Annotated in this window: 94 protein-coding genes and 5 pseudogenes (1 of these 99 running past the window's edge); 53 read left to right on the top strand and 46 right to left on the bottom strand. The window is 64.2% G+C overall.

Annotated features, from left to right (window positions below; translation table 11 throughout):
- Both Mspo_RS03440 and Mspo_RS03435 read right to left on the bottom strand, forming a co-directional pair.
- Positions 1 to 6: the beginning of a spermidine synthase gene (locus tag Mspo_RS03440; protein ID WP_159726849.1), read on the bottom strand. 2,586 nt of this gene lie to the left of the window's left edge; only the first 6 of its 2,592 coding nucleotides appear in the window; the start codon lies at positions 4 to 6; the stop codon falls past the left edge of the window.
- A gap of 61 nt (positions 7 to 67) precedes the next feature.
- On the bottom strand, positions 68 to 538 hold the full coding sequence (locus tag Mspo_RS03435; protein ID WP_159726847.1) for a hypothetical protein: 471 nt from the start codon (positions 536 to 538) through the stop codon (positions 68 to 70).
- A gap of 199 nt (positions 539 to 737) precedes the next feature.
- On the opposite strand from Mspo_RS03435, the gene Mspo_RS03430 reads away from it, so the two are divergent.
- Positions 738 to 1,253 carry a DUF2380 domain-containing protein gene (locus Mspo_RS03430; RefSeq protein WP_159726845.1) on the top strand — a complete coding sequence of 172 codons (516 nt, stop codon included), beginning with the start codon at positions 738 to 740 and terminating at the stop codon, positions 1,251 to 1,253.
- A gap of 32 nt (positions 1,254 to 1,285) precedes the next feature.
- Here the strand turns inward: Mspo_RS03430 and Mspo_RS03425 are convergent, their stop codons facing one another.
- The gene (locus Mspo_RS03425; protein WP_244613096.1) at positions 1,286 to 2,449 is read right to left on the bottom strand and encodes an AraC family transcriptional regulator; all 1,164 of its coding nucleotides are present in this window, start codon (positions 2,447 to 2,449) and stop codon (positions 1,286 to 1,288) included.
- Between the two features lie 62 nt (positions 2,450 to 2,511).
- Here Mspo_RS03425 and Mspo_RS03420 point away from each other — a divergent pair, with 62 nt between their 5' ends.
- The 11 genes and pseudogenes from Mspo_RS03420 (at position 2,512) to Mspo_RS03370 (ending at position 27,411) form a co-directional block, all read left to right on the top strand.
- Complete coding sequence (locus Mspo_RS03420) at positions 2,512 to 3,246, top strand: SDR family oxidoreductase (protein ID WP_159726843.1); 735 nt, start codon at positions 2,512 to 2,514, stop codon at positions 3,244 to 3,246.
- A 44-nt stretch (positions 3,247 to 3,290) separates the two neighbouring features.
- A complete protein-coding gene (locus tag Mspo_RS03415) occupies positions 3,291 to 10,193 on the top strand; it encodes an SDR family NAD(P)-dependent oxidoreductase (protein WP_159726841.1) in 6,903 nt (2,300 codons plus the stop codon).
- Between the two features lie 27 nt (positions 10,194 to 10,220).
- Positions 10,221 to 11,507, top strand: a complete 1,287-nt coding sequence (locus Mspo_RS03410) for an NAD(P)/FAD-dependent oxidoreductase (protein ID WP_159726839.1) — start codon at positions 10,221 to 10,223, stop codon at positions 11,505 to 11,507.
- Positions 11,508 to 11,601: 94 nt separating this feature from the next.
- Positions 11,602 to 16,551 (top strand): aminotransferase class III-fold pyridoxal phosphate-dependent enzyme, encoded by a 4,950-nt coding sequence (locus tag Mspo_RS03405; protein WP_159726837.1) that lies wholly within the window; start codon positions 11,602 to 11,604, stop codon positions 16,549 to 16,551.
- The gene (locus Mspo_RS03400) at positions 16,551 to 19,538 is read left to right on the top strand and encodes a beta-ketoacyl synthase N-terminal-like domain-containing protein (protein WP_244613094.1); all 2,988 of its coding nucleotides are present in this window, start codon (positions 16,551 to 16,553) and stop codon (positions 19,536 to 19,538) included. Before Mspo_RS03405 ends, Mspo_RS03400 begins: the two co-directional genes overlap by 1 nt.
- Positions 19,535 to 21,520, top strand: a complete 1,986-nt coding sequence (locus Mspo_RS03395) for an acyltransferase domain-containing protein (protein WP_159726835.1) — start codon at positions 19,535 to 19,537, stop codon at positions 21,518 to 21,520. Before Mspo_RS03400 ends, Mspo_RS03395 begins: the two co-directional genes overlap by 4 nt.
- 2 nt (positions 21,521 to 21,522) lie before the next feature.
- Positions 21,523 to 21,774 (top strand): acyl carrier protein, encoded by a 252-nt coding sequence (locus Mspo_RS03390; protein ID WP_244613092.1) that lies wholly within the window; start codon positions 21,523 to 21,525, stop codon positions 21,772 to 21,774.
- A gap of 79 nt (positions 21,775 to 21,853) precedes the next feature.
- Entirely contained in the window at positions 21,854 to 23,647 is a 1,794-nt protein-coding gene (locus tag Mspo_RS03385) for a fatty acyl-AMP ligase (protein WP_159726831.1), read from the top strand.
- Positions 23,647 to 24,354 (top strand): annotated as a pseudogene (locus Mspo_RS03380) (thioesterase II family protein); the annotation flags it as partial. The gene Mspo_RS03385 and the pseudogene Mspo_RS03380, both read left to right, overlap by 1 nt.
- A 76-nt stretch (positions 24,355 to 24,430) precedes the next feature.
- On the top strand, positions 24,431 to 25,540 hold the full coding sequence (locus Mspo_RS19805; protein WP_244613090.1) for a DUF3047 domain-containing protein: 1,110 nt from the start codon (positions 24,431 to 24,433) through the stop codon (positions 25,538 to 25,540).
- A 62-nt stretch (positions 25,541 to 25,602) separates the two neighbouring features.
- Positions 25,603 to 27,411, top strand: coding sequence for a cytochrome P450 (locus Mspo_RS03370; RefSeq protein WP_159726827.1), 1,809 nt, complete (start codon positions 25,603 to 25,605; stop codon positions 27,409 to 27,411).
- Positions 27,412 to 27,538: 127 nt separating this feature from the next.
- Here Mspo_RS03370 and Mspo_RS03365 read toward each other — a convergent pair whose 3' ends face one another.
- A complete protein-coding gene (locus Mspo_RS03365) occupies positions 27,539 to 28,456 on the bottom strand; it encodes a LysR substrate-binding domain-containing protein (RefSeq protein ID WP_159726825.1) in 918 nt (305 codons plus the stop codon).
- A gap of 103 nt (positions 28,457 to 28,559) precedes the next feature.
- Here Mspo_RS03365 and wrbA point away from each other — a divergent pair, with 103 nt between their 5' ends.
- The 12 genes and pseudogenes from wrbA to Mspo_RS19800 all read left to right on the top strand — a co-directional run.
- Positions 28,560 to 29,159 carry an NAD(P)H:quinone oxidoreductase gene (wrbA, locus tag Mspo_RS03360; protein WP_159726823.1) on the top strand — a complete coding sequence of 200 codons (600 nt, stop codon included), beginning with the start codon at positions 28,560 to 28,562 and terminating at the stop codon, positions 29,157 to 29,159.
- Positions 29,041 to 30,351 carry an efflux RND transporter periplasmic adaptor subunit gene (locus tag Mspo_RS03355; protein ID WP_306344929.1) on the top strand — a complete coding sequence of 437 codons (1,311 nt, stop codon included), beginning with the start codon at positions 29,041 to 29,043 and terminating at the stop codon, positions 30,349 to 30,351. Before wrbA ends, Mspo_RS03355 begins: the two co-directional genes overlap by 119 nt.
- 132 nt (positions 30,352 to 30,483) lie before the next feature.
- Complete coding sequence (locus tag Mspo_RS03350; RefSeq protein WP_159726819.1) at positions 30,484 to 33,558, top strand: efflux RND transporter permease subunit; 3,075 nt, start codon at positions 30,484 to 30,486, stop codon at positions 33,556 to 33,558.
- A gap of 436 nt (positions 33,559 to 33,994) precedes the next feature.
- On the top strand, positions 33,995 to 35,191 hold the full coding sequence (locus tag Mspo_RS03345) for a hydroxymethylglutaryl-CoA synthase (RefSeq protein ID WP_159726817.1): 1,197 nt from the start codon (positions 33,995 to 33,997) through the stop codon (positions 35,189 to 35,191).
- Positions 35,188 to 35,994 (top strand): enoyl-CoA hydratase-related protein, encoded by an 807-nt coding sequence (locus Mspo_RS03340; RefSeq protein ID WP_159726815.1) that lies wholly within the window; start codon positions 35,188 to 35,190, stop codon positions 35,992 to 35,994. Before Mspo_RS03345 ends, Mspo_RS03340 begins: the two co-directional genes overlap by 4 nt.
- A gap of 47 nt (positions 35,995 to 36,041) precedes the next feature.
- Complete coding sequence (gene asnB / locus Mspo_RS03335; RefSeq protein WP_159726813.1) at positions 36,042 to 38,006, top strand: asparagine synthase (glutamine-hydrolyzing); 1,965 nt, start codon at positions 36,042 to 36,044, stop codon at positions 38,004 to 38,006.
- Positions 38,003 to 39,127: an NAD(P)/FAD-dependent oxidoreductase gene (locus Mspo_RS03330; protein ID WP_159726811.1), complete on the top strand. Its 1,125-nt coding sequence runs from the start codon at positions 38,003 to 38,005 to the stop codon at positions 39,125 to 39,127. Before asnB ends, Mspo_RS03330 begins: the two co-directional genes overlap by 4 nt.
- Before the next feature lie 11 nt (positions 39,128 to 39,138).
- On the top strand, positions 39,139 to 40,212 hold the full coding sequence (locus Mspo_RS03325; RefSeq protein WP_244613088.1) for an acyl-CoA dehydrogenase family protein: 1,074 nt from the start codon (positions 39,139 to 39,141) through the stop codon (positions 40,210 to 40,212).
- Positions 40,209 to 40,688, top strand: a complete 480-nt coding sequence (locus Mspo_RS03320) for a PaaI family thioesterase (RefSeq protein ID WP_159726807.1) — start codon at positions 40,209 to 40,211, stop codon at positions 40,686 to 40,688. Before Mspo_RS03325 ends, Mspo_RS03320 begins: the two co-directional genes overlap by 4 nt.
- A 129-nt stretch (positions 40,689 to 40,817) precedes the next feature.
- The gene (locus Mspo_RS03315; protein WP_159726805.1) at positions 40,818 to 41,768 is read left to right on the top strand and encodes a LysR family transcriptional regulator; all 951 of its coding nucleotides are present in this window, start codon (positions 40,818 to 40,820) and stop codon (positions 41,766 to 41,768) included.
- 186 nt (positions 41,769 to 41,954) lie between these two features.
- Positions 41,955 to 42,401, top strand: a complete 447-nt coding sequence (locus tag Mspo_RS03310) for a VOC family protein (protein ID WP_159726803.1) — start codon at positions 41,955 to 41,957, stop codon at positions 42,399 to 42,401.
- 176 nt (positions 42,402 to 42,577) lie between these two features.
- A pseudogene (locus tag Mspo_RS19800) lies at positions 42,578 to 42,994 on the top strand (EamA family transporter); the annotation flags it as partial.
- Between the two features lie 284 nt (positions 42,995 to 43,278).
- Here the strand turns inward: Mspo_RS19800 and istB are convergent.
- The 5 genes and pseudogenes from istB to Mspo_RS03280 all read right to left on the bottom strand — a co-directional run bounded on the left by istB (position 43,279) and on the right by Mspo_RS03280 (position 51,192).
- On the bottom strand, positions 43,279 to 44,148 hold the full coding sequence (istB, locus tag Mspo_RS03300) for an IS21-like element helper ATPase IstB (RefSeq protein WP_244613112.1): 870 nt from the start codon (positions 44,146 to 44,148) through the stop codon (positions 43,279 to 43,281).
- Positions 44,149 to 44,150: 2 nt separating this feature from the next.
- Positions 44,151 to 44,749: pseudogene (locus Mspo_RS03295) on the bottom strand (hypothetical protein).
- A 290-nt stretch (positions 44,750 to 45,039) separates the two neighbouring features.
- Entirely contained in the window at positions 45,040 to 46,680 is a 1,641-nt protein-coding gene (locus Mspo_RS03290; RefSeq protein ID WP_159726799.1) for an NRAMP family divalent metal transporter, read from the bottom strand.
- Positions 46,681 to 46,855: 175 nt separating this feature from the next.
- Positions 46,856 to 47,092 (bottom strand): hypothetical protein, encoded by a 237-nt coding sequence (locus tag Mspo_RS03285; protein ID WP_159726797.1) that lies wholly within the window; start codon positions 47,090 to 47,092, stop codon positions 46,856 to 46,858.
- 413 nt (positions 47,093 to 47,505) lie between these two features.
- On the bottom strand, positions 47,506 to 51,192 hold the full coding sequence (locus Mspo_RS03280) for an HAD-IC family P-type ATPase (RefSeq protein ID WP_159726795.1): 3,687 nt from the start codon (positions 51,190 to 51,192) through the stop codon (positions 47,506 to 47,508).
- A gap of 417 nt (positions 51,193 to 51,609) precedes the next feature.
- Between Mspo_RS03280 and Mspo_RS19790 the strand changes: the two genes are divergently transcribed.
- The 6 genes and pseudogenes from Mspo_RS19790 (at position 51,610) to Mspo_RS03250 (ending at position 55,926) form a co-directional block, all read left to right on the top strand.
- Positions 51,610 to 51,909, top strand: a complete 300-nt coding sequence (locus Mspo_RS19790; RefSeq protein ID WP_244613086.1) for a hypothetical protein — start codon at positions 51,610 to 51,612, stop codon at positions 51,907 to 51,909.
- A 30-nt stretch (positions 51,910 to 51,939) separates the two neighbouring features.
- On the top strand, positions 51,940 to 52,272 hold the full coding sequence (locus Mspo_RS03270; RefSeq protein ID WP_159726793.1) for a hypothetical protein: 333 nt from the start codon (positions 51,940 to 51,942) through the stop codon (positions 52,270 to 52,272).
- 527 nt (positions 52,273 to 52,799) lie between these two features.
- Positions 52,800 to 53,840 carry a tRNA dihydrouridine(20/20a) synthase DusA gene (gene dusA, locus Mspo_RS03265; protein ID WP_159726792.1) on the top strand — a complete coding sequence of 347 codons (1,041 nt, stop codon included), beginning with the start codon at positions 52,800 to 52,802 and terminating at the stop codon, positions 53,838 to 53,840.
- Between the two features lie 351 nt (positions 53,841 to 54,191).
- The gene (locus Mspo_RS19785; protein WP_244613084.1) at positions 54,192 to 54,329 is read left to right on the top strand and encodes a hypothetical protein; all 138 of its coding nucleotides are present in this window, start codon (positions 54,192 to 54,194) and stop codon (positions 54,327 to 54,329) included.
- Positions 54,330 to 54,356: 27 nt separating this feature from the next.
- Positions 54,357 to 55,691 (top strand): annotated as a pseudogene (locus Mspo_RS03255) (IS66 family transposase); the annotation flags it as partial.
- A 1-nt stretch (position 55,692) separates the two neighbouring features.
- The gene (locus Mspo_RS03250) at positions 55,693 to 55,926 is read left to right on the top strand and encodes a hypothetical protein (protein ID WP_159726790.1); all 234 of its coding nucleotides are present in this window, start codon (positions 55,693 to 55,695) and stop codon (positions 55,924 to 55,926) included.
- A 340-nt stretch (positions 55,927 to 56,266) separates the two neighbouring features.
- Here the strand turns inward: Mspo_RS03250 and Mspo_RS03245 are convergent, their stop codons facing one another.
- Genes Mspo_RS03245 through Mspo_RS03235 form a run of 3 tightly spaced genes read right to left on the bottom strand, consistent with a single transcriptional unit; the run spans position 56,267 to position 59,780 of the window.
- Positions 56,267 to 57,082, bottom strand: a complete 816-nt coding sequence (locus Mspo_RS03245) for a hypothetical protein (RefSeq protein ID WP_159726788.1) — start codon at positions 57,080 to 57,082, stop codon at positions 56,267 to 56,269.
- Positions 57,075 to 59,372 (bottom strand): AAA family ATPase, encoded by a 2,298-nt coding sequence (locus Mspo_RS03240; protein ID WP_159726786.1) that lies wholly within the window; start codon positions 59,370 to 59,372, stop codon positions 57,075 to 57,077. The genes Mspo_RS03245 and Mspo_RS03240 overlap by 8 nt, the downstream gene beginning before the upstream one ends.
- A 21-nt stretch (positions 59,373 to 59,393) precedes the next feature.
- On the bottom strand, positions 59,394 to 59,780 hold the full coding sequence (locus Mspo_RS03235; protein WP_159726785.1) for a hypothetical protein: 387 nt from the start codon (positions 59,778 to 59,780) through the stop codon (positions 59,394 to 59,396).
- Positions 59,781 to 60,306: 526 nt separating this feature from the next.
- Between Mspo_RS03235 and Mspo_RS03230 the strand changes: the two genes are divergently transcribed.
- Positions 60,307 to 61,659, top strand: a complete 1,353-nt coding sequence (locus tag Mspo_RS03230) for an O-antigen ligase (protein ID WP_159726783.1) — start codon at positions 60,307 to 60,309, stop codon at positions 61,657 to 61,659.
- A gap of 441 nt (positions 61,660 to 62,100) precedes the next feature.
- Here Mspo_RS03230 and Mspo_RS03225 read toward each other — a convergent pair whose 3' ends face one another.
- From Mspo_RS03225 to Mspo_RS03175, 11 genes are all read right to left on the bottom strand, one after another.
- Entirely contained in the window at positions 62,101 to 62,664 is a 564-nt protein-coding gene (locus Mspo_RS03225; RefSeq protein ID WP_159726781.1) for a putative colanic acid biosynthesis acetyltransferase, read from the bottom strand.
- Entirely contained in the window at positions 62,642 to 63,328 is a 687-nt protein-coding gene (locus Mspo_RS03220) for a glycosyltransferase family 4 protein (RefSeq protein ID WP_159726779.1), read from the bottom strand. Before Mspo_RS03220 ends, Mspo_RS03225 begins: the two co-directional genes overlap by 23 nt.
- A gap of 577 nt (positions 63,329 to 63,905) precedes the next feature.
- Positions 63,906 to 65,111 (bottom strand): glycosyltransferase family 4 protein, encoded by a 1,206-nt coding sequence (locus Mspo_RS03215; RefSeq protein WP_159726777.1) that lies wholly within the window; start codon positions 65,109 to 65,111, stop codon positions 63,906 to 63,908.
- Positions 65,108 to 66,214, bottom strand: a complete 1,107-nt coding sequence (locus Mspo_RS03210) for a hypothetical protein (protein WP_159726775.1) — start codon at positions 66,212 to 66,214, stop codon at positions 65,108 to 65,110. The genes Mspo_RS03215 and Mspo_RS03210 overlap by 4 nt, the downstream gene beginning before the upstream one ends.
- Positions 66,215 to 66,500: 286 nt before the next feature.
- Positions 66,501 to 67,532, bottom strand: coding sequence for a glycosyltransferase family 2 protein (locus tag Mspo_RS03205; RefSeq protein ID WP_256366342.1), 1,032 nt, complete (start codon positions 67,530 to 67,532; stop codon positions 66,501 to 66,503).
- A 196-nt stretch (positions 67,533 to 67,728) separates the two neighbouring features.
- Entirely contained in the window at positions 67,729 to 69,024 is a 1,296-nt protein-coding gene (locus Mspo_RS03200) for a lipopolysaccharide biosynthesis protein (RefSeq protein WP_159726771.1), read from the bottom strand.
- Between the two features lie 60 nt (positions 69,025 to 69,084).
- Positions 69,085 to 70,029, bottom strand: a complete 945-nt coding sequence (locus tag Mspo_RS03195; RefSeq protein WP_159726769.1) for a glycosyltransferase — start codon at positions 70,027 to 70,029, stop codon at positions 69,085 to 69,087.
- Positions 70,030 to 70,045: 16 nt separating this feature from the next.
- Positions 70,046 to 70,747, bottom strand: coding sequence for an FkbM family methyltransferase (locus tag Mspo_RS03190; protein WP_159726767.1), 702 nt, complete (start codon positions 70,745 to 70,747; stop codon positions 70,046 to 70,048).
- 265 nt (positions 70,748 to 71,012) lie between these two features.
- A complete protein-coding gene (locus Mspo_RS03185) occupies positions 71,013 to 72,392 on the bottom strand; it encodes a WcaI family glycosyltransferase (RefSeq protein WP_244613083.1) in 1,380 nt (459 codons plus the stop codon).
- 546 nt (positions 72,393 to 72,938) lie between these two features.
- Positions 72,939 to 73,457, bottom strand: a complete 519-nt coding sequence (locus Mspo_RS03180; RefSeq protein ID WP_159726763.1) for a transcription termination/antitermination protein NusG — start codon at positions 73,455 to 73,457, stop codon at positions 72,939 to 72,941.
- 288 nt (positions 73,458 to 73,745) lie between these two features.
- Complete coding sequence (locus Mspo_RS03175) at positions 73,746 to 74,969, bottom strand: glycosyltransferase (protein WP_159726761.1); 1,224 nt, start codon at positions 74,967 to 74,969, stop codon at positions 73,746 to 73,748.
- Positions 74,970 to 75,251: 282 nt separating this feature from the next.
- Between Mspo_RS03175 and Mspo_RS03170 the strand changes: the two genes are divergently transcribed.
- Positions 75,252 to 75,956 carry a transglutaminase-like cysteine peptidase gene (locus Mspo_RS03170; RefSeq protein WP_159726759.1) on the top strand — a complete coding sequence of 235 codons (705 nt, stop codon included), beginning with the start codon at positions 75,252 to 75,254 and terminating at the stop codon, positions 75,954 to 75,956.
- 321 nt (positions 75,957 to 76,277) lie between these two features.
- Positions 76,278 to 77,462 carry a polysaccharide biosynthesis/export family protein gene (locus tag Mspo_RS19775; RefSeq protein ID WP_306344925.1) on the top strand — a complete coding sequence of 395 codons (1,185 nt, stop codon included), beginning with the start codon at positions 76,278 to 76,280 and terminating at the stop codon, positions 77,460 to 77,462.
- 257 nt (positions 77,463 to 77,719) lie between these two features.
- Here Mspo_RS19775 and ppsA read toward each other — a convergent pair whose 3' ends face one another.
- From ppsA to sdhC, 16 genes and pseudogenes are all read right to left on the bottom strand, one after another.
- Positions 77,720 to 80,164, bottom strand: coding sequence for a phosphoenolpyruvate synthase (gene ppsA, locus Mspo_RS03160; RefSeq protein ID WP_159726757.1), 2,445 nt, complete (start codon positions 80,162 to 80,164; stop codon positions 77,720 to 77,722).
- 225 nt (positions 80,165 to 80,389) lie between these two features.
- Positions 80,390 to 80,743 (bottom strand): annotated as a pseudogene (locus tag Mspo_RS03155) (nitroreductase family protein); the annotation flags it as partial.
- 28 nt (positions 80,744 to 80,771) lie between these two features.
- Entirely contained in the window at positions 80,772 to 80,996 is a 225-nt protein-coding gene (locus tag Mspo_RS03150) for a hypothetical protein (RefSeq protein ID WP_159726753.1), read from the bottom strand.
- A 291-nt stretch (positions 80,997 to 81,287) separates the two neighbouring features.
- Positions 81,288 to 82,013, bottom strand: a complete 726-nt coding sequence (phbB, locus tag Mspo_RS03145; RefSeq protein ID WP_159726751.1) for an acetoacetyl-CoA reductase — start codon at positions 82,011 to 82,013, stop codon at positions 81,288 to 81,290.
- 94 nt (positions 82,014 to 82,107) lie between these two features.
- Positions 82,108 to 83,283, bottom strand: a complete 1,176-nt coding sequence (locus Mspo_RS03140; RefSeq protein ID WP_159726941.1) for an acetyl-CoA C-acetyltransferase — start codon at positions 83,281 to 83,283, stop codon at positions 82,108 to 82,110.
- 272 nt (positions 83,284 to 83,555) lie between these two features.
- On the bottom strand, positions 83,556 to 83,828 hold the full coding sequence (locus Mspo_RS03135; RefSeq protein WP_159726749.1) for a DUF5132 domain-containing protein: 273 nt from the start codon (positions 83,826 to 83,828) through the stop codon (positions 83,556 to 83,558).
- Positions 83,829 to 83,917: 89 nt separating this feature from the next.
- Positions 83,918 to 84,445 carry a hypothetical protein gene (locus Mspo_RS03130; protein WP_159726747.1) on the bottom strand — a complete coding sequence of 176 codons (528 nt, stop codon included), beginning with the start codon at positions 84,443 to 84,445 and terminating at the stop codon, positions 83,918 to 83,920.
- Positions 84,446 to 84,566: 121 nt separating this feature from the next.
- Complete coding sequence (locus Mspo_RS03125; RefSeq protein ID WP_159726745.1) at positions 84,567 to 84,953, bottom strand: HMA2 domain-containing protein; 387 nt, start codon at positions 84,951 to 84,953, stop codon at positions 84,567 to 84,569.
- Positions 84,954 to 85,091: 138 nt separating this feature from the next.
- Positions 85,092 to 86,126: an aspartate-semialdehyde dehydrogenase gene (locus Mspo_RS03120; protein WP_159726743.1), complete on the bottom strand. Its 1,035-nt coding sequence runs from the start codon at positions 86,124 to 86,126 to the stop codon at positions 85,092 to 85,094.
- Positions 86,127 to 86,287: 161 nt separating this feature from the next.
- Positions 86,288 to 86,665, bottom strand: a complete 378-nt coding sequence (locus Mspo_RS03115; RefSeq protein ID WP_159726741.1) for a hypothetical protein — start codon at positions 86,663 to 86,665, stop codon at positions 86,288 to 86,290.
- A gap of 122 nt (positions 86,666 to 86,787) precedes the next feature.
- A complete protein-coding gene (locus tag Mspo_RS03110; RefSeq protein WP_159726739.1) occupies positions 86,788 to 87,573 on the bottom strand; it encodes a succinate dehydrogenase iron-sulfur subunit in 786 nt (261 codons plus the stop codon).
- An 8-nt stretch (positions 87,574 to 87,581) separates the two neighbouring features.
- The gene (locus tag Mspo_RS03105) at positions 87,582 to 87,758 is read right to left on the bottom strand and encodes a type II toxin-antitoxin system VapC family toxin (RefSeq protein ID WP_159726737.1); all 177 of its coding nucleotides are present in this window, start codon (positions 87,756 to 87,758) and stop codon (positions 87,582 to 87,584) included.
- Positions 87,755 to 87,985, bottom strand: a complete 231-nt coding sequence (locus Mspo_RS03100; protein WP_159726736.1) for a hypothetical protein — start codon at positions 87,983 to 87,985, stop codon at positions 87,755 to 87,757. Before Mspo_RS03100 ends, Mspo_RS03105 begins: the two co-directional genes overlap by 4 nt.
- A 22-nt stretch (positions 87,986 to 88,007) precedes the next feature.
- Positions 88,008 to 89,837, bottom strand: coding sequence for a succinate dehydrogenase flavoprotein subunit (gene sdhA / locus Mspo_RS03095; RefSeq protein WP_159726734.1), 1,830 nt, complete (start codon positions 89,835 to 89,837; stop codon positions 88,008 to 88,010).
- 238 nt (positions 89,838 to 90,075) lie between these two features.
- Positions 90,076 to 90,468, bottom strand: a complete 393-nt coding sequence (gene sdhD, locus Mspo_RS03090; RefSeq protein WP_159726733.1) for a succinate dehydrogenase, hydrophobic membrane anchor protein — start codon at positions 90,466 to 90,468, stop codon at positions 90,076 to 90,078.
- Positions 90,469 to 90,561: 93 nt separating this feature from the next.
- Positions 90,562 to 90,975 carry a succinate dehydrogenase, cytochrome b556 subunit gene (gene sdhC / locus Mspo_RS03085; RefSeq protein WP_159726731.1) on the bottom strand — a complete coding sequence of 138 codons (414 nt, stop codon included), beginning with the start codon at positions 90,973 to 90,975 and terminating at the stop codon, positions 90,562 to 90,564.
- Between the two features lie 491 nt (positions 90,976 to 91,466).
- Here sdhC and Mspo_RS03080 point away from each other — a divergent pair, with 491 nt between their 5' ends.
- Positions 91,467 to 92,216, top strand: a complete 750-nt coding sequence (locus tag Mspo_RS03080) for a response regulator transcription factor (RefSeq protein WP_159726729.1) — start codon at positions 91,467 to 91,469, stop codon at positions 92,214 to 92,216.
- Positions 92,217 to 92,309: 93 nt separating this feature from the next.
- Positions 92,310 to 93,452 (top strand): alanine racemase, encoded by a 1,143-nt coding sequence (gene alr / locus Mspo_RS03075; RefSeq protein WP_159726727.1) that lies wholly within the window; start codon positions 92,310 to 92,312, stop codon positions 93,450 to 93,452.
- 3 nt (positions 93,453 to 93,455) lie between these two features.
- Here the strand turns inward: alr and Mspo_RS03070 are convergent, their stop codons facing one another.
- From Mspo_RS03070 to Mspo_RS03055, 4 genes are all read right to left on the bottom strand, one after another.
- The gene (locus Mspo_RS03070) at positions 93,456 to 94,094 is read right to left on the bottom strand and encodes a Maf-like protein (RefSeq protein ID WP_159726725.1); all 639 of its coding nucleotides are present in this window, start codon (positions 94,092 to 94,094) and stop codon (positions 93,456 to 93,458) included.
- 27 nt (positions 94,095 to 94,121) lie between these two features.
- A complete protein-coding gene (gene infA, locus Mspo_RS03065; RefSeq protein ID WP_018266249.1) occupies positions 94,122 to 94,340 on the bottom strand; it encodes a translation initiation factor IF-1 in 219 nt (72 codons plus the stop codon).
- Positions 94,341 to 94,504: 164 nt separating this feature from the next.
- On the bottom strand, positions 94,505 to 95,674 hold the full coding sequence (locus Mspo_RS03060) for an AI-2E family transporter (RefSeq protein WP_159726723.1): 1,170 nt from the start codon (positions 95,672 to 95,674) through the stop codon (positions 94,505 to 94,507).
- A gap of 119 nt (positions 95,675 to 95,793) precedes the next feature.
- Positions 95,794 to 96,297 carry a GFA family protein gene (locus Mspo_RS03055; protein WP_159726721.1) on the bottom strand — a complete coding sequence of 168 codons (504 nt, stop codon included), beginning with the start codon at positions 96,295 to 96,297 and terminating at the stop codon, positions 95,794 to 95,796.
- A 155-nt stretch (positions 96,298 to 96,452) separates the two neighbouring features.
- Between Mspo_RS03055 and uvrC the strand changes: the two genes are divergently transcribed.
- From uvrC to Mspo_RS03035, 4 genes are all read left to right on the top strand, one after another.
- Positions 96,453 to 98,414 carry an excinuclease ABC subunit UvrC gene (uvrC, locus tag Mspo_RS03050; RefSeq protein ID WP_159726719.1) on the top strand — a complete coding sequence of 654 codons (1,962 nt, stop codon included), beginning with the start codon at positions 96,453 to 96,455 and terminating at the stop codon, positions 98,412 to 98,414.
- 172 nt (positions 98,415 to 98,586) lie between these two features.
- Positions 98,587 to 99,207: a CDP-diacylglycerol--glycerol-3-phosphate 3-phosphatidyltransferase gene (gene pgsA / locus Mspo_RS03045; RefSeq protein WP_244613082.1), complete on the top strand. Its 621-nt coding sequence runs from the start codon at positions 98,587 to 98,589 to the stop codon at positions 99,205 to 99,207.
- On the top strand, positions 99,204 to 99,455 hold the full coding sequence (moaD, locus tag Mspo_RS03040) for a molybdopterin converting factor subunit 1 (protein WP_159726717.1): 252 nt from the start codon (positions 99,204 to 99,206) through the stop codon (positions 99,453 to 99,455). Before pgsA ends, moaD begins: the two co-directional genes overlap by 4 nt.
- Before the next feature lie 65 nt (positions 99,456 to 99,520).
- Positions 99,521 to 99,979 carry a molybdenum cofactor biosynthesis protein MoaE gene (locus tag Mspo_RS03035; protein WP_159726715.1) on the top strand — a complete coding sequence of 153 codons (459 nt, stop codon included), beginning with the start codon at positions 99,521 to 99,523 and terminating at the stop codon, positions 99,977 to 99,979.
- A 26-nt stretch (positions 99,980 to 100,005) separates the two neighbouring features.
- Here Mspo_RS03035 and Mspo_RS03030 read toward each other — a convergent pair whose 3' ends face one another.
- Both Mspo_RS03030 and Mspo_RS03025 read right to left on the bottom strand, forming a co-directional pair.
- The gene (locus Mspo_RS03030) at positions 100,006 to 100,962 is read right to left on the bottom strand and encodes a transglycosylase SLT domain-containing protein (RefSeq protein WP_244613080.1); all 957 of its coding nucleotides are present in this window, start codon (positions 100,960 to 100,962) and stop codon (positions 100,006 to 100,008) included.
- 368 nt (positions 100,963 to 101,330) lie between these two features.
- Entirely contained in the window at positions 101,331 to 101,792 is a 462-nt protein-coding gene (locus Mspo_RS03025) for an outer membrane protein assembly factor BamE (RefSeq protein ID WP_159726711.1), read from the bottom strand.
- A 246-nt stretch (positions 101,793 to 102,038) separates the two neighbouring features.
- Between Mspo_RS03025 and Mspo_RS03020 the strand changes: the two genes are divergently transcribed.
- The 14 genes from Mspo_RS03020 to Mspo_RS02955 all read left to right on the top strand — a co-directional run bounded on the left by Mspo_RS03020 (position 102,039) and on the right by Mspo_RS02955 (position 114,562).
- On the top strand, positions 102,039 to 102,677 hold the full coding sequence (locus Mspo_RS03020; RefSeq protein ID WP_159726709.1) for a DUF177 domain-containing protein: 639 nt from the start codon (positions 102,039 to 102,041) through the stop codon (positions 102,675 to 102,677).
- 350 nt (positions 102,678 to 103,027) lie between these two features.
- Positions 103,028 to 104,077 (top strand): phosphate acyltransferase PlsX, encoded by a 1,050-nt coding sequence (gene plsX, locus Mspo_RS03015; protein ID WP_159726707.1) that lies wholly within the window; start codon positions 103,028 to 103,030, stop codon positions 104,075 to 104,077.
- On the top strand, positions 104,074 to 105,063 hold the full coding sequence (locus Mspo_RS03010; protein WP_159726705.1) for a beta-ketoacyl-ACP synthase III: 990 nt from the start codon (positions 104,074 to 104,076) through the stop codon (positions 105,061 to 105,063). Before plsX ends, Mspo_RS03010 begins: the two co-directional genes overlap by 4 nt.
- A gap of 219 nt (positions 105,064 to 105,282) precedes the next feature.
- Positions 105,283 to 105,675 (top strand): integration host factor subunit alpha, encoded by a 393-nt coding sequence (locus tag Mspo_RS03005; RefSeq protein ID WP_159726703.1) that lies wholly within the window; start codon positions 105,283 to 105,285, stop codon positions 105,673 to 105,675.
- Positions 105,676 to 105,730: 55 nt separating this feature from the next.
- Positions 105,731 to 106,951 (top strand): MFS transporter, encoded by a 1,221-nt coding sequence (locus Mspo_RS03000; RefSeq protein ID WP_244613078.1) that lies wholly within the window; start codon positions 105,731 to 105,733, stop codon positions 106,949 to 106,951.
- The gene (gene radA / locus Mspo_RS02995) at positions 106,944 to 108,356 is read left to right on the top strand and encodes a DNA repair protein RadA (RefSeq protein WP_159726701.1); all 1,413 of its coding nucleotides are present in this window, start codon (positions 106,944 to 106,946) and stop codon (positions 108,354 to 108,356) included. The genes Mspo_RS03000 and radA overlap by 8 nt, the downstream gene beginning before the upstream one ends.
- Before the next feature lie 271 nt (positions 108,357 to 108,627).
- A complete protein-coding gene (locus Mspo_RS02990) occupies positions 108,628 to 108,957 on the top strand; it encodes a hypothetical protein (protein WP_244613076.1) in 330 nt (109 codons plus the stop codon).
- A gap of 291 nt (positions 108,958 to 109,248) precedes the next feature.
- Positions 109,249 to 109,935: a CvpA family protein gene (locus Mspo_RS02985; protein WP_159726699.1), complete on the top strand. Its 687-nt coding sequence runs from the start codon at positions 109,249 to 109,251 to the stop codon at positions 109,933 to 109,935.
- Between the two features lie 192 nt (positions 109,936 to 110,127).
- Positions 110,128 to 111,603: an amidophosphoribosyltransferase gene (gene purF / locus Mspo_RS02980; RefSeq protein ID WP_159726934.1), complete on the top strand. Its 1,476-nt coding sequence runs from the start codon at positions 110,128 to 110,130 to the stop codon at positions 111,601 to 111,603.
- 71 nt (positions 111,604 to 111,674) lie between these two features.
- Positions 111,675 to 111,932: an Arc family DNA-binding protein gene (locus Mspo_RS02975; RefSeq protein WP_159726697.1), complete on the top strand. Its 258-nt coding sequence runs from the start codon at positions 111,675 to 111,677 to the stop codon at positions 111,930 to 111,932.
- Complete coding sequence (locus tag Mspo_RS02970) at positions 111,929 to 112,348, top strand: type II toxin-antitoxin system VapC family toxin (protein WP_159726695.1); 420 nt, start codon at positions 111,929 to 111,931, stop codon at positions 112,346 to 112,348. The genes Mspo_RS02975 and Mspo_RS02970 overlap by 4 nt, the downstream gene beginning before the upstream one ends.
- A 304-nt stretch (positions 112,349 to 112,652) precedes the next feature.
- Positions 112,653 to 113,276 (top strand): DUF938 domain-containing protein, encoded by a 624-nt coding sequence (locus Mspo_RS02965; RefSeq protein WP_159726693.1) that lies wholly within the window; start codon positions 112,653 to 112,655, stop codon positions 113,274 to 113,276.
- Between the two features lie 6 nt (positions 113,277 to 113,282).
- A complete protein-coding gene (locus Mspo_RS02960) occupies positions 113,283 to 113,834 on the top strand; it encodes a Uma2 family endonuclease (protein WP_159726691.1) in 552 nt (183 codons plus the stop codon).
- Positions 113,831 to 114,562, top strand: a complete 732-nt coding sequence (locus Mspo_RS02955) for an SDR family NAD(P)-dependent oxidoreductase (protein ID WP_159726689.1) — start codon at positions 113,831 to 113,833, stop codon at positions 114,560 to 114,562. Before Mspo_RS02960 ends, Mspo_RS02955 begins: the two co-directional genes overlap by 4 nt.
- A gap of 36 nt (positions 114,563 to 114,598) precedes the next feature.
- Here Mspo_RS02955 and Mspo_RS02950 read toward each other — a convergent pair whose 3' ends face one another.
- Positions 114,599 to 115,114, bottom strand: a complete 516-nt coding sequence (locus Mspo_RS02950) for a DUF992 domain-containing protein (protein WP_256366341.1) — start codon at positions 115,112 to 115,114, stop codon at positions 114,599 to 114,601.
- Between the last annotated feature and the right edge of the window lie 229 nt (positions 115,115 to 115,343).

The raw sequence follows: 115,343 nt of genomic DNA, 5'->3' as shown, positions 1-115,343 counted from the left end.
TCGCATCTTTCCATTCACTCGAATTTGTGTAAGCTCGCCCTATCCCGACGAAGAGACGGTTTCATGACTACTCGCGGCGGCTCCGATGCGCCTCGGCGCGCATGCGCCGCCATCCATAATTCCCGAGGCGGCGCCAAGTCGACTGAATGCGGGTGAATTCAGACAGCCATCCAGAAAGGTTGCGCCTCTCATAATGCAGGAAATAGTCCTGCATGTCGTGAATGAGCAGCACGGCGCGGGCGAGCTCCTCGAGCTCGATCCTCTCGAGTTCCGCCGCGCGCTGCTGCGTCCCGAGGCTCTCCAGTCGATGCTCGCTCCAAGGCCAAGGGCGCAGCGCCTGCGGCCCCTCGACGAGCGGCAGAATCTGGACGCCCTGCCCTGCTCGACGTCGAAAATCGCCGCGAGCTGCGGATGGCGGCGCAGCAGCGCCTCGCGCGCGTCGCGCAGCCGGCCGGGCGCCGGCGAAGAGCCCGGGCCTCCGCCATCTGGCGCGCGAAGGCGACCGCCCAGAGACGTGACTGTCTCTCGCCTCCGGCAAATCCTGGGCGGCTCGGTTCAGGCGGCTTGCTTGGCGCGAAATGGCAAGTCGTTCGTCTGGCGAGCGCTCGAACGGCGCAATACGATGCATAGAGCGCCAGAAGCACAGCTGAAGAGCAGATACGAAAGTCGCCGGCGAGGCCGGCGCGCTCCAGCCGGCCTTCCAAAGGCGAGGCCTCGCTCGTAGAGGGAGAATACATATGCTGCGTGCACTGAAGCCATTCGTCGCCGCGATGGCGTTCGCCTTCGCGACGATCGCGCCCGCCTTCGGTCAAACCGCGGCGACGACGATCGCCGTTCTCGATTTCGACTTCGTGGACACCTCCGGCGAGCTGCAGGATCAACGGGCGCAGCACGACGCGCGGCTGAGGGCGTTCGGCGACGCGCTGCGTCGGAGCCTCGGCTCGGCCGCGGCTCTCGAGGTGGTGGCGCTCGATTGCGGGCCCTCGCCTTGCTCGGCCCGCAGCATGACTCCGGAGGCGCTGTTCGAGACGGCGAAAAAAGCCGGCGCGCGGCTCGTCCTCTACGGCGGCGTGCACAAGGTGAGCACGCTCGTCCAATGGGTGCAAGCGCAAGTCGTGGATGTGGAAAAAAATCTTCTCGTCGATGATCGACACGTCACGTTTCGCGGCGACGCCGACGAATCCTGGCGGCGCTGCGAAAAATATCTAGCGCGACAAATCGTCGAGCGATTCAGCGGAGAGCAGTCGAAATGACTGCCGCTTTCCGCGAGGTTTCGAAACCGCCGTCACGTGGAATTGTCGCTCGTTTCGCTGCACATGTTTCGGCTCGAGGTCCGGCTGCTGTCGTGCAGCCGAAAGCCGCATTGCGATCGCGCCGGATCTGGGTCTTTTCTCGCGCGTCTCCATGTGCTCGGCGGCACCCCGACCCAGTTCTGGAAGGCGCGACTGAAATGGGCGGGGTCGGAATAACCGAGCTCGAACGCCATCTGATTGATGGACAGATCGGACCCGGCGAGCATTTCTTTCGCTTTTCCTAAAAGCACACGCTGTTGAATTTCCGCGAAGGTCACGCGTTCTTCCGTCAGTCGCCGTTGAAGAGATCGGCGCGACATCCCCAGGCGTCCCGAAACCCGCGCGATCGACGGTCTCTCCGCATGCATGCCGAGGAGCAGCAGATGCTCCACGCAGGCTGCGAAGTCTCCGTAAATCGGCATTGGGCGCGCGTCCGGATCTTCGATCAATCGGTAGGGCGTGGGGTTGACGGTCTTCAGACAGTCGGCTGGCAGGATCAATCCGGCGGTCGGGCCGCCGAAGGCGACCTCGCAGTCTAACGCGGCCTCGATCTCGCTGCGAGCCGGCAAGGTGGCGCCAGTGACGATCGCCCGCTCCGGCCTCCAGCCCGGCCCCATGAAATAGCGAACCACATCGAGGAGGTAACCGAGTGCGAGAACCTCGTTGATCTGCCGCCCGATGTCGATCGACTCGGTAATCTGATATCCATATAGCGCCGATCCGCGGTCGACTTTCGCCAGTCCTGTCCATGTCGCCGTTTGCAGCAATCGCGGGGTCTCCGCTTCTGCGCAGGCGATGGCTTCCCCGAGCGTCGCGGCGGCGCAGACTCTGCGGCCGAGCGGACCGAGCCCGAGCGCGCCGATATTGCTCGACAATTTGGCCGGCAACGCCGGATCGCCGATTTCCTCCACCGCAAACGCCAAGAGGCGAACTTGATCGCGCAGGAGGAGGAGCTTGTCCGGCTCCTGCAACAAGTCGATCGGCAGCTCGGCCTTCGCGAAAACTCGAGTGGTCGAGCCGCCGGACTGCTCGATAGCCTCTGCGATCGCGCCCAACGACCGGGCTTTGGTCAAACCAATTTGAGCCATGCAATTCCTCAGTGTCGCGCGATTCTCTCCAAGTGGCGCGAAATGGCAAGAGGTTTCGCTGGCGAGCATTTCATTGTCGTCGTAGCGTCCGTCGCATTGCAGAAGCACAGTCTCGAAGGCGTCATTTTAATATGAGAATCGCGAACAATGTCGTTCTCGTGACTGGCGCGAATCGCGGCCTCGGTCGAGCGCTCGTGCGTTGTCTGTTGGAGAAGGGCGCGCGCCGGATCTACGCGTCGGCGCGAAGCGACGGCCCGAATGCGGACGACAGCGGCGGAGCCGTGATACCGTGCCGTCTCGACGTCGCGCATACGGCGAATGTCGCCGCCGCGGCGCGTTTCGCGCATGATGTGAACATCGTCATCAACAACGCGGGCTCCATGACTCGCGGCGGCCTGCTCGACGCGGCCGACGCCGCCCTGAGACGCGACATGGACGTCAACTTCTTCGGCTGCCTGAGCGTCGTGCGCGCCTTCGCTGGAGTGATCGAGCGCAACGGCGGCGGCGCATTCGTCAATATTCTCTCGGTCTCCGCTCTGGCGAGCTCTCCAGACGCCGGGGCGTATAGCGCGTCCAAGGCCGCCGCCCATTCGATGACGCAGACGATACGCGCGGAGCTCGCGCCGAGAGGCATCGGAGTTTTCGGTGTCTATCCCGGCCCCGTGGACACCGACATGGCGAACGGCGTCGCCGTCCGAAAGGCCGATCCGATGGACGTCGCTCGAACGGTCGTCGAATGCGTCGAGCGCGGCGAAGAGGACATTTGGCCCGACGAATTGGCCAAGCAAGTCGCCGCCATCTGGCGGCGCAATCCGAAGATCCTCGAAAGACAGTTCGCCAGCCTCGCCGAGAGGAGCGTCGGATAAAAACGGCCGACGAAAGTTCTTGTGTACGAGATCTGAGGTCACGGATGTCGAGCGCGGGTCGGGATCGAGTAGCAGATGTCGAAAGACATTCAGTCGTCGAGTGGGTCATAGACTCGATCTGCGACATCACGGGATTGAGCGCGGCCGAAATCCGTGAAACATCACGAATAGAAGAGCTCGGCCTCGAGTCTCTCGCAATCGTATCGTTCAGCGCGCGTCTGGAGCGGTCGATTCCAGAACTGCGTCGCTCGTTCATCTTCGATTGCCGAACGATCGGCGAGATCGTCGACTATCTTCTGAGCCGGCATCCTTCGGAGGCCGCCTCGCTCGTCTCGAACGGCGGATCGACGGAACGGTTCGCGCCGGAGAGCGACGATCGGGGAGCGCCTCACACCATCCTCCAGCGTTCCTCCTCGATCATCGTCGACGCGCTCGATGGCGACGACGACTGGCCGGATATCGAACTGCCCCCTCCCGCCGCGAGACTCCCCGTCGACTTCGCCGCCCGCCCGAGAGACGCGAGCGCGCCGCACGCAGATGTCCGCTGTTCGACCGACGGCGTGGTCGCGGTCGTCGGCATGCACGGACGTTTCCCCGGCGCGTCGAATCTGGACGCGTTCTGGGCCAACTTGCTCGCGGGCGTCGACTTCGTCTCGGAAATTCCCGCCGACCGTTGGCGTCTCGACGGTTTCTATGAAAAGGGAGCGGACTCTCGAAAATCGGGGAGGAGTTACGCGAAATGGGGCTCCTTCCTGACCGACGTCGACGCTTTCGACACCCAATTCTTCGGCATCCCGCCGAGGGAGGCGCGGCTGATGGACCCGCAAGAGCGGGTGTTTCTCGAATGCGCATATCATGCGATGGAGAACGCCGCGCTCGTCGGCGAACGCCGGAACAGCCTGAAACATGACAATGGCGGTCTCGACGTCGGCGTCTTCGTCGGCCTAACAACCAACACCTACCAGCTGAAGGGACCCGCGCATTGGCGCTCGGGCGGGGTGGACGTTCCGACGTCGATGCCGTGGTCCAGCGCGAATAGAGTGTCCTATTTCCTCGATCTGTCTGGGCCGAGCGTCGCCGTCGACACGGCCTGCTCGTCGTCGCTGGTCGCCCTGCATCTCGCCGTCGAGAGCGTGGCCTCCGGCGAATGCGCCGCGGCGATCGCCGGCGGGGTCAATCTCTATCTCCACCCGGCCAAATATGTTCACTTGTGCCAATATCAGATGTTGTCGCCGACCGGACGCACCAGCGCTTTCGGGGCGGAGGCGGACGGCTTCGTCCCTGGCGAGGGCGTCGGCGCCGTCGTCTTGCGGCGCCTCGACGACGCCCTGCGCGAGAACGACCGCATTCTCGGCGTGATCCGCAGCAGCGCGACGAATCACAGCGGGAGGACGAACGGCTACACCGTGCCGGGGTCGCGCTCGCAAGCGCAGCTGATCCGCAAAGCCTTGGCCAAGGCGTCGCTGCAGCCGGACGCGATCGGCGCCATCGAGGCGCATGGAACCGGCACGAAGCTCGGCGATCCGATCGAATTCGCCGGGCTGGTCGAGGCTCTCGGCGGCGAGTCCGGCGCCCGATGCGCGGTCAGCTCGCTCAAAGCGAACATCGGCCACCTGGAAGCGGCGGCGGGCATGGCCAGCGTCCTCAAGGTGCTGCTGCAGCTCGAGAACGACAGGCTCGCGCCCTCGATCCATTCGCGAGCGCTCAATCCCGACCTTCATCTCGACGGCTCGCGTTTCTTCGTGCCGCAGCAGCCCGTCTCGTGGCCGATCGCATCCGACGGACGGCGGCGGGCGGGAATCAGCTCTTTCGGAGCCGGCGGGGCAGGCGCTCACGTCATCGTCGAGGAGCCGCCACAGCAAAGCAGAATCGCGCAGGCTACAGGACCGCTCGTCTTCCCGATCTCGGCGCAATCCATCGAGCAGCTTCGCCTCGTCGCCCGACGGTTGCGCGACTGGATCGAAGCGTCCGACGAGTCGATCGACCGGCGACGTCTGCAACGAATCGCCTACACGTTGCAATGCGGGCGGGCGGCGCTGAGATATCGTTTCGCGATCGTCGCGGACAGGGTCGACGATCTCGTCGCCCGACTGGCGGACTTCGTCGACGAGCCGACGAGTCGAGCCGTCGATTCTGCTCGGGGCGCCGCGGAAGCAGGCGCGGAGACGGCGGCGTCTCGCGCGGGCGCAGACCCGGATGCGCTGGCCGCCCGCTGGGCGAAGGGAGACGCTCTCCAGTGGAGGGGCCTCTGGAGCCATCCGCTCCGACCGGACGACATTCCACTCTACCCCTTCTTGCGTGAACGCCACGCCCTCCCCGATCTCGAGTCGAAATGCGCCGACGAAGAGGCGGGGCCCAAGCGCACAGGCGAGCCGTTGGCGGTCATCGAGCTCGGCGGCGCCGAATATTTTCTCCGTGAGCACCGCATCGGCGGACGCGAAACGCTGTCCGGCACAGCTCTGCTCGGTCTCTGCGTGAAAGCTTTGGACGCGACATCGCGCGAGAGCGGCGGCGCGGAGCTGCAGGGTTTGGACCTGCGGGACATCGCCTGGCTCTCGCCCTATCAATGGGGAGCGGATTCGCCTCGCGCTCTATCCGTCACGGCGACGACGGACGACGACGTCATTGCGCTCGAAGTGTTCTCCGCGGCGCGCTCGGCGCCGCATTGCATCGCCCGAGCGAAAAGAGGACGACGCCACGCTCCGCCGGTCGCGGACACGCTCGCCGCAATCAAAGCGCGATGCGAGCGGCCGGCGACGGCTCGAGAGCTCTACGGCATTCTGCCCGGCCTCGGCATCGAGTTCGGCGAGAGCTTCCGTTGCGTTTCCCGCGCTTGGCGCGGCGCAGGTGAAGCGCTCGTGGAGGCCCTTTTGCCGGACAGCGCCGATGGCGACGATAGCGGCTCGCCGTTCCACGCCGGTTTGTTGGACGGAGTCTTCCAGAGCGCTTTCTTCGCACTGGATCTGGCGCCGCGAGGCGCGATGGTTCCTGTCCGCGCGCGGTCGATCCGATTCTACGGCGCGCTCGGATCGAGGCTTTTCGTACATGTGGCGCGTGTCTCGGCAGGCGACGAGCAGAGTTTCGATTACCGAGTCTTTTCGCCAGAAAGTCGACTGCTGTGCGAGATCGAGGCGCTCGCATTCCGGCAGCTTTCGGCGACGACGCGTCCTGCCGGCTCGGATCGGACGAATGCGAGGACGAATGTTTTTCGTCCAATCTGGACCGATGAACCGGTCGAGCGCGTCCTCGGCCGGCGGCCCGAGAACATCTTGCTGCTCGAGGGAAGCGAAGAGCTGGCCCGGGCCATCGGATCGGGGCATGGAGGCGCGAGACTCCGCCGAGTCGTGAACGGCACGTCGTTCGAGATCCGGTCCGACGGCGACGTCCACCTCGATTTGGAGCGGGCCGACCATTTGGATCATCTCTGGCGACTGTATCGAGCGGAAGGAGCGCTGCCCGACGCGGTCGTCTTGGCTCTGTCGGACGTCGATGATGTCCATGCGCCGGCGGACGCGTCCTGGCGGAGAGAATCCGGCCTGGCGCCGATCTTTCGCGCTATTCCCTCGATAAGGACCTTGGCGCAGGCGTGCGTCGCGGCTCGGCGTGTCAGACTCCTGTTTGCGTGCCGTTGCGAAAGAGCCGCAGCCGCCGTCGCGGCAATGATGCGATCCGTATGCCTCGAATTTCCGAACCTCGCCTGCACGGTCGTTCACGCGAGTGCAGACGCGTCGACGACCGACATCGGCGTTGCGGCGGCGCGCGAGCTCCAAAGCGAACCGTCGCAGAATGTTCGCGTGGCGCGCCTCGCCGGAAAAAGCGTCCAATCGCTCGGCTATGCGCCCGCCGAAGAGTTTTCGCGCGACGTTCCGTCGACTCCCGACGTCACGGCCGGCGACGTCGTGCTCGTGGTCGGCGGCATGGGCGCCATAGGAGCGCGCCTCGCGAAGGCTTTGGCGCGGCCCGGAGTTCGCGTGGCCTTGCTCGGTCGGTCGCACGAATCTCTCGATGTCGAGAAAGCGCTCGACCGGTTGCGGGCGCAAGACGCGTCTTGCGGTTACTGGCGATGCGACTGCGCCGATCGAGAGGCGCTCGCCGAAACGCTCGACAGCGTGCGAGAAAGCTTCGGTCCGATCACGGGCGTGCTCCACTGCGCCGGCGTGTTGCATGACGCGCTCTTCGCCCGCCAGAGCCAAGCCCTTTGGGACGATGTCGTGAAGCCGAAGGTCGCGGGAGCGATTCATCTCGACGCGCTGACGCGGGATGACCCGTTGCGCTGGTTCGTCGTCAGCTCGGCTCTCGCCGGCGTCTGCGGGAACGTCGGTCAGAGCCTCTACGGGCTCGCCAACGGATGGCTGGACGCTTTCGCCGCCGAGCGGCGGAGACTCGCGTCCTCCGGCGCGGCGCCTGGCCGCACCGTTTCGATCGCCTGGCCGCTGTGGGACACTCCGGACGGAATGCAAGCGCCCGAGCGCTTCGTCGCTCGACTGCGCAAAGAAGGCCTCTCGCTTCTCGAGCCCGCCGACGGCGTGCGCCTGTTCGAGGCGGCGACTCGAACCGAACATGCGACTCTCGTTCCCGTCGCAGGCGAGCCGGAGCGGGCGGCCGCTCTATTCGAGGCGGGCGTCGTCGCTGCGGCCGCGACAGCGGAGCGATCACCCGACTCTTCGTCCGCTCTCCTGCCTTATTTGGTCGAGCTGCTCGCGAGCGTCACGGGAACCGAGCCGGCGCGGATCGATGCGGACACGCCGCTTCGAAATTTCGGTCTCGACTCTCTCCTCGTGGTCGAGATGAGCGAAAAGCTCAGGGAGCGATTCCCGAGTGTCCCCGTGACGGCTCTGTTCGAAGCGCAAAGCTTGCGGGCGTTGGCGCAGCTTTTGATGTCGGAGGCGTCGGCAGACGTCGCAGTCCTCGACGCCGCGCATTTCCAGGAGCAAGTCGAGACAGGGCCAGGCGAGCCGCAAAATTCGCAATCCGCAACATTCGCCATCCCAGCGTCTTTCGCGCCAGAGGCCACGTCGACGCAAGCGATCGCTATCGTCGGACTCGCCGGTCGTTATCCGCAATCCAAGAACCTCGCTCAGTTTTGGGATCATCTCCGCTCCGGAGCCGATCTGATCGTCGAACGGCCGGCGCGCACGCGCAGCGACGACGAGGCAGGAGACGTCTACGCCCGCTGGGGCAGCTTCATCGACGACGTCGAATGTTTCGACCCGCTGTTTTTCGGCATTTCGCCGCGTGACGCGGAACGCATGGACCCGCAGGAGCGCATCTTTCTGCAAACGTCCTGGCATGCGGTGGAAGACGCCGGATACACGCCGGAAACGCTGTCGGACAAGGACGGCGACAGCGCTCCGCGACGCGTCGCCGTCATCGCCGGCGTCATGTATGGCGAATACCAGTTCTATGGCGCCGCGGGCGGAGCGGCGCTTTCCAACTCCTCCTACGCCTCGATCGCGAACCGGGTTTCATATTGCCTCGATTTCGACGGCCCCTCCTTCGCCGTCGACAGCATGTGCTCGTCGTCGCTGACCGCCATCCATCTGGCCTGCGACATGCTCCGCGGCGGCGGTTGCGACGTCGCGCTCGCCGGCGGCGTGAATCTATCGCTGCATTCCTACAAGTTCCGCATGCTCTCGGAGCTCAAATTCGCCTCGAGCGACGGTCGCTGCCGCAGCTTCGGCGAGGGCGGCGACGGCTATGTGCCCGGCGAGGGTTGCGGCGTCGTCGTCCTGAAGCGGCTCGCCGACGCCGTGGAGGCGGGCGATTACATCTATGCGGTGATCCGTGGCGGCGATATCGGTCACGGCGCGCGGACGTCCGGCTACACCGTGCCGAATCCCGACGCTCAGGCCGATGTGGTGCGGCGCGCCTACGAACGAAGCGGCGTCGATCCGTCGCGCCTGTCCTATGTGGAGGCGCACGGCACAGGCACGAGCCTCGGAGATCCGATCGAGATTCGCGGACTGACGAAAGCGATCGGATCGAAATTCGCCGAGGGCGAGGTCTGCGCGATCGGCTCTCTGAAGTCGAACATAGGTCACCTCGAGGCGGCCGCCGGCGTCGCGGCGCTCACCAAAGTGCTCCTGCAGCTCGAGCGCCGGCAGATCGCGCCCTCGATCCACAGCGAGACGCTCAACCCTTTCATCGAATTCGCCCGCACGCCGTTTCGGGTGCAGCGCGAGCTCGCCGAATGGACGACGGAAAAGACGCCGCGTCTCGCCGCGATCAGCGCTTTCGGCGCGGGCGGCTCCAACGCCCATCTCATCATAGAGGAATGGGTCGAGGATTCGCCGGCGTCGTCCCTCGCAGGCCATGCTTGCCTGTGCTTCTCCGCGCCCAGCGACGCCCAGCTCGAGCATACGGCGCGAGCTTTCCTGGAGCACATCGAGCGGGAGCTCGACAGCGCATTTCCCCTCGCGGGGCTCGGCCGTCGAGCGCGCTCGCTCCACGACGTCGCCGCGACGCTGCGATACGGAAGGCGCCGCTTCGAACGCCGACTCGCGATCGTCGCGGCCGATTTCGCCGACCTTCGGCGCAAGCTCGCGATCTTCCTCGACGCGAGCCCGACGAGCGCGTCCGACAAGAGCGCGCTCGCGCGCGAGGCCGTCTTCGTCGGCGGGAGCGAGCCACGGCTGTCCGAAACGCATGACGAATTGACCCGGCAGGCGATCATGTGGGTGACCGATAGACGCGCCGTCGCGGCCGATCGCCCGCCGCGCCGCTGGCGCCGCACGCCCTTGCCCGGCCACGTGTTCCAACGCCGGCGCTTCTGGCTCGGCAATCAACCTCAGTCGGCGGAAGTCTCCTCGGACGACATCGTCTCGTTCGGCCCCGCGCCGGCTCGAGCGGAGCCTGCGTCCATCAGTCCAGCCAAGATCCTCGCCAAGGTGCGCACGGGCGACCTCACCGTGGACGCCGCCAGGGCGATGCTCCTGGCGACTCGCTGACATCACAATCGAACCGAGGAACGAGACATGCGGATTGGGGTCATCGGCGCCGGCGCGAGTGGGATCGGCGTGGCGAAGGCGCTGCGAAAGGACGGACTCGATTTCGACGTCCTCGAAGCCACGCGCGAAATCGGCGGCAACTGGCAGCCGAACGGCTCCGCATCCAAGATGTACAAATCCGCGCATTTGATCAGCTCGAAGAAGAACACGCAATTTTCCGACTTTCCGATGCCGGATCATTTTCCGCACTACCCGCACAATTCCCTGATGTTCGACTATCTGAACAATGTCGTCGACGCGGCGGATGTTCGCAGATCGATCCGCTTCGAGACGAGTGTCTTATCGGCTCGCCCGGAGCGCGCGGGCTGGCGCCTTTCGCTCAGCGACAACAGCAGCGCCTTCTACGATGCGCTGGTCGTCTGCGCCGGCCTGCTGAGAAAGCCGATCGTTCCGGCCTATCCGGGACGCTTCGACGGCGAGACGCTGCACGCGGCTCAGTATCGCTCGAGCGCGACGCTCGACGGCAAACGCGTCCTCATCGTCGGCGGGGGCAATTCCGGGTGCGATATCGCGGTCGACGCGGCTCATGTCGCGGCGAAAACCTTCCATTCGACGCGACGGGGCTATCACTACATGCCCAAGTTCATCGCGGGGAAGCCGACTCAAGAGTGGCTGATGGATATTGCTCCTCAATTCTCGAATTCAACCGAATATTGGGCGCATGTATCCGAGGTCTTCCGCGTGGCCGGGTTCGACGGCAGAGATTACGGTTTGCCGGAGCCGGACCATAGTATCGAGGCCGCCCATCCGATACTGAACTCTCAGATCCTCTATCACATCGGACATGGATCGATCACGCCGGTCGCCGATGTCGCGCGTCTGGACGGACGCCACGTCGAATTCGTGAACGGCCGTCGAGAGCAGATAGACGCCATCGTCTGGGCGACGGGCTACGACACAGACGCGCCTTTCTTGTCCAGCGATCTATTCGATGCGAAGGCCGATCTGAGCTCGGCTTTTTTGAAGGTTCTATCGCGACGTCACGACAATCTGATCTACGTCGGATATTTGAATACCCCGTCGGGGATCGGAAATCTCGGCAATATCATCGGACGCTTCACCGCGTCGTATCTGATCGCGCGCACTGAAAACAATGCTGGATGGAACCGATTGAAACAACTCGTCGCGCAGAACGTCAAAGTGGATATCGGCCAGGACAGATTCATGAACACTCAGCGCCATTCTTACGAGGTCGATTTGTGGAAGTTCATCAAAACGATGAACTTCTTATCGTCCGAGCTCAGGAGACAATGATATCGAGCCGTCTTCCGACCTGACGAATTGCGAGAAAGGCGCATTTCTGGAGTTCATCGATTGATGAGCCTACTGAGGCGAAGGAATCATTGACATGACTCATCTCGATAATCGCGTTTCGGGAATTTGGTCGGCCTCGAGCGAGGAGACGCTGACCGCCGAAGAGGCGCTGGCGCTTCTCGACCGCATCGACGCCGCCGGCGGATCCGCGCAGGAGGACGTGACTCTCAAGGCGCGCGTCATTCAGGATCTGGGGCAGTTGCTCGTCTCCATCCTCAAGCTGCAGATGCAGGATCTCTCGCCAGACAGGTCTTGGATGGACTACGGCTTGGATTCGATCGCTTCTACCGAGCTCGCGGCGCTTTTTACAGAGAGGTATGAGATCTCGCTGCCTCCGACGATCTTTTTCGAATTCCAAAATCTCGATGCGTTCACGGATTACCTGATAAAGAACCATCTAACCGAGCTGACGAAAATATATTCCGCTCGCCAGATCCATCTCGTGACGCCCGCCCCGTCTCGGCTCGCCGCCCGAGCCGAACAGATTTCCGCGGCGTCCGAGGGAGCGGCGTCGATCGAGTCGCTCTGGGCCGAGGTCCGAGAACAGGAAAGTCGCGGCGCTCCCCCCGCCGCCGTCGCGTGGTCGGAACAGCCGAGCGCCCGTGTGATCGCGCTCGCCGAGTCGAAGTCCAGCGAACCTTCCGCCGAAGAGTTGCGTCGATGCCAACGCTTCGTCGAGGCCGCGCAGATCCACAGTTTCGATCGTCCAGGCGGGGGGCGCATCGAATGCGCGACCTATGGCGAAGGGCCGCCGGTCCTGCTGCTCGGCGGCCTCGTCATGCATTACAGCGTGATGTGGCGGCTGCAGCTCGAAACATGGGGCGCCGAGCATCGGCTGATCATGTTCCATATGCCCGGCAGCGGCGGCGCGACGCTCTACGACGACGTGACGCTCGAGAGCTTGGCCGATGACGTCGCGGCGGTCCTCGACGCGATCGGCGTCGCGGGCGGACTTCCCGTGCTCGGCTATTCGTTCGGCGGCGTCCTCGCGCAGGCTTTCGCCCTTCGGCACAAGCACAGATGCTCGAGTCTCGCGATCTGCGTCAGCGCCTCGTCGTCGGACGACGTCGACAACTTCCAGACGCTGATGAAGGAGCTTCAGAAGAGCTCCCGCTTCATGGAGGTCAATAGGGGCTGGCCGATGTCGGCGCTGCCGACTTATGGGCGAGCGGTCGCCGGCTTCGATTTTCGGGACAAGCTCGCAGAGCTCGACCTGCCGACGCTCGTCGTGTCGGCGACCGACGACCGCTATATGACGACCGCACATGCGGCGCAGACACTCTCCCGCTTGCCGAATGCGAAATCGCTTCAGTTCCAGAACGCCGGGCATCTTGTCGGCTTCACTCACCATGTCGAGTTCAATCGGGCGATCCTGGATTTTTGGGCGAAGCAGCTCGATCGATCGGCCGGCCGACGAGAATCTTCGATCTACGCGCCGGCCTCGGACGAGACGCTGCAACTGCTCGAAGACTATATCCGCTCCGGCGAGCAGGGGCACACGATCATGCTGTCGCCCGCCGTCGCGCAAGCCGCGCGGCTGATCGATATCGGTCTCAACTCCGTGAAGGACGCTCCCGAAGCGTTTCGATCCTATTTCCTCACCTCCCAGGCGGAGGCCCTCGACGCCGCAATCCGGTTTGCGCGCCATCTCGCGCGCAACCGATCGGACGCCGCGGACGGCGCCGCGCTGTTGATCGATCCGACCGTCGGCTGGGCGCGTCGGTTCGACCCGTTGGGCCGGGGCGCGTCAGATGCGCTGGTTCCCGGCGTCGAAGCCGTCGCGACCGTGACGGCCGCCGAAGCGCGGCTGAAGAGCGGCGCTTTGTCCGTCGTCGCATTGATCTTTGTCGTGACGCCGACCGACACGCCCGACGATCTGCGACGTTTCGTCGAGCTCGCGCGTTCGGCCGCAGCGACCGCCGTGCTCGTGGAGCTCGACGCGCCCCACCTCTCGCCTTCTGACTTCCTCTCCTTCCGCGCGCGGGCCGTCTGCGACATCGTCGTGCTGGGCGGGGCGATCAGCGGCTCCAGAGTTCCGTCCGGCGCCATGGTCGTGCGGGCGAATCTCGGCAATCCATGGGCGATGACGCCGAACGAGGGCTATGTCCGACATCCGATGGCCAATCTCGGCTTCGCGGCGCGGGTGATCGCCGAGCATCTGCTCGAATGCATCCCCCAAACGCGAGAACAGGCGCGGGAGCTTCGACGCATCGCGCATGATCCCGAAGCGAACTACCGAGCGCATCTCGAATACGGCAACCACGGCTACGCGCGCGTCGCGCGAATGCACGGCTTCGACGCGCGCTTCTACGAGGGTCGCGGCGCGCTCTCGCGCGTGGAGCCCGCCGAGGGCGGTCCGACGCGCGAGATCGTCGATTGCCTATCGAACGTCGGCGCCTGCCCGCGTGGACTCAACCCGCTCGACGTCGTCGGAGTCGCCCGCGCGCACGACCCGCGCCGAGACTATTGGGAAGAGCTTCGCTCGGTGCTGAAGGAGCTGACCGGCCTCGAAGCAGTGTCGCAGACGGCGAGCCATGTCGCAGCGCTCGACGAGGCCCTCGCGCTCGGCCTCGCCGCGGCGCGCGGACGCGTCAAGATCGTCGCCTTCAGCGGCGGCGCGGCTTTTTCGCTGGCGAGCGGGGCAGTCGCCCACGACGTCTTGTTCGACAGTTTCCGCGCGCCGTTCCAACCTCTCTATCCGCATATCTCCTTCATCGATCCGCGCGCGCCGGACGCTCCGGCCCGGCTGGAGGCGCAGCTCTCGAGCGGCGAGGTGGCTCTCGTCTGGCTGGAGACGATCCAGGTGGAGGGAAACGCGACGAGGCCGCTCCCCGTCCATCTCGTCGAAACCGTCGAACGTCTGAAGGCGCGAGGCGGCTATCTGATTGCGGTGGACGAGACCCAGACGGGCCTTTGGACGGGCCGCGCGCTCCACAGCTCCGAACTCATTCGGCAACCCGATATCGTCGTGCTCGGCACGGCGGTGACGGACGGATTGTTGCCGATGGGCGCGGTGCTCGCGAGCCGAGAGGTTTCGGAGCGCGTCGAAGCCGCGCGATTCGCATGGTTCGAGGAGCGCCGGACGCATGTCTGCCAGCTCTCCGCTCATCTCGCGGTCCACGCGCTGCGGGACGTCCTGGCCCGCGATCTGATGGGCGCGGCGCGTGATCGAGGCGCCTATTTCAAAGAGGCGCTGCAGGCGCTGCGCGCTCGGCGCCCCATCATTCGCGACGTTCGCGGCGAAGGCCTGCTGCTGACGATCGAGCTCGATCTCGTCGGCCAACCCGCTTTCATACAACAGAGCTTCGGCTATCTGTTGTGGGGACATCTCATGAGAGATCATGAGGACGGCGTCGCGCTCGTCGTCTGTCCGCTGCACAACAACTGCATTCGGCTCGCTCCGCCGCTCACGATCAGCCGAAGCGAGATCGACCGGATCATCAAAGGTCTCGACAAAGCGTTGAGCGCCGGGATCGCCGGCGTTCTGCGCTCATGCGCGGCCTATTGCGAAACGCGAGGCGATATGAAGACGGCGAAATTCATCGGCGGGCTCGTCGCGGCCGACGGCTCATCTGGCGCGGACGCCATTGTCGAGAAGGCCGGTCCGCGGCCTTCGAGCGGCCCGAGCGTCTGCATCATCGGCGCAGGCGTCGCCGGCATTTCGATGGCGAAGGCGCTCAAGGACAAGGACATCCCGTTCGAGTGCTATGAGGCGCGCGATCAGCTCGGCGGAATCTGGGCGTACGACTCGGAAGGAAAGCACACGTCCACCTGGGCGAATCTGAACATGAACACGCCCAAGGGGCTCTATCAGTTCGCCGACATGCCGATGCCGGCGGACTATCCAGATTATCCTTCGCGCCAGCAGGTGAAGGACTATCTCGAAAGCTACGTCGACAAAAACGATCTGCGCAAGAACATCCATCTCGATTGTCGCGTGCTACGCGCCGAACGCGCGAAGGACGGCAAATGGGACGTCACGCTCGAGGACGGCGTCACGCGCCGATTCGACGCGCTCGCCGTCGCCAATGGCCACCACAATCAGCCGGTCATTCCCGAATTCGACGTGAGCCGCTTCGCTGGCTCTGCCTCTCATTCGAAATTCTATCGCAGTCGTCACGAATATCGCGACAAGCGCGTGATGGTCGTCGGCATCGGCAACAGCGGCGCGCAGATCGCCGTCGACGTCAGCCACGACGCCGCGATGACTTATCTCTCCGTGAGGCGAGGAGTCTATGTCCTCCCGCATTACCTGTTCGGAATGCGCATCGACAAAGCGCTCGGCCCGCTCAACGCTTGGTGGGTCAAGAAAATCTTGCCCTACCCGCTTCACGAGATGCTCCTGACTTGGACCTACAAGCTGTTCATCGCGAGGCATCGCAATCTCGGCATGCCTCGTCCAGACCATTGGATGATGTCCTGCCTGCCGACGATGTCCGAAAATCTCGCCAATCGAATCGGCGACGGAAAGCTCGAGGTCGTCGGCGGCGTCGAGCGTGTCGAGGGAACGACCGTCCAGTTCAAGAACGGCGAGAAGGTGGAGATCGACTCCATCATCTACGCGACCGGCTACAGGACGACCTTTCCATTCCTGGACAAGGAGACGTTCGACGCCTCCGACAACAAGATCCAGCTCTACAAGCGCATCTTCCACCCGCACATCGACAACATGGTTTTCATCGGCCTGTTCCAGGCCATCACTTGGGGCTTTCTCGACATTATGGAGCGCCAAGGGCAACTGGCGGCGCAATATTTCGCGGGCGAATACGCATTGCCGAGCGCCGAGCAGCAGCTCGACGACATCGCCGCCGAACGCCGCCGCATCGACCGCGAATATGTGCCGACGCTGCGCAATCAATATTATTTGCACGGGCCGACCTACATGCACGAGCTGAGCGAAGAGATGCGGCGCGGCCGCAAACGCGCTCGGGTCGCGTCCAACGCGCCGGCGCGCGCCTCCTTCGTCGAGGAGAGGGTCCACTGATGGCGGCCGCGACGGCGACGACCGCCGAACACAAGACGATGAACCGGGGGGCGGCGATCGCGATCGTGGGCATGCATGGTCGCTTCCCCGGCGCCGTCGACGCGGCCGCCTTCTGGCAGAATCTTTCGTCCGGCCGAGACGTCGTGCGCGAGGTTCCGGCGGAGCGATGGGACTGGCGCGCGATCCACGGCGATCGATCCGCCGACGGCGCCAAGTCCTACTCCCGCTGGGGCGGGTTCGCGGATCATGTCGATTGTTTCGATCACGGCTTCTTCGGCGTGCTGCCGAAAGAAGCGGAGAGCATGGATCCACAGCAGAGACTGTTTCTCCAATCCGCGCACAATGCGCTGGAGGACGCCGGAATCGCGCCGCGCAGCCTCGAAGGGCGCAAGGTCGGCGTCTTCGTCGGCGTCGGCAACGCCGATCATCCGGCGCTCTTGCGCGACAGCGAGACGGCCATAGACGCCTACCGCGGAACCGGCATGGCGTTGACCGCGATCGCCAATCGCGTCTCCTATCTCTTCGACTTCCGCGGTCCCAGCAATGTCGTCGACACCGCCTGCTCGAGCTCGTTGGTCGCGCTCCACCGCGCCGTCGTCTCCTTGCGCGAGGGCGAATGTGAGCTCGCGATCGTCGGCGGGGTCAATCTGCTGCTCGGCCCGGAACTCTATGTCGCCTTCTCCAAGGCGGAGATGCTGAGCCCGACAGGTCGTTGCCGCACATTGGACGCCGAGGCGGACGGATATGTGCGCGGCGAAGGCGTCGCGGCGATCGTGATCCGCCCGCTCGAGGAGGCGATCGCCAGTGGCGACTATATCTACGCGGTGGTCGAAGGCGTCGCCGAGAACCATGGCGGCCGCGCGCACAGCTTCACGGCGCCGAACCCTGTCGCTCAGGCGGAGGCGATCGCGGCAGCCTGGCGCAAGGCCGGGCGCCCGCTCGGCGACGCCGCCTTCCTCGAGATGCATGGGACGGGCACGACGCTCGGCGATCCGGTCGAGATCGACGGCTTGAAGGCCGCGCTCGCGCTGGAGCCGGCGGCCCGCGGAGAAAGCCGCGCTCCGATCTATCTCGCGAGCCTCAAGAGCCAGATCGGCCATTTGGAGGCCGCCGCCGGCATCGCCTCGCTCTTCAAGGCCGTCATGGCCTTACAGCGACGACATCTACCGGCGAATCTGCACTATCGGCGGCTCAATCCGCAAGTCGAGCTCGAGAACACGCCTTTCGCGGTGGCGGATCGGCCTATCACACTCGAACGCCGCGACGACGAGCCGCTGACAGCGGGCGTGAGCTCCTTCGGCTTCGGCGGCGTCAACGCCCATGTCGCGCTCCGCGAGTTTCGCGCGGAGAAGCGCAGCCGCGCCAGCGAGGCCGCCTCCTCTGCAGCGAGTCGGCCTTTCCTGTTCGTTCTGTCGGGGAAGGACGAAGCCGCTCTGACGGCGCGCGTGCGCCAATTGCTCGGGCTTCTGCGCAGAATCGTCGGCGCGCCCACGCAGGCGCGGGTCGTCGAGCTCTTGGGCGAGGCGTTGGGGCTTCCCGAGTCGACGCGGTTTTCGGAGCTCGCGTCGCATGGCGTGACGCCGGGCGGCCTCGTCGAAGCGCTTGGCGTTCTTTCGCGCCGGTTGGGCGTCGCGATCGGCATTTCGGACATCCGGGACTGCGTCACCCTGGACGAGATCGGCGCGGCTGTTTGCGAGCGGCTCGCCTCGCCCATCGCCGAAGACGATCGGACGCGGCTTCTCTGCGGCGTCGCGGCTCCCGACGCCGACATCGACGTCATCGATCTCGCCGGGATCGCGCGGACGCTCATGCTCGGCCGCGACGCGATGAAGGAGCGCCTGGCGCTGATCGCGCCCGACCTAGAGACGCTGATCGAGCGGCTCTCGCGCTTCGCGGCGGCGCCGTCGTCGGAGGGGCCTTGGCTGCGCGCGTCGATCCACCGCTTCGGCGAGAAGGGCGAGCGACCCGTAGCGGCGCGAGATGCGCTGGACGAAGCCGCTCTGCTGCATTGGGCCTCTTATTGGGCGCGGACCAGGGCGCCGGACATGGCCTGGGACGCCCTTTATCCGGACCTGCCGCCGCCGAGGAAGACGCCGCTGCCGGCCTATCCGTTCGAGCTGCGGCGCATCTGGCGTCGGAGCGCGCGAAGCGCCGCCGGCGAAAGCGAGAACCGCGCGGCGGCCGAAGTCGCCGCGGCCGACGCGCAAGCGCGGCGGAGCCGCGTCCGTTCGGCCTCCTCGCTTCACGACGCTTGGGAAAGCTGTTGGACAGGCTCGGAGCGATGGCCGCCGTCGTCGCTGACGGCGTTGCCGGCCCTGATCGTCCATCTCGCCGCGCAGAAGGGCGCTGTGGCGATCGCCGAGGCCAGATTAGCGCGTCCTTCCGATCTCGACGGCGATCCGACCATCGACCCGACCACGAGCGACGGATCCGTGCTCCAATGCGTCGCTTCCGGGGAGCGGCCGCGCGCGATTCTGAACGCGCGCCTCGCGGCGACGCCGCCCGAGCCCGAGCGCGCTCCGCCGTCGGAGCCGATCGGCTCGATTTTGGGCGGCGCGTTCTACGGCCTCTTGGACTCGGCGGGGCTGACGGTCGCTCCGCGCTTTCGATGCGTCGAGAGCGTTGCGATCTCGACCGACGCTCTCGACTTCCGCCTCCGCCTGTCGCGCGAGGACGACAGGGACGCCGCGTTCTGGGCCGCTCTGACGGCGACCTCCGCGCTCGGCGCATGTTGGCTGCTGGACCCGGCTCTGTCGGCCGACGCGTTCAGATGCGTCTGGCGCGTCGAGTCATTGCGCTTCGATCCCGCCGCGGCGCGGACTGTGACTCGCCTCTCTATGGTTCGGCGTGACGAGGACATCGTCGCGCTCGCCGCGTTCAGCGACCGCGACGAGCCCGTCTTGACGATCGCAACCGTCGCAACCCGTCGCTTCGCTCTTCCGTCCCGATCGGTAGCCGCGGCGGCCGTCGTCAGGAGCGCCTCATGAAAGCCGTGGTCTTTTCCGGCCAGGGGGCGCAGCGACCCGGCATGGGGCGCGACCTCTTCGGACGCTTCCCCGCGCTCGTCGCGCTTGCCGACCGGACGCTGGGCTATAGCGTGGAGGAGTTGTGCCTCGAGGATCCGAGGAGCGAGCTGTCGCGCACGGCGTTCACTCAACCCGCGATATATGTCGTTTCGACGCTCGCCTATCTCGAATTCGAACGGACCCACGGCGCTCCGGCCCTGCTCGCGGGTCACAGCGTGGGAGAATACGCCGCTCTGACAGCGGCCGGCGTCTTCGATTTCGAGATCGGGCTGCGCCTCGTCCAGCGCCGCGCCGAGCTGATGGGGCGCGCCGACGGCGGCGGGCTGACGGCGATCCTCGGAATCTCCCCGGACGAGGTCGGCGAGATGCTCGCCAGACCGGATCTCGCCGGCCTCGAGCCGGCGAATTTCAACACGCCGCGGCAGACCGTCGTGGGCGGTCCGAGCCCGCTGCTGGCCCGGCTCGAGCGGCTCTGCGCCGAATCGGGACGTCGCGCCGTCCGGCTGAACGTCAGCGGCGCCTTCCATACCAGCGCGATGCGAGAGGCCAGCGAGGAGTTCGGACGTTTTGTGACGAGCTTCGCCATGGCGCCCCCGAAGATCCCGGTCGCTCTGAACCTCACCGGCCGGCTCCACGCCGGCGAGGACCTGCGCGAAGTCTTGCCGCGCCATATCGCTAGCCCCGTGCGATGGAGCGATTGCATCGCCACGCTGCTGCGCGAGGGCGCGACCGAATTCGTGGAGCTGCCGTCAACCGGAGCGCTCTCCAGAATGGCGAACGAGATCCGGTCGGCGATTTCCTCGCCGCCTCCGGTCGCGAGGCAGGTCGAGGAAGCACATGGAGATATCCGCGACATTCTCGGCCGCCGGCTGGTCTCGGTTTCCCTCGGCCGCGGCATCTCCGGTCTCGAGCTCACGCGCTCCCTCGGACGAGCAGGCGTTTTGGCCTTCATCGACACGGAGGACGCGCCGCTCGACCGTCTCGAAGCCGATCTGAGCAGCCTCGTCTCGTATCCAACGATCGTCGCTCGCGTCGGAGCGTCACTGACGCCTTCCCTCGACGCCGAGGACGAGCGGCGCCGCGTGGACTTGTTCGTCCGATTGGGCGTGCGAAATGTCGAGCTCCGGGGGTATGAGCGACCTTCGGAAGCGGCGCTCCGCTATCGCTCGCCAGCGCCAGAACGCGGCCTTCGGCGTCTGTTCGTCAGAGTGACGCGAGCGAGCGCGGTCGACGCCTTCCTCGATGTCGAGGCGGGAGACGGCGACCCCTTTGCGGCGGCCCTGTGCGTCGATACCGGCGTCTGGCGTTCACGGGAAAGCGAGCCCGAAGACGCGCTCCGACACGCCCTTTCTCGTCGAGAGGCGGCGCGGCGCGACGGCGGGCCGGCGGGGAAGACCCTGATCGGCGTCGTCGCCGATCCGGCTTCGTCCGGCGGAATCGCGGCGGCCTTCGAGGCCGGCTGCGACTTTGTGACGACCGGTTCGGCGATGCTGCTCGCCGACGAGGCGCGATTGGACTCGGAGATGCGCGCCGCGATCCGCGACCCGCGCGTCGGCGCAGTGGCGGGGCTACCGGACTGGTGGCTGCCGGAGCTCGCAACGCGCTCCACGGCCTGGATCGACGACCCCGGAGCCATCGAAGAGGTCCTCAACCTGCAGAACCTCTATCTGCGATCTCCGGACACGGAGACGATGCGAGGCGCAGTCGCGCCTTTCGCCAGGACCGCCGACGGGCATGGCTCACGAGAGCGCGAGGCCCGCAAGGCTTTGCGCCGCACGGCGGCCGGCGTCTTCCGCCGACTGATCCCCTGCGATCCCGCCTTCGACAGCTTGCGTCGCTGGATCGTCGCGCGGGCCGATGGCCATGGCCTGTCAGCCGCGCGCATCGCCGAGATGCTGCTGCCGCCGTCCGTAGAAGAAACGCACCCCACGGAAGGAGCATGATCGTGAGTCTGCAAACCGTCGAGGCAATCGAAGAGTATATCGTCACCTATATCGAGCGCGAGTTGCACATCTCCTCATCCGAAATCGATTGCGACATGTCCCTCGGCGCCTTCGGCATGAGCTCGAAGTCGGGCCTGAAATTGGTGGGGCTGTTGGAGGACCGGCTCGATATCCGAATAGATCCGAAGCTCATATTCGCGCATCCGACGATATCGCGCCTTTCGAGCGCGTTGCTCGATCTTCTGCAGAAGTAGTCGGTTGCCCGCAGCATTGATCAAACATCAGTTACGCCGGGACGAGGGTCGAATACGACCAGGCCATCGGGAGACCGTCATGTTTGCTAAATCAGAGATGACCGACTTCGAGATTTTCTCTGCCGCAGGTTCGCTGCCGGTGCAAGATGTTCTGGCGATCAGGACATGGCTCACGCCGGACCAGCTGTTGTTCACCTTTCTCGACGACGATGGCGAGGAAGCCGGGCATTTGACTTACAGAGGTCTTTGGTTGCGGTGCCGCGCGGTGGCTGCGGAGCTTTCGGCGTCGCATCCGCCCGGCTCCCGCGTCATCTTGTTCTATCCGCCGGGGCTCGACTTCGTCGCCGCTTTCGTCGGCTGCCTGATGGCGCGATGCATCGCGGTGCCGGTGAATTTGCCGGTCCGACGACGCGTCGGTCGGTCCGTCGGCATCATCGAGGATTGCGGCGCCACGGTCGCGCTGGCCCCTTCGGATCAGATCGCCGAATTCAAGAAGAGCTTCGAAGACACTACGGCGTCCGACCTCCACTGGATCGTGACCGATACGCTGCCGCTCGACGAAGCGGCGGACGATCTGCCCTTTTCGCGTTCGGTCGCGGACATGAATGCCGTCGCCTATCTGCAATACACCTCCGGCTCCACCTCCAATCCCAAGGGGGTGATGATCACATTCGACAACATGACGACGAATTGCCGCATGATCCGCGACACTCTGCGATTGAACGAAGACTCCACCATGGTCTTCTGGCAGCCGCACCATCATGACATGGGTCTGATCTGCAGCGTCCTGCTGCCGATCGTCATCGGCAATCACACCGTCCTGATGACGCCGAACACCTTCGTTCGGCAGCCGATGCTCTGGATCCAGACGATATCCAAATATCGAGCGGAAGTCGCGGGCGGCCCGAACTTCGCGTTCGACATCGCGTCAGAACGCTATTCGGCCGCCAAGCTGGCGGGCGTCGACCTCTCGAACTGGCGACTGGCGCTCAACGGCTCGGACATCGTCAGGGCGACGACGCTCGACCGCTTCGTCGAGCGCTTCGAGCCGCACGGGTTCAAGCCGGAAACCTTCCTGGTCTGCTACGGCATGGCCGAGGCGGTGCTGTTCCTGTCGGCCGGGCCCGTCGGGCGCAAGCCGCGCTATGCGATCGTCGACGTGGAAAGCCTCGAGTTGTACGGCCGGGTGCGCTCCCCCTCCTCGCAGGCGCAGGGCCGGCGACTCGTCGGCTGCGGCGAGCCGTCCTGGGAGGTCGAGGCGATCATCGTCGATGCGGAAACGCGGCGGCGCCTGCCCGACGGCGAGGTCGGCGAAATCTGGATCAACAGTCCGACCGTCGGCCTCGGCTATTGGGAGAATCCCGACGAGACGGAACGCGTCTTCCACGGAAAGCTCGCGGACAACGCGACCAAATTCTATTTGCGCACCGGCGATCTCGGTTTCATCCATCCCGACGATCGTCAGATCTATGTCTGCGGCCGCATCAAAGACCTGATCATCTCCGAAGGGCGCAATCTTCATCCGGAGGACATCGAATATTCGATCGTCGAGGCGCTGTCGGCGGCCGGCGATTCGAACGCCATTTCCTGCGCGGCGTTCAACGCGCAGCAGGGCGACGAGCAGCTGATCGTCGCGGTCGTCGAGCTCAACCGCGCGCTGAAGCGAAATCTCGCAGAGAGCGGTCCAGACATCGAAAACGCGGTCCGCCGGGCGGTCGCGGCCGATCACGGCGTCACTCTGCATCAGCTCCTGTTCGTGCCGCCCACGGCGATGTGCAAGACCACCAGCGGCAAGGTCCAGCGCGGCCTGATGCGACAACTCTACGCCGGCGGCGCGTTGAAAAGCCTGGAAGGCGCCGAGGCGATCGCGTGATGTCGTCTCCGACTCCGTCCTGGGTCGTTCTGGACGAGCGCGCTCCAGAGCGACCGTGCCTCGCCTGCTTCCATGCGGCCGGCGGAAGCGCCCAGAGCTTCCTGCCTTGGCGGCGGGCGCTGCAGGGGCGTTACGACCTTCTGGCGGCGGAGCTTCCCGGTCGCGCGCGGCGCTTCGGCGAGGCGCATGCGACCTCGGTCGAAGCGGTCGTCGCAGAGCTCGCCGAGAGCCTCGGCCGCATGGCGCGGCGCCCTTGGATATTCGTCGGCCACAGCCTGGGCGCCCTGCTCGCCTACGAAACGGCCATGACGCTCCGCGAGCGAGGCGCTCCGGCGCCGATCGGCATGATCGCCGTCGCGCACCGATCGCCCGACGAACGCGCCCAGGGCGATGGTTTGCCCGGCGCGGGCGCGCGCGAGACGAGGGACTATCTCGAGGAGCTCGAGGGCACGCCCGATGCGATCCTCGAAAACGACGACTACATGTCGATGTTCTCGAAAATCCTGCGCGCCGACTTCGATCTGCTCAGAGGATACGTTTATCGGCCTCGCCCGCCGCTCACGATGCCGCTGCATGTCATCGGCGCTCTGCGTGACTCGGCGGTCGGATTCGAGTCCCTTCTCGGTTGGGGTCGACTGTTCGACGGCGAGCAGTCGCTGACCATGGTCGACGGCGGCCATTTCGCTCCCGTCCACGATCCTTCGACGGTTTTCCGCAAGGCCGACGAAATCGTTCGGCCGAGCGTCGATGCGTTATCAGATCCCTCGAGGAAGGAAATGCGAAATGGATACGACGACACAACAGCAAATTTCAGAGGTCGATCACGAGGGGTTGGGACAGGCGCTGAGCCACAGTCTGGCGAAGGCCGACGGCGCGATCCGCTCCAGCGTCGTCTTGAAGCTCGACGCTGAAAAGCCCAACTGGATCGAAACTGGCATCCTGCTCGAGAAAGGCGAAGAGGTCAGCCTGCTCTCGGAAGGCGTCATCTGGATCTCGCGCGAATACGATATACAGGTCCGCGGCAACGCCGCTCTCTGGCACAAGATCGACGACGGCAAGATCGCCAAGTCGGCCGGCCGCACGACGACATTTCGCGCAGACCGTTCGGGTCCCCTGCGATTGGCCTGCCGACTCGCCGGCCATTGGCTGGACGACACCGGCGTGCTCGATCCCGACGTGCCGCCCATGCCGATGGAGGGCGCGCTGACCGTCGGCGCGATCGTCTGGCGGAATGACGCGACGGAAGGGCTTCGACGGCTCGTCGACGTCGACGAAACCGCTCTCGCCGGCGCGGAGCTCGCGCGCATCGAAGCGTCGCGTCCGCTGCCCGATGGATGGGATCATCTTTGGCGCGTGGGGCGGACCGACATCTTCTGCGAAGCGATCGACGACGATGGCGGGACGGCGCTCCTGTGCAATTGCACGGCGGACTCCGGCATCATCAAATATCCGGTCGACGTCGCGCTCGACGACTCGACGCGGCTGATCTGGAAATGGGTGATGCGGAAGCTGCCCTCGCCGGCGCCGGAGAACTCGCTGGTGACGCACGACTACATGTCGATTGCCGTGGAGTTCGAGAATGGGCAGGACCTGACCTATTTTTGGAGCTCGTCACTGCCGCTCGGAACCTCTTTCCGCTGTCCCATTCCGGGTTGGGAGAAGCGGGAGACTCACATCGTCGTACGAACAGGCGGCGAGGATCTCGGGCGCTGGGTGTCCGACGGTCGGCCCATCCTCGAAGACTACCGCCAGGCCGTCGGCGCGGAGCATCCGGGCAAGATCGTCGGCGTTTGGATCATCGCGCTCAGTCCGTTCCAGCGCCGCAACGGCGTCGCCGCGTTCCGCGGCATCGCTCTGACGTCATCCGCCGGCGAGATGTCGATCGGGCCTTGATCGACATGGTCGGCGCCCGCAACGACGCGGCCTCCGCAAACCTTTGCCTGAAAGGAAAAGTCATGTTCGAGACCATTGCCAATCTCGCCGCGCTTTCGAACGACGCGCCGACGCACATCGAGGTCGACGGCTTCGACCTCGTCCTCATTCGTTCGGCGAACGATGTCGCGCTGTTCGAAAGCCGATGCCCGCATCAGGGCGCCATGCTTCACGAAGGCGCAATCAGTGACGGCAGGCTCGTGTGCCGCGCGCATGGCTGGGCCTTCGACAAGCGCAGCGGACAGCTCCGACACGATCCGAACCGATGTCTGCGCGCGATCCCGATTCGAATCGACGGCGACGAGGTTCTCGTCGATGTGAACGCCGTCCGCGAGCTGCGGCTCGAACGATCCGCCGCGGCCGCGACCAGCTCCGAAGAGCAAGGCGCGCCCGCCGGCGCCTCCAGAGCCATAGAGGACCTCCCCGGTCCGACGCCGCTGCCGTTCATCGGCAATGCTCATCAGCTCGATCTCGAGCAGCTGCATGTGACGATGGAGAATTGGCAGGAGCAATTCGGCTCGTTTTTCAAGTTCAGAATCATGAACAAGCTGGCGATCGCCGTCGCCCGGCCGCATCTGATCGGCATGGTGTTGCGTGAGCGGCCGCATAATTTCCGCCGGATCGACACCATCGAAGCGGTGTTCGAGGAGCTCGGCGCGCAAGGGCTATTCTCCGTCGAGGGCGAGACTTGGCGACGGCAGCGCCGAATCGTCGCGCAAGCGTTGAACGCCAAGCAGATCCGGATTTTTTTTCCCAAGATGCAAGAGATCACCGGTCGGCTCCTGCGTCGATGGAGCCGCGCCGCCGCGAGCGGCGCGACCGTCGACGTGCAGGCCGATTTGATGCGCTACACGGTCGACATCACGTCGAACCTGTCGTTCAATTACGACATGAACACACTCGAGAAGGAAGGCGACATCATTCAGAACAAGCTCGAGCATGTGTTCCCGATGATCAGCCGCCGCGTGAATTCGGCCTTTCCATATTGGCGATACTTCAAGCTGAAACGGGATCGCGAGCTCGACAAGGCGCTGAAGGAGCTCAAGGTCGCGATCGATGAGATCATCGAGATCAGCCGCGAGCGATTGCAGCGCGACGGCGACAATCGGGAGCCCGCCAATGTGATCGAGGCGATGCTGCGGCTCCAGGACGAGCAGGGCGCGATCAGCGACAAAGACATTTTCGGAAATGTTTTCTCCTTGCTCATCGCGGGCGAAGACACCACGGCGAACACCATGGTGTGGATCCTCCATTTCCTCAGCCGGAGACCAGACGTTTTTTCTCGCCTGCGGCAGGAGGCGGACGCCGTGCTCGGCGACCGCGAGATCATCGCCGATATCGATTTGGCGGGTCGTCTCCAGTATCACGACGCGGTGATCAACGAGGCGCTGCGTCTGAAGCCGGTGGCGTCGGTCTGGCCCATGGGGGCCTGCGCGGACGTCGTCATGGACGGCGTCGCGGTGCCTGCGGGAACGCCAGTGTTCTTGCTCACTCGCGTGCCCACCCTGCTCGACGGTGACGGGACGCCGGCCCTGGAGTTCGATCCCGACCGCTGGCTCGCGAAGGATCGGCATACCGCGCATTTCGAAGATGTCATGGCGCCGTTCGGCGCAGGGCCGCGGCTGTGTCCGGGACGGAGCCTCGCACTCCTCGAGATCCGCACCGTGATGTCTATGGTGGCGCGCAATTTCAATATCGTCCCCGCGGCGGGCGGTCCGCCGGTGGGCGAACGGTTCGCCTTTACTTTGATCCCTACGAATGTCCGCCTGGTGTTCGACGAAAGGCGAAATTCGACGCGCGTTCCCGCAGACCGCGAGCTCCTCGAAGGGTGACGACGCGGGCGGATCGAAGCCGACGTCGCGCGATCCATTGGATGCGAGCGGTCGGTCGAAGGGGCGATGTCGCATCGAGCCGATGCGGGCGGAGGTCGACTAGCTTGAATGCGATGTCGCCGGGACCTCATCGGAGGCCGCTGTCGGACGAGTCGGTCTCTAGTTCCTCGACGAGAAAATCGACGAATTCGCGAACCGTCTTGGCGAGCCCGCGACGCGAGGGAAAAACCGCATGAATAATTCCCGTCCGCGGCGTCCAGCTCGGCAGCGCCGGCTCCAGGAGCCCCTGCTCGAGATGGTCCCGCACGAGATATTCGGGCAATTGCACGATCCCGACTCCGTCCATCGCGGCGCGACGCAGAGTGACCAAATCGTCGGTGACGAAGCGGGGCATGAACGGGACCGAGACGGAGCGCCCCTCGGAGTCGGTCAGCTCCCAGCCATGCCTCCCAGTCGCTCGCGTCAGATCCATGCTGTCGAAACGCGCCAGATCCTGCGGCGCGATCGGCCGTCCCGAGCGCTCCAGCAACGCGGGCCGCGCCACGATGACCTGCGCGCTCTTGGCCAATGTTCGCATGACCAGCGCGGAATCTTCGAGTGGCGGAAAGCGCACTCGGAGCGCGACGTCGATCGCCTCTTCGATGAGGTCGACCGGCCGATTGGTCGCGATCAATTGCACCACCACGCGCGGGTACGCCAGCAAGAAACGCGAGATGATTCCCGAAACGCGACTCTGCGCCAAAGCGATCGGACAACTCACCCGCAGCAGACCGCATGGCTCGATACGCGTTTCCTCCACGACCTGCCTCGCGGCCTCCGCCTCGGCGATCATCCCGGCGCAATGGCGAACGTATCTGTGGCCGACCTCGGTCAACGCGAAACGGCCTCCCGAACGCTGAATCAATCGCACCCCGAGTTGCTCCTCCAGGGCGCTGATGCGGCGACTGAGCGTGGATTTCGGCAAGCCGAGAATGCGTGCGGCCGCGGAAAATCCGCCATGCTCCGCGACCTTCGCAAAATAATAGAGATCGTTGAGGTTCTGCATGATCCTCGTTCCAAATTTGGAACGAAATGTGCCATCCGATCGACTTTCTGACAAGCGCATGCGGCGCTAGAAGTGGCGCATGGCTTTTGGCTTTGGAGGCGTCATGCCGAAGGTTCTCGTTCTCTATTATTCGGCCTACGGCCATATCGAGCAATTGGCGGAAGCCATCGCGGCGGGCGCTCGCGACTATGGGGCGGAAGCCACTTTGAGACGGGCGCCCGAGACGGTTTCGGAATCCGTCGCTCGCGAATCTGGATACAAGATCGACCAAAAAGCCGAGATCGCCACGGTGGAGGAGCTCGAGCTGTTCGATGCGATCATCATCGGCTGCGGAACGCGCTATGGCCGCATCGGCGCGCAAATGGCGAGCTTTCTCGACCGGACCGGCGGCCTGTGGGCCCGCGGCGCGCTCAATGGGAAAGTGGGTTCGGCCTTCACCTCGACCGCGAGCCAGCATGGCGGCCAGGAAACGACACTGTTCTCGATCGTCACCAATCTTTTGCATCTGGGCATGGTCGTCGTCGGCCTGCCGTATAGCTTCCAGGGGCAATTGACGACGGACCAGGTGTCGGGCGGCAGTCCTTATGGCGCCACCACGATCACCGGCGGGGACGGCAAACGCCAGCCGACGGAGAACGAGCTCGCCGGCGCGCGCTTCCAGGGCCGCCTCGTCGCCCAAATCGCGACGAAGCTGGTCTCCTGAAGCGATTGGAAGGCGACATCTTGCGGCTAGAGGCTCGAGCGTCATGCGGGGATGGTTACGATTACGATCGGGATCGTTCCCGGCGGCAAGTCTCGCGCTCGCGGCGACGGCGGCTGTTTATGTCGGCGGTAAGGCGCCCGCGTCGCTGCAGAAAAGCGCTCTTGCCTCATCCTCTTCCGTCATCATCGTGGAAACCGCCGAGGCGTCGGCCGACCCGCTGCCGCGCGGCGTCACGGCCGTCGGCTCCCTACGTGCGGTTCGCCAAGTGACATTGACGCCGGAGGTCGGAGGACGCGTCATCGCGATCCATTTTCATGGTGGCGCCCGGATCGCCGCCGATGCGCCAGTAATCGACCTCTACAGCAAGCCGCAGCAGGCGGAGCTCGCGCAAGCTCGCGCCGAGGAGACTCTCGCCCGACTGCAATTGCGCCGGGCGACGGAGTTGAGTCGGCATAACGCGTCCTCGCAGGCCGAGGTCGAGAGTCGTCAGGCCGCTTTCGACCGCGCGAGCGCCATGGTCGCCGCGAGCGAAGCGGCAATTGCGCAACGGACCGTTCGCGCGCCGTTCTCCGGCATTCTCGGCGTGCGGAATATCGATCTCGGACAGTATTTGAATCCGGGCGACGCCATCGCGACGCTGACCGATCTGAATGAGCTCTTCGTCGATTTCGCCGTGCCGCAACGCTATCTCAACGACCTCGTCGTCGGACAAACGGTGGAGGTCGCCGCGGACGCTGTCGCGGAGCGGCGCTTCACGGCGAAGCTAGAGACAGTCGAGCCGCAGGTCGACCGGAGCACGCGCAATGTCGCTCTCCGAGCGAGGATCGCCAATCACGAACAGAATTTACGGCCGGGCATGTATGTGACCGCGACGCTGAGCTTCGAGCCGGAGAAGGAAATCGTCACCGTGCCGGAGACCGCCGTATTGGCGAATGCATCGACCAAGACGGCTTTCGTCGTGCGCGACATCGGCGCCGACGGCGAGGGACGCGTGGAACAGGTGGTCGTCGAGACCGGGCGGCGAGTGGACAGTCGGGTCGCGATCCTCTCCGGCCTCACGCACGGCGATGTCGTCGTAACCAGCGGCCAATTACGGTTATCGCCCAGCCTGAGGGTCAAGCCTGTTTCGCCGCGACAACCGGACGGCGCATCGCTCGCGGCCAAACTTCCGAATTCCAAATCTCTGCATTAGAGCGCATTCGGACAAATCATGTCCGAATGCGCTCTAAAGTTATTCGAATTCGCATGTTCTTTTCCGAAAGCCGCTTCGCACTTTTCGGGAACATGCTCTAGAACCAAATCTCTGCATTAGAATGAGGGCGCCGTGGTTTTCACCGACATCTTCGTCAGAAGGCCGGTTCTCGCGATGGTCGTCAGCCTCCTCATCCTGCTTGCAGGCGTATGGTCGCTGCTCTCTCTGCCGATCCGGCAATATCCCAAGCTGCAGAGCGCGGCGATCACGGTCGAGACCAATTATCCCGGCGCCTCGCAGCGGCTGATGCAAGGCTTCGTGACGACGCCCCTCGCGCAGTCGATCTCGACCGCCGACGGGATCGAATATATGACGTCGATCTCGACCGAAGGAAAGAGTCTGATCAAGGCCCGTCTCAAGCTCGAGGCGAATCCCGATCGCTCTCTGGCCGAGATCATGGCCAAGGTGCAGCAGGTGAAATATCTGCTGCCGCGAGAGGCTTTCGATCCGGTCATCGACAAGATAACCGACGATCCCACGGCGGTGATGTATATCGCGCTGATGAGCGAGACGCTTCCGGCGCCGATCATGACCGACTACGCCGTGCGCGCGGCCCAACCGCTGCTCGCATCGATCAACGGCGTGGCCTCGGCCCAGATCATGGGCGGTCGCAATCTGGCGATGCGCATCTGGCTCGACCCCGACAAGCTCGCCGGACACGACATCACCGCCGCCGAAGTCTCCCGGGCCCTGTCGCGAAACAATGTGCAGATCGCGGCGGGCCAAATCAAAGGACCGCTCACCGCCGTCACAGTCGCGGCCAATACGGACACGCAGGATCCCGAAGCGTTCCGGCAATTGGTGATCAAGACCGGCGCCGGCGGACTGGTGCGTCTCGAGGACGTCGCCATCATCGACGTCGGCGAACAGAACTACGAACAATCCGCGCTCATCAACGGCCGGCCCGCCGTGGTTATCGCCGTCAACGGCGCGCCCGCAGCGAATCCGCTCGAAATCGTTCGCGACGTCACGGCCCTGCTGCCGCAGCTCGAACGCTCGAAGCCCGTCGGCATGGATATCCAGAACGTGTTCGATGTGGGTCGCTTCGTCGTGGCCGCGCTGCACGAAGTCGAACACACGCTGGTGGAAGCCGCGATCATCGTCGTCATCGTGATCTTTCTCTCCCTCGGCTCCGGACGAGCGGTGCTCATTCCTATCGTCACAATTCCCTTGTCTCTGGTCGGCGCCGCGACGCTGATGCTGGCGGCAGGCTTCAGCCTCAATCTCCTGACGCTGCTGGCCATGGTGCTGGCGATCGGCCTCGTCGTCGACGACGCCATCGTCGTCGTCGAAAACATTCATCGGCATATCGAACACGGGGCCAGACCTTTCGAAGCGTCGCTGCTGGGCGCGCGCGAAGTCGTCGGCCCGGTGATCGCGATGACGATCACGCTCGCCGCGGTCTACGCTCCGATCGGACTGATGCAGGGATTGACCGGATCGCTGTTTCGCGAATTCGCCTTCACTTTGGCCGGGGCGGTCGTCGTCTCGGGCCTGGTCGCGCTCTGCGTGTCGCCCATGATGAGCTCGTTGCTCCTACCGCCGCAGAGATCCCAAGGCCGGATCACGGCGGCCATCGAGCGTGGATTCGTGCGCCTCGCAGACGCTTACGCCGCGCTGCTGAAAGCGACGCTCCGCGTGCGGCCATTGATGATCGCCGTCTGCGTCGCGGCGATCGCGGGCGCGGTCACGCTCTATCTCGGTGTCAAGCGCGAATTCGCACCGAGCGAGGATCAGGGCACGGTGATGGAGGTCGCCAAGGGTCCCCGCTACGCCAATCTCGACTACACCGAGCGCTACGCCTCCCGGCTCGAAGCGGCGTTCCGACGACTGCCGGAAACGGACACGACCTGGGTGTTGAGCGGCTCGAGCCAGACTGAACCCGGTCCGCACGGCGTTTTTGCGGGCGTGAACCTCGCGACCTGGAGCAAACGCGAACGCAGCGCGGCGACAATCATGGCGGAGCTGCAAGCCGATGGAGCGCAAAATCCTGGCCTGAGCGTATTCGCCTTTCTGCTGCCCGCTCTACCGACAACGCCCGGCCTACCAGTGCAGATGGTGCTGTTCGGGCCGAGCGAGTTCGATCGCTTGTATGAAGTGAGCGGGCATATCGCCGAAACGGCGCGAGCGAGCGGCCTGTTCGCGGTGGTCGACACCGACTTGTCGTGGAACAAGCCGGGCTCGACATTGACGATCGACCGCTCCAGGGCGAACGACCTCGGTTTGACGATGGAGGACATCGCCACCACACTGGCCACTCTCGTCGGAGAAAAATACGTCAACCGTTTCGAGTTTCGCGGACGGTCCTATGATGTGATCCCGCAGGTCGAACGCCGCTTCCGCGCCGATGCGGCGGGCTTGGGCCGTTTCCATGTGCGATCGACGTCCGGCGCGCTGCTCCCGCTCGACACGATCGTCGAGGCGTCTGAACGCGCCGAGCCAAACCAGCTCGGACAGTACGATCAGATGAACGCGGCGACGATTTCCGCCGTCCTGGCCCCGGGGGTGACCATGGGACAGGCTGTGACGTTCTTGCGGCGGCAAACGAGCGACCTGCCCGAGGGTCTCGCGACCGCGTGGCTCGGAGAGTCCCGGCAATATGTCACCGAGGGCGATCGGCTCACTATCGCCTTCGGCCTCGCGCTGGCAGTGATTTTTCTCGTGCTGGCGGCGCAGTTCGAGAGCTTTCGCGATCCGCTCGTTATCCTCGTCAGCGTGCCCCTCTCCGTATTCGGCGCGCTGCTGCCGCTTTGGCTCGGCTATGCGACGCTGAACATTTTCACGCAGATCGGTCTCATCACGCTCGTCGGCCTCATCTCCAAGCACGGCATATTGATGACCGCCTTTGCGAACGAGTTGCAGCGGCGCGAGGGTCTCGACCGCCCCGCCGCAGTCGTCGAAGCGGCGCGCATCCGGCTGCGCCCGATTCTGATGACGACTGCCGCAATGGTCGCAGGACTTTTTCCACTGCTGTTCTCCGCTGGAGCCGGCGGCGCAAGCCGCTTCGCCATCGGAATTGTGGTGGTGGTCGGCATGCTGTTCGGCACGCTATTCACTCTGCTCGTGCTGCCGACGATCTATTCGCTGCTCGCTCAGGACCACCGCCGACGACCGGTCGAGGACGAGCGAACCGCGTCCGCTGCGTAGCGCGCTCTTCGAGCCTCGAAAGGTTTCAGGCCCCGCCCACGAAGTCGCAAATCGATTGTTCTCATTTCGGAGACAAAAATGTAATATTAGTTTACGTAGATGTCACGAATAGCGAATTCGACTATTGTGGTGCTTTTATGAAACGTACGTATTTTTATACGGAAAGCGAGCACGACAAATTTTGTTCAGAATGATAAAAAAATTCAATTATCTTCGACGATCCATCTGTGCGACAAGAGCGCGGTAGCCGAGCGGCCTGAACCGCTGAATGGATCAGGGCGTCACGTTTCAGTATATGAAGCCTTACAGCAATAGAATAGCCATTCTATCGTTTACAATAATACTCAAAACGATGTGCACATCAGCATTGGTTCTGGCTCGCCGGCATACTCATAGAGTTCGCGTCGCACCAATCGATTAGATGAAGGGCAGAGACATGACAACGGTAGGAATCGACGACATCTCGATCTACTCGCCTGGTTTCTTCTACCCGCTGGAGGATCTCGCCCACCGGCACGGCGTCGACCCCGCCAAATACCTCTACGGGATCGGCCAGGAGCAAATGGCGGTTCCCTCGCCGGACGAAGACATCGTGACCATGGCGGCCAACGCCGTCGCGCCGGTCCTGACCGCCGATGTTCGGGAACGCATCAGCACAGTCATCTTCGCCACCGAGAGCGGCGTCGATCAGTCCAAATCGGCGGGAATGTTCGTGCACGGAGTGCTCGGGCTCAACCCGAACTGCCGCGTCGTCGAATTCAAGCAGGCCTGCTACAGCGCCACAGCAGGCCTCCAATTCGCGTGCGATCTCGTGCGTCATCGGCCGAGCGAAAAAGTTCTCGTGATCGCCTCCGACATCGCGCGCTACGAGCGCAATTCGGAAGGCGAATGCACCCAAGGGGCGGGCGCCGTCGCGATGGTGATCGCCAAAAACCCGAGCCTGGTCGAGATTCATCCGCAGAGCGGCCTGTTCAGCTTGGACGTCATGGATTTCTGGCGCCCGAACCATCGCGACGCCGCCTATGTCGACGGCAAGCTGTCGATCGACGTCTATCTGCGTTCCTTGCGCGAATCCTATGCGGATTTTTGCCGTAAGGACGGCATGCCGCTGGCCGCGATCGAAAAGCTCTGCTTCCACCAGCCCTTCACAAAAATGTCGAAGAAGGCCTTCGCCGCCTTGCGTGAAGCGGCCGGCGCGGAGGCCGACCATCTCGATGAGACGAGCTACGCCGAGAGCCAGGCGTACGGCCGCCAGATCGGCAACACCTATGCGGCCTCGCTCTATATCGCTCTGGCCTCCTTGCTCGACAACTGCGCCGAAGATCTCGGCGGCCGCAATATCGGCCTGTTCAGCTACGGCAGCGGCTCGGTCGGGGAGTTCTTCGCCGCGACGGTGCGCCAGGGCTACCGCCGCCGCTTGCGCACGCGCGCCCATCGCGCCTTGCTCGCCGGACGGCGCGAAATCGATTATGCGACCTATGTGGCCTGGTTCTACAATTCCGCCAAATCGGCGGAAGATCGGGTCTGCCCGGAGGAGACCGCGGGACGCTATCGTCTGGCCGCGATCGACGCGCAGCGCCGCGTCTACGCGGCCGCCCGCAATCTCGAGCTCAATGCCGCGGCGTGTCCATGACGCGCCCCGTCCACGTCACGCGCTCGACGGCGCGCAACGGCTCGGCCATTGGCGAGTTGCGCCTCGCGCGGTCGGAGCGCGGCAACGCCCTCGACGAGGCGATGCTCGATGCGATCGCAGAGGGCTGCGCCGAGCTGGCCGGCGACGGCGCGCTTCGCGCCGTCCTCCTGACCGCCGAAGGCAAACATTTTTGCGCAGGCGCCGACCTCGCATGGATGCGGCGCGCCGCCGAATTGTCGGATGAAGAAAATGTCTTGGACGCGGAGCGTCTCGACGCCGCGCTCGACGCGCTCGCCGGCCTTCCCACTCCGCTCGTGGCGAGAACTCAGGGTTGCGCCTACGGCGGCGGCGTCGGCCTGCTGTGCTGCGCCGACATCGTCCTCGCCGAAACGGGCGCGACCTTCCGTTTCAGCGAGCCCCTGCTCGGACTCGTGCCGGCGGTGATCAGCCCATATGTGGTCCGCGCCATCGGGCTGCGCCGGACGCGCCGTCGTTTCCTCACGGCGGAGGCTTTCGACGCGGTCCAAGCTCTCGAGGACGGCCTCGTCCACGAAGTGCTCGATGCGGCCGCGCTCGAGGTGCGAACGAGCGCGCTCCTAGACTCCATCACATCCTGTGGTCCGGTCGCGCTGCGCGAATGCAAAGCGCTCCTCGATCGATTGCAGGCGCGAGACCATCTCGGCGCGGACACGATCGCCAATCGCCGGTTGATCGCAAGGCTGCGCACGACATCCGAAGCGCAGGAAGGCATGGCGGCGTTCCTGGGCCGGCGGTCGCCCGCCTGGGTCGCGACGGCGGATTGATTTTTTCATTTCCTCGAACGCATTTCGTACCGGAGAGGAAGAGGATCATGTGTGGTTTTTTGGCGATTTACGACAATGGTCCGCGTCCTGTGGCGCGTGCGAGAATTCTCGACGGCCTCGCCGTCATGCGACATCGCGGACCAGACGAACAGGACGTCTGGATCGATCCGCGAGGAAACGTCGCATTCGGACACGCGCGGCTCAGCATCATAGGCCTCGGCAACGGACGGCAGCCGATCGCCTCCGCGGATGGTTCGATTCATCTGATCGTCAACGGCGAGTTCTACGATTTCGAGCGAATACGCGACGAGCTTCGCGCTCGTGGCTGTGTTTTCCGCACAGAAAGCGACAGCGAGATCGCGCTGCATCTCTATCGCGAATTCGGCACAGCGGGTCTCGAGCGCCTGCGCGGAGAGTTCGCGCTCGTGCTCTATGACGCGAACGAACGCCAGCTCGTCGCCATGCGCGACCGTTTCGGGATCAAGCCGCTGTTCATCGCCGAACACGCGGGAGCGATCTATATCGGCTCCGAGATCAAGGCGCTGCTCGCGGCCGGCGTGCCGGCGATTTGGGACGAGGACGCCTATGTTTCCCGCGGCTTCTATCTGTCGAATCAGACGCTTTTCAAGAACGTCCGCAGCCTCGCGCCCGGACGTCTCGTCACCGCGACGCCGAGCGGCCTGCGCGAGCAGACCTATTGGGATCTCGATTTCAGTTCCGCGGTTTCGCTCGCTAACGAGCGTTTCGACGAAGCGGAGGCGGTCGCCGGCCTGCGGGAGAAAATCCTCGAAGCGGTACGGTTGCGCTTGCGATCGGATGTGCCGGTCGCCATCTATCTCAGCGGCGGAATCGATTCCTCGGCGATGCTCGGATGCGCGACGCATCTGAGCGGCGCTCCGCTCGACGCCTATAACCTCTCCTTCGTCGACTCCGAGGCGCATGACGAACGGCGCTTCGCCGAGCAGGCGGCGGCTCACGCCGGCGCGCGCTTCTGCTCGATTCCCGTGACGCAGAACGATCTAGCGGACAATTTCGCCGACGCGTTGTGGCACAATGAGACGCCTTTTTTCAACGCCCATGGCGTCGCCAAATATCTTCTCAGCCGAGCGGTGAGGGACGCTGGTTTCAAAGTCGTGCTCACCGGCGAGGGCTCCGACGAGATTTTCGCCGGATACCCGCATTTTCGTCGGGACATGCTGCTCTACAACGCACAGCATCAGGACAGCGACGCCGTCGAAGAGCTGCGAGCGAAGCTGAAAGCGAGCGAGGCGGCGGCCCGAATACATGAACGACTTCCCCTCGACGCGGCGTGGATGACCGCGCAACTCGGGCACGGTGTGTCCTGGATCGATAATCAATCGAACTGGTTCGGCGCTCTGCAAGCGCTCTACGACGACGAGACGAGGCGGCGCTGGTCGGGCGTCGGGCCATATCGACGCTTCTACAATGGATCGGCGCATCGCCGGCTCGCCGGCCGCGATCCCGTGCATCGCTCGATGTATCTCTGGGCCAAGAGCTTTCTGCCCAATTTCGTGCTGACGACGCTCGGCGACCGCATGGAGATGGCTCACAGCATCGAAGGGCGCGTGCCGCTGTTGGACCATCATGTCGCCGAATACGCCTGTAAGCTGCCGGTCTGGCTCAAAATCAAGGGAGGCACGGAAAAGCACGTCTTCCGCGAAGCAATGCGTCCGTTCCTCCCGGAGACGCTCTACAAGCGCAAGAAACACTACTTCCGCGCGCCCCCTGCGACGCTGCATCACGAAGATCGCCTCTCGCAGCTCATTCGCGACGCTCTGCACGGCGATGCGCTGCTCGACCTGCCCTTCTTCGACGCAAAGCTGGTGCGTCGAACGCTCGCGGAACTGCCGGAACTGCCGCCTGACCAGCAGGCGCTCCTCGATCCGATGTTCATGGAAATCGCCAGCCTCTGCCTGATGCAGCAGAGCTTCCGCATGAGCAGTGAAGCAAGCCGCGCCACGGAATCTCTCGTCATGGAGGAGATAGCATGAAAGTCGGCATCATTGGCGCGGGACTCAACGGCCTCGCCCTCGCATTGCTCCTGAAACGCTTCGGGGTCGAAGCGCAGGTGTACGAGCGCGGCGACGGGCCGCGCGACACGGGTTCGGGAATCTATGTCTGGCCGCAAGGCGTGCAGGTTTTGCGCTTCATGTTCGGGGACGATCGTATGCGCGCGGCCGGTCAGCCGATCGAGTTTCTCGACACGCTCGACCGGCGCGGCAAGCTGATCGACAGCCAACCGGTGCGGCTCGAAGGGTTCGAGTTTCCCGCACCGGCGATGATGTTTCTGCGCAAGCGGTTGTTCGGCATGTTGCGCGACGCTCTCGACGCCGACGCCATCACCGCCGACGCCGGATGCGAGTCGATCTCGCAGGACGAGAATGGCGTGACGGTCGACTTCACCGATGGTCGCTCGCGTCGATTCGACGTCGTCGTCGGAGCCGATGGAGTTTTCTCTCGGGTGCGCAGCATCGTCGCCCCAGAAGCGATCGTCGCCGACACGGGCATCGCAGCCTGTCGCGGCATCGTCGAATTCGCACATCCGGCCTTGCTCGACGACCGATGCCAGATCTTCACCTACGACAGCGCTCGGGTGGTGACCTATCCGCTCGATGAGAGCCGATCTCTGCGTTACTGGTTCTACGCCTATCGGCATCTCGATCAGCCGCTGCTCGACAAGGACGGAATTCGCGCCGCGATCGCCGACATCGCCGACCCTCTTCCGGCGATGGTCGACGCGACGCCGCCTGCATCCATGCTCCACAATCGCTTGCACGCGATAAAGCATATCGAGAACTGGCGCCGCGGCCGAGTGACGCTCCTCGGAGACAGCGCGCACGCCATGTTGCCGACGCTCGGCTACGGCTTCACGCTCGGTCTCGAGAACGGCTTCGCTCTGGCTCAATCGCTCGTCTGCAATTGCGACGCGGACATCACGAGCGCTCTGCGCCGCTATTCTCGCAGGATGCGTCTGCGTTCGCGCGAGATGCTCGAGGTCATGAGCGATCTGACAGATCTATTTTACTTTCGCGAAGAGGGCTCGGTAACGAAAGACACGTTGCAAGACCGATTTACGAAGTTCAGAAGCCTCGCCGAAACGACGGTTTTCTGATGGACGACGAAATGTTTCGGATCGCGCTTCGCGCCTTCGTCGCGGAGCGCGTCGGACCGCATATCGACGCATGGGAGCGCGCCGGAGCCTATCCGGCCAGCCTGCACGCCGAAGCGGGAGCGGCTCGCCTGCTCTCGCTCGGCGATGTTCCAGGGCCCGTTCTGCCGACCCATCAGAGCCGAATGCGAATGTTGCTCGAAGAAGTCACATGCGGTGGATCGCAGGGGCTGGCGGTCGGGCTCTGCTCGCACTTTGTCAGCCTGTCGATCGTCGCTTCGGCGGGAGCGGACACGTTCGGATCGGTCATCATCGACGTGCTCGCGGGCGCGCGCATCATCGCTCTGGCGCTCACCGAGCCGGACGCCGGCTCCGATCTGGCCGCGCTCGACGCGCGCGCCGCGCTCGGCGCCGATGGCGTGTGGCGGATCACCGGCGAGAAGCGCTTCATCTGTAATGGAGCGCGCGCCGACTATCTGGTCCTCGGCGCACGCATGCCCGATGGCCTCGGCCTTTTCCTGGTCGATCAGCCGCAAGCCGAGATTGTCGGCTATCCTCTCGAGCCGTCGGGTTGGCGCTGCCTTCCGCTCGCAGCGATCCGCTTCGCGAACGCTCGCGGGCGGCTGATCGCCGCTCCCGGCCGCAGCGGCCGGATCCTGCGCGACGCCTTGACGCGAGAACGGCTCAATCTGGCGATCTCGGCTGCGAGCGCCGCCGAGGCCGTGTGCGCAGCCGCTTTGAAGCACAGCCGAAGCCGCGTCATTCGCAATGCGCCTTTGATCGCCATGACGCATGTGCGCCAGACGCTCGCCGAGCTGCATACCGCCGTCGCCATGGCGCGCCACCTCGTGGATCGAACGACTGTAGAGGACGGCGAAGTCCAAGTGGCGATGGCCAAGAACGCGGCGACGTCGGCGTTCGCATTGGCGGCGCAGGTCGCGGTTCGACTGCAGGGGGCGGCTGGCTGCGTTTCTCCTTCGCTCGCCGAGCGAAGCCTGCGCGACGCTCCTCTCGTCGCCATCGGCGGCGGCACGACCGAAGTGATGAACGAAATCATCGCTCGCTCACTCGAACGGAGGCCGATATGATAGAAATTTCCGATCATGCGCGCCGACATAGCCGGGCGCTCCTCATGCACGATTTTCAGCGCTATTGCGGCCTCGAGCTGCTGGAGCAGGACGCCGGTCGCTGCCGCTGTCGACTGGTCGTCACTGCCGCTATCGACAATCTGAGCCACTGCCTGCATGGCGGCGTGACTTACGCCATGCTGGACGTCACCAGCATGCTCGCGACTTTGCCTCTGCTGGCCCCGGACGAATATGCGGTCACCACAAATATGGCGGTCTCGATCCTGACGCCGATGCCCCGCGATTCCATCGCGGAATTTCAAGCCAGCGTGATCCGAGCGGGACGCAGATTGATCTTTACCTCCGCGACCGCCGTACGCGTCGATGTCGATGACGCACACACGCCTTTCGCGACGGCGCAGATTTCCAAGGCGCGACTGCGGCAGACCATTTCCGTTCCGGAAGCAAACGGAGCGATCGGCCGCTCGGCGTCGTGAGGCCGCCGAATCGGGAGTTTCTACTCACATCGTGAAAGCGGATCGATCGCAGCGACATACGGATGTCGAGCGATCGCGGGAGCGCCAGTTCGACGCCGGCGTGAGAGGAGTAGCGATATGGAACATGGGATGACGAAAATCACGCTCGAGCAATGGCGCGTATTCGTCGCCACGGCGCGGCACGGAAGCTTTCATCAAGCGGCCGAACGATTGAGCAAGACCCAGTCGGCGGTGAGCCACGCTGTTCGCAAGATGGAGGAATGCCTGGGCAAAGATCTTTTCGCGATCGAAGGGCGACGGGCGACCCTGACAAAGGCCGGCCGAATGATTTTTCCTCGCGCGCGGGAGCTCATTAGCCAAGCGATGCAAATCGAGCGATTCTGCTCAGGATTCGATCCTGATTCCGAGGGCGAGATTTCGATTGCAGTCGACATTGTTTTGCCGAGGGGGATTGTTCTGAACGCCCTCCACCAATATTCGCTCCTCTACCCGCGGCTATCGGTGCGGATCTACGAAACGGCGATGTCGGGCGCGAGCGAAGCCTTCGAGGAAGGGCGCGCGCAGATCGGCGTCGCGAGTTGTCTTTCCAGCCGAATGATCGTCGAGCCTCTGCTCTCCGTGCGGTTCATCTGTGTGGCTGCCGCAAGCCATCCCCTGCATCAGCTCGGCGTGATCACGCATGAATTGCTCAAGGAGCATCGTCAGATTGTGTTGAGCGACTCCGGTCTGCGAGGACCAGACAGCGACTGGCTCGGCTCGCAACAGCGATGGACGGTCAGCCATCTCACGACATCGGTCGCCTTCGTCGCCGATGGCCAGGGCTACGCGTGGCTTCCCGAGCACTGCATTCGCGATGAGCTGGCATCGGGACGGCTGCGTCCATTGAACCTCACAGCGGGACGAAGTCGCATGATCGAGCTCGATATCGGCTATGGGGAGCATTTGGAGCAGGCGCGTCAGATTCTCGATCTCGTGGCGATTTTCCGTGACGCGGCGCAAGATTCCGAATCCCCTACCCTTCCCGGCGTCCGAAGCCGCATCGACGCGGATTGCGGGCGAAGCGTTTCGTCTGTTATGTGAACAGGCCTCAACGTCGTCACGCGAAACCGGCTGGAGCGGCATTCGTCGTCGAATAATGGCGCCCCCGCTGCTCGACCGGCTCGCGGGAGCGTCCCATTACTCCGGCTCGAATCCCCGTCGCCGCCACGCGCCCACACCGGCTCTTCGGCGGCGCATATCGCGGTCAGATAAAGTGGAGCATAGCTGATGAACGCCGATTTCGCCCTCGTCCCATCTCATGAGCCCATCAGGTTTGCAGGGGACGTCGACGTCGCGCAGGTGAGGATTGCGCGCCCAACCGATAAGCTCGAAGCTTTGGCGGCTTTCTATCGCGATGGTTTGGGGTTGGCCGAGCTATATCGATTCACCGATCATGGTGGATATGACGGCGTCATGTTCGGCCTTCCCGGTCGGGCCTATCATCTGGAATTCACGCAGCGCCACGCCGGGAGCCCATGCCCGGCCCCCAGCCGTGACAATTTGTTGGTCCTGTATATTCCAGACGCTCGCCATCTCGCGAGCCTGCGAGACCGAATGATCCGATCGGGCCATGAACCTGTCGAGCCTGAAAACCCCTATTGGGTCGACAAAGGTCTCACCTTCGAAGACCCAGATGGTTGGCGAGTGGTGCTTTGTGGCGCTCGCGGCATATGAGGCGACTCTATGATCGTAACCGGCCGCCGTCTGAACCGTCACCGACTTCCCGAAACGGATGATGAGCGGAGCCTCGAAACAACGCCGCTCGAAATCCCCTTTGGCGCGGCGGCTCCGCTTCTCGTCGAGAGACGACGAAATCATCGCTTCTCTCCGCGCTCGGCTGGAGGAACGCGATGAAATCGCCGGCTCCGGCGGCGCTGAAATCCTTCCTCTGCCTCGTTTCGACTGGCGGGCTCGTCGGCATGACCACCGTGATTGCGGGTTTGGCCATCCGCTCAGGCTGGCATCCTATCGCGTTTCTCTTATGGTCCGCGCTCGGTGGAGGCTTGGCGCTCGTCGCGGTCGCGTGCGCAGCGGCGGAACGGCTGAAGCTCTCCGCCGCGCTCCTGCGCTATGGGCTCCTATCCGGTCTTTTGAGCTTCGCTTTGCCGAACATGCTTTCCTTCGTATCGATTCCGCATGTGGGCGCCGGATTCGTCTCGCTGTGCCTCGCTTTCCCGCCCTTGCTGACCTATGGGCTGGCCTTGCCCTTGGGGCTCGATCGCTTTTCGACGACGGGCGCGACCGGCATGACGCTCGGGCTCGGCGGCGCGGCGTTGCTCGCAGCTTCTCGGCCGGGCGGAATGGATGGCGGCTGGATCTGGACGGGCCTCGCTTTGACGGCTCCCGTCATCGTCGCAACGGGGAACATCTATCGCACCGTCGACTGGCCCAAAAACGCATCGCCTCGTCTGCTCGCGCCGATCATGCTCCTGGCCGCGGCCGCGATCATCGGCGTATACGCGGTCTGCGCCCATGTCCCACTCAACCCTGAGACATGGAACGAGAGCGCGTCGGCGCTGCTGGCGGTCCAAATGACGATCATCGCCGCTACCTACGCACTCTTCTTCACTCTCCAGAAGCACAGTGGGCCGGTAGGCGTCAGCCAGATCGGCTGGATCGGCGCCGGCGCCGGAAAGCTTCTCGCGGTCGCCTTTCTCGGCGAAGCATTCCCGGCGATCCTTCCCTTCGCATTCCTGTTCATTTTGGCCGGCGTGACGCTCGTCGGCAGAAGCCGGTGACGGCTCTGGCCGCCTGTGAGCCGGTCGAGCAGCGCCGTCGTCATCTTGGCGTCGCCGAACACGCTCGGCCATTCGCCGAAAGCGAGATTGGTCGTGACGATCACCGAGCTGCGCTCATAGAGCCGGCTGACGAGATGGAACAGCAATTGTCCGCCCGCCTGCGCGAAGGGCAGATAACCGAGCTCGTCGAGAATGACGAAGTCCATTCTCGTGAGATAGTCGGCCATGCGACCTTGACGTCCGCCGCGCGTTTCCGCCTCCAGCCGATTGACGAGGTCGACCGTGTTGAAGAAGCGGCCGCGCAAGCCGGCGCGGATGCAGCATCGCGCGATGGCGATGGCGAGATGAGTCTTCCCGGTCCCCGTTCCGCCGACGAGAACGATATTGCGCTGATGAGCGACGAAGGCGCCCCCGGCGAGATCGCGAACCAGCATCTCATTGACGTCGGCGGCTGCGAAGTCGAAGTCGTCGATGTCCTTGGCCAGAGGAAGCTTGGCGATCGTCATCTGATATTTGATCGAGCGCGCTTGCATTTCGGCGATTTCCGCCTTCAGCAGGCTCCCGACGATCTGCGGTGGCTCGTGTTGCCGTTTGACGCCGGCCGCCATCACTTCATCGTAAGCGCTCCTCATGCCGAAGAGCTTCAACTCTCCCATCATATCGTAGATTTGCGTGCGCTCCATCATCATCCGGACCTCCTCAGTTGGTCGTATCTCGAGCAGTCGGCGAGCGGCGCGCGCCTCAGTCGCAGCGCGTCCGGCGTGAGGATCGTCACCGACGGACCGGGATCGCGGCGCCGTGCGAGTATGTTCAGCATGACGTCGGCGGAGTGAACGCTCTGATCCAGCGCTTCGGCGCAGGCGGCCTCGACAGCCGGCAGCCCGTCGTCGAGAACGGCTGCGAGGATTTTCACCATCTGCCGATCGCCATCGGCCGCGCGGCGCCGCGCTCCTTGCGCCAAGCGACCGCGTAACGGCGAACGGCGGCGTAGCTGCCTTCGTAGCCAAAACCGCGCAGCTCCTCGTAGAGCCGCACGAGCGTCAGCCGTTCGCGGGCCGCTTTCCCTTCATTCTCCGACAAAAGCGCGTCCAGCCGCTCCCGCCAGGGACCGATCTTGGGAAGCGGCTGCGTCTCGCGACGATAGTGAAACTCCGTCGCCTCGGAGCGGACGACTTTCCGCAAGACCTTCCGCGACACGTGAAGGTCCCGGCAGATCTCCTTGATCGGTTTCTTCTGGACAAAATAGGCGCGGCGAATCTTCGCAATCGTTTCCACAACGAGCATTCCAATCTCGGCCTCCCTCACATCAGGAGGCCAGTGTGGACCTCAGCCCCGGGGTCCCGATTGGATGCAAATCACCCCCAAAGCGGGGGCCTTATTCCATGCAACTTCACACGAGGCCGAACATCAGCAGCAATGGGCCGGCGACGCCGGCGCCACAATAGAGCAGCTCCGCGAGAATGCGTTGATCTATATCCGCGAGAAGGAGCTTCGCGGCCAGCGTCGAGACGCCGAACAGAGCCGCCGAGAGCAGCGCATAGGATATGGCTTTGCTTTCATGCTCGGCGCGCGCATCAGTGTGTCACCGCGAGCGCGACGATCCGCGCGAGAACGAGGCCCCCGGCGAGCAGAAGATAGCAGCGTAGCACGCTCATCCATATGCGGCTCGCCATCGAGAGCTTCGCCGGCGGCAGCGCGTGCAGCGGCGGCATACGCCAGCTGTCGCGGGCGTGACGGCCGATCGGGCCGCGCGCTGTGCGTCGCCTCGCGTGAAGACCGCCCGTCGCGACTGCGATGGCGACAGTCGCAATCGAGCCGCCGGCGAGGATCCGTAGAATGACTGTCTCGTTCGTCTGCTCCGGAAACAGGACGGACGCGGTCAAAATGATCGACAACATCACGAGAACCGCGACGATCGCGCCGGTGAACAGATTCATGCCCCAGCCATTGACCCAGGGGCCGAGTACCGCCTCGTCATTGCAGAGAAGCAGCAGAAACACGGTCGCGCTCGGCAGCAGGACGCCGGCGAGCGTCTGCACGGCATTGGTCAGCAGGCCGAGCGGCGCGCCCGGAGTCAGCACGAGGCCCGCCGAAACGACGATGAGCGCGAAATAAACGCCGTAGAAGCCTTTCGCGTCGGACGGCTTGCGATGCAGCGAATGCTTCAGCGACAGCACATCGCCGAGCGCATAGGCTGTGGAGAGCGACACCGCCGCGGCGCCGATGACGCTCGCATCGATCAGCGCCAGAGCGAACAATATGCCCGGCAAGCGCCCGGCATATCGGCCCAAGCCCTCCGCCACCGCGCCGGCGTCGGTGAAGCTTCCAGCTTCGGGACGTCCGGCGAAGACCGCCGCCGTGAAGGCCATCATCGCCGCCGCGCCGATGACGACGAGCGCTATGCCGAGCCAGAGGTCGATGCGCTCATAGCGAATGAAGCGCGGCGTGATGCGCTTGTCGATCACATAGCTCTGCTGGAAGAAGAGCTGCCAGGGCGCGATGGTCGTGCCGACGATCGCTATGACGAGCAGCATCACATCGCCGAGCTTGCCGTCCTTCGGAAGCTGCACGACGAACATATCGCGCGCGAGATCCGCCATCGGCGGATGAATCATCACGAAGATCGGAATGAGAACGAGGCTGCCCGCGCAGAGCGCCAGAGCGAAGCGCTCGAAGCGACGGAAGTCGCCCGTGCCGACGGCCGCCATGATGACGACCGCCGACAGCGCCACGCCGAGCTCCCGCGAGACGCCGAGATAGGAGAGCGCGAGGGATATGCCGATGAATTCGGTGACGATGGTCAGCGCATTGAGCAGAAAGAGATCGATGACGCTGAAGGCGCCCCAGAATTTGCCGAAGCGCTCGACGATGAGCCGGGCATGTCCGACGCCCGTGACGGCGCCGAGGCGGAGCACCATCTCCTGATTGACATAGAGCACGGGAACGAGCAGCAGCAGCGTCCACAGCAGGCTCGTGCCATAGTTCTGGCCCGCTTGAGCATAAGTTCCGAAAGCGCCAGCGTCATTGTCGCCCACCATGACGATGAGGCCGGGACCGAGAATAGCGAGAAGAGTCTGGAAGCGCCGCTTGAAGCCGATGCGCGGGCCGTTATCGGCGTGATGGATCGTGCCCAGCGCGCCGCGGATATGGCCGACATGGGCCTCGTCGAGAACGGCGCTCTCGTTGGTGTCTATCGGGTTGAAATGTAGCGTCATGGCTCGCCTTTTCTCCGGCGGGAGACGAGCCTTCGCGAGAGCTCGCGCCCTCTAGACCGCTCGCGCTCTCGCGCCCGGGCAAATTCGAATCGGGATGGATGTCGATGCGCCCGCCGGGCCGAGCTCGCGCTCGCCGGCGGGCCTGGTTGGGCCGGGGTTCATTCGATCTCTCCAGTCAGACGGCGAGGCGCGAAGGGGGCCGCTCGACATTATCCTGCGTGAGGCGCGCGTCGGCTTGCGCCTCGTCGCTCCACACGCACAGAAGACGTCCCGAGGCGGCGTCGAGCGCCCAGACGCAATGCGGCGCCCGCTGCGCGCGACGGCGAAACGCGACGATCTGCGTCTCGGCGCGGAACGAAGCCGCACTCCGAGCGAACGGGCGCGCGAATGCAATTGCAGTGAGCTTGTTCATCGCTCATCTCCTTTTTGGCCGTTGTGATCCACGGCCCGGAGCATGAGCGGCAGGCAGGAGCCTCTAGACCCTCGCGACGCCTCTCACGCGGCCTCCGAGACCGCGGGTGGTTTCGATGTCGAGTGGCGTCGCCAGCGCAGACGAGGCTGCGGGCGCGGCGCCGAAGCGGCTACTGCCCATGTTTCTTTCTTGGGTTGTCGGAGTCGACGGCAGGGGCGAAGCCCCTCCATCCGAGGGCGATATCGGTCCGGAAGCTGTGGTTGTCAAGCACAAATCGCAGGATAGGCGACAGCGATTACCAATCGATGAAGCGAAAGGCCGAAGGAGCGCGCTCCGGAGACGCTCCAGCTCGCTTGCCGGATCAGGGCGAAATCCTAAATCGTTAAGCTGCGAGCGCGTAAAATCGGGCCTCGTCAGTCGACAGCGATTCGGACGTTCGCTCCCATGCCTGGCATCAGCGCAAGATCCGGATTCGACGCGGTGATGACGATTTCGTTTCCACCTCGTTCCATCGGCGCATGCCCTCGGCCATCGATCTGGGTCACTGCTCCTTCGAAGGTGTGATCGGCAAGCGCATCGACTGTGAAAGAGACCCTGTCGCCTAGCCGGATGCGCGCGACATCCTGCGCGCTCACATCCGCCTCGACGCGCACCGTTGCGAGACCCGCGGCGATCTGGAAGAGCGCGGCGTCTGCGCCTGCGTCGACCATCTGGCCCATCTCCACATTGCGCGCGACGACCACGCCATCGACGGGGGACACGACCTCGGTGTTCGCGAGATCGATCTCCGCCGCTCGAAGCGCCACTCGCCGCTGCACGAGTTCGGCCTCGTCCTGCGCCACGCGCGTCGTCGCCCGCTCGAGCGCAGCGCGCGATTTCGCGACTGCTCGGCGAGAGGCGGCTCCCCGCTTCGCCTCCGTCTGAACACGCTCCAAGGCGGTTTTCGCGCGAGCGAGACGAAGCTCGTTCTGCTTGCGCCTCGCGCTCGCCTCGGCCAATTCGAACGCCCTGCGATCGAGTGTCGCCTGATGGACGACGGGATCGATTTTCGCGCATAACTGGCCCGCCTGCACCTTGTCGCCGCGCTCGCAATAGAGCGTCTGCAGCACGCCGGACGCCCGTGCGAGAACCGGCTCCGAGGACAGGGCATGGACGATGCCGGTCGTAGTCACGGTGCGGATGGTCGAGCCTCGCTCCGCTGGCTCCCGGACGTAGCGGGACGCCATTCTCTCTTGCAAAGTCCAATAGAGCAGCCCGGAACCGAGAGCGGCGACGACGACCGCGCCCGCCAATGTTTGCCAGAGCCTCCCGGCGCTCGGCGTCTCCAGATAGGCGGCGTCCGGCGCTTCGAGATCGAATCGCCGCTGGACGAACTTCTCGAGTTCGAGAACGAGGTAGAGTCCGGCTCCCACGCCGATCACGGCCGCCGCGTCGACCAGCGACATCGAACGCGTGTCGAATATCGTCTGCATGAAGGGCGCATAGGTGAACAGGAACTGGGCCGCCGTGATCGCGCCGACCCCGATGACGATCGCAGGGGCGCTGAGAAGCCCCGTCCATGGGAACGACGCGGCGAGCGGCCGCCGAATACTGAAGAGGTAAAAGATCTCCATGATGACGATGGCGTTGACGACGATCGTGCGCGCCTCTTCGATCGGCAGCCCGCGCTCCTCCGCCCAGAAAAACAGGCCGAACGAGCCGGCGACGAACAAAAGCGACACGAAAGCGACGCGCCAGATCAGAAAGCCGGATAGCACGGGCTCGCTCGGCGCGCGGGGCGATCTGCGCATCACCTCGGGCTCTGTCGGTTCGAAGGCGAGCGTCAGGCCCAAGCCGACCGCAGTCACCATGTTGATCCAGAGAATCTGGACCGGCGTCATCGGCAGGGTCAGCCCGAAGAAGATCGCCACGATAATCGCCATCGCCTCGCCGCCATTCGTCGGCAGCGTCCAGCCGATGACCTTCTTCAAATTGTCGTAGACGGTGCGTCCCTCGCAGACGGCGGCGACGATCGACGCGAAATTATCGTCAGCGAGCACCATTTCGGCCGCCTCCTTGGCCGCCTCCGTGCCCTTTCGGCCCATTGCGACGCCGACGTCCGCCCGCTTCAGCGCCGGCGCGTCATTGACGCCGTCCCCCGTCATGGCGACAACATGGCCTTGCGACTGCAGAGCCTCGACGAGTCGCAGCTTGTGCTCCGGAGTGGTTCGCGCGAACACCGTCATTTCGCGGGCGGCGCGTTCGAATTCCTCCTCGTTCAGCTCCTGAAGCCGTTCTCCCGTGATCACAGCTTCGTGATGAGCGAGACCGAGGCGCTGGGCGATGGCGCTCGCCGTCGCCGCATGGTCTCCCGTGATCATCTTCACGCGAATGCCCGCGTTTCGGCACTCCTCGACCGCCATGATCGCCTCCGCGCGGGGCGGGTCGATCAAACCGACGACGCCGAGCAGGCTCAGCCCGCTTTCGACATCCGAAAAGGTGAGCTCTTGCATGCTCTGCGGCGTTTTTTTCGTCGCCAGCGCCAGCACGCGCTGGCCTTTGCGCGCGAGCGCTTCGATCGCGGCGCACCAGTGAGCGTGATCGACGGGCTCTAGCCCCTGGGCTCCCTGCTGGGCGGAACACATCGAGAGGACTCTCTCGGGCGCTCCCTTCACATAGGCCACGGATCCGTTCTCATGGGCGTGGTGCAGAGTCGCCATGAAACGATGCCGCGAGTCGAAAGGGATTTCATCCGCGCGCGGAAATTGCCGGCGCGTCGCGTCGGCGTCGCAGCCCGCCTTGGCCGCGAAAGACATGAGCGCGCCTTCCATGGGATCGCCGTCGACGACCCAGCCGGAGCCAGACTGCCGAAGCGCGGCGTCGTTGCACAACAGCGCCGCCAGAGCCAGCTCCTGCATGACGGGATTTTCCGCGATGTCGAATTCGCGTCCGTCGCGCCACAGCGCGCCCCTCGGCTCATATCCCTCGCCGGTCGCCTCGACGGAGCCGGCCGCCGTCACTGCGGTCTGCGCCATCATCTCATTGCGCGTCAGCGTCCCGGTCTTGTCCGAGCAAATGACGGAGACCGACCCGAGCGTCTCGACGGCCGGCAGCCGGCGGATGATCGCGTTGCGCGCCGCCATCCGCTGCACGCCGATGGCGAGCGTGATCGTCATCACCGCAGGCAGCCCCTCTGGAATAGCGGCTACGGCGAGGCCAACGACGGCCATGAACGCTTCCGCCCAAGGATAGTGACGCAATCCGGTCGCGAATGCGAAAACGAGAGCGGAAACGCCCAAGATCATGATCGTCAGCTGGCGCGCGAACCGGCTCATTTGCCGCACGAGCGGCGTCGTGAGCGGCTCGACCGCGCCCAGCATAGCGCTGATGCGCCCGAGTTCCGTCGAAAGGCCCGTGGCGACCGCGACTCCGAGACCCAGGCCTGCGACCACGAAAGTGCCGGAATAGGCCATAGAGGTCCGATCGCCGAGCGCCGCAGCGGCGTCGACGGGTCCCGCGCCTTTTTCGACGGCGACCGACTCGCCGGTGAGGGTCGCTTCCTCGATCCTCAGATTGCGCGCTCGAACGAGCCGCAGGTCCGCCGGCACGCGGTCCCCTGCCTCGAGCAGTACGATATCGCCGGGAACGACATGTTCCGCTCGGATCACCATTCGATGTCCGTCGCGCAGCACGGACGCATTCGGCTCGATCATCCCCTTGATGGCGTCGAGCGCCTTTTCTGCGCGTCCCTCCTGAATGAAGCCGATGAACGCGTTGATCAGGACGACGAGCAGGATGACCGCTGTGTCTACGCCATGGCCGAGCAGCGCCGCCAGCACGGCCGCCGCCAGGAGGACATAGATGAGGACGTCGTGGAACTGCGCAAGCAGACGCCTGAGCGCGGTGCGCGGCTTCGCTGTCGGTAGCGAATTCGGGCCGTGCGCCTCGAGACGCCTTTCCGCTTCCGCCGGGGTCAGACCGTTCCGGTGCGTCTCCAGGCATTCGACGACATCATCGACGGAAACGGCGTGCCACGGTCGCGCATCGGCGTCGGCAGTCGAACTGTCCGCCGTCCGCTGGACTGCTCCCGCCTCCTCGGCGCACTCGACAGGCGCGGCCATAAGAATGCTGCCCTTTCCCCTTCACAGGACAGACCGTACCCGCCCACAGCCGAGAACGGGTTTCTCCGTGAGACGCTGTTCAGGAGCTTGGATCATGGCTGATTCTGAAGATAGCACGACTCCGCCTGCTGTTAGCCGGCGCGCGATTTTACGAGGAACTGGCGCCTCGCCATCGGGGAAGAACACAGGAGGGCGCCGTCCGACCCTGCGCTGCAACTCTGGCGGAGTTGGCAAGCCAATCACACGCAGGTCGTCGCGCTAACGCGCCAGTAGCAGCGCATCGAGACGCAACTCGTTCACTCGGTCGGCTTCCCCGAGGTCACGGTCCGCCTTTCCCGCGAGGAGGAGCCCAAAATCGCTCACTCTGTCGACGAGATCGAGGAGTTGCTCGCAGACGAGCCAGAACCCGAGAAAGACATGCTGATCGCGGCATTCGAGGAGCAGAAAAGGCGATGGGACGACGCGGCGGCGGCGCTCGGCTTTGACGCCGTCGACGCCGAACTCCAAGCCGCTCTCGGTAAGGAGCGTGATTTCACGGCTTCGGTCCCGAGGACGAATGCCGCCAGCCTGCCGGGCGTTGCGGCCAAGCTCGCCATCGTCATTCAGCTCGGCGAGCCGAGCCCGAAAGACGCGGAATTTCCTTGGCCGGAACTGCGCTCGGCCCTAACGGATATCGTCAGATTGGCGTCACCCGAAGCAGCTGTCTCGCCGATGTGACGTCGTGCTCGGGTCCATGGTCGCTCGGCTATGGACCCGGCTTCTTTCGAACAGCGGCCCGCCTTTGCGCCGGCCTCTCGCTTTTCCGAGATCGTTTTGCGCCTTTCTTGGCCGGCGACTTCTCTCGGATTGGTCGGTAAGGGAAACGAACGTGATCGCCGGCCGACACAGCACGGGATCGATCGCATCATCGCACGAGCCGATTTGACGCCGCAGCTGTTAATTCCGTTGGGAAGGATCGTGCGCTTCGCGATCGCGACCGCGATGCGCCTGGATGAAATATGCCGCGTCGCTTGGGATGACTTCGGGCTCAGCGCGATGCGTGCGAGATCGGTCGGCTCCGTCGAAAGCTGGATGCCGTGAACCGCCGCTGCGTGCGACAAGATCGTTTTGACATAGCCGAGGTCGATGCCGAGCGTGACGGGACCAGCTCCTTCCTTTGCTCTATCTCGACCGAATTGAATGAGCCGCTCTCGATCCAGCTCTGAAATCTTCAATCATTCAAGGCGACGCTCGAGAAAGTCGAGGCTCGCGGCCTTCGAGCGGCCGACCCGCTTTCCGACTTCCGCGAGATCGTCCCTATGGAGACGGACGAGATCGCCGAATGTTCGAGCCTCCTTGCGCGCGCGCTTCGACGGCGACTCGCCACGGTCGATCCGCCGCTCTATGTCGAGCGCCACTCCTCGGCGTCGCGCCGGCGGAGAAACGTCTCGTTGACGTATTTCCCCTTGCGTCGAACGTGAGCGCGCCAGGAGCTGGATTTGAGCCTCGTGAAGGTCGCCATTTCGTGTGCGCTCTGTGTGCACTGAGAAGTCGAAAAGGAGCGAAAAGTGTCGTATCGAGGCGTACCGGAGAGTGCACACGCCCCGACCTAGGGCCTTGAGAGTAAAATGAAATCGCTTATAAAACAAGATATTAGATTCTCTACCGCGCCCATGATGGACTGGACCGATCGTCACTGTCGGTTCTTCCATCGCCTGTTGTCGCGCCGCGCGCGGCTCTATACGGAAATGCTCACGACCGGCGCAGTGATCTTCGGCGATCGCGAGCGGCTGCTCGGCTTCGACGCGGCGGAGCGTCCGCTCGCGCTGCAGCTCGGCGGATCGGATCCGGCCGAGCTGGCGAAAGCCGCGCGCATCGCCGAGACCTTCGGCTATGACGAGATCAATCTCAATGTCGGCTGCCCTTCGGATCGCGTGCAGAACGGCGCTTTCGGCGCCTGTCTCATGCTGCGGCCCGAGCTCGTCGCCGATTGCGTGAAGGCGATGAAGGACGCCGTCGCTCTGCCCATCACCGTCAAATGCCGCATCGGGGTCGATGATCAGGAGCCGAGAACGGCGCTGTTCGCGCTCGCCGAGCGCGCCGTCGCCGCGGGCTCCGACGCGCTGTTCGTCCATGCGCGCAAGGCTTGGCTCTCCGGCCTTTCGCCCAAGGAGAATCGCGACGTTCCGCCGCTCGACTATGGGCTCGTCTATGAGCTGAAGCGCGCCTATTCCGATCTGCCGATCGCGATCAACGGCGGCATAGCGACGATCGACGACATGCGCGGGCATCTCTCCCATGTCGATGGGGTGATGATCGGCCGCGCCGCTTATCACGAGCCGGAGCTTCTGCTCTCCGTCGATCCGGAACTGTTCGGCGAAGCGGCGCCGCTCGCCGATGGTTTCGCCGCGGTCGAAGCCTTCATCCCCTATATCGAGGCGCAGATCGAGCGCGGCGAGCGTCTCGCCAACATGACGCGGCACATGCTCGGCCTTTTCGCCGGCAAGCCCGGCGCGCGCGCCTTCCGCCGGCGCCTCGCCAGCGAGGCCGTGCGGCCCGGCGCAGGCGTCGAGGTCTTGCTCTCCGCCATGGACGAGGCGCGGCGCGCGATGTCGGCCCGTATCAGGCTTGCAGCCGACGCCAATCCCACGGGTCACTCGCGATCATAACGGGAACGGATGCTTCGTGGCCCTATGAACAGGGCTGTTCAACGCTCATTACAAGCCGCGATATGAGAGCGTGACGGTGGGATCGATGGCGGCGCACCAGAGGGCTTGGGCGAGGCGGAGCGGATCAATGTCGATCGCGTGACGCGCACGATCGCGGCGATCAACGGCGCCCATTCGCCGTCATCGAGAGCAGCGCCGGGAGCGTAGACTTCGACATGCCGGTCTTCCTGGCGATTTCGCGCCGCGCGACGGCACGACCTCGACACCAACCAGCTATTCACATGGCGGCGGCAGTTCGGCGTCGAGCCGCCCGCGCCGAAGGATCTCGCGCCGATCCTGCCCGTAACGATCATGCCGGACTCGGAACATTCCGCTCGAGAGTCGAACGGCCAGATGGAGATCGTGCTCGCCGAGGGTGATCGGATCATCGTGTGGGCCGATGTCGAGACAGTCGCGCTGTCTCGGGTTCTGAAGGCGCTGCGCCGATGATCCCACTGCCGGCGGGCTGTCGGGTGCTTCGAGCGCAAGCGGCCGGAGCGCAACACCTTACCCGACCATCTGCCGCGCGAACGCGTCGTGATCGAGGCGCCGAAGAGCTGCGCCTGCTGCGGCGGATCGCGTCTGCGCAAGCTCGGCGAAGATGTGACGCGGACGCTGGAGACGACGCCGCGTCAGTGGAAGGTCCTGGAGACCGTGCGGGAGAAGTTCACCTGCCGGGACTGCGAGAAGGTCACAGAGGCGCCTGCGCCGTTCCATGTCGTTGCGCGCGGCTGGGCGGGGCCGAGCCTGTTGGCGATGATCGCCTTCGAGAAGTTCGGCCAGCATCAGCCGCTGAACCGTCAGGCCGAGCGCTATGCGCTCGAAGGCGCGCCGATCGCCCTGTCGACCATGGCCGATGCTGTCGGCTCCATCTGCACGGCGCTCGATCCACTACGGCGCCTCATCGAGGCGCATGTCCTCTCCGCCGAACGCCTTCACGGGGACGACACCACGGTTCCCGTGCTGGCGAAGGGCAAGACCGATACGGGACGCTGCTGGGTCTACGTCCGCGACGACGCGCCCTTCGGCGGCGCCGGGCCGCCGGCGGCGATGTTCTATTATTCGCGCGATCGGCGCGGCGAGCATCCGCAGGGCCATCTGGCGAATTATTCCGGCATACTGCAAGCGGACGCCTACGACGGCTATGGCAAGCTGTATCTGGCGGGGCGTGAGCCCGGCCCAATCCTCGAAGCGGCGTGCTGGGCGCATGCGCGGCGACCGTTCTTCGCCATGGCCGACATCGAGGCCAGCGCCCGTCGCAAGGCGGCGGGGAAAAAGGAAAGACCGCTGTAGCCGATCGCGATCGAAATCGTGCGCCGGATCGACGCGCTGTTTGCGATCGAGCGGTCGATCCTCGGCAAGAGCGCCGAGGAACGTCTCGCTGTTCGACAGGCGTCGAGCCGCCCGCTCGTCGACGCGCTGGAAATCCATCTGCGCGAACAACTCGCCAAACTCTCGCGCGGGCACGATCTCGCCAAGGCGATCCAGTACATGCTGAAGCGCTGGCCGGCCTTCACGCTGTTCCTCGACGATGGACGCGTCTGCTTGTCGAACAACGCCGCGGAACGAGGGCTGAGAGGCATCGCTCTTGGCCGGAAAAGGCGGCTATTCTGCGGTTCCGACCGCGGCGGCCAGCGCGCTGCGGCTATGTACAGCCTCATCGTCACAGCGAAGATGAACGGCGTCGATCCGCAAGCATGGCTCACCGATGTTCTCGCCCGCATCGCCGCGCATCCCGCACATCGCCTCGACGAGTTGCTGCCGTGGAACTGGCGTAAGAAAGACCAGGCTGCCTCGGCGCTGGCGGCATGAAATGCACATCAACAAGGTTGCTTCCGTGACAACCATCGATCGCATCGCCGAGCGGCTCGATGAAAGCGTCGACTTCCTGTACGATGTCGCCAACGAAATGGAACCGGAGGACGGCGTGATCTCGGTCTATGGCGCCGGCGATCATGAGATCCTCGCCTTCACCGACTTCGGCGTCGAGAACCTCGTCGAACTCGTCAAAATCCACAAAGAGCTCAAATCACGTCACGAACTCTGACCAGCCACCGCCGCCCCTGCGGTCTACAGCGGCTACAGCGGATGCTTACGGCCTATGTCGCCCAGAGGCGGGTTCCGAAATCGACGCTCGAGGTCGGCGAGGCGAAGCTCTGGACCGATCTTCGCGTCTGGGCCTATCGGGGAGAGATCACGCTCCTATCCGGCAGGGCTCGCCAAGGCCGGATCGGCTGGACCTTGCTCGTCCCGGCGGCTGGCTGCCGACATTCCGCTCCCGTCGACAGTCGTCAGCGCCGCTCTCGGCGAGATAGCGCATCGTGACCGCCACGGCGCGCGTATCCTCCGCGATGTCGGCGACATCCGCGTTCTCATGTGAGCGCTATCTACTTGGTCAGCGCCTCTGACAGGTCTCTCAAATTCTGCCGAAGCAGCTCTGTTTGGCGACCTCCAGTTTCTGTAGACACCGGATCCACGTCATAAGAAGCCAAGGCCGCATTGAACTGCAATTTTCTCGCTTCTGGGGCTTTCATCAAACGCCCTGCCATGCCGGACATGAGATCCGGCGAGGCGAAGGCGTACAACCTCGCGCATTGCGAGATATATCCTTCGTTCAGCAGCATTTCGAAATCGTCGAGGACGAGCCTGCGTTGGTCGGTCGGGATCAGACTCCAGAGATTTGCGACGTGAGGTAATCTCGAGAGCGCAACCCAAGCTTCGCGCGGAGCAAAGCGATACGATGCGCCCAGATGAGCCCAAGCGGAATTCGTGAGGGTCCCCGAGACGACTTCGCTCCAAAAGAGAACGAACCAGGCGAAACCGTTCGTCGGCGAGCAAGCGATCTGTCCAATCACATTCGACCTCGCCCGCCGTAGATGCTCCTCGACCGGGACGTCTCGACCTTGTGCGAGCGAAGCTTCGACCAGTTTCAATTCGATCAGTGCGACCGCCAATTTCGCATCGCCATCGCACGAACCCTCCTCATCACCGCGTCGCGCCATGCGTTCGATGAAGGCGTTCGGCAAGGTCTCTCCCGTGACGATGCGACGGTAGACGATCTCGAAGGCTCTTTGCGAATTCGCCACGCGCAGAGATATCAGAGCGAAACCGAAGCCGAGCGCCGAGAGGAGCAGGAACATCGCGCGCATGTGACGTTGTCTGCGCAGCGAGACTCGAAGCTCACCAATGTCGCTATCACCCATAATAGGCCGAGCGCACGTACCCATAGCCCTCGATCCGCCGCATCGTGTCGACATCCACCTTGTTCAACACGACTCCGATCAACCGATCACGGACCAATGGAGCCAATTCGAATGATTGCGCCAAGTCATCGACATTGGTTTTGCCCCATTCCGCCACAACGATGAAAGCGTCGAACAGGTGCGAACACGCGCGTGTGTCGACGACGGGGAGAATCGGGGGCAGATCGACGATCACATAATCATAGTCCCGCTTCGCCGCGACAAGCAATTTGCTCATAGGCTCCGAGTTGAGAATGTCCGCCGTGTGGACTGGCCGAATTTTCGTGGGACCGCACAAGAAGTCGTATCCGTAATGTTCATCTGTTCGGATTACGTCCGCGATCGCCGATTCACCATAGAGGATTTCGAGAAGGGAAGCGTCGTTCTTGGACCCTAGCTCGGCGCTCAAAGACGGACGGCGCAGGTCGGCGTCGATCAGCAGCGCGCGGCGTCCGGCTTGAGCCACCATCGCCGACAGGCTGAGCGCCACACTCGATTTGCCTTCTCCTTTCGTAGCCGAGACGATCGCCACCACACGCGTGCTTTGCGAAATATTGCGTATGTCTATCGCAACCTTGATCCCACGCACCGCTTCCGCGTCTATGGACAGGAGATCTTCCGCGTCGTAGAGCATCACCGGCGGACGGAGATGCGTCTCTTCCGTGTCCTCGGCGCCGCCGCGTCGTAGCTCGTCCATTTTCGATTTCAGCTGGGATATAGATTTCAACCGGGATACGAAGGAGCTCAGCGTTTTCGGCTCGTTCTGTTCGCCTATTCTTCGAATCGTGCAGATCAAGTCGGCGCCGAGTTCCCGCGCAATCTGGTCACGACTATATACGACTCTGTCCAACTGCTCCCGAACGAACACTCCGATCGTCCCGAGACCCAGGCCCGCGGCGAGCGCGACGCCCAGGGACATCAAAATCTTAGGCGACGTCTTCCTGCCTGGCGAAGCATAGGTGATCACCCTCGCCTCTGTGGATGGAAAAGATTGCTGCTGGACTGCCTGCGTATAGCGATTGAGAAAATTCTCGTAAATAGAACGGAAGGTGCTCGCTGCGGTTTCCAACTCTTGAAGCTTTACCTGCGACTGTCGTGTCGCGCTGTCGTTCTGAAATACTTCCGTAATCCGCCTTGCGGTCGACTCCTCTTTCGCCTGCGCGACCTTCAGGTCGCTTTTATAGGTCTCGGCGATACGCTGCATCTCTTCCCGAATTGCGCGCTTCAGTCCGGCCATTTCGGTCCGCAGATTTATGACGGCCTGGTGATTAGGGCCATAGCGCGAGCCCCACTCGGCCTCCTGCTTCTTACGGTCCAGATAGTCCTGCCGCAGCTTGGTAATAACCGGATTGCTGAGCGCGTCGCTGACAGTGCCATTCTCGGGGACGCCGGATTCGTCGCCTCGAACCGCCAATATGGCCTCGATCTCGGACAATCGTGACTGCGCTCGCGTAGTGTCGGCGCGAGCCTGCGCCAGCGAACCGGTGAGCTGTTCGAGCTCTAAATCCGATGACAGTTTTCCATCGCGGCCGACAATGAGATTGTTACGCGATTTGAAATCCTGGATCGCCTTATAGGCCGATGTCGCCTGATCTCGCAATTCGACGATACGCTGCTGCAACCAATGACTGGCCCGCTTGGTGACATCGAATTTCGCCTGCAACTGGTCCTCTATATAGGCGTCAGCCGTGGCGTTTGCGATGCGGGCCGCCTTGTTTCGATCAGCCGAAGTGAACGAGATTTCGACCACATAGCTTCGCCTCAACCGATTCACCGAAAGTCCTCGCGAAAATGCGGACACCGCCTCGCGGAGAACCCCTTCGTCAGTCGGCGGCGTCTCGGTTTTGCCATCGATCGAATTCTCGAGAGCGTTTACGACGCCCACGAACTCCGGATCCTCGAACAGGCGAAGCTTCTTGACGACCAGGATCGCGACGCTCTCGGACCGAATGGTTTCGACGTGGCTTTCGACGGCCGTATCATCGACCTGCGGCTCGATGAAAACCTCGCTGGCGCCGAGCGACGGACGCTTCGCATCGAGGATCAGCGTGGTCGTCGCCATGTATCGTACAGGGGTGACGATCAAATATGCGGCCGTTCCGATGACGGCGAGCGCGACCGAGATCAATAAAATCCGCCGGCGACGCCACAATGCGCGAATAATGTCTCGGAATGAAAACTCGTCTTGATCAGAGTCGTTGGCGACAGTAACCGACGCGTCGTTACGCGCGGCCTCTCCAAGGTAATTCATCGAAACGCGATACTCCTGAAATTATTGCGACGGGCTGACCGCCGAGGTGGCCGATGTCAGCGTTCGCGTCGTGGTCCCCGCCTGGCTGGCGCTCGACGCCGATACAGAAAACCCGGACGGTCCGCTCGTCGTCGTCGACCCCCCGGCAAAATTGTTGGTCGAGTTATTGGCCCCGCCGGTCTGGCCCCCTTCGCCGCTGGCTCCCCCGGCTCCGGCCGCGCCACCCCCGGCGCCGCCGCCCGCTCCTGTCGCTCCTGTCCTGGTGTTGCCCGTGATGGCGGCAAATTGATCGGAAATCGCTTTATTGTCGATGCTCAAGATCGCTTCCTGGATTTGCAGAGCCAATGCCGGATCCTGTGTTTGGCATGCGATAGCCGCCTGCGCCATGCCGGCGGCGATCGCCGACATTTGCGCATCGTTCGCGCCCTTGGCGAGGCCGACGATCGCTCCGAGGACGCCGGCGTCGGACGCCGCCAGAATTCTTATTTCGCTCGCCATGGCTCCCGACCCCAAAGGATAACGATGCAGGAGTCCTCCAGGGTCGCTCTTGAACGCGTCGAGCTGATTTGCGGAAGCCGGCGGCGCGAGACATGCCGCTACGCCGGGAAGGACGCTCGATGAAAGCACGAGACAGATAGCCAAGAACCGATTCAGAAAAAAAGACATGATCCGCGTCTTTCAGCACAATGATCTGAAATCTAGCTTACACTGAGCGTCCGTCGAAATTCAAGCGCTTCAACGCCGCGAGGGACGAGCGAATTCGCCGACATGCGCGGCGCCGAACTGGACGCGCCGAAATCGACCGCTCGGGCTTCGTCCGCCAAACGCTCCGAATGTGCGGACCAATGTTGGGCGCGAACGCGGAATCGGCTAGACGTCGTCGCTCCAGCATCGCCCTGACGCGCAAGGTTCTGGCTTTGTGATGAACCGAACGGTGACAGTCCATACTTGGCTGACGATTGCGGCGGCGTCGTTCGCGCCTCTGCCCTATGGATCGACCGATCCGTTCTGGATCGGCGCTTGGGTCTTGGTTTTGGCCGCAGCGCTCGCGATAGCCCCGCTCGGCGCGTTCAATCGAGCGCAAGAACGCGCTCTTTGCTGGATGATCTGCCTTTGGCTGACCTATTCGGCGATCGCAGCGCTGCAGATTTTGCCCAATCCGCCATTGCTGGCGCATGAGGCGTGGCTCCAAGCGAAAGAGCTGCTCGGGGCGGCTCCATCGCCGCGAATATCGGCCCGCGATTCCATCCCTTTGGATGCGCTTGGCCGCACGCTGCTGGCGATTTTGGCCTTCTGCAATGGTTTCATCGTCGGCGCGCGACAGCAGGAGGCGAGGCGTCTCCTCGACTGGGTCGCATACGCCGGAGCGACCGTCGCGCTCTACGCCGTCGCCGCCGAGCTCGCAGCCCCTTCGCATCTCCTGTTTCGAAGCAAGACGGCTTACCTTGGAGATATGACGGGGACCTTCGTCAACCGAAACACGGCCGCGACCTTTTTCGCCGTCATATCCACTCTGTGGCTCTTTGCAATTCTTCGCAAGGCGGCTCGAATTCACCTTTATGTCGGCGGGCTGATGCTGATCGTGCCGCAGCACGAAGCAGCGGCGCGCTCCCTCGCCTTGCGGATCATGGCGCTCTCGATCTCAGCGATCGCGCTTCTCGGAACCCATTCGCGAGGCGGCGTGCTCGCATTTGCATTCGGTCTCGCGACTTGCGCGGCGATCGTCCTGCTCGAGAAGGGCAAAACGCTGCTATTGGCGGCTTTGGCGGCGCTCGTCACGATCATCTATCGGCACGGCGGAACGATTGTGTCGCGCGTCGAGAGCGAAGGCCTGTCCGACGGAGGACGATGGACGACTTATCGCTCTTCGCTGAAACTCGTCGTCGAACATCCCTGGCTGGGAACCGGCCTCGGCACATTCGAGGATGTTTTCCCCATGGTGCGCGGCAATGGAGCCTTCACGAGCGGCGTCTGGGACAAGGCGCATAACACGGTCGTCGAAATCGCCGTAGAAATGGGACTGCCGATGGCCGCGAGCGTCGTTATTGCCGCGAGCTGGATCTTGTATTCGACCTACAGAGCCGCGCTCGAAAGCGAAGGCCGGCGACGAGCGGATTTGTTGGCGCTCTCGTGCATCGCCGTTACCGCATTCGCACATTCACTGATGGATTTCTCGATGCAAATTCCGGGCTTTCTGGCCCCCTTTGCAATCCTCCTCGGCGTCGCGTCGGCTCTTTCTCTCCAAACGAAAGACGAGGCGGTTCGCCGCCAGAAATCGGCCGCATGAGGCATTGTCGGGGCGGCGATCTATTTCAAACGAGTTGGCCCACAAAGGCGAACAAAAGTCTCTCGGGTCGATCGCACGGGTCGCCTTGGGATGACGAGCGTCGACGCGCCTCGCGGCGAGCGCAACGCACTCATTCAGTCCACATCGGCGAGCGCCTCGACAAATCAAACCGTCCCGCAGAATCAAAAAAAGCTCGCGACGCGAGTCGTGTCCGGGACTGATAGATCGAGCTCTCTCAACTGTCGAGATAGCCGAAATGGGATATTTTAGAGTGCTTTCTGCTCGAACGGGATCGTTCGAGCGATCAGAATTCGCTTTGGACGACAATCACGAGAGCTGTTTCTGTTCAGATTGGACCTGAAACAGGTATAGCTTCAAAGACAACAGGCACAATCCCCGAATTCAAAATGTAGACGCTTGCAAATACTCTTTTTTAAGACGCTACATTTTTTTCTTCCTGTCTTTCTTTCTCATCGCCGGATTGCCCGTGTACACCCTCCACGGCTCCAAATCTCGAAACGCAACGGCGCGCGCGCCCAGCACTGCGCCCTCGCCGATTGTCACACCAGGTCCAACAAAGGCCTCCGCCGCGACCCATGCGTGTGGCCCAATCACGATCGGCTTCGTAATCAGCTGAAAATTCGGGTCGTCGATGTCATGCGTGCCGGCGCACAGGTGGGCGCCTTGGGATATGACTGCACCTTTCCCGACATGGATAACATCCATATTGTAACAAATTGTCTTCGGACCCAGCAATGCGTTCTCGCCCATGGACAAATGCGGCGGATACCAAATCTTGGCGCTTCCGCGAACAAAAGAGTTCCGCGCGAGCTTCGCGCCGAAAAGCCGCAACAAGAGGCATCGCCACCCATTCAGAAAGGGCGGCGTCCAAGCGGCCAGCATCATCCAGGCGACATTCCAGACTGCGCGATATAGGCGATTAGAAAAACTGAAACTCGGCCCTCCTTCGAGCGGCTTGAATTTAGAGGCGTCTAGCGGCGTCATTGTCGACAGCTCCGGCGTCTGTTTCTTGCAATTCATTCAGCAGAGATTTCAAACGCTCGCCGAAGACGCCATCGAGGTAGTTTTCCTCAACCTTGCGGCGTCCGCGCTCGCCGAAAGTCCGCGCGACTTCCGGATTGGCCAAAAGAAAATGCATATGTTCCGCGAGCGAGTCGATGTTGTCGGGATCGACGACGAACCCGTCCACCCCGTCCGAGACAATCTCGCAAGAGGCGCCTTCCGTGCTGCAAATAACCGGCAGCGCCCACTGCCAAGCCTCCAAATAGACGATGCCGAATCCTTCCTTCGAGGATGGCAGGATGAAGACGCTGGCCCGTCGATAGGCGTCGCGTAATCCGGCGTCGTCCACGCGGCCGAGAAAGCGGACGCGTTCAGCAATGCCGAGTTCTCGCGCGAGAGCTTCGAGCTCGCCGCGCAATACGCCGTCGCCGACGATCTCATAGATCGCTTGCGGCATCTGCGATGACAGGAGCGCAAAAGCGCGCAAGGCTTTATCGACATTTTTTTCGCGATCGCCCGGTCCGATCCGGGTAACCGTCAAAACCGTGGGAGGCCCCGGCGCCTTTGCTTCGTCCGCGCAAACCGGATCGACGGCGCAAGGAAACAAACGGAATTTAGATCTGGGAACGCGAAACTCTGTCGCCATTTTTCGCGTCGTATGGTCGCTTATCGACGCCACCATATCGACACACATCAATAGCCACGGCTCATAGAATCGCGTTTTGCGATGGCACGGAGAATTCCAGACCTCGTCGCCGTAGACGAACAGCAGAATTGGCGTTTTTGGACGAATTATTCGTGAAATTATAGCCAGAGGGAGCAAATTTATGTGGTCTAATATCAAGACGCGAGCATCACGAAGTGAGCATATCAGCTCCCATGTGAAACGTAGCCGCCCGGCTCCGGCGAAAGTGAAGCGCACGCCTGCTATTCGAGGGCAATCCTGTGGATCGTCCCGCATTAAAATGACATGTGCTTTCGTGGCGCTTTCGCATGAAAAAGCTCCAAGAAAGCGAATGACACGCCGGTTGAACTTTTGGATTCCACCGACAAGCGAGTAGGTTTCCAAAGCACAGAAAATAACGCTGTCCATTGATTGGCGCTTCTTTAGATAATGGATTGAACGGCAGCGATATGGCGCGGGTTTGAACGCGCCTTCGGATCGTCCCGCAAGAGTTCGACGCTCGCCTATGTGACGGCTCCTGCATCGGCCGGAGCGTTTGTCACTCGAAGGCGCTCGCTCTCGCCGAGGGCGTCGATCTCGAGGAGCGGCGTCTCGCCGTGAGATCTTCATAGGCGGCGACCATCGCCGCGCCATAGCTCGCCCATCCGCCCAGCGACCGCATTTTCTCGACCGCCGCCTGCGACATCGCATGCTGAAGATCGCGGTTTTCGGCCAACAACTGTAGCTTCTCCGCGATCGCCTGCGGAGAGCGGATCGGCACGATGAAGCCTTCCTCGCCATCGGTGAATATGTTGCTCGCGCCGGTATTCGTCGTGGCGACGACAGGACATCCACAGGCCATGGCTTCTGCCTGCACCAGCGCCAGCCCCTCCTCGACGCTCGGCAGCACCAACGCGTCGCTTCGCCCCATGATCTCTTTCAACGCTGTCTGGCTCACGGTTCCGAGAAGGCGAATGTTCGCCGTCTGTAATCGTTGCCCGAGCGCCGCGGCGATTTCCGAGCTGATGCTGCCGGCGATCGTCAGACGCTTGTCGGCGACATCGAGACTCTCGAACGCGGCGAGAAGATCATGTGCGCCCTTGCGCACCGACAGGGCGCCGACGAACAGCGCTTCGAAAGTTTTCTTTCGCTTTTCTTCGACCGGCGAAAAAGTGGTCAGATCCACGCCATAGGGCACGACGGCGAGCTTTTCGGCGGAAAAACCAGAAGCCACGAATGAGGATTTGGCGAAATCGGACGGCGTGACGATCAAATCCGCTCGCTCGTATTCGTCCAACTCCCTTTGATATGACCAAGGCCTCCCGGGATATTTTAGACCAATTCGGTCATATTCCTCTTCGAGCAGCCGCTCCTTCCACCCCATATGGCTGCAACCGCGATCGCAGACATAGAGAGCCCCTCGGCGCTGCGCGGCTGCGCCCGACCAGAGGCCGGCGCCTTCGTGCCCCACGAAAATATCGCATTCGGGCGCGACCGCTCTGACATAGGCGTCGAGCGTCGTCAGCGACACGAGATGGAGCGCTTCGCTCAGAGGTCGTGGGAGCGACACGCCCAGCCGGCCGGACGCCATGATGAAAGGGCGCACCAGCGGAAAGACGCCCACCCGCTCGCGCGGCAGACGCTCGCGCGCCAGAGCGCCCCATGTGAAGCCGCTGTAGATCTTTTCCAAGAAACGACGGCGCTCCAACTCACGCGCCAGCGCGAACATGTGAAAGCGGCCGCAGGTGGAGAGGACGATCTTCATCGGAGGCCCGCCTTATGCCGCATCGCCGAGCGACAGAGCGCCAGCGTGACGCCCATTCCCAACCAACAAAAGCTCAGCAGCTGATTCTGCAGGGTTATTTGCGCATATGCCAAAAGGTAGCCGGAAAACCCGAACATGATGAGCGCGCTTCCGTCGCCAGTGAGGCGATTGACGAGGATGCAGCGCCATCCGATCCACGCCGTCATCGCCACACGCGCGAGAAGCGTCAGAGCGCCGAATATCGGCCCCATCTCGTTGATGATATGGCCGCCTTCTGTCTCGCCGAACTCGAAGCCGCTCTTGCCGAGAAATTGCAGAACGCCATTGTTTCCAGCGCCGATTCCATAGCCGAACAACGGCGCCGAGGCCATCGTTTCGACGCCCTCGGCGAAGGCTCCCAAGGCCCGTCCCAGCGTCGAGCCTTCCGCCGCCTCGGCGGTGGCTTGCCGCTCCGACATCGCCTCGAAAGAATCGGGAAACACGATTACGAACACGAGGAGAAATCCTGCGGCCAGCGCAATGACCGATGCGAGCCGGACAATTCCGGTGCGCACGCGTTTGGACGTCAGCCCGGCGAGGATGTAGGCGCAGCCGACGAGAGCCGCCGAGCCAAAGAAGGTTCGGCCGCCGCTCAACGCGCCCATCGTCATGATTGCGAAGCCGGCCGGGGCCAACAACATCGGCGATATGGAGAAGCGCTTGCGTTGATCCCAGGCGATAATGACGACGGCGACCATCATCGCTGCGAACGTGTTTTGCGCCTGAACGAAAGTGAAGGGCCCATAGGGCCGCACGATTCCGGCGACGACGACAAACACATGTTCGACTTCGTCGCTAGTGCCCTTGTTGATTGCCGCGTCCGGCGGCGACAGGAACTGGACGTAGACGAGCAGCGCAATCGGAATTGAGATATAGAGCGAGACGACGATGAAGCGGCGAATGTGGGCCTCCTGCAGGCACCCGCCCAATATGAAAGCCAAAGGCGCATAAAGGACATAAGCGCGAAGGCCGAGCGCAGGCGCGATCAGCGGCAGGCCATAATAGATGGTCTGCAATGCGGACAGGACGACGAAACTCATCGCGATCACAAAATAGGCGCCCAACCAGGATCGCTCGCCCGCACGGGACCGAAAAAGAAAAACGCCATAGAGCGCGAGAAGCGCTGGATCGCGGATAAAGCCGAGAATTCTCTCAATGTCGTTGAGCAGCCATTTGCGGAATACCCCCTCCAGAGGAATCAGCAAATAGAACAAGATGAAAAGCTGGCCAATTCGTCTCGAACGACGGATTGCTCGGGCAACTTTTTTCCCGTGACTCCAAGCGCCCGCAATGGCGGAACGCGTCGAGCCGAGCCTCGCGCAGCTGTCGGGGCCGCGCAGCGCGGGAGCGTCAGAGAGAGACAATTGGGCTTTCCGCACGCGCGGGCGCTCGAAATTTCGGTGGCGTCGAAGGCGTCCCCGGCGGAGCGCGCTCGAATTCGCGGGCCATGCGCAGTCCGGCGAAATAGCCGCTCCAGCCGCCGATCAACTGGCCCGGCAGGCTTTTTGGTCGTTTGGCGAGACTGTGCAGGATGAAATAGAGGCCGGGACAGTGCCTGAACCCGACAGCCACGCAAAACAGGAAAAAGCGCAGCCTGGTGAGCGAATCCGTGAAGGCGCGCTGTGTGGCCACGTGGTTCGCGGTCCAATGGAAGCACTTGATTTTCGACCATGTCCCGTAGGCGTAATCTGGCTTTACGCCCGGATAATGGTCGACGATGGCGTTCGGGTCCAAGATAATCCGCCATCCGGCCTTCCGGAGATTGATGCAGAGCCACGATTCATTGGCGACCTGAGCGCCCGACCCCAGAAGGCGCTCGTCGAGCCGCAGCGTTCCCAAAGCGCTGCGGCGCAGCGCCCAATTGGAGCCCTTGACGACCTCGACCGCGCGCGGCGGACCGACGACCAGATGATGGCCGCCCCGGATCATTCCCCAAAAGTCGCGATAACCCGCTCTGGTCACGGTCGGATGCAAGACCGGCGCGCCATCGCCGTCGAAGACAATATCGCGCCCTCCGGCGGCGCCCACGTCGTCGTCGCGAAAATGCCCCAGGATTTTTTCCAGCCAGTCAGGGCGCGGCACGGCGTCATCGTCGAAAATCGCCAATATGTCGCCCCGCGCCACGTCGATCGCGGCGTTGAGCGCGCAAACCACGCCAGCTCGTTCGACGCTGACCAGCCTCCACAGCGAATGATCTTTCGCATTGTCATGCAGCCAGCGGGCGGTGTCCGGATCGTCATCTGGGCGATAGCTGATGACGACCTCGATCGGACGCGGCTGCAATGTTTCGACGCCCTCGAGACAGCGCGGCAGCAAGTCCATCCGCTTGAAGGTGGGGATGATGACGCTGACAGAAAGTGAGATAGCGCCTTGCGCATTCATCATTCGAACCTTTCGAGTTCAACGCAACGCAGGACGGCTCGCAATGGCCGCGGACACGACGCTCTGAAGCCGACAGTCGAGGAAACGAGGCGTATCCTGACCCAAAGCCGTGTATCGCCTACCTCGCGGGCAACGGTTGCGATGCGGTTTCGTCGGACAATGCTCAGAATTGGCGTCGACGGAACGAGCGCGCAGATCAACGATCTTCGCCACCCCCTGATGACGGCTCAGCATTCCGCGTCGAGAACAAAGGTTCTATGCCCTGCCCGGTGGACCGGCAGAAATCCAACAAAGATGTGATGATCGGCCCCACAGCGAACCCGGCCTGAAAGATGATCGCCCCGACGAGCGTGTGAAGATCGAGCGAGATTGCGGCGGCGCACGCCCAGGTGAGGCTGAGCGGAATGGTGATCCATGCGAGGCTGTTCCACCCCCGCGCGGAAACAAGCGCACGCAAGGTGCCGCTGAAAAGGCTTAAGACAGCCGCGCACGACATAAAAAGAACCTCGCCAGTCAGCTGGCTATAGTTCGGCCCCACGAGCCAAAGCAACGCGCTGGGCCAGACACTGGCCATCGCGATCAAGAGGACGCCTGGAACGGAGCAAACAGCCGTCAGCGCTATGAGCCGCTCGCCAAGACGACGCTGCGCCTTGGCGAAGGCAGGTATTGCGAACGCGCCCACAAGCGCTTGAAACGGCAACAGAATCTGCCCGATCCGCGAAAGCGCCCCATAATTCGCGACTTCGCTCACCCCGGCCACCAGCGTCAAGATCAAGAGAACGATCTGGGATTGGAATACGTAAAAAATCTCGACGGGCATCTGCCGTCGTACGCCGAGTTGGATCTCGCGCACATCGGCCGGCAGCACAGAATGCGGCGCGTTCGGCAATTTTTGGTTGACCCAACGGCTGATCGGAATTGCCCGAGCGATCTGACACACCGCGTTCACGGCAACGGCGGCGAGCACGCTGGTCGCGCTTGCCAGCTGCAACAGACAGATGGCGGCTAGCCGCGCGACAGAAAGGACGACCTCTAGCATTTGCAGAGAGTTGGTCTGGTGGTCGTAAATTAGAATCTCTTCTACCATTGAGGCCCGCATATCCGCGAGCCACAGGACCAGCAGAAGCACGAGCATCGCAACGGTCAGGCTCGTCGACGCGCCATTCGACCAGAGAAGGAAGGCGGCGCTGGCCATTATTGGCGGAAGCATGACCGCGGAGATGCTACGCCGAACCTTCAGCGCGGCGGCGAGTGCTTGAGCGGCACGGTCGAGGTCCGGCCAGTGACGGCCGAGAATCGCTGCATAGCCGATGTAGACGCCACTTTTTGTCAGGACATTCATTGCGCCAATTATAGCGCTGATAATCGCGTACAACGCGAAATCGGGAACGCTGAGCCATCTTGCGAGCAGCAAACCGGTGACGGCGGCCAAACCCTGGGCGAGGCCCTTACCGACGAGAAAGACGAGTGCGCGACGAACAGTTGCAAACATGGGCGCTCGCATTTGCTCAGACGGTCGCCCGCCGACGGCGGAAAACCAACGCAGTCCGTATCATTTTGAGCGCAACGCCCATCTCCAGCAGATCGATGGCGTCAAGAGCATTGCGAGCGTCAGCAGACCACGCAGCGACGCTCTGTCGCTCAGGGACCAACCGTCGGAGAAATATGCCGCAACCGCCCGTCCTCGTTCGCCGTCGCGGAGATAGCGGGTCACCGCCACTTTCGCGAACTTTCGCACAAGCGCCAATTTCTTGCTGGCGGCTTCACGCGGAACCCGAAGCTCCCGAGCTGCTTCATACGCCAAATGACAATCAATGCCGCGTCCCGTGCTTGTCAAGGATACAGGCTGACTCCTATAGGCAAAGATATCCTCGGCGATGAACCGCCCCCAATAGCCAGCATTGGCGAGACGCACCCATAGCCCCCAATCGCCCACGTTTCCGTCTCTTGGGCCACGCATGAATGACCGATAAACGTCTGCGCGCATGAGCCAGCCATTGGGAGGAAGCGCCTGCGTCAAGTTCCACTCCCACATCGGCCTCACCTCCGATGCGCCTCCTTTTCCATAATATGCCATGTCCCGATGGCTGCGCTCTATGTCCACGACCCCGTGTTCATCCATAATTAGGTTGCGCCCGAACCAAACGGCGACACGACTGTCGGTATCCGAGATGGCGCAGCCGTATAGGCGAGCCAGAGCCCCCTCGCAATAAGCATCGTCATCGTGCAGAAGAGCGACAAATTCTCCTTTAGCTCTCGACCCGAGCGCACACTGGTTCGGATAACTCCCCAAAGGCGGAACATTGCGTCGCAGTTCGATAAGCCCGTGCAGCGGGCTGTCCGCGATGATTTTATGGTTCAATCCGGCATTGGCGTCGTCGCTGTTGTCGCCGATTAGAATTTCGGAAATGAGGGCTCGCTCCTGCATCTCGACAGATTGGAGGGCCTCCCTCAGCTGTTCGGGTCTTCGGTAGGTGGGAATGAGAACGCTTATCATGAACGGCCTTTCGAACTTACCTCCCGAACCGCGAAAATATTCGCGACAACAGCCGCTTGGCGCCGCGCCAATATTTCACGAAATAGAGCTGCGCGACGTCGAGCCAGCCGAGCCGCCATGTCGCGCGGTTGAGCGCCAGCACGTCGGTGTAGACGCGGTTGCCGAAATTCATGACGAAAAACCCGTTTTTCCTGAGCCTGACGATGATTTTCTCGACCTCGGCTCGCTGCTCGGGCTGCAGGAAGTCGTGAAACTCGATCGTCATCTGATCGATATTCTTCAGATAGGCGACGGGCAGCGTCGCGAACATGTCGAGCTCGGCGCCTTCTATGTCGACCTTCAACAGATTGATCCTGTCGAGCGCGAAAGCGCGCATCAGCCCATCGAAATCGATGACCTCCACCACCACGGAGCGCTCGGCGGCGGCCGGCACCAGCCCGGCGACGAAGGATGCGCAATGGCTGGCGTAGAGCTGCAATTCGAGGCTTCCCGGGCCTCCGCCGACCGCCAATTGCAGCGATTTGATGCGGTCGTGCCGCGGCAGCGCCTCGAAGAGGCCGGGCGCCGGCTCGACGCCGAACACGCGCGCCGGGGTGTTGGCGACGATCCAGCTCGCGAACGCGCCCTGGTTCATGCCCAGATCCACGACGACATGATCTTGCGTGAGACCGTCCGCGATGAAACTGTGATCGCAGACACGTTGGACAAAAAGCGTCAAGATCGAACCTCCCTGCGCACAAGGGAATGAGAAGCGTGTCGCGGCGCGGCATTCGCGGCCGGGACGCGGCGGACTATGGCTCCAGGCGCGTCGCTCGTGGGCGGCGCCGCCTGAGCCGAAAGGGCGTCGTCATTCCCGGCAGACCGAAGGCCTGACCGGGAATCCTGAAACAGGATAACTCCGCCTGTTGTTCTGGACTCCCGAAGACAATCGCGGCGATCCTCTCCGATATGCGCTTCGAGGCGCTCTTCGAGGAGAGCCGCCGTCATCGGTCGACGAGCGCGTCGGCGCGCGCTGCTTCGTCCGCGCCCTCTTCGAGCGCGCCCGCTTTCCCTGCCAATAATTGCTCGAAGGCTGGCAGCAGCCGTGCGGCGCTCAACGATTCGGCGAGCCGAAGTCCGCGCGCAATATGCGTGGAAAAATCTCCCGATCTCGCCATATCGATGGATCGGGTCAGGGCCTCGTCGTCGCCCGGCGCCGACAGCAGCGCGACGTCCGCCAATATATTGGCGATTTCTGTGCCGGGCTCGGCCGTCGCTGCGATCAATCGACCGCTCGCGAGCATTCCGCCGAGCTTGGACGGCAAGACCAGATCCGCGGCGCCGCTATGCTGCGGCAGCACATGAAGATCCGCCATCGCCAACAACTCGTTCAAGCGATCCGACGCCTGAACCGGCAGGAAGGCCAAATTGGAAAGATCGCCATATTTTGCTTTGAGTCCTTCCAGCGCCGGCCCCTCGCCGACGATGACGAAGCGAAGCGCCTTTTCCTCGGCCAAGCGGCGCGCCGCCTCCAGCACCACGTCGAGCGCCTGCTTGACGCCGATATGGCCGGCGTAGAGGACGACGAAATCATCCTCGGCGAGCCCCAATTGCGTTCGAAACGCATTCGACGCCCTCGCCCGCGGCCGGATCGCGTCGAGGTCGACCCAGTTTCTGAGGACGACGACCTTCGCGGGGCCGAGGCCCTTGGCCAATAAAGCCTCTCGCATTTTCTCGGAGATCGTCACAATCTGATCGAACCAGCCGAGAAGACGTCGCTCGAGCGAGCTCGCCGCCTTTCGGATCGACGCGCCTTTCAGAGGCCCGACCTCGAAAGCGGCGTCCACTTCGAGATCCTGCACATGCAGCAGGCTGCGCGCCCCCACGAGCTTGGCGGCGAGCAGCGCGACCGGAGCGGCGAACAAGGTCGGCTCCACGCACATCACCACGTCCGGCCGGAATCGGAAAATCCGCCACACGACCATCGGGGCCGCCGTGGCGGCAAAACTGAGCGGCGCGACGAGACGCCAGAAACCTCCCGCTCCCGCCTTCGTGGCCATGGGGCAACGCGTCACGCGGATGGAGCCGAGCGTCTCTCGTTTGTAGACGCCGGCCCGATATGGCGGCCGCACGAACCATCCCGGATAGTGCGGCGGCGCGGTGACGACTTCGACATCGTGACCTCGCGCTTCGAGATATCGGGCCAACTCTGTCGTGTATTTCCCGCATCCGATGAGTTCTGGCGCGAAATTAATGGCGTGTATCAAAATTTTCTGGGTGCGCCGATCGACTCCTCCCGGCGTCTCGGCCAAAGGAGTCCGGGCCTTCCATATCCGCCCCAGACGCGAGATAGTCGTATCAGACCAAAAATGCAGATTTGACATTACGTCTACCAGAATATTTTTCGTCACGTCGATCGAAAAACACTTGTGCTGATCGCGGCAAATTGTCTGAATCTGCTCAGAAATGAGCGCTTTTCTAAGCTGCCGCGCTCGGGGTGACTTTATGTCCCCGTCGCCATGATATGGCTGTCCCGGTCATAGACCGATCTGGACAGAAATATTTCTTCTGGACAGGGCGATTTGTAATCCGCCAGCCATCCAGAAGTATTTCATAGACGCGATCGGCACAGGTGAAACAGCTTCACGCCGCCGGTTCGATCCAATCGCGAGCGACGTTGCTGTTGTAGCCCCGCCCATGATGTTCAGTAAGGAGCGCCAAGCGCTCCTGTCGAGGAGCGCCGCGTGAGCGTCGTCACGGAGGTCCACTGAGAATCTCGGCCATGCTGCCGCAGTTCGGGTGACTGCAAAGTCCCCGTTGCGATGAATTGGCTGTCCCGGTCACCCACCGATCGGAACAGAAATCATTTCTCGCGCGACCGGATGGTCACCCGAAATCTTTTGACAGGGCCGAAATACGTGAAACAGGTTTCACGAGGCCGGTTCGATCCAATCGCGATCGACGTTGATGCGTATAGCCCCGCTCATGATGTTCAGCAAGACCTCTACGCGCTCTTTGGACGAGAGGCGGGCGAGAACGCCGAAGGTCTGCGCGAAGGGCCCCGCAACCAGGCGCACCGGCTGGCCGAGCTCGATGTTCTCGACCAGACGCAACTGCCCCGATGGATCGCTCGAGCGGATCAGAGTTTCGACGACGCCCGCCGGCACGGGCAAAGGCCGCTCATGCGCCATCACCAAGCTCGAGACTCCGCGCGTGCCATTGACGCTGCGCCAACGATCTCGGTCGAGGTCCAGCGCCACGAAAATATATCCTGGAAAGATCGGCGAATTCACCGTGCGGAGTCGCCTCGCGTGGCGAATTGTCTTTGGCCGTCGAGGCAGAAAATTGCAGAATCCTTGAAGCTCCAAAGCGACTTGCGCGCGGCTCTCTTGATGTGGCAGCGTATGCGCCAAATACCATCTTTGCCCGCTCGCGGGCCTCGATTCCACTTCGAGGCGCTCCGATCGGCTAATGAACGAACCAAACACACCTACCTCCAATTTCAACAAAGTCTCGATCGATTTTCGGCAAAAGCCGAACTATTCGACAACGAAGGCGCGGGCGCTGCAATTACGAAATATTGTCGTCGTGAGATGAGGTTACTGGCGATAAGCGGGCCGACGGCCGCGACGCGAGGCCATTCCGCGAGATTCGTCTCGCGCAGGGACCCGGCGCGAGAACAAGCAGAACGGAGCAGGTCGCGACAGGGACTCGCGGCCTGGAACGGCGTGGCGCATCTACGATCGAGCCTCACCCTTCAGTTTCTTGCTTTCGATCAGCGCATTCATCGTCTCTAATAGATCGATCGCCGTTTTCTCCACGTCGAAGCGCGCGAGGAAGCACGCTCTGCCGTTATTGCCCATCACGGCGCGCTCGTTCGCCGTCGCCCCGCAGAGCCGGCGCAGACCGTCTTCGATCGAACTCGTGTCGTCATTGACCACGAGCCCGGCGCCGTCGGCCTCGATCTCTCGCCAGATGTTCACCTTATTCGTGATCAGGACCGGCACGGACAGCATCATCGCGTCCGCGACCACTATGCCGAAATTTTCTTGATGCGACGGCAGCACGAAAAATTCCGACGCGCGATAGGCGCCCCATTTGACATCGCCGGTGAGCATCCCGGGCCAATGAATGCGATGCGCTGCTATGCCGCAATCGTCTGCGCGGCGCTCCAGTCGAGACCGCAGTCCGACCTGATCCGGGCCGGCGATCACGAGATCGAAATCGGGAAAGTCGTTCGCGATTTTCGCGAAGGCGTCGATCAACAGATCGACGCCTTTTTTCTCGTGAATGCGGCTCAGGAAAAGAATCAACCGGCGACCGCGCGTCGCAGGATAACGCGCATAAAATTCGTCCGCCTGCGCCTTGGCGTCTCCTTCGATATCGGACGAGCCGTATCCGACGACATGCTCCTCGGCAAAATAGGGCGCGAAAGAGGTTCTGGATGCGAGCCGTTCTTCCTCCGATGTGAAAAAAACACCTGTGGCGTCGCGCAGCACACGATGCTCGAAAAGCTTCCAGAAGATCGTTTTGAAAATTGTTTTGACAGGATATGCCGTGTTGAACCAAGGGTCGAGAGCCCCGTGCGGGAAATTGAAATAGGCCACATCGGCGCCGCGCAGGCCGAGCCAGCCGCCGAAGGAGGCGTAATTCCATAGGCCGTTGATGATGACCACGTCATATTCATGGACGTGGGATTTCAGCCAGCCGACGAGGCGCGGAGAGTAGCGATAACGAAGCCACGGCGTCACCCGTCTCACGAAGGGATGCGCCGCATGGTCCGAGCCGACCGCAAACACGGGGACGGGGCATTCGGCGAGATATGGCGCGCTTTCCGGATCGAGTGAGAGGACATGTCGCTGGTGACCGTGTCGAAACCAGACGTCGGCGCTCGAGATTATGCCGGAGATCGGGCCTCCACTGCGTGGATCGACCGAGGCTATGATATGAAGGACTTTCACGAAAGATTCCGCATATAACGAGACGATTACAAGGTTTGAACGTCGTGAGCTTAGCCGTTCCGACGGTATTTCGGCAAGTCGTATCTGTCGGGCGCGTCGACGCGCGCGCTCGGCTGTCGACACGAACTGTTCCCCCGACGAGCCCGAGCACATGTCTCGCCGCCCGGCCCATGATTAAAATTTTCCGAAACAGCGCGATAAAATGGTCTTGACGAGCTGCACGCGCATGGAACTTTTTCTACGTAGAACTTGCTCCGAAGCAACGCTTTCGGAGTTCATATCATGTCGAAATCCTTCGCTTTCGCCCTGCTGTCGATCGCCTGCGCGAGCATCTCGCTCTGCGCTGATGCGGCCCCGCTCGGATTTTCCCGCAATTTGACCAGTGAATACGCTCGCATCCGCCTCGGAGAGGGCGCGCCGGTCCTCGCGCCGTTCGAGCACGTGCGATTCTGCATCAAGAATCCAAGCGAATGCGTGGCCGATACGTCGGAAATGGAGCAGATGGAGCTGAGCGATGCTCTGATACGGACGCTTACGACGATCAACTCCGAGGTCAACGCATCGATCGCGCCGATATACAAGGCTGCGGACTACGGCCCGTCGGGCGGCTGGCGCATCGGCCCGGCCGCAGGCGACTGCAACGACTATGCGGTCACCAAACGTCATAAATTGAAAGAGGCCGGGCTGCCGTCGCGAAGCCTCGTCCTTGCGGTGGTGAAAACCGCCAGAGGCGAGGGGCATCTCGTGCTCGTGGTGAAGACCACGGAGGGCGACTTCATTCTCGACAATCTGACCAGCGAGATTCGGTTCTGGCGGGAGGCGAATTATGAGTGGATTTCCCGTCAGTCGAGCGAGAATCCGCGCTTCTGGGTGCATGCGAAGGGAAGCCGCGAGCCGACCGCCGCCCAGCCCGACCACCGCCATGGACCGGCCGAAGCTCCCGCCAAATTGCCCTTTTTCGTGACTTGGCTCGGCGCCAGCGCCTGACGAACCCGCCGCGGAGTGGGGCTTTCTGATCTCATGCCTGTCGCGCATGAGATGGACCTACGGGACCGGATGGCGCTGCAAAATTTTCAGGCGAAATCGCTCGGACTCCACCGGCGCGAGGCCGTCGCAGCGAGATTCTTGCTGAATTGCTAGGGCGTTAATCACAATTCGCGGTTTTCTGGCTCGCATCAGCCCTGAGCTTGACGAACAGCTTCGAACTGAACTACTTACGCAATGCCACTTAAGGCTATTTTTTTGCGGGCGCGACGAGGATTCGATCTCGAACCGCTCGCGTAACCGCTCCATTGTGGGATTGCGACAGTGAGAAAGCTTTTTCGGCGGTCCGCGCTCACGGTCGTCTGCGCGCTATCCCTCACCGGATGTAGCCTTTTGCCGCGATCGGGGCCTGACGATAACGATATAAAGCTGCTCGGTAATATTTCGTCGCCCGAACCAGAGGCGCCGCTGGCCTACGAGTTGGTCCCCGTAAACGCCAGCAACATCGCAGAGCTCGCAGTCGCGCGAACGGCTGTGCCATTCGATACTTTCGTCGACAAGGGTCCGCAGCCGATCATTCGCCTCGGACCCGGCGACATAGTTTCGGTGACGATATTCGAAGCCGCGCCCGGCGGCCTCTTCACGCCGTCGACCACCGCAGGCGCGAGGCCCGGTAATTTTGTCGACATTCCGGCCCAGTCCGTCGATGAAAACGGCAATATTTCCATCCCCTTCGCCGGTCTCGTCCCGGCGGCCGGCAAGACGATCCCCGAGGTCGAGGCGATCGTTCAGGACAGGCTGAGGAACCGCGCGATCGAGCCGCAGGTGGTCGTCGCGCTAAAGGAACAGCACTCGACGATCGTGTCGGTGCTCGGCGAGGTCAACTCCCCCGGCTCGCTGACGCTCAGTCAGAGCGGCGAAAAGCTGTTGGAGCTGATCGCGAGAGCCGGTGGGCCGAAATACCCTCCGAACGAAACCTGGATCATCTTGCAGCGCAATGGAAAGAGGACCAGAGGCCTGATGAGCCGCGTTCTCGCGGATCCGAAGCAGAACATCTACATTCGTCCTCGCGACCAACTCTATTTGCAGCGTGAAATCGCGACTTTCACGGCCGTGGGCGCTTCGGGCGCGAATGGGCTGTTCCCCTTCGAAAACGAGCACATCACCTTGTCGCAAGCGATCGGCCGCGCGGGCGGCTTGCTGGATACGCAGGCCAATCCCGCCGCAGTATTCATTTATCGCCTCGAGGATAGGCCATTCTTGGAAAAAATCGGCGTCTACATCGGCCGATACGACGGCCAAAAAATTCCGACTGTCTACAGCGTCGATATGCTCGACTCGACAGGCCTGCTGCTGGCCAGCAGTTTTCAGATGCGAGAGAAAGACGCGATCTTCGTCGGCAATGCGAAATCGGTGGAATTCCTGAAGTTCCTCACAGTCGTCAACGCCACCGCGAGCACTCAATCGAACGTGATAGCCGCGGGCCGAGCGACGAGAGGTGGATTCTAGACCAGCGTCCGAAGCGAATCTTGATCGCTCGAACGATTCGATCCGAACGGAATGCGCTCGGGTGACGATCCTCTGGCGAAGCTGCGATAGCCGCCTTCGCCGCCGGGAATGGGCCGACCGAATGGTCGACCCGCCTCCCCTATTCTGACGAGACGCTCCGGCCTCGCATGACGCCCGAGCGCGACGAGGCTCCGCTTTCATTCCCGGCGGAGACCTGCTCGAAATCAGCAAGAGCCTATCCGGGCGACCGAAGCCGTCTAACCCGCTGTCTCCGCGCGGTCGTCGAACTCCTTGGACCCTGGCGGGAGAGTCCCCCCCGATCGACTCGCCGCCGCCGCCACATGGCGCTTCACGACGACGAAGCTGTCGGGCGTCACCGAGATCGAATCGATGCCGCATTCGACCAGGAATTCCGCGAACTCCGGATGATCGCTCGGCGCCTGCCCGCACAGTCCGACTTTGGCGCCTGCATCGCGCGCGACGCCGATGACGGTGCGGATCATCCATTTGACCGCCTCGTCCCTCTCGTCGAACAGATCGGAGAGCTCGGCCGAGTCTCGATCGACGCCGAGCGTCAGCTGCGTGAGATCATTGCTGCCGATGGAGAAGCCGTCGAAGCGTTGCGCGAATGCGCCGGCGAGAATGACATTCGAGGGAATCTCGCACATCACATAGACCTCGAGCCCGTTCTCGCCGCGCTTCAGCCCATTGGCCGCCATGACGTCCAGCACGCGATCCGCTTCCTTGACCGACCGGCAGAAGGGAATCATCACGATGACATTGGTAAATCCCATTTCTTCGCGCAGTCGGCGAATGGCGCGGCATTCGAGCGCGAAGCCTTCCCTGTAGCGTGGGGAATAATAGCGCGACGCCCCGCGAAAGCCGATCATCGGATTTTCCTCTTTCGGCTCGAATTCGGCGCCGCCGATCAGATCGGCATATTCATTGGTCTTGAAATCGCTCATGCGCACGATGACAGGCCGGGGATGAACCGAGGCCGCGATGCGACCGAGCGCCCGCGAGAGCCCTTCGACGAAATAATCGGTCTTGTCCTCGTAGCCGACCGTCATTTCGGCGATGATTTTCTTCGCCGCCTCGTCCTTCGAGGACTCGTAATGGACGAGCGCCATCGGATGGATCTTGATCTGATTATTGATGACGAACTCCATCCGCGCGAGGCCCACTCCGTCGGACGGAAGGCGCCACCAGCGAAAGGCCGCCGCCGGATCGGCGAGATTGAGCATCACCTTGACGCGCGTCGCGGGAACGGCGGCGAGATCGAGCTCCTCGACCTCTATGTCGGCGACGCCGTCATAGACGAAACCCGTGTCGCCCTCGGCGCAGGACAAAGTGACGATCTGCTCGTCGTGCAGCAGGCGCGTCGCGTCCGGCGCGCCGACGATCGCCGGCAATCCGAGCTCGCGGCTGACGATGGCCGCATGTGAGGTGCGCCCGCCATGCTCGGTCACGATCGCCGCCGCTTTCTTCATGATCGGCGCCCAATCCGGATCGGTCGTTCGCGTGACCAATATGCTGCCGTCGACGAAGCGGCCTATGTCGCGGACATCCTCTATGACGCAGATCTTGCCGCTCGTCGCCGCGTCGCCGATCGCCAGCCCGGCGCAGATCATGCGGCCTTTCTTGCCTATTCGATAGGACTTCAGCGCGCTCGCCTCGCGACGCGATTGAACCGTCTCCGGACGCGCCTGGACGATGAAGAGATCGCCGGTCTCGCCGTCCTTCGCCCATTCCATGTCCATCGGCCGGCCATAATGGTCCTCGATCAGGCAGGCCCAGCGAGACAGCGTCAGAATGTCGTCGTCGGCGAGCACGAAGGAGGCGCGCTCGGCCTTGGACGTCGGAACATTGCGCGTCGGCTGCTCGCCATCTGGCGCGTAGATCATCTTCACGAGCTTGTCGCCGCGCTTCTTCTCGATGATCGGCGACAAGGCCGCATCAGCGAGGAACGGCTTGAACACGATATATTCGTCCGGGTCCACCGCGCCTTGCACGACATTCTCGCCGAGGCCCCATGAGGCGTTGATGAGCGCGACCTTGTCGAAGCCCGTCTCCGTGTCCAGCGAGAACATCACGCCCGCGCCGCCCAGGTCGGACCGGACCATCAGCTGCACGCCGACCGACAGCGCGACCTTCATGTGATCGAAGCCCTGCGCCGTGCGGTAGCTGATGGCGCGATCCGTGAAGAGCGACGCGTAGCAGCGCCGGCAGGCGTCGAGCAGCGCGCGCTCGCCGCGAATGTTCAGATAAGTCTCCTGCTGCCCGGCGAAGCTCGCATTCGGCAGGTCCTCGGCGGTCGCGCTCGACCTCACCGCGACGTCGGGCTCATCCTTGCCGACCCGCCGGCCGAGCTCGCGATAGGCTTCGACGATGGCGCTCGCCATTTCGCTCGACCATTCGCCGCGTCGAATGGCGCTTCGAATTGTTCGACCAGCGTCGGCGAGCGTGACGCGGCCGGATTCGAGATCGTCGAGCGTCGCAGCTACGACATTGCGCGCGCCATTGCTCTCGACGAAACGCCAATAGGCTTGCGCCGTCGTCGCAAATCCGATGGGAGTCCGGACGCCCTTCTCCGTGAGACGGGAGATCATCTCTCCGAGCGATGCGTTTTTGCCGCCGACGATCGAAACATCGTCGCGCGTCACAGCCTCGAACCAGACGATATTCTGAGCTGCGTCGACCATGCGCTTGCGCTCGCTTCGAATGTCACGCCCGATCTTCTCGCCCTCAGACGACAGAAAATCCGTGATGATTATACATCGGCCATTCGACGAGCGCCACGCGCGTCCGGCGTCGACGGACGCCGCCGCCCGCCGGCCGTTAGCCGCTTCGGCGTTGGAAACGCATCGAAACAAAAGCCGCGAGGAGCGCCTCGACCGACACCGAAGCTTCCCCCTGAGTCGGGCCGTTCACTCGGTCTTCTTCGGATAGCCGATCGTCTGCGACAAAAGCACCTGATGGTCGTGGCTCAGCCCCAGCGCCTCGGCGATCGCCTCGCGATCGATCCAGGCGCGGATCACCGTGGCGAGGCCCTCGCTCGCCGCGAATAAATAGAGATTCTGCGATATCGCGCCGGCTGCGACCGAGGCGAAGCTCTCACGCTGCGCGACCGGAACCAGCGCCATCTTTCGGTGATCGGCGACGAACACCAGATCGAGGGGCGCTTCGTCGACGAAATCCTGATAGCCGGTCACGCGCCTCATATCGCTCGCCGCGACGAGCTCGAGAGAGTGCGAAGCGGCGTCATAGCCCGGCAGCTCTCGTCGAAAGCGCCGTAACGGGCGATCTCGATCACGCCCAGCACCCCTTCGGCCGAACTGACCGCGCGCAGACGATCACATCCGGCGGGCCTGCGGCCAATGCCGAGCCGATGACGCGACTCGTCGGCGGCAAATCGGTGATGACGACCGTCTGCCGACTGGCGACACATTGGCCTTGCAGCCCTTCGCCCACGACGAAGGACTCTCGCAGCGCGGCCGCGGGAGCCGTTATCGGTCGCACGATCGCCGCGCTCACCAGAACCGCCGAGATCAGTCCAGAGAAGAGGGCAGCGCAATCGCTCGAACGGGAGGGGAGTTTCGGCGCGGGAATTGCCGTGATTCGTAGAGGGCCTCGAATCACTGATATGATAGGCCGCCTCGGCGGACACAAAGGCGTCATTCCCGACGCTCGCGAAGCGAGCGATCGGGAATCCGGGGCCGCAACCGACGTTTTTGGATGTCGCTCTGGATTCCCGGTCAGGCCTTCGGCCTGCCGGGAATGACGGCCCTCGACAGCTCGAACGCGTTCGTTCGAGCGCAAATCGCTTCAGGTCAGATACTGGCCGCCGTTGATGGTCAGCGTCGAGCCGGTGATGAAGCCGGCGTCGTCGGAGGCGAGGAACACCACAGCGCGGGCGATCTCCTCCGGCTCGCCGAGACGGCCGACCGCGATATAGGGAATGATGTGCTTATCGAGCACGTCCTGCGGCACGGCCTTCACCATCTCCGTGGCGATATAGCCGGGCGCGACGGCGTTGACGGTGACGCCCTTCGACGCGCTCTCCTGCGCCAGCGCCTTGACGAAGCCGATGTCGCCGGCCTTGGAGGCGGAATAGTTCGTCTGACCGGCCTGGCCCTTCTGGCCGTTGATCGACGAGATGACGATGATGCGGCCGAAGCCGCGGTCGCGCATGCCGTTGATGACGGGACGCGTGACATTGAACAGCGAGTTGAGGTTGGTGTCGATCACCGCGCGCCATTGCGCCAGCTCCATCTTGTGGAACAGACGGTCCTTGGTGATGCCGGCGTTGTTGACGAGAATCTCGACCGGGCCCAGATCCTTCTCGATCTGCGCGAGCGCGGCGGCGCTGGCCTCATAGTCCGACACATCGAACTTATAGACCGGAATGCCGGTCTCGGCCTTGAACTTGTTGGCCGCCTCGTCGTTGCCGGCGTAAGTCGCGGCGACATTGTAGCCGGCCGCCTTCAGAGCCTTGGAAATCGCCTCGCCGATGCCGCGCGTGCCGCCCGTCACAACCGCTGTTCTGCCCACCTCATCCTCCTTCATCGAATTTTTCGAGAGACTGGACCGCGAGCCTCGGAGGCTCGCGGCGCCATATGCGAGCCTCCGAGGCTCGCGGTCCTATTTAGCGCTCGATCGTCAGAGCGATGCCCATGCCGCCGCCGATGCAGAGCGTGGCGAGGCCGCGCTTGCCGCCGCGGCGGCCGAGCTCGTAGAGCAGCGTCGTCAGAATGCGCGCGCCCGAAGCGCCGATCGGATGGCCGATGGCGATGGCGCCGCCGTTGACGTTCACAATGGCCGGATCCCAGCCGAGGTCCTTGTTCACGGCCAGAGCTTGCGCGGCGAAGGCCTCATTGGCCTCGACGAGGTCGAGATCGGATATCTTCCAGCCGGCCTTCTCCAGCGCCTTGCGCGAGGCCGGGATCGGGCCGGAGCCCATGACCGTCGGATCGACGCCGGCGGTCGCCCAGGAGGCGATGCGCGCGAGCGGGGTCAGCCCGCGCTTGGCGGCCTCCGCCGCGGACATCACGACGAGGGCGGCGGCGCCGTCATTGAGCCCGGAGGCGTTGGCCGCCGTCACCGTGCCGTCCTTGATGAAGGCCGGCTTCAGCTTGGCGACGCCCTCCAGCGTCACGCCGTGCTTGATGTATTCATCGGCGTCCACGATGATGTCGCCCTTGCGCGTCGAGACGGTGAAGGGGACGATCTCGTCCTTGAACTTGCCGGCCTTCTGCGCGGCCTCGGCCTTGTTCTGCGAGGCGACGGCGAAAGCGTCCTGCTCGGCGCGGCCGATCTGCCATTTGGCGGCGACATTCTCCGCCGTGATGCCCATGTGGTAATTGTTGAAGGCGTCGGTCAGGCCGTCGACGATCATGGTGTCGACGAATTTCACATCGCCCATCTTGGTGCCGGCGCGCATGTGAGCGGAATGCTGCGACAGCGACATGGACTCCTGGCCGCCGGCGACGACGATCGTCGCGTCGCCCGCCTGGATCTGCTGGGCGGCGAGCGCCACGGCGCGCAGGCCCGAGCCGCACACCTGATTGACGCCGAAAGCGGTCTTGTCCTGCGGCACGCCGGCCTTGATGGCCGCCTGGCGGGCCGGATTCTGTCCCTGCGCGGCGCCGAGCACCTGGCCCAGGATGACCTCGTCGACGTCGGCGGCCTCCACTTTGGCGCGTTCGAGCGCGGCCTTGACGGCAACAGCGCCCAGCTCATGGGCGGGCGTGGCGCCAAAAGCTCCGTTGAACGATCCCACAGCAGTGCGCGCCGCGGAAACGATCACGATCTCCGTCGTCATATCGTTCTCCTGATTGGTCGGGCTCCTCGGCGCCAGCGGACGCCGCTCGCGCACGTTGAGCATTTTGAGCCAAGACTCGTCAAGCGCCCGCGTCGGCGAACCTATGACGCGGCGCGTCATTCATTGTCGCAGGGGCGCGCGGGCCGAGGCCGAACCGGGCCGAGCGCCGTCACGACGCCATCTCGTCACGACGACCATGCTGGGCCAGGCTAAAAAAAGATCGTCGAGGGCGGCGCCGCCCTCGACGATCGTCTCATCGGCTGCGCTCCCCGTCAGAGCGAAGCGGGAGTGGCTTTTTGCTCGACGGCCGCCAGAGCCTCGTTCTCGCGCTCCGCGCGAGCCTCGGCGATCAGATCGCCGGCGGCTTCCGCCACATTGGCCACGGTCGTCTCATAAATCGCTATTCCCGTCTTTATCACCCCTTTGGCCACCGGGCGAAGCGCCCGGCGCACCGGCGGAAAGAGCGTCGGTATGGCGATCAGCGCTCCGACCCCGAGCGCCACAGGTCCCAATGCTTCCTCGAAGATATCCTCGATCAGCGCCATGCTGTCCTCCTAGGCGTCATGGAACCTTCATCTATTTATGGTTGCAGCGCCTTCAAGGGCGCGCCCCTGCGGCGGCCGAGCCGGACGGCTCAGGCGGCGGCTTCGACGGGCGGCGCGAGGGGCTCTTCCTTCCGCCTGCGGTCGGATGCGAGAAACCTGCGTCGGGCGACTCCGCCCGCGAGCAGCAGCAGCAGGACTCCCGCGGACATCGCATTGCCGCGCGCGAGCTTGACGGCGAGGCTCGCGACGACGACCACCGCGACCGAAACGCGTTTCGCGTCGAGGCGGCCGCCGCTCCAGCGCCGAATCCGCGCGTCGACCGCCGCAAAGCGCGGCCCTGGGGCCTGCGCGCCGACATGAACGACATATTTCGCCGGCGCGACGATCGTCAGAACGCCTTCGCGTTGGAGCAGTTCCAGAACGGCCTGTGAATCGCGCGAATGGATCACGACGCTGGCGGCGGCGGGATTGACGTCGACCCGCGTCACAACCGCCCATCTGGACATCTGCTCCCGCAGAGCCTCGAAGAACGCCCTGTCATGGCGCCTCGACGGCGCCGCTATGCGAAGCCGGACGGGCGTCTGATGCGCGATCCGACCTTCCACGACCTCGGCCATAGTAATGGACTCCTCCTCACCCGCGAAAACCAGCGTCTCCGGTTTCCGGCGCGAACCAACATCGTTTTAAGATCAATATCGCATCGCCCGCCTTCAAGAGCCGGCGGAATTCGCGCCCGAATTAGACGATGAGGCGAATCAGCGCGCCGGCGGAGCGGCCGAGCACATGCTTCACGACCTCGCCGACAATGGCCTCGGCGATCGTCGCCGTCGCCGTCGCGGCGACGGCGTTCATCCGAGAGGATGACGGGGACGCCGATTCAGCGGTCTGCGACGCGGCGTCCAAATAGCCGAGGCGCCGCAACGTCGACCAGAACGATTCGATCTCGAAACAGCCGCGGTCGTAGAAGATCGTCACGCTGCCGGAATGAGCGCGGATCGACGCGGATTTGACTCCCGGGATCGCGAGCAGCTCGGAATGGAGGGGGACGATGGCCCGAGCATATCCTCTCAGTCCCGCGAGGCGAACGCGAAGCCGGCCCGGAACGTGATGGAGATCGAGAACCATGGCCAGACGGCTAGCGAAGCTCGATTACAATACTGTGACGGCCGCGCCTTTTCGTGAGAATGGGCGCGCGCGCCGAATGCGGGCGCAAGGGAAGTCCGCGCCCCTTCTCCCACTCGTGGGAGAAGGAGACGCGCGTCGTCACGCCGCCTTCTGCTTCGGCGTGATGAGCTTCCTATTCGCCAGCACTTCGGCGATCTGCACCGCGTTCAGCGCGGCGCCCTTGCGCAGATTGTCGGAGACGCACCACAGAACGAGGCCGTTCTCGACGGTCGGATCGTCGCGGATGCGCGAGATATAGGTCGCGTCCTCGCCCGCCGCTTCGTGCGGCGTGATGTAGCCGCCGGGCTCGTGCTTGTCGATGACGAGCACGCCCGGAGCCTCGCGCAGAATATTGCGCGCCTCGTCCGGCGACAGCGGATTCTCGAATTCTATGTTCACCGCCTCGCTATGGCCGATGAACACCGGCACGCGCACGCAGGTGGCGACGAGCTTGATCTTCGGGTCGAGGATCTTCTTCGTCTCCACCACCATCTTCCACTCTTCCTTGGTGAAGCCGTCCTCCATGAAGACGTCGATCTGCGGAATGAGGTTGAAGGCGATGCGCTTGGGGAACTTCTTCGATTCCAGCGGATCGGAGACGAAGACGGAGCGGGTCTGGGCGAAGAGCTCGTCCATGCCCTCCTTGCCGGCGCCGGAAACCGACTGATACGTCGAGACGACGACGCGCTTGATCTTGGCCGCGTCATGCAGGGGCTTCAGCGCCACGACGAGCTGCGCGGTGGAGCAATTGGGATTGGCGATGATGTTCTTCTTCGCAAAGCCCGCGGCCGCATCGGCGTTCACCTCCGGCACGACGAGCGGCACGTCCGGGTCCATGCGCCAGGCGGAGCTGTTGTCGATGACGACGCAGCCCTGCGCGCCGATGCGCGGCGCCCATTCGCGCGCGACGTCGCCGCCCGCCGACATCAGGCAGATGTCCGTGTCCGAGAAGTCGTAAGTGTCGAGATGGCGGCATTTGAGCGTCTTGTCGCCGAAGGATACTTCCGTCCCGATGGAGCGCGACGACGCGAGCGCGACCACTTCCGAGACCGGAAAGCGGCGCTCCGCCAGAATGTCGAGCATCTCGCGGCCCACATTGCCCGTGGCGCCGGCGACGGCGACCTTGTAACCCATGGTTGTGAACTCCTTTTCCGCCCGTTTATGACGGCGGGCGGGATTTTTGTCGAGACGAGCGAACGAGAACAGGCGAAGCGGCCCCGCGACCCATTCGGCCCCGGGACGGCTTCGCGTCTTTCCCGCAGCGCGGCTTCGCCTCCGGCCAGCGCCTATAGGTTTCAGAAGGGCATGCCGACCGACATATTGCCGCCATTGCCCATGCTCACCGGCGCGCGGCCGCCGAAACGCGGCGTGTCGTCGTCTTTCTTGTCTTTCTTAGGCGGGGTCTTGCCCGGCGACCAGCCCTCGAGCTCGCCATATTGGCGGTTCTCGACCTTGCCGGGGGCCGGCTTGCCGGGCGCGGCGGCCTGTCCGGTCGAGGCCTGCCCGCTCGAGGCCTGCGGCTGCTTGTTTTTCTTTGGCTTCGCCTTGGCGGCTCCGGCCGCCGCCGGGTCCAGCCGGCTCGGGTCGAGCGTGTCCTCGGCGCCGGCCGAAAGCGGCAGCGCGGACGAAAAGGCGAAAACGGCGGCGACCAGAAGAAGCGGGCGCAATCGCATGGCGGCGACTCCTCGAGCATCGGGCTCCAAAATGCTCCCAGGCCGGAAAAAAGACAAGTTCCCGGCGATTCTACGGCGAAGACTGCGCGGCGAAACGGGCGCCGATGCGGCGCCGCGCGCGCTTACTCGCCGGTCGTCTCGGCGATCGCCAGATTTTTGAGCGCGGCGATGGCCGTGCCCGGCAGCAGGCTCTTGGGACAGGCGCTGGAGCAGTTCAGAATCGTATGGCAGCGATAGAGGCGGAAGGTGTCGTCCACATAGGCGACGCGCTCGCTCGTCGCCTCGTCGCGGCTGTCCACCACCCAGCGATAGGCCTGCAGCAGCGCCGCCGGGCCCAAGAATTTGTCCGAGTTCCACCAATAGCTCGGGCAGGAGGTGGAGCAGCAGGCGCAGAGAATGCACTCATAGAGCCCGTCCAGCTTGCGGCGGTCGTCCGGCGCCTGCAGCCATTCCTTCTGAGGCTCCGGCGTCACCGTCTGCAGCCAGGGCTCGATGGCGGCGTGCTGGGCGTAAAAGTCGGTGAGATCGGGCACGAGATCCTTCACCACCGGCAGATGCGGCAGCGGATAGAGCTTTATCGCTCCCTCGATCTCATCCATGCCCTTGGTGCAGGCGAGCGTGTTGAGCCCGTCTATGTTCATCGCGCAGGAGCCGCAAATGCCCTCGCGGCAGGAGCGGCGGAAGGTCAGCGTCGGATCGATCTTGTTCTTGATCCAGATGATCGCGTCGAGCACCATCGGCCCGCAATCGTCGAGATCGACGAAATAAGTGTCTATGCGCGGATTCGACGCCTCGTCCGGATCGAAGCGATAGATGCGGAACTCCTTGAGCCGGCTCGCGCCCTCGGGGCCGGGCCAGACCTTGCCCTCGACGGGACGGGAGGATTTGGGAAGGACAAATTCGACCATGACGATCCTCATGCTCCGTCGTTGGACGGCGGGTCTTGCAGGTATGTCTTCAACGTCGCGACTTCCGGCAATATGAGATCAGGCGCAATCCGTTCCCACTCGCGATCGAATATGCCGAGCGCGATTTCGTGATGCGCCTCGCGGACGATCCATTTGACCGCGACGGAAGCATCGATGACGATCAACGATCGCGATCCTCGCGCAACAGCTCCACCGAATCGGTCTGCTCAACGTCTCGGGGTGTCATCGCGGCGATAGCTTCCATCAGCTCACGAAGCGCTTCGTTAGATTTGTGACCGCGTAGCCCTTCCAACAGCAGCTCTTGAGCAAGGGTCTCGCTCGACACCCCACGCGCTCTCGCTGCCGCCGCGACTTCTTCGAGCACTTCGTCGGCTATCGCCAGTTTGCCCATCGATCCGCTCCCATGACCGGATTCAATACACCCGCGCCTTCGGCTCTATATAGGCCACCTCATTGGACAGCGTGTAGCTATGCACCGGTCGACCGTCGAGCGCCACGCTCTTGTTCGCCTCGTCGATGGTCGCGAGCGTGTGCTTCATCCAATTGGCGTCGTCACGGTTCGGGAAATCCTCGCGGGCGTGGGCGCCGCGGGATTCGGTGCGGTTCTTCGCCGAATCCATCGTCACCACCGCCTGCACGATCAGATTGTCATATTCCAAAGTCTCGACGAGATCGGAATTCCAGATCAGCGAGCGATCCGACACCTTGACGTCGCCGCTCTTCGTCCACACCGCATGGATCGCTTGCGATCCCTCCTCCAGCACCTCGCCGGCGCGATAGACGGCGCAATGCGATTGCATCACGCGCTGCATCTCGAGCCGCAGATCGGCGGTCGCGATCGAGCCGGAGGCGAAGCGGCGCGCGTCGAGCCGCGACAGAGCGAGCTCGGCCGAATCCGCCGGGAGCTCGGGCTGCGCCTGCCCCGGCTTCACCAATTCGGCGGCGCGCAGGCCCGCGGCGCGGCCGAAGACGACGAGATCGACGAGCGAATTCGAGCCGAGACGATTGGCGCCATGCACGGAGACGCAGGCCGCCTCGCCGATCGCCATCAGGCCCGGCACGACGACATCGGGATCGTCGCCGACGCGGCGCAGCGCCTCGCCGTGAAAATTCGTCGGTATGCCGCCCATGTTGTAATGCACCGTCGGCAGCACCGGAATGGGCTCGCGCGTCACATCGACGCCGGCGAAAATCTTCGCGCTCTCGGAAATGCCCGGCAGACGCTCGTGCAGGATCGCCGGGTCGAGATGCTCGAGATGCAGATGGATGTGGTCTTTCAGCCTGCCGACGCCGCGGCCTTCACGAATTTCCACCGTCATGGCGCGCGACACCATGTCGCGCGGCGCGAGATCCTTCACCGAAGGCGCATAGCGCTCCATGAAGCGCTCGCCCTCGCTGTTCGTCAGATAGCCGCCCTCGCCGCGCGCGCCTTCGGTGATGAGGCAGCCCGCGCCATAGATGCCGGTCGGATGGAATTGCACGAATTCCATGTCCTGCAACGGCAGGCCGGCGCGCAGCGCCATGCCGCCGCCGTCGCCCGTGCAAGTGTGCGCCGAGGTCGCCGAGAGATAGGCGCGGCCATAGCCGCCCGTCGCCAGCACGGTGAGCGCGGCGCGAAAACGATGGACCGTGCCGTCGTCGAGCTTCAGGCACACGACGCCGCGCACCACGCCCTCCGCGTCGACGATGAGGTCGATCGCGAAATATTCGACGAAGAATTGCGTGTCGTGACGCAGCGCCTGCCCGTAGAGCGTGTGCAGCATCGCATGGCCGGTGCGGTCGGCGGCGGCGCAGGTCCGCTGCGCGGGCGGGCCCTTGCCGAAATCCGTCGTCATGCCGCCGAAGGGGCGCTGATAGATGCGGCCGTCCTCCGTGCGCGAGAAGGGCACGCCCCAATGCTCGAGCTCGTAGACGGCCTCCGGCGCGTTGCGGCACAGATATTCGATCGCGTCCTGGTCTCCGAGCCAGTCGGAGCCCTTGACGGTGTCGTACATGTGCCATTTCCAATCGTCCGGCCCCATATTGCCGAGCGCCGCGGCGACGCCGCCCTGCGCCGCCACCGTATGCGAGCGGGTCGGGAACACTTTGGTGACGCAGGCGGCTTTCAGCCCCGCCTTGGCGCAGCCGACGACGGCGCGCAGCCCCGCGCCGCCCGCGCCGACGACGACGACGTCGAATGTGTGATCGACGATCGGATAGGCCCTGCCGCCGATATTGACCGTCGTCTTGCCGTTCCCAGCCATTCCCAATCCTCGTCGAAAAAAGCGCGCGGGCCGCTTTTAGACCAATTTCCGATCCATTTGGATCGGAAATTGGTCTCGTTTTTCATCTGGAGCGAATTCTTATCGCTCGAACGATCCCGTTCGAGCGATAAGCGCTCTCGCGCGTTTCCCGCCGAAGCGGACGCCGGTTCGGCGTCCGGAAACGCGTCAAAACAAACGCCTAGGGTCTTTCCGTGTTTCATTGAAACACGGAAAGACCCTAGCGCGGCGCGGCGATGATCATGATGGCGAGCGTCCAGATCGCGGCGATCGCGATCGCCGCCCATTTGTTGACGGCGAGCGCCGTCGCCTTGAGCGCTTCGTCGTGAACATAGTCCTCGATGATGTTCTCCATGCCGAGCCGCGCGTGATAGGCGACGACGGCGATGAAGGCGATCAGCGCGATGGCCGGCAGCGGCCGGGCGAGCTCGGCGCGCGCGGCCTCATAGGGTTTGCCGACCAATCCGACGATATGCCAGATCGAGAGGATCGCGAGCGGGGCGAGCGCTCTGGCGCTGTGTCGCATGGCCAGCGCATGCAGCGAGCCCTCGCGGTCGGAGACGAAGGCGCCTCCTTTGCCGCTGCGGCCGCTCTGGAACGTCGATCTCGACATTTCCCAATCTCCATTAACCTTGTTCGAAGGCGCCGCTCGCGAGTGAGGCCCGCCGAGACGGCGACAGTCCCTCGAGAGAACGAGGGCGCGCCGCTAGCCGAAGAGCGCGGAGGCGATCCAGAGAAGCGCGGTGAGGGCCAATCCGCCGCCCAAGGTCGCCTTGGCGAGCAGCTCGCGCCCGTCGCGATCGAGATAGAGGCCCCGGTCCCAGATCGCGTGACGCACGCCGCCGAGCAGATGATGAAAGAGCGCCCAGCTGAACAGCAGCACGAAGAGGCGGCCGAGGATGGAATCCGCGATCCAGGAGACGGCCGCGAAGGCCGAAGGCCCGAGCGCCAACCCGAAGAGGTAGATCGCGAGCAAAAGCGCGCCCGCGTAGAGCGCCGCTCCGGTGACGCGATGCGCGATCGACATCATCATGGTCAGGATGGGCTTGTAGATCGAAAGATGCGGGGAGAGCGGCCGCGCGGCGGCGAGGCTCTCGCTCACGGGATCGGCGTCGGCCATTGTTTCTCTCCGCTCGAGACTGGGCTGGACTGATAATTCAATCGCGTCGCGGCTGCAACAAGCGTTCGGGGACGTCGGATATCGAGGACGTCGGGGCAAGGCGCTTCGCGGTGAAGGAACGAATAACTTAAGTATTACGTAGTGGGTTCCGGCGCAATCGATCCGATTAATGCGTAGGTTTCGAGTCGAAAAACGTGGCGCGCGCGTTACGATCTGTTAACATGCCTCCGTCGACGTTGCGCTGGATGATCCCGCGCAACGTCGTTCGCGGCCGGCTTTTTCTCCACCGGCGGCGAACGCGTCAAAGTCGCGTAAGGGTAGCGTGAGCGTCGCGTCGGTCTTGCGTTTCCCGAGTGAGTTCTGCGTCGCGTCGGTTCTCTCAAGTAACGTCGAGTTCGTCGTAACGTCGGACCGCCGGTCATTTTACCGGCGGCAGGAGTTCGTTGGTCTCGTCGATTGACTTTTTCGTCAACTCATCTCGCGAGCGATCTATGAATTACAGTGACACCATCCATATCTTGAACGTCGATCCGGTCATTCGCTCGTCTTTGACGAGCGCGCTGGACAAAGCGGATTTTCACCTCCGCCTCCATGACGACGCGGGACGCTTTTTCGAAACCGTCGAAACCGACAACCGCGGCTGCGTCATCATCTATGTGGACATGCCCGAGATGATCGGGATCGAATTGCTCCGGGACGCCAAGGCGCGGCGAATCGAATTGCCGATCATCGTCATCACCGCGCAGGCCAATGTTCGGGGCGCGATACAGGTCATGAAGGAAGGAGCGTTCGATCTGCTCGAACTGCCGGTCAACGAGGCGAAGCTTCTCGCCTCGGTGCAGCAGGCGCTGACCCGCCGCGTCGACCACAGGGCCTATCGCGGGCGCACGCGGACCACGCCCGGCCGACTCGCCACGCTCACCAATCGCGAGAACGACGTGCTCGCGGGTCTCGTCGAGGGCAAGCTCAACAAGGTCATCGCCCATGAGCTCGGCATCAGCGCCCGCACGGTCGAAACGCATCGCTCGCACATCATGACCAAGATGCGGGTCAAGAGCGTCGCCGATCTCGTGCGTATCTCGCTCGGCGCGCCGCGGCCCGATCCGGCCGCTCGCCTCGGGACGCCGCGGCCCGATCCGGCCGTTCGCCTCGCGGCGCCGCGGCCCGATCCGGCGGCCCGCCTCGGGACGCCGGCCCCGCGGCCGCGCCTCGAGACCGGGGCCGACGCGCCCCGTCGCTGACCGGTCGCTCGAATCGCGAAATTAATGACGCCGGAGCATGGCGCGCGCGAATAGCCATGCGAACGCCATGCTCCGGCGCTAGAATATTGCTTCATGAGATTCGACCGATCGGCCCGAGCGCCCGTGAACGAGACCGCCGCAGCGGCGCGCGCGGGCGCGGCGCTCACAATTGATCTTTCCGCCCTCGTCGCCAATTGGCGACAGCTCGCCGCGAGAGCGAGCGCGAGCGAATGCGCGGCCGTCGTCAAGGCCGACGCCTATGGCCTCGGCGCCGAATCCGCCGCGCGGGCGCTGGCCGCGGCCGGATGCCGCACCTTTTTCGTCGCCACCGCCGGGGAAGGCGAGCGCATCCGCGCCGTCGCGCCGCGCGCCATCGTCTATGTGCTCGAGGGCCTGCCGAATGGCGGCGCCCGCGCGCTCGCCGCCGCGCGCCTGCGGCCGGTCCTGGCCTCGCTCGAGGAAATCCGCGAATGGGCGGCGTTCGGCCGCGCCATCGGCCGCCGCCTCCCGGCCGCGCTGCAGTTCGACACGGGCATGAATCGACTGGGGCTTTCGGTGCGGGACGCCGAAGCCGCGGCGACGGCGGCGCAGGATGTCGACCTCACTTTGACGATGAGCCATTTCGTCTGCGCCCAATGGGCCGAGGACCCGCGCAACGCCCGCCAGATCGCCGCCTTCGAGGCGGCGCGGCTGAGCTTCCCCGGCGTTCCGGCCTCGCTCTGCAATTCCTCGGGAATTTTCCTCGGGCGGAAGCCGCATTACGATCTGCTGCGGCCCGGCTACGCCATCTATGGCGGCAATCCGACGCCCGGCTCCCCCAATCCGATGCGCAGCGTGGCCCGGCTCGAGGCGCCTGTTCTCGCGACGCGCCGGATCGAGGCGGGCGAGAGCGTCGGCTATGACGGCATGTGGACGGCGACGCGGCCGACGCGGCTGGCGACGCTCGGCCTCGGCTATGGCGACGGATTTCCCGCCGCCGTCGCCGGCCCCGGCCGCCCGGCCCCGGAGGCGATCGTCGCCGGACGGCGCTGCCCGATCGTCGGCCGCGTGTCGATGGATTTCGTCATGCTGGATGTGACCGACGTCCCGGAAGCCGCCGTCTATCGCGGCCAGACCGCCGAGCTCCTGGGCGAGACGATCGGCGTCGACGAGCTGGCGGAGCGCTGCGGCACGATCGGCTATGAGATATTGACCCGGCTCGGGCGGAGATATGAGCGGGTCTATATCGGCGGATGAGGCTCACGCCCGCTCGAACCAGGGCGTCAGCACCGGATAGCCTTCGCCAGCGAGCAGCGCAGCGGTCTCATAGAGCGGCAGGCCGACGACGGCCGTATAAGAGCCGATGAGCCGCACCACGAAAGCCCCCGCAAGGCCTTGAATCGCATAGCCTCCGGCCTTGCCGCGCCATTCGCCCGAGGCGAGATAGGCGTCGATCTCGGTCGAGACGAGGCGCTTGAAGCGCAGGCGCGATTCGACGAGGCGGCGGCGCTCCGCCCCGCGCGGGGTCACCAGCGTGACCCCGGTAAAAACCCGATGCTGGCGTCCGGAGAGCAGGCGCAGGCAATCCTCGGCCTGCTCTATGTCCTCGCATTTGGGCAGGATTCGCCGCCCGACCGCGACAACTGTATCGGCGGCGAGCACGAAACTGCCCTCGAGCTGCGGCTGATAGGCCCTGATCTTGATGGCCGCCGCGGCTTTCTCGCCGGCGAGACGCTGGGCGAGGCTGCGCGGCAGCTCGTTGCGCTGGGGCGTTTCGTCTATGTCGGTCGGCAGCAAGGCGTCGGCGTCGAGGCCGATCTGCTGGAGGAGCTCGAGCCTGCGGGGCGAGGCCGAGGCCAGCACCAGCTTGGGCCGCGCATCAGTCGGATGGGACGTCAAGACGATCGGCTCCGCCTTCAATCGAAATTATTTGAAGCGATAGGTAATCCGCCCCTTGGTGAGGTCATAGGGCGTCATCTCCACGAGAACCTTGTCCCCGGTGAGCACGCGGATGCGGTTCTTGCGCATCTTGCCGGCCGTATGGGCGATGATCTCGTGCTCGTTCTCGAGCTTGACCCGAAACATCGCGCTGGGCAGCAGCTCGGTGACGACTCCGGGAAACTCCAACAGTTCTTCCTTGGCCATGTGGTTCCTTCTTCAGAGGCCGTTGCGGGCCTCGGATAGCGAAAGGCCCGCTTGCGAAGCGGGCGCTCATCAATATGGGATCGAAGCCGAGACGCGCAAATCCGCGCCGGACCCTAATCGAGTACGGCCGATTTGTGAACGGGCCTTTCGCGCCGCGACGCGGCTCAACGCTCGGGCGCTCGCGCGACCGGCTCCGCCGCCGCGGGCGGCTCGATCGCGCGCGGCTCGGGAGCCTCCGGCGCCGTCCTGACGAACGCGCCCGCCTTGCCGTCCCCGGCCCAGGCGCTGGCCAGCTCCCAGGCCACCGCCAGAACCACGGGGCCGACGAAGAGGCCGATGATGCCATGCACGAGCACGCCGCCAATGACGCCGGCGATGATGACGAGCAGCGGCGTCGTGAGCCCGCGCGCGATGACGATGGGTTTCAGCACATTGTCGATGAGCGTCACCGTCAGCATGCAGCAGGTGAAGAGCAGCGCCGGCAGCGTCTGCATCTCGGTCCAGGCCCACAGGATCGAGGGCACGACCACGAGCAGCGGTCCGATCTGCACGATCGCCAGCACCAATATGCAGAGCGTCAACAGGCTCGCGCCGGGCGCGCCGGCGAGCTGAAGGCCGAGGCCGCCGACCGCCGCCTGCAGCAGCGACACGCCGATGACGCCGCGCGAGACGGTGCGGATCGTCGATCCCGTGAGATCGACGAAATGCTCGGCGCGCCGCGAATCGATCCGCGTCACCGCCGTCTTGACGGCGCGCACCAGCGCCGGGCCGGGCGCGAACAGAAATCCGGCGATGATCACCGATATCAGAAACTTGAACAGTCCGGCGCCGGCGTTCTTCGTCGCGTCCAGGGCGATCTCGCCATAGGGCTTGAGCTGCGGCAGCGCCTGCTCCAGGGCGCTGCGCATATTGGTGGAGGCGAGCTCCCAGAAGTCATAGGCCGATTGGCCGACGAAGGGCCAGCTCCGCAGCGTCTCCGGCGGCGGCGGAACCCAGACGCCGCCGGTCTCGAGCCGATCGGCGAGCCCGCGCAGGCCGTCGATGACGCCGAGGCCGAGCCAGGTCGCCGGCCCGATGACGAAGAGCAGCCCCACGAAAGTGATGACCACGGCCGCGAGCCGCCGCCGGCCGCCGAGGCGGTTCGCCACCCATTCGAATATGGGATAGAGCGCCACGGCGAGAATGGCGCTCCAGGTCACGATGGTGACGAAGGGCCTCACGAGCAGAAACGACCAATAGGCCAGCGCGACGAGCGCGCCGAGCCGAATGATCAAATCGATGAGTGTCGCATTCAGCCGCCGCCGGCCGGACGCTTCGCGCTGATCCTCGACCACCCGAGCCTTCCTTGAGTTTTTTCGCGCCTCGCCGCTGCGACAACATAGCGCGGATCGGCGACGGTTTCACGCCCGCGGCCGAGGCTCGTCGGCCGAAGGAGCGCGGCGCGAGCGAAAACCTATCGACCGAAGGCCATGGCGAGGCGCGCCGCGATCAGCCGACCGATCAGCCTCAGCGGAAAGCCGCGATAGCTCGGCGCGTCCTGCGGCAGGGGCAGGTCCGAATGGCGGCGCTCGATCTTCGTCCGCATCTCGATCGGCGGCGGCTCGCCTTCGTATCTGAGCCGATAGGTCGAGACCCAGAAACCGGGATCGAACTTCAAGAACATGCCGGTGTTGCAGCAGCGGGCGACGACCCTCCTCGTCGGCGAATCCGGCTTCAGCCGCTGATCCTCGAGCCGCTCTTCTCCGGCGACGCAGCGAAAACGGTCGTCGCGAAAGGTGAGATAGGGCGTGCCGCCGTCCGCATCGCGCACCCGCGGCGCATCGGGCAGAGCCTCGATCCTCCGGCCGCCCTCCTGACAATCGGAGCAATAGCAGACGGCGCTGACGATCGGCTCGCCGACCGCCTCGCATCTGACGCGCCCGCAGGCGCAGGAAAAAAGTCTAACCGGCGAAGCCATGATCGAAACCCTTTTCGTTTTGACTTGCGCGCGTATCTTACGCGCGCGCGCCGAAAGGTCATCCCGGTCCCATCGCGATCTTCGCCCCCTTACGCCCCAGTCGAGCGCCCCGCGCGCTCTTCCCATTCCGGCGCGCCGGGCATAAATCTCGCCCCATGAGCGACGCGCCCGACCTCCCCGACACGCTCGACGAAGAAGACCTCGCGGAAGAGGCCGCGGCCTCGCCCGAGCTCGCCGAGGACACGCCGGAAAGCGTCAAGCGCGGCGTCGGCGTCATCAAATCCTATTGGAAGAACGCCCCCAACGGCCCCGGCGTCTATCGCATGATCGCCGAGAACGGCGAGGTTCTCTACGTCGGCAAGGCCAAGAATGTCCGCAAGCGCATCGCGAGCTACACGCGCCTCGCCGGCCATGTGAACCGCATCGCCCGCATGATCTCGGCGACCGCCTCGATGATGTTCATCTCGGTCGAGACCGAGACCGAGGCGTTGCTGCTCGAGACCAATCTCATCAAGCAGATGAAGCCGCGCTTCAATGTCTTGATGCGCGACGACAAGAGCTTCCCCTATATTCTCATCGCGCGCGACCATGAGGCGCCGCAGATCGCCAAGCATCGCGGCGCGCGGGCGCGCAAGGGCGATTATTTCGGCCCCTTCGCCAACGCCGGCGCGGTGGGGCGCGCGCTCAACGCGCTGCAGCGGGCGTTTCTGCTCCGCTCCTGCACCGATTCCTTCTACGAGAATCGCACGCGGCCTTGTCTCCTCTATCAGATCAAACGCTGCGCCGGCCCCTGCACGGGCGAGATATCGATTTCCGATTATTCCGTGCTGGTGCAGGAGGCGCATGATTTCTTGACCGGCAAGAGCCGCTCCGTGCGCGAGCAGCTCGCCAAAGAAATGACCGAAGCGGCGGAGCGGCTCGAGTTCGAGCGCGCCGCGCGGCTGCGCGACCGCATTTCGGCGCTCTCGCTGATCCAGGGGACGCAAGGGATAAATCCGCGCGGCGTCGAGGAGGCCGACGTCTTCGCCATCGCCAAGGAGGCGGGACGCTTCTGCATCGAGGCCTTCTTCTTCCGCGCCTATCAGAATTGGGGCGACCGCGCCTATTTCCCGCGCGCCGATCAGAGCCTCACCGAGGAGGAGGTGCTCGGCTCCTTCCTCGCGCAATTCTACGGCGAGCATCCGCCGGCGCCGCTGGTGCTGCTCTCCCATGCGATCGAGGATCGCGAGCCATTGGCCGAGGCCTTGTCGGACAAGCTCGGCCGCAAGGTGGAGATCGCGACGCCGCAGCGCGGCGAGAAACGCGAGCTCGTCGATCATGCGCTGACCAACGCCAGGCAGACGCTCGCGCGAAAACTCACCGAGGACGCGAGCCAGGAGAAGCTGCTCGCAGCGCTCGGGGAGATGTTCGGCATGGAGGAGCCGCCGCGCCGCGTCGAGGTCTACGACAACTCGCACACGGGCGGAAACCAGGCGATCGGCGCGATGATCGTCGCGGGTCCGGCCGGCTTCATGAAGCCGCATTACCGCACCTTCAATATAAAGAGCGCCGAGATCACGCCCGGCGACGATTACGCCATGATGCGCGAGGTGCTGACGCGCCGCTTCGCCCGCATCGCCAAAGAGGCGGAAAAGCCCGAGGCGGAGGCGCCGGACGCTTTTCCGTCCAAGCCCGACCTCGTGCTCATCGACGGCGGCCGCGGGCAATTCGAGGCGGCGCGCGCGGTGGCGGCGGAGATCGGGCTCGAGGGCGTGACCATCGCCTCCATCGCCAAGGGCGCCGACCGCAATGCCGGCCGCGAGACCTTTTTCGTCGAGGGGCGCGAGCCTTTCCGCCTGCCCCCGCACGATCCGGCGCTCTATTTCGTCCAGAGACTGCGCGACGAGGCGCATCGTTTCGCCATCGGCACGCATCGGGCGCGGCGCAAGAAGGAGTTCGCCAAAAATCCGCTGGACGAGATCCCGGGCATAGGCCCGGCCCGCAAGCGGGCCCTGCTGCTCGCCTTCGGCACCGCCAAGGCGGTGGCGGGCGCCGCGCTCTGCGACCTCGAGAATGTGCCGGGCGTGAACAAGGCGACGGCGCGGCTCGTCTTCGACCATTTCCAGCGCGGCGGCTGATCGAGGGCGAAGCGTCTAAAATTTATGCGTCCTGCGGCGACGGCCCCGCCGGCGCGCGAAAGGCCGGATTTGCCGGAGTTTCCCGCCGCGACGCGCGCGTTCGCGCGGCCGCGGGACGGGGGCGGAGAGCGGGTTGAGCCGGTCTCGTCTATTGACAAGGGTGGCGCTGGCCATGTTCCTTCGCGGCATGACATCGACGGCCATTCCGCCGCGCCGCGGGCGCGCGCTCTCTCTGCCCAATATTCTGACCTATGGCCGGCTCGTCGCCGTCCCTGTCGTCGCGGGCCTGCTGCAATGGCCGGACGAGTATTGGATGCGCTGGACCGCGCTCGGCGTCTTCACCGCCGCCGCCATCACCGATTTCTTCGACGGCTATCTCGCCCGCGCCTGGGCGCAGCAGTCCTCGCTCGGCGCCATGCTCGACCCGATCGCCGACAAGCTGCTCGTCGCCGCCACCCTGCTGATGGTCGTCGCCGATCAGACGATCACGGGCGTCACCATCTGGGCGGCGCTCATCATCCTCTGCCGCGAGATTCTGGTCTCGGGCCTGCGCGAATATCTCGCCGAGCTGAAAGTGCCGCTGCCGGTCAGCGCCATCGCCAAATGGAAGACGACGCTGCAGCTCTTCGCGCTCGGCTTCTTCATCGCCGGGCGGGCCGGCGAGCTGGTGCTGCCCGGCACGGTGAACATCGGCAGCGCGCTGCTGTGGATCGCCGCGCTGCTGACGCTCTACACCGGCTATGACTATATGAGGGCCGGCTGGGCGCATTTCGGAACGGACGAGGCGCGATGAAAGCCTTCTATTTCGCCTGGGTGCGCGAGCGCGTCGGCCGCGCCGAGGAGGACCTCTCCCCGCCCCCGGAGGTCGCGACCGTCGGCGAGCTCATCGCCTGGCTGAAGACGCGGGACGAGACCTACGCCGCCGCTTTCGAGAACGCCGCCGTCATCCGCGCGGCGCTCGACAAGGCCCATGTGCGCCATGAGGCGCCGATCGCCGGGGCGCGCGAGATCGCTTTCTTTCCTCCGATGACGGGAGGGTGAAGGGGCAGTCGGCATTGGGCCGTCGGCAATACGACCCTACTGCCTACTGCCTGACGCCGACATAGATGACCCCCACCATCCGCATCCAATCCGCCCCCTTCGACCCGGCCCATGAGGCCGCGCTGATCGAGGAAGGCCGCCGCGACATCGGCGCGGTCGTCTCCTTCACCGGCCTCTGCCGGGACGAGGACGGCGCCCTTTCCGCGCTGGAGCTCGAGCATTATCCAGGGATGGCCGAGGCGGAGATCGCCCGCGTCGCCGAGGAGGCGCTCGCCCGCTGGCCGCTGCAGGCGCTGACCATCATCCACCGGCACGGCCGCATTCTGCCCGGCGAGAAGATCGTGCTGGTGATCGCCGCCGCGCGCCACCGCGGCGAGGCCTTCGCCGCGGCGGAATTTCTGATGGATTATCTCAAGACCCGCGCCCCCTTCTGGAAGAAGGAGCATCGCGCCGACGGAAGCGTCGGCGACTGGGTCGAGGCCAAGGCGAAGGACGACGCCGCCGCCGAACGCTGGCGCAAATGAAAAGGCGGCCCGCAGGCCGCCTTTTGTCACTCCGTATAGGCGAGCGCCCCGCCGGGCAATTGCCGCTCGACGCCCTTGTAGCGGTCCGAGCGCTGGCCCATCATCGTCTCGAAGGCCTCATGCACCTCGCCCACCGACTTCGGCTTCATCTTATGGCCCTGGCGGGCGAAGAAGATGGGCTTATTGGCGCGAGCGGGCCTCGGCAGCAGCCTGGCCGCCGGCGTATTGGGCGCCTCCTCGACCTTCTCCATGAAGCGCGCGGCGTCGTCCGGCCCCAGGAAATGGATGAGATAGGTTTCGCCCGCCGTCAGCGGACGGCCGATGCGCTCGGCGATGCGCTCGCCGTCGCGCTTCAGCATCTCCGCCGCGAACACCGCCGAGAGATAGGGGTCGTTGCGCATGGCGAGAATTTCGGAGCGCTTCTGCGGGGCGACGCGATAGTCGCCGTCGATCGCCTTGGCGGCCGCCTCCTGGCCGTGGCTCGACCCGAACATACGGACCGCCTTGAGCCAGGTCGAATCGATGAACTGGAACAGCCCGCTCGCCGAAGAGGTGCTGGCCTTGGCCCTGGGCGCGAAGCTCGACTCCTTGTCGGCGATGGCCATCAGCAGCGCCGGATCGGAGCCGGTGGTCTTGGCCGCCTGCACCACATGCTCGACGATGGCGCGGGCGACGCGCATGGGACCGAATTGCAGGACCGCCGGCGCTGCGCTCGACACGCTCGTCTCCGCCTCGGCGTCGGCCGCGCCGGACCAGGCCTTCACCGCCTCGCCCATGGCCTCGGCCGCGTCGGCGTCGAGCGGCTGATCGCTGAGGCCGCGATTGGTCAGGAAGAACAAGGGCGGCGGCGCGCGCCGGCTCTGCGCGCCGGCGCGCGCGGCCTCCGCCGTTTTGAACCGACTCCAGCCGTCCGGCATCGACAGCAGCGCCGCCACCAGAGCGAAGGCCGTGGCCGTCGCTATGGCGAAAGCGCGAAGGAGCATGTGAACGGATCCGTCGGCCCCCGAAAGGGGCCGGTCCGCATCTGCGCGGTTGAGCACGGGCAGAAAGCGCGACCATTTCGGCGCCGACGCTTCGCCGCTAACGGCAGGAGCTATCGCTTCGAAAGACACTCTGTTTCGTTCCTCGCTGTTGTTTGGACGAAACGGAGGCTAGCAACCGCGGGGGGCGAAAAATCGACCGCGCCCGTCACGCGAGCGTCACATTCGGCGAGGGCTCCGCCTTTCCCGCAAGCCTTTAAAAATGAAGAGATCTGTTACGTACGGAACCGACCGGCCGACTCAGCCGCCACATTGGCGCCAAAGTGACACAGCCACGCTTCTGTTTGAAAATGCTCGAATTTTTTTAGCCGTCAGAAGCTCGTGAGCTTTGCCAGCATGTTGCGGATGAAATTGAACTCGGCGCCGGCCGTCGGCGTCGTGCGGGCGAGGAAGTCGACGACCTTGCCGTCCTTCAAGCCATAATCCGCGATGCGCTGAACTTTTTTGGCCTTGTCGAAATAGACGGCGAGAATGTGCTGGTCCGCGACCTCCGGCGGCATGAAGGCGAGCTGGCGCTCGATGCGCTGGCTGAAATAGTACCAGGCGTCGCCGCCGATGGTGGATGTGGTCGAGGGAGTGCCGAGCAGAGCGAGGACCTGTTGGGCCGACATGCCGACCTTCACCTGCGCGACCTTGCGCTCCTCGACGATCGCGCCGCGATTGATGACGCCGTCATAGCCGAGACAGCCGGCGAGCGGCGCCGCGACGAGAACGAGCGCGGCGAGGCTGCGGGCCTGCCGCAATATGACGACGAGCGAACCCCGAGACCCCATTTTTCTCTCCGCGTTTGGCCTTTCCGCGAAGGCCGACCTCGATCGCGACAATGTCCTGACTTTGCCTAACTCTCGGCCCGAGCGAAAGCAAGCGGCGACGCCTCCGGTTCGGCCCGGAGGCTGGCGCCCGCGCCTCTTCGACCGTATCAATGGCCGGAAAATGGCGGAGCCTCGACCAGCGCCCGCGGCGCCCATCTATATTTCATATTGTCGGCCGACCTCGACGTCGGAGAGAAGGAGCGGCGAATGAGCGACGATCTGCAAATGCCCCGAGAGCCTTTCACGCCCGCGGAGCCTTTCTCGCGTCCGCTCGCCGCCGTCGACGTGCCCGAGGACGGGCTGGAGCTCTCCATCGCGGCCGACGAGAAGGAGCGCGCGGCGCTCGCCGAGGCGGACGGCCTGCGGGCGCTGAGCCGCCTCGAGGCGAAGCTGAAAGTGACGCGCGAAGGGCGCGGCGGCCTGCGCGTGACCGGCGAGCTCGCCGCCGATCTGCGCCAGACCTGCGTGGTGACGCTCGAGGATTTCGACGCACGCATCGTCGAGCCGATCGATCTTTCCTTCGCGCCGGAGCCCTCGCCGGCCGCGCCGGAGTCGGCCCAGCGCATGTCGCGGCGACGGCGGGAGGCCGCTCCCGAGGAGGCGAAGGAGCCGCGGGCGAGCCGCCATATCTCCGATCTCGACGAGGACGCGCCGGACCCGCTGGTCGACGGCCGAATCGATCTCGGCGCGATCGTCGCCGAATTTCTGGCGCTCGCGCTCGACCCCTACCCCCGCAAGCCGGGCGCGCGCTTCGCCCCGCCCGAGGCGTCGGAGGAGGAGCCGACGGCGAAAGCCTCGCCTTTCGCCGGCCTTCGCGACGCGCTCGGCAAGGGGCGCAGGAGCTGAGCCGGATTTCGAAAAAGGGGAACCGGTTTTTCGAGAAAAATCCTGCTTCTCTCGAAGACTTCGAGCAGGCGTTCGTGGGCGAGGCGACGAACGCCCGCTCGGAGGAAGCGGGAGCGCCGGCTGGAATTGCTCTTGCGCTGGCGCGGCGCAAATGGCAATTCGTCACGCGCTGGCGCCTGGGGCCGGCGGCGAACCCGGCTCGCAACGGAAAATCGCGGGCAGCCGAGGAGAGCGGACCTTCTTGGGCGCCGCTTCGCCGCATCTTTCGCGCGACCGGCGGCCCCGTGGGGCGGAGCATTGCGGGCCGCGCGGACTTTCGTAATTCGTAACAGCTCGGGAGACGAGGCAGAATGGCGCAGCCCATTCGCATAGCGTTGGACGCAATGGGCGGCGATCATGGTCCGAAGGTCACCATCGCCGGCGCCGCCATCGCACACGACCGCCACCCCGACAGCAGCTTTCTGCTGTATGGCGACGAGGGTCTGATCCGGACCGAGCTCGCCGCCCATCCGCGCCTCGCCCGCGTCGCGGCCGTGCGCCATTGCGACGTCGCCGTCCGCATGGACGACAAGCCGAGCCAGGCGCTGCGCGCGGGGCGCCGCGTCTCCTCCATGTGGCAGGCGATCGAGGCGGTCAAGAAGGGCGAGGCCGACGTCGCCGTCTCGGCCGGCAACACCGGCGCGCTGATGGCCATGGCCAAGGTCTGCCTGCATACGATGGCCAAGATCGAGCGCCCCGCCCTCGCCTGCCTGTGGCCGGCGCCGACGGCGCGCGGCTATTGCATCGTGCTCGACGTCGGCGCCTCCATCGGCGCGGACGCCCGCCATCTCGTCGATCTCGCGGTGATGGGCGCCGCAATGGCGCGCTCGCTCTTCGACATAGAGCGGCCGAGCGTCGGCCTGCTCAATGTCGGCGTCGAGGAGATCAAGGGCGTCGAGGAGGTCAAGACGGCTTCGCGACTGCTCAAGGAGGCCGATCTCCCGGATCTCGACTATCACGGCTTCGTCGAGGGCGACGAGATCGGCAAGGGCGTCGTCGACGTCGTCGTGGCGGAGGGCTTCACCGGCAATATCGCGCTGAAGACCGCCGAGGGCACGGCGACGCAGATCAAGGATTATCTGCGCCAGGCGATCGAGAAGAGCTGGCTCGCCAAGATCGGCTATCTGCTGGCGCGCGGCGCCTTTCGCGAGCTGCGCGAGAAGGTGGACGTGCGCAATATCAACGGCGGCGTCTTCCTCGGCCTCGAGGGCGTCGTCATCAAGAGCCATGGCGGCGCCGACGCGCTGGCCTTCGCCCGCGCCGTCGAGATCGGCTATGAGATGGCGCATCAAGACCTGCTCTCGAAAATCCGCGACATGCTGGCGACGAGCCGCCGCGACGACCAGGAAGCCGCTCAGTGACTCTTTCCCCGCGCCCTCTGCGCTCCGTCGTCGTGGGCCTCGGCAGCTATCTGCCGAGCCGCATCCTCACCAATGAAGAGCTGGCGACGACCGTCGACACCAGCGACGAATGGATCACGCAGCGCACCGGCATAAAGGAGCGTCACATCGCCGCGCCGGGCGAGACGACCTCCATGCTCGGCGAGAAGGCCGCGCGCGCCGCCCTCGCGGACGCAGGCCTCGGTCCGGAGGACATAGATCTCGTCATCGTCGGCACCTCGACGCCCGACTATACTTTTCCGTCCACCGCGACGCAGATCCAGGCCGCGCTCGGGATCACGCGCGGCGCCGCCTTCGATCTTCAGGCCGTGTGCTCGGGATTCGTCTTCGCTCTGGCGACGGCGGAAAAATTCCTGCGCTCCGGCTCGCACAGACGCGCGCTCGTCATCGGCGCGGAGACCTTCTCGCGCATTCTCGACTGGACCGACCGCACGACCTGCGTGCTGTTCGGCGACGGCGCCGGCGCCATCGTGCTCGAGGCGCGCGAGAGCGAAGGCTCGCTCGCCGAGCGCGGCGTGCTGACGACGCATCTGCGCTCGGACGGGCGCCACCGCGCCAAATTGCATGTCGACGGCGGCCCCTCCTCGACCGGAACGGTCGGTCATTTGCGCATGGAGGGCAAGGAAGTCTTCCGCTTCGCCGTCGGGATGGTGACGGATGTCGTCGCCGACGCTTTCGCTGCGACGGGCTTCACGGCCGCCGATCTCTCCTGGTTCGTGCCGCATCAGGCCAATCGCCGCATCATCGACATGTCGGCGACGAAGCTCGGCATCGCGCCCGAAAAAGTGGTCGCCACCGTGCATTTGCACGGCAACACCTCTGCGGCCTCCATTCCTCTCGCCCTGTCGGTCGCCCGCGACGACGGACGCATTCGCCGCAACGACCTCGTGATGCTCGAGGCGGTCGGCGGCGGCTTCACCTGGGGGTCGGCGCTCATCCGCTGGTGAGCGGCCGCGCGGCTGCGCCAAAAACTGCAACCTGCGCTTGATTTCCTCCGTAGTTTCTGAAAAATAACAAAATTGAGTTTTTCGCTCCTCGCAATGAGCGGCTGCGGCGGCCGTTGCGATTCGTCCGCGACGAACCCATTCTCCCGCGAGAGTTGTCACGAACCGGAAAAAGTCGAACTCGACGATGTTAGTTTTCGTTTTGAATCCATAAGGTCGATCATGTCGCAAAATATTTCGGAAAAAAGCGCGCCGGTCGTCGAAGAGCTTTCCCGGGAAGACGCCATTTCCAGCGCGCCGGCGGGCCCGGCGCATCACACCGTGACTCGGGCGGATCTCGCGGACGCCGTGCACCGCCGTATCGGCCTCTCGCGCGTCGAGTCCGGCGAATTCGTCGAAGCCGTGCTATCGGAGATTTTCGACGCGATCGTCTCCGGCGAGGATGTCAAGCTCTCCTCCTTCGGCTCTTTCCATATTCGCGCCAAGGGCGAGCGCGTCGGCCGCAATCCCAAGACGGGCGCCTCGGCGCCGATCACCGCGCGTCGCGTCGTGATGTTCAAAGCGTCCAATGTGCTGCGGGCGCGCATCAACGGACACCGCGCCATCGACGAGTAGGTCGCGCGTCGCTTTTGCTTGCCGTGGCGAGGATCGACGACGTAGAAGCGCGCCCATGAGCGAGCGCGCCCCGGATTCCGCCGAAACGATTCGCAGAGCCGCCTCCATGCCCTCCGCCGTCTGGGCGCTGGGCCTCACCTCGCTGTTCATGGATTTCTCCTCCGAGATGATCCATGCGCTATTGCCCGTCTATCTCGCCGGAACCCTCGGCGTCGCCATGGCCGACATCGGCTGGATCGAGGGAGCGGCGGAGGCGACGGCGCTCGCCGTCAAGGTCGTCTCCGGTCGCCTCTCGGACATGATCGGCCGCCGCAAGGGGCTGACGCTCCTCGGCTATGGCCTGGCCGCGGCGGTAAAGCCGATCTTCCCGCTCGCCGGCGGCGCCGCGGAAGTGATCGCCGCGCGCGTGCTCGACCGGCTCGGCAAGGGATTGCGCGGCGCGCCGCGCGACGCGCTGATCGCCGACGTCACCACGCCGGAGCAGCGCGGCGCCGCCTATGGGCTGCGCCAGACGCTCGACACGGTCGGCGCGGTGATCGGCCCGCTCGCGGCGATCGGCCTGATGCTGGCGACGCATGACGACACGCGTTTGGTCTTCTGGGCCGCCTGCCTTCCGGCGCTCGTCTGCGTGCTCATTCTCGCGCTCTTCGTCCATGAGCCGGAGGAGACGCGCCCGCCGGCCGCCGGGCGCAAGGCGCTGCTCGAAGGATTTTCCGAACTGCCGCGTCCCTTCTGGCTGCTGCTCGGCTTCGGCGCGGCTCTCGCGGCGGCGCGCGTCGGCGAGGCGTTTCTCGTGCTGCAGGCGACGGGGGCGGGCCTCGAGATCGCTTTCGCGCCGCTCACGCTCGTCGCAATGTCCTTCGTGGCCATGCTCGCCGCCTATCCCGCGGGAAAGATCGTCGACATCTGGAGCGAGCGCCGCCTGCTCGTTTCGGCGAGCCTCACTCTCGCCGCCTCCGAGGCGGTCCTCGCCTTCTCCCGCGATATCGCCTCGGCCTTCGTGGGCGTCGGCCTCTGGGGGCTGCACATTGCCATTGCCCAAGTGGCGTTTTCGGCGCTGGTGGCCCGCGCGGCGCCGGCGCATCTGCGCGCCACCGGCTTCGGCGTCTTCGGCCTCGCCAACGCCGTCGCGGTGATCACGGGCAATGTGATCTTCGGCGCGCTGGCCGAGAGCAGCGGCCAGGGCTTCGCCTATGGCTGCGCGGCCGCGGCGGCGCTCGCGCCGCTGGCGCTTCTGCCCGCCATGGCGCGCGGAGGCAAAGCACGACATGGCTAAATCCCGCCAGAGCTTCGTATGTCAGAACTGCGGCGCGGCGACGAGCCGCTGGCAGGGCCGCTGCGAATCCTGCGGCGAATGGAACACCATCGTCGAGGAGAATGGCGGCGCCGGCGGCGGTTTCGGTCCGGCGGCGCGCGTCGGGCGCGGCCGGCCCTTCGCGCTCGAGGCGCTCGCCGGCGACGCCCGGCCGGCCCCGCGCATCGCCACGGGAATAGAAGAATTCGACCGCGTGACCGGCGGCGGCTTCGTGCCCGGCTCCGTCGCTCTGCTCGGCGGCGAGCCCGGCATCGGCAAATCGACGCTGCTGATCCAGGCCTGCGCGGCGCTGGCGCGGCGCGGCGAGCGGGTGATCTACATCTCCGGCGAGGAGGCCGCCGCGCAGGTGCGGCTGCGCGCCGAGCGGCTGGGGCTGTCGAGCGCCCCGGTCGAGCTCGCCGGCGCGACGCAGGTCGAGGATATTCTCGCCACCTGCTCCACGGGACGGCGCGCCGCGCTCATCGTCATCGACTCGATCCAGACGATGCATACGCAGAGCGTCGACTCCGCGCCCGGCACGGTGACGCAGGTGCGCGCCAGCGCCCAGACGCTGCTGCGGCACGCCAAGCTCAGCGGCTCGACGGTGATCCTGGTCGGCCATGTCACCAAGGACGGCCAGGTCGCCGGCCCGCGCGTCGTCGAGCACATGGTCGACGCCGTGCTCTCCTTCGAGGGCGACAGCGCGCATCATTTCCGCATGTTGCGCGCCTCCAAGAACCGCTTCGGCGCGACCGGCGAGATCGGCGTCTTCGAAATGACCGGCGCCGGCCTCGCCGAGGTCGCCAATCCTTCCGCCCTTTTCCTCGCCGGCCGCGACGCGGCCGCGCCGGGCGCCGCCGTGCTCGCCGGCATGGAGGGCCAGCGCCCCATGCTGGTCGAGATCCAGGCGCTGGTCGCGCCGACCTCGCTCGGCACGCCGCGCCGCGCCGTCGTCGGCTTCGATTCGAATCGGCTGTCGATGATTCTCGCCGTGCTGGAGGCCCATGCCGGGCTGAAGCTCGGCATGCATGACGTCTATCTCAATGTCGCCGGCGGCTTGCGCGCCGACGAGCCGGCGGCCGATCTCGCCGCCGCCGCCGCGCTCGTCTCCTCGCTGACCGGCGCGACCCTGCCCGCCGAACTGTTGTTCTTCGGCGAGATCGCGCTCTCGGGCGCGGTTCGCCCGGTCATTCACGCCGGCGCGCGTCTGAAGGAGGCCGGCAAGCTCGGCTTCCGCCGCGCCGTTCTGCCCCAGGCGCAGCAGACGAGCGAGGAGGACAAAGCCGCGGGCGTCGCCCTGTCGCATTGCGGCCATGTCGCTTCGCTCGTCGCCGACATTGCGAAAGATTCGGTCGCCCGCGAGCGCCGCGCGCCGCAGCGCTCCTGACCGCCTCGATTCGTGAACGCGAAATACGTAATCGCGCCGCACATGAATACGTATTGTTGCTTGTGGTCCTCGACATTCGTCGCAGGAACAATGATGTTGTCACACAATAAACGGTGCGGCGTCCGCGGCGGACGGTTGCAGAAAATTAACCATGAGCAATAATGATTTCATTCAGCGAATCACGCGTTTCTAGTTTCCACGAGGCCGACCAATGCAATCTCGGGAATTTGCGGAGACGAGCAGAGAAATCGCCCGCTGGAGTGAACCGTTAGTGGCGGACCGAATATTCAGCGTCTATGAGGCCTGGTTTCGCGGACGTCGTCAGATGTGGGACGCTCTCGGACGTCAGCATTGCCGCATGTGGCGCAGCCTCCTCGAAGGCGAGCCGCTGATGGCGCGGGACGCGCGCGACGATCTCGTGCGGCTCGCCCGGCGCGCGAACATCGAGGAGCGTTCGCTCGAGGCCATAGACGAGACGGTGATGGACGAGCTCTTCCGCGTGATTCTGCGCCGCTGGCAGGGCCGCGACGAGGCCCGCGTCCATGGCATGGCGCTGATGATCGCCGCCTCCACGCTCGGCGAGATTCGCCGCGCCGCCTGAGTCTGTCGCCCGCCTTCCTCCGCCGCTTCTCGCAAATGCCGCAATCGCGGGGTTTGTAACCTGCGGCGCGGGCCGGCCCTAGTGGACGAACGGCGCCGCTCGCGCCAAGACCGTCCGCGCGGGGACGTGACGAATTATGGTCGCTCCCTTATACTCGACGCCGAGATTCCGACGGCGACGGCGAACGCGCCGGCGTCGAGCTTCGGCGGCGCCTTTCGCGCGCTCCGCCAGCGCCGAGCGCGACCCGAGGGATTCACGGAAGCAGAAGACGAAACACGAGAGGCCTTGCACATGCCGTCCTATCTCGATCTCGCCGTCACCATAATGGTGCTGGTCTCGGGCCTGCTCGCGCTGCTGCGCGGCTTCACGCGCGAGGTGCTGGCCATTTTGTCCTGGGTGGCGGCCGCAGCGGCGGCCTATTATTTGCATCCGCTCGTGGTGCCCTATGTCAAACCCTATGTGCCGAAGGACAATATCGCGCTGCTCGCGGCGGCGGCCGTCGTCTTCTTCGCCACTCTGGTGGTCGTGTCGCTGTTCACCGTGAAGCTCTCGGACCTCATCCTCGACTCGAAGATCGGCGCGCTCGACCGCACGCTGGGCTTCCTGTTCGGCGCGGCGCGCGGACTGCTGCTCGCGGTGGTGGCCTTCTTGTTCTACGCTTGGCTGGTGCCGGAGGCGACCCAGCCGGAGTGGATCAAGAACGCCCGGACCAAGCCCGTCCTGCAGGCCTCCGGCGACAAGCTGCGTGAATATCTGCCCGACGACATCGAAGGGCTCGTCGCGAAGATCAAATCCAAGAAGGGCGGGCCCGGCGCGGATGAGCCGCCGGCCGAGTCCGAGGGCGACGCCGGCAAGGGCGACGCCGAGCCTGCGCCCGAAAAGCGCGGCGATCTTACAAATCGGCCGTCCGTCGCCACATATGGCGCGAGCGAGCAACAGAAACTCGACTCCCTCGTCTCCGGACGCAGGGCGCGATGAGGACGAGAGACGCGATGAGGGCGAGCGCTGACGCGACGCTTCGACATCTTTCCGTGTTTCATTGAAACACGGAAAGATCTAGGCTTTTGTTATCACGCGTTTCCGACGCCGAACCGGCGTCCGCTTCGGCTGGAAACGCTCTAGGAGAAGCGAATGAACGGTTCTGACCTGGACGGCGGCGGGCGTCCTTCCATGTCGAACATCCCCGAGTCGAACATCTCCGACGACGATCTCGACGGCGACCGGCTGCGCGAATATTGCGGCGTCTTCGGCATTTTCGACCATCCCGAGGCGACGGTGCTCACCGCGCTCGGACTGCATGCGCTGCAGCACCGCGGCCAGGAGGCCGCGGGCATCGTCGCCTTCGACGGCAAGCGCTTCAATTCGGAGCGCCGCCTCGGCCTCGTCGGCGATCATTTCTCTCAAGAGAGCACGATCGAGCGCCTGCCCGGCAATTCGGCGATCGGCCATGTCCGCTACGCCACGACCGGCGAGACGATCCTGCGCAACGTCCAACCGCTCTTCGCCGAGCTCAACACCGGCGGCTTCGCCATCGGCCATAATGGCAATCTCACCAATGCGCATACGCTGCGCCGCGATCTGATCGAGGAAGGCGCGATCTTCCAATCGACCTCCGACACGGAGGTGATCCTCCATCTCGTGGCGCGCAGCCGCAAGACGCGGCTGGTCGAGCGCTTCATCGAGGCGCTGCGCTCCATAGAGGGCGCTTATTCGCTGGTCGTGCTCTCCAACAAGAAGCTCATAGGCGCGCGCGATCCGCTCGGCATCCGCCCGCTCGTGATCGGCGAGCTCGACGGCAAATATATTCTCGCCTCCGAGACATGCGCGCTCGACATCATCGGCGCGCGCTTCGTGCGCGACGTCGAGAATGGCGAGATCGTCGTCATCTCGGAGGAAGGGCTCGAGAGCGTCAAGCCCTTCCCGCCGCAGCCGATGCGCCCCTGCATCTTCGAATATATCTATTTCGCGCGCCCGGACTCCATCGTGCACGGCCGCCCCGTCTATGAGGTGCGCAAGGCCATGGGCGCGCAGCTCGCCCGCGAGCAGAAGATCGAGGCCGACGTCGTCGTGCCGGTGCCCGATTCCGGCGTGCCCGCCGCCATCGGCTATGCGCGCGAGTCGGGGCTTCCCTTCGAGCTCGGCATCATCCGCAACCATTATGTCGGCCGCACCTTCATCCAGCCGACGCAATCGGTGCGTGAGATCGGCGTGCGTTTGAAGCACAGCGCCAATCGCTCCGTCGTCGCCGGCAAGCGCGTGATCCTCATCGACGACTCCATTGTGCGCGGCACGACCTCGGTGAAGATCGTGCAGATGATGCGCGACGCCGGCGCGCTCGAGGTGCATTTCCTCATCTCCTCGCCGCCGATCACCCATCCGGACTATTACGGCATAGACACGCCGCAGAAGGAGAAGCTCCTCGCCGCGACGCACAGCCTCGAGGAGATGCGGCAGTATATCGGCTCGGACAGCTTGGCCTTTCTGTCGATCGACGGCATCTACCGCGCCATGGGCGAGGCGAAGCGCGATCCCCAACGGCCGCAATTCACCGATCATTGCTTCACGGGCGACTATCCGACGACGCTCACCGATGTGACGGAAGAGCGCGTGCGCACGCAGCTCTCGCTATTGGCGGAGGCGAGCTGAGCGGCAGGGGGGCGGATTGACGCGTCGGCAGGCTCTGCTATGATATCATTGATATCAGCCGGACATCCCGCATGGCTCAGTTGCTCGTACGAAATCTCGCCGAGGACGTGAAGCAGAAGCTTCGGCGTCGAGCGGCGAAACATGGGCGCAGCATGGAGGAAGAGGTCCGCCGCATCATAGAAGCGGCAGTCGGCGGCCGAGAAGCCGAAGACTTCGGATGGGCCTCCCGCCTCGCCGCGCGATTTTCCGAAATCGGCCTCTCCGATGAGGAAGTGACGGCCTTGGAGCTCCGCGGAGCGTCATCTGCGCGGCCGGCCGAATTCGAGTGATCCTGCTCGACACGAATGTCGTTTCGGAGCTCGTCAAAGCGAGACCGCATCCATTGGTGCTGGCGTGGCTGGATCGCCATGCCCTGTCTTCGGTCTGGATATCTTCGATTTCGCTGATGGAGCTGCATTTCGGCTTGGAGCTTCTCGACCCGAGCCGAAGGAAAACGGAACTCTCCGCCGCGCTCGGCCAGATGATGAAAACGGCGTTCAGCGGTCGCATTGCGGCCTTCGACGAGAAGGCGGCCGAAGCGGCTGGGCGGCTCGCGGCCTCGCGCCGCCGCAGCGGACGGACAGTCGACCATCGCGACACGCAGATTGCCGGCATTGCGCTCGCCCTCGGCGCGCGGCTCGTCACGCGCAATCGGCGCGATTTCGCCGATCTCGACGTCGAGGTGACGAATCCATGGGGTGAATGAGACCTGTCGCGAGCAAGTCGGAGCCCCCGAAAATCGGGAGCGGCGGAAGGAGCCCCGAGGCGCCGCCAGCTGCGGGGGAGTCTTCATGGCGTGCTCTGCCATTCGCTTCGCCACGAGAGTCTTTTCCTGTTTCATTGAAACAGGAAAAGACTCTAAGCTTTTGTTTTAGCGCGTTTCCGACGCCGAACCGGCGTCCACTTCGGCTGGAAACGCTCTATTTCGCCGACATGCATGCTCGACGACGAAGCGGACGCCGCCGCGACGGCCTCTTCCTTGCTTGAAGACGCATGAGGAAACCGCCCGCATGACGCAAGCCGAAGACGATAAACGCCTCTTTGCTCCCGCCGCCGCGCGCAATCGCGGGCCGATTCTCGACGTGCTGCGCGAGGAGCTGCCGGCAAAAGGCCTCGTGCTGGAGATCGCCAGCGGCACGGGCGAGCACGCCGCGCATTTCGCCGCCCATCTGCCGGGCCTCGTCTTCCAGCCCACGGATCGCGACGAGAGGGCGCGGGAGAGCGTCGCCGCCTGGGTCGCGGCGAGCGGCCTCGAGAATTTACGCGCGCCGCTCGCGCTCGATGCGACGCAGACGCCCTGGCCCATAGCGAAGGCCGATGCGATCATCTGCATCAACATGGTCCATATCTCGCCCTGGGAATCGACCGAAAGCCTGTTCGCGACCGCGGCGTCGATGCTGCCCGAAGGCGCGCCCATCTGTCTCTACGGCCCCTATAAGCGCGGCGGCGTCCATACGGCGCCGAGCAATGAGGAATTCGACGTGAGCCTGCGCGCGACCAATCCCGCCTGGGGCGTGCGCGATCTCGAGACCGTCGTCGCCTGCGCGCAGAAGAATGGATTTTCGCAGCCGCGCATCGTCGAAATGCCGGCCAATAATCTCACCCTCGTGTTTCGCCTGCGCCGTGCTAGATAGGCGCTCATGACCGAGCCCGCCCGCAAGCTCATGACGATCCCCGAATTCCTCGCCTGGTCCGAGCGGCAGGACGAGGGCCGCTACGAGCTGGCGAATGGCGAGATCGTCGCCATGGCCCCGGAGCGCGCCGAGCATGGCCGAGCCAAGGCGCAGATCTGGCGCGCTCTCGCCGATGCGATCGCCCGTGCGGGAACGCCCTGCGAGGCGTTCGTCGATAGCCTCGGCGTCGCCGTTGACGCGCACACCGTGTACGAGCCGGACGTGCTGGTGAATTGCGGCGAGACGATCGCGCCCGAGGCGATGCTCGCCCCCTCCCCTACCATCATCGTCGAGGTTCTCTCGCCCTCTTCCCACACCATGGACAAGAGCGCGAAGCTCGCCGGCTATTTCCGTGTGGCGAGCCTCGCCCATTATCTCATCGTCGATCTCGGCCGGCGCGCCGTGCTGCATTACCGGCGCGACGCCGGGGCGACCTTCCTGCTCGAGATCGTGACCGAAGGATCGATCCGGCTCGACCCGCCGGGCCTCGACCTCGCGCTGAAGGATTTTTTCGCATGACGACTCTTCAAGGCCGCGTCGCCCTCGTCACCGGCGCCTCGCGCGGCATCGGCCGGGCGCTGGCCGTCGCGCTCGCCCGCGAGGGCGCGCATGTCGTCGCGCTCGCCCGCGGGCAAGGCGCGCTCGAATTCCTCTATGACGAGATCGTCGGCTTCGGCGGCCAGGCGACGATCGTGCCGCTCGACGTCGGCGAATTCGACAATCTCGACCGGCTCGGCGCCTGCATCCATGAACGCTGGAAGAAGCTCGACATTCTGGTCGGCAACGCCGGCCTTCTCGGCCCGCTCGCGCCGCTCCCCCATGTCGATCCGCCGCAATGGAGCCGCATCTTCGATGTGAACGTCACCGCCAATTGGCGCCTCATCCGCTCGATGGACGTTCTCTTGCGCGCGTCCGACGCCGGCCGGGCCGTCTTCGTCACCTCCGGCGCGGCGCATCGCATCAAGCCTTATTGGGGCCCCTACGCCGTCACCAAGGCGGCGCTGAACGCGCTCGCCCGCACCTATGCGGCCGAGACGCAGAACACCTCGCCCGTGAAGGTGATGCTCGCCAATCCCGGCCCGCTGCGCACGCAGATGCGCGCCGCCGCCATGCCCGGCGAAGATCCGCAGACGCTGCGCACGCCGGAGGAATTGGCGCCGAGGCTCGTCGCGCTGTGCCGGCCGGATTGGAGCGAGACCGGCAAGCTCTATGATTTCCCCACCGACAGCATCATCGATTTCGCGTGAGCGCCCGCCGGGCGCCCACGCCGACCCGCCTCACTCTCAATGGTGATGGTGGTGATGGTGATGATGATGGTGGTGGTGGTGGTGGCGGCCATGATGGCGGACGTGGCGCGGCGCCGGCTCCGGCGCGTAACGCAGGCTCAAATGGCCAATGCCCGCCGAGAGAATGACGCCCGTATTCGCCTCGACCAAAATCGGCTGCAGCGTCACAGTGTCACTGGAGCCGCCGACGAGCACAGAGCCGCCGCCGCCGACGCCGAGCGCGAAGGAGCCATGCGCGCCGACATATTCGCCGGCGAGAGCGCCCGGACCCGCGGCGCCGCTCGCCGCCACCACGCCCCAGGCGAGCTCACCCGGGCCGCCGACGCCGATCACCGCGCCGACATTGGTGACATTGCCGACATAATGGACCGGCGGCGCGCCGCTGCCGTCCTCGAAGAGGCAATCGACCGCGCGCTCCTCGACGATGAGGGCGGCGTTGTCGCCGGAAAGCTTGCACTCGAGCACGCCGGCCCGGCCATGCGCCGAGGCGGAGACCGGCGCGAGGCCCGCCAGAAGAGCGGCGACGCCGACCGGCGCCGCGACGCGCAGCCCTCGGCGGAAGCCCCGCGCCCGGCTTTCGAAAGCCCGTCTTATGCTTCACCTACTGGCCGCCGGATAAAAGTGCGCCGACGCACAGGATGCGCCCGCTCTTGCGGCGAAGGCCGGTTCGTCCGATCTTATCGGCTGGGGCGACGGCGCTCCGAAACGGAGAGAAGCAGCGTGTCGCAGGGACTTCCCGTCG

Source organism: Methylosinus sp. Ce-a6, assembly GCF_009811655.1.
Lineage (GTDB): Bacteria > Pseudomonadota > Alphaproteobacteria > Rhizobiales > Beijerinckiaceae > Methylosinus.
The sequence above is the reverse complement of the archived record's forward strand: the minus strand, read 5'-3'. Positions and strand labels throughout refer to the sequence as shown.

Excerpts from the sequence above, each read along its gene's own strand:
- Mspo_RS03395 (WP_159726835.1), top strand. The coding sequence starts at position 19,535 with ATGAAAGCCGTGGTCTTTTCCGGCCAGGGGGCGCAGCGACCCGGCATG.
- Mspo_RS03405 (WP_159726837.1), top strand. The coding sequence starts at position 11,602 with ATGACTCATCTCGATAATCGCGTTTCGGGAATTTGGTCGGCCTCGAGC.
- Mspo_RS03030 (WP_244613080.1), bottom strand. The coding sequence starts at position 100,962 with ATGCTCCTTCGCGCTTTCGCCATAGCGACGGCCACGGCCTTCGCTCTG.
- dusA (WP_159726792.1), top strand. The coding sequence starts at position 52,800 with ATGAAATCGCTTATAAAACAAGATATTAGATTCTCTACCGCGCCCATG.
- Mspo_RS02965 (WP_159726693.1), top strand. The coding sequence starts at position 112,653 with ATGACGCAAGCCGAAGACGATAAACGCCTCTTTGCTCCCGCCGCCGCG.
- Mspo_RS03125 (WP_159726745.1), bottom strand. The coding sequence starts at position 84,953 with ATGGTTCTCGATCTCCATCACGTTCCGGGCCGGCTTCGCGTTCGCCTC.
- alr (WP_159726727.1), top strand. The coding sequence starts at position 92,310 with ATGAGATTCGACCGATCGGCCCGAGCGCCCGTGAACGAGACCGCCGCA.
- Mspo_RS19805 (WP_244613090.1), top strand. The coding sequence starts at position 24,431 with ATGGATACGACGACACAACAGCAAATTTCAGAGGTCGATCACGAGGGG.
- Mspo_RS19790 (WP_244613086.1), top strand. The coding sequence starts at position 51,610 with ATGCTGATCGCGGCATTCGAGGAGCAGAAAAGGCGATGGGACGACGCG.
- Mspo_RS03355 (WP_306344929.1), top strand. The coding sequence starts at position 29,041 with ATGGCGCCACCACGATCACCGGCGGGGACGGCAAACGCCAGCCGACGG.
- sdhC (WP_159726731.1), bottom strand. The coding sequence starts at position 90,975 with ATGGCCGACGCCGATCCCGTGAGCGAGAGCCTCGCCGCCGCGCGGCCG.
- Mspo_RS03195 (WP_159726769.1), bottom strand. The coding sequence starts at position 70,029 with ATGATAAGCGTTCTCATTCCCACCTACCGAAGACCCGAACAGCTGAGG.
- Mspo_RS03025 (WP_159726711.1), bottom strand. The coding sequence starts at position 101,792 with ATGGGGTCTCGGGGTTCGCTCGTCGTCATATTGCGGCAGGCCCGCAGC.
- Mspo_RS03430 (WP_159726845.1), top strand. The coding sequence starts at position 738 with ATGCTGCGTGCACTGAAGCCATTCGTCGCCGCGATGGCGTTCGCCTTC.
- Mspo_RS03400 (WP_244613094.1), top strand. The coding sequence starts at position 16,551 with ATGGCGGCCGCGACGGCGACGACCGCCGAACACAAGACGATGAACCGG.
- Mspo_RS03340 (WP_159726815.1), top strand. The coding sequence starts at position 35,188 with ATGACGCGCCCCGTCCACGTCACGCGCTCGACGGCGCGCAACGGCTCG.
- Mspo_RS03420 (WP_159726843.1), top strand. The coding sequence starts at position 2,512 with ATGAGAATCGCGAACAATGTCGTTCTCGTGACTGGCGCGAATCGCGGC.
- Mspo_RS03215 (WP_159726777.1), bottom strand. The coding sequence starts at position 65,111 with ATGAAGATCGTCCTCTCCACCTGCGGCCGCTTTCACATGTTCGCGCTG.
- Mspo_RS02975 (WP_159726697.1), top strand. The coding sequence starts at position 111,675 with ATGGCTCAGTTGCTCGTACGAAATCTCGCCGAGGACGTGAAGCAGAAG.
- Mspo_RS03115 (WP_159726741.1), bottom strand. The coding sequence starts at position 86,665 with ATGCGATTGCGCCCGCTTCTTCTGGTCGCCGCCGTTTTCGCCTTTTCG.
- moaD (WP_159726717.1), top strand. The coding sequence starts at position 99,204 with ATGAAAGCCTTCTATTTCGCCTGGGTGCGCGAGCGCGTCGGCCGCGCC.
- pgsA (WP_244613082.1), top strand. The coding sequence starts at position 98,587 with ATGTTCCTTCGCGGCATGACATCGACGGCCATTCCGCCGCGCCGCGGG.
- Mspo_RS03035 (WP_159726715.1), top strand. The coding sequence starts at position 99,521 with ATGACCCCCACCATCCGCATCCAATCCGCCCCCTTCGACCCGGCCCAT.
- Mspo_RS03235 (WP_159726785.1), bottom strand. The coding sequence starts at position 59,780 with ATGTCGGCGATCGCCGCCGGCATGGCGCAGGCGGCTATCGCATGCCAA.
- Mspo_RS03055 (WP_159726721.1), bottom strand. The coding sequence starts at position 96,297 with ATGGCTTCGCCGGTTAGACTTTTTTCCTGCGCCTGCGGGCGCGTCAGA.
- radA (WP_159726701.1), top strand. The coding sequence starts at position 106,944 with ATGGCTAAATCCCGCCAGAGCTTCGTATGTCAGAACTGCGGCGCGGCG.
- Mspo_RS03080 (WP_159726729.1), top strand. The coding sequence starts at position 91,467 with ATGAATTACAGTGACACCATCCATATCTTGAACGTCGATCCGGTCATT.
- Mspo_RS03170 (WP_159726759.1), top strand. The coding sequence starts at position 75,252 with ATGTCGAAATCCTTCGCTTTCGCCCTGCTGTCGATCGCCTGCGCGAGC.
- Mspo_RS03315 (WP_159726805.1), top strand. The coding sequence starts at position 40,818 with ATGACGAAAATCACGCTCGAGCAATGGCGCGTATTCGTCGCCACGGCG.
- Mspo_RS03220 (WP_159726779.1), bottom strand. The coding sequence starts at position 63,328 with ATGGCGACAGAGTTTCGCGTTCCCAGATCTAAATTCCGTTTGTTTCCT.
- Mspo_RS03345 (WP_159726817.1), top strand. The coding sequence starts at position 33,995 with ATGACAACGGTAGGAATCGACGACATCTCGATCTACTCGCCTGGTTTC.
- Mspo_RS03135 (WP_159726749.1), bottom strand. The coding sequence starts at position 83,828 with ATGGCGCTGATCGAGGATATCTTCGAGGAAGCATTGGGACCTGTGGCG.
- purF (WP_159726934.1), top strand. The coding sequence starts at position 110,128 with ATGTCGAACATCCCCGAGTCGAACATCTCCGACGACGATCTCGACGGC.
- Mspo_RS03280 (WP_159726795.1), bottom strand. The coding sequence starts at position 51,192 with ATGGCCGCGCCTGTCGAGTGCGCCGAGGAGGCGGGAGCAGTCCAGCGG.
- istB (WP_244613112.1), bottom strand. The coding sequence starts at position 44,148 with ATGGAGCGCACGCAAATCTACGATATGATGGGAGAGTTGAAGCTCTTC.
- Mspo_RS03225 (WP_159726781.1), bottom strand. The coding sequence starts at position 62,664 with ATGACGCCGCTAGACGCCTCTAAATTCAAGCCGCTCGAAGGAGGGCCG.
- plsX (WP_159726707.1), top strand. The coding sequence starts at position 103,028 with ATGGCGCAGCCCATTCGCATAGCGTTGGACGCAATGGGCGGCGATCAT.
- Mspo_RS03425 (WP_244613096.1), bottom strand. The coding sequence starts at position 2,449 with ATGCTCGCCAGCGAAACCTCTTGCCATTTCGCGCCACTTGGAGAGAAT.
- Mspo_RS03330 (WP_159726811.1), top strand. The coding sequence starts at position 38,003 with ATGAAAGTCGGCATCATTGGCGCGGGACTCAACGGCCTCGCCCTCGCA.
- Mspo_RS03410 (WP_159726839.1), top strand. The coding sequence starts at position 10,221 with ATGCGGATTGGGGTCATCGGCGCCGGCGCGAGTGGGATCGGCGTGGCG.
- Mspo_RS03325 (WP_244613088.1), top strand. The coding sequence starts at position 39,139 with ATGTTTCGGATCGCGCTTCGCGCCTTCGTCGCGGAGCGCGTCGGACCG.
- sdhA (WP_159726734.1), bottom strand. The coding sequence starts at position 89,837 with ATGGCTGGGAACGGCAAGACGACGGTCAATATCGGCGGCAGGGCCTAT.
- Mspo_RS03020 (WP_159726709.1), top strand. The coding sequence starts at position 102,039 with ATGAGCGACGATCTGCAAATGCCCCGAGAGCCTTTCACGCCCGCGGAG.
- Mspo_RS19785 (WP_244613084.1), top strand. The coding sequence starts at position 54,192 with ATGCCGGACTCGGAACATTCCGCTCGAGAGTCGAACGGCCAGATGGAG.
- Mspo_RS03250 (WP_159726790.1), top strand. The coding sequence starts at position 55,693 with ATGCACATCAACAAGGTTGCTTCCGTGACAACCATCGATCGCATCGCC.
- Mspo_RS02955 (WP_159726689.1), top strand. The coding sequence starts at position 113,831 with ATGACGACTCTTCAAGGCCGCGTCGCCCTCGTCACCGGCGCCTCGCGC.
- Mspo_RS03310 (WP_159726803.1), top strand. The coding sequence starts at position 41,955 with ATGAACGCCGATTTCGCCCTCGTCCCATCTCATGAGCCCATCAGGTTT.
- Mspo_RS03100 (WP_159726736.1), bottom strand. The coding sequence starts at position 87,985 with ATGGGCAAACTGGCGATAGCCGACGAAGTGCTCGAAGAAGTCGCGGCG.
- Mspo_RS03110 (WP_159726739.1), bottom strand. The coding sequence starts at position 87,573 with ATGGTCGAATTTGTCCTTCCCAAATCCTCCCGTCCCGTCGAGGGCAAG.
- infA (WP_018266249.1), bottom strand. The coding sequence starts at position 94,340 with ATGGCCAAGGAAGAACTGTTGGAGTTTCCCGGAGTCGTCACCGAGCTG.
- Mspo_RS03365 (WP_159726825.1), bottom strand. The coding sequence starts at position 28,456 with ATGCAGAACCTCAACGATCTCTATTATTTTGCGAAGGTCGCGGAGCAT.
- asnB (WP_159726813.1), top strand. The coding sequence starts at position 36,042 with ATGTGTGGTTTTTTGGCGATTTACGACAATGGTCCGCGTCCTGTGGCG.
- Mspo_RS03270 (WP_159726793.1), top strand. The coding sequence starts at position 51,940 with ATGGACCCGGCTTCTTTCGAACAGCGGCCCGCCTTTGCGCCGGCCTCT.
- Mspo_RS03205 (WP_256366342.1), bottom strand. The coding sequence starts at position 67,532 with ATGAATGCGCAAGGCGCTATCTCACTTTCTGTCAGCGTCATCATCCCC.
- Mspo_RS03005 (WP_159726703.1), top strand. The coding sequence starts at position 105,283 with ATGTCGCAAAATATTTCGGAAAAAAGCGCGCCGGTCGTCGAAGAGCTT.
- Mspo_RS03290 (WP_159726799.1), bottom strand. The coding sequence starts at position 46,680 with ATGACGCTACATTTCAACCCGATAGACACCAACGAGAGCGCCGTTCTC.
- Mspo_RS03415 (WP_159726841.1), top strand. The coding sequence starts at position 3,291 with ATGTCGAGCGCGGGTCGGGATCGAGTAGCAGATGTCGAAAGACATTCA.
- ppsA (WP_159726757.1), bottom strand. The coding sequence starts at position 80,164 with ATGGTCGACGCAGCTCAGAATATCGTCTGGTTCGAGGCTGTGACGCGC.
- Mspo_RS03385 (WP_159726831.1), top strand. The coding sequence starts at position 21,854 with ATGTTTGCTAAATCAGAGATGACCGACTTCGAGATTTTCTCTGCCGCA.
- Mspo_RS03370 (WP_159726827.1), top strand. The coding sequence starts at position 25,603 with ATGTTCGAGACCATTGCCAATCTCGCCGCGCTTTCGAACGACGCGCCG.
- Mspo_RS03245 (WP_159726788.1), bottom strand. The coding sequence starts at position 57,082 with ATGGGTGATAGCGACATTGGTGAGCTTCGAGTCTCGCTGCGCAGACAA.
- sdhD (WP_159726733.1), bottom strand. The coding sequence starts at position 90,468 with ATGTCGAGATCGACGTTCCAGAGCGGCCGCAGCGGCAAAGGAGGCGCC.
- Mspo_RS03130 (WP_159726747.1), bottom strand. The coding sequence starts at position 84,445 with ATGGCCGAGGTCGTGGAAGGTCGGATCGCGCATCAGACGCCCGTCCGG.
- Mspo_RS03240 (WP_159726786.1), bottom strand. The coding sequence starts at position 59,372 with ATGAATTACCTTGGAGAGGCCGCGCGTAACGACGCGTCGGTTACTGTC.
- uvrC (WP_159726719.1), top strand. The coding sequence starts at position 96,453 with ATGAGCGACGCGCCCGACCTCCCCGACACGCTCGACGAAGAAGACCTC.
- Mspo_RS03200 (WP_159726771.1), bottom strand. The coding sequence starts at position 69,024 with ATGTTTGCAACTGTTCGTCGCGCACTCGTCTTTCTCGTCGGTAAGGGC.
- Mspo_RS02985 (WP_159726699.1), top strand. The coding sequence starts at position 109,249 with ATGCCGTCCTATCTCGATCTCGCCGTCACCATAATGGTGCTGGTCTCG.
- Mspo_RS02960 (WP_159726691.1), top strand. The coding sequence starts at position 113,283 with ATGACCGAGCCCGCCCGCAAGCTCATGACGATCCCCGAATTCCTCGCC.
- Mspo_RS03140 (WP_159726941.1), bottom strand. The coding sequence starts at position 83,283 with ATGACGACGGAGATCGTGATCGTTTCCGCGGCGCGCACTGCTGTGGGA.
- wrbA (WP_159726823.1), top strand. The coding sequence starts at position 28,560 with ATGCCGAAGGTTCTCGTTCTCTATTATTCGGCCTACGGCCATATCGAG.
- Mspo_RS03120 (WP_159726743.1), bottom strand. The coding sequence starts at position 86,126 with ATGGGTTACAAGGTCGCCGTCGCCGGCGCCACGGGCAATGTGGGCCGC.
- Mspo_RS03000 (WP_244613078.1), top strand. The coding sequence starts at position 105,731 with ATGAGCGAGCGCGCCCCGGATTCCGCCGAAACGATTCGCAGAGCCGCC.
- Mspo_RS03285 (WP_159726797.1), bottom strand. The coding sequence starts at position 47,092 with ATGAACAAGCTCACTGCAATTGCATTCGCGCGCCCGTTCGCTCGGAGT.
- Mspo_RS03320 (WP_159726807.1), top strand. The coding sequence starts at position 40,209 with ATGATAGAAATTTCCGATCATGCGCGCCGACATAGCCGGGCGCTCCTC.
- Mspo_RS03185 (WP_244613083.1), bottom strand. The coding sequence starts at position 72,392 with ATGTCAAATCTGCATTTTTGGTCTGATACGACTATCTCGCGTCTGGGG.